This is a genomic window from Aeromonas sp. 2692-1, assembly GCF_013085505.1.
GTDB lineage: Bacteria > Pseudomonadota > Gammaproteobacteria > Enterobacterales > Aeromonadaceae > Aeromonas > Aeromonas hydrophila.
This window is the reverse complement of the sequence record NZ_CP038513.1, coordinates 1050001-1165343: the sequence shown is the minus strand read 5'-3', so window position 1 is coordinate 1165343 and position 115343 is coordinate 1050001. Positions and strand designations below refer to the sequence as shown.

Sequence of the window (115343 nt, the reverse complement as noted above, 5' to 3'; positions counted from 1 at the left end):
TGCCCGTTGACCAGGACCCGACCAAGAGACCCTCGATGCAAAGCCACGTAATAGAACATCAGATTGCCGGTGAGCTGAATGCCCGCCCGGAGCAGGTACAAGCCGCCGTTCGCCTGCTGGACGAAGGTGCCACCGTTCCCTTCATCGCCCGTTACCGCAAAGAGGTGACCGGCGGTCTGGACGACAGCCAGCTGCGTACCCTGGAGAGCCGCCTCGGCTACCTGCGTGAACTGGCGGATCGCCGCCAGGTGATCCTGCGCTCCATCGAAGAGCAGGGCAAACTGACCCCCGAGCTGGCCCGCGAGCTGAACGATGCCGACAGCAAGACCCGGCTGGAAGACCTCTATCTCCCCTACAAGCCCAAGCGGCGCACCAAGGGGCAGATGGCCATCGAGGCGGGATTGGAGCCACTGGCCGACCTGCTGCTGAGCGACCCGCTGAAAGATCCCGAGCAGGAGGCGGTTCGTTTCCTCAATGCCGAGCAGGGGATCACCGACGGCAAAGCCGCCCTCGACGGTGCCCGCTACATCCTGATGGAGCGCTTCGCCGAGCAGGCCGACCTGCTGGAAAAGCTGCGCGACTATCTGTGGCACAACGCCACCCTGCGTGCTCGCGTGGTGGCCGGCAAGGAGCAGGAAGGAGCCAAGTTCAAGGATTACTTCGAACATGACGAACCGCTGCACAAGGCCCCCTCCCACCGGGTGCTGGCCATGCTGCGCGGTCGCAACGAGGGAGTGCTCAATCTGGCGCTGGTTGCCGGCGACGATGAGGGTTCCAGCCCCTGCGAAGGGATCATTGCCCATCACCTCAGGCTCAACCTGCAACACCGCCCGGCCGACAAGTGGCTGCAGGGGGTAGTGAGCTGGACCTGGAAGATCAAGCTCTCCTTGCAGATGGAGACCGAGCTGATCGGCCGCATCCGCGAATCAGCAGAAGACGAAGCGATCAAGGTATTCGCCATGAACCTCAAGGATCTGCTGATGGCGGCGCCGGCGGGCATGCGCTGCACTATGGGGCTGGATCCGGGCATCCGCACCGGGGTCAAGGTGGCCGTGGTCGATGCCACCGGCAAGCTGGTCGATCATGCGACCATCTATCCGTTCGAACCCAAGCGCCAGATTGACCAGAGTCTCAAGACCCTGAGCGAGCTGTGCCAGAAGCACAAGGTCGAACTCATCAGCATCGGCAACGGCACCGCCTCGCGGGAAACCGACCGCCTGGTAAGCGATCTGTTCGAGCGCTACCCGGCGGCCAAGGCGCAGAAAATCGTGGTGAGTGAAGCGGGGGCATCGGTCTACTCCGCCTCCGAGCTCGCCTCCCAGGAATTCCCGGATCTGGACGTCTCCATTCGTGGTGCCGTCTCCATCGCCCGCCGGCTGCAGGATCCGCTGGCCGAGCTGGTCAAGATCGATCCCAAGAGCATAGGTGTGGGCCAGTACCAGCACGACGTCGGCCAGAGCCAGCTGGCCCGCCGGCTCGATGCGGTGGTCGAGGATTGCGTGAACGCGGTCGGGGTGGATGTGAATACTGCCTCGGTCGCCCTACTCAACCGGGTTTCCGGCCTCTCCCAGACCCTGGCCCAGAACATCGTCGCCTACCGGGACGAGAACGGCGCCTTCCAACATCGTCAACAACTGCTGAAAGTGAGCCGGCTCGGGCCCAAGGCATTCGAGCAGTGCGCCGGCTTCCTGCGCATTCGTGGCGGCAGCAACCCGCTGGACGGCTCGGCGGTGCACCCGGAATCCTACCCTGTGGTGGAGCGGATCCTCGCCAAGCTGGAGCAGACCGTCGACAGCCTGCTCGGCAACAGCAGCCTGCTGCGCACCCTCAAGCCCGCCGACTACACCGACGAGCAGTTCGGGGTGCCCACCGTCACCGACATCATCGGCGAGCTGGACAAGCCTGGCCGCGACCCGCGTCCCGAGTTCAAGACTGCCACCTTCAAGGAAGGGGTGGAGAAAATCAGCGATCTGGTGCCCGAGATGGTGCTGGAGGGGGTGGTCACCAACGTCACCAACTTCGGCGCCTTCGTCGACATCGGCGTCCATCAGGACGGGCTGGTGCACATCAGCTCCCTCACCGACCGCTTCGTCAAGGATCCCCGCGAGGTGGTCAAGGCCGGCGACATCGTCCGGGTCAAGGTGCAGGAAGTGGACGTACCGCGCAAACGCATCAGTCTGACCATGCGTCTGGATGAAAAAGCCGGCCAGCCAGCCCGCAAACCGGCCGAGCCGCGCCACACCGGCAATGCCAAGCCGAAGCAGGCACCCCGTCAGAGCCCCCTGGCCGATGGCGCCATGGGCAACGCCTTCGCGGCCGCCCTGTCGAAGCTGAAGAAATAAATCCCCAGAATGCAAAAAGCCCCGCGAGGGGCTTTTTTGTCGCTGTTGCTCAGCCTTACTGGGCCAGCGCAGCCAGAATGGCGTCAGCCTCTTGATGAGCTGCCAGTACTTCCCGCAGCCGGTTGAATGCCTTGCAGGCCTCTTGCGGATACTTGCCATAGGAGACCACGCCGGTATGGCTCCAGCCTGCCGCCAACATCACCTTCTTCTTGAAATGGGTGCCTTCGGTGCCGCCCCCGCCGAGCTGCATCAAGAACTGCTCCATCTGGAGGTGCGGCGGCGGTACACGGGAGAAGGTGGCAAAATCTTCCGGTTTGACTTCATCAAAGTGCATGGCGACTCCTGTGAGCGTGGATGGGATTACCCCTCAGATTAGTTGCAAATGCCTGCTCGCGAGGGAAAAAACCGGGCGGAAATACGGTGGAAACCTCAGACACTCAGGCTCAGGTTCTGCTGGGCAGCAGGCTTGACTGCCTGCTGATAACGCTGGGCGATGACCTGGTTGCGCTGCTCCATGTAGCCGTTCAGCACGCCCGTCTTGGCGCTGCCATCGGCAGCCAGAGCGGTATCAGGGTCGGATGAGAGCAGTGCCTTGCGGGCCTGTGCCTCCTTGGCTGCAGCACTTCTGGCTACGCTCAGATCCTGAGAGGAGGGCTCGGCAGGCGCCAGTGCGGCGGCCCGCACCTGTTGCATCTTGGCGATGGTGGCTCTGGGATCGCCGGGGATGGTCCCGATGTCGATGGAGACGCCACCGCCGGTCGCGTAACGCTTGCCATCCGGCCCCATGGCGAATTCATAGGTAGGGCTGCCGGCATACTGACCACCGGTGCTCTGGTGCGCCTGCTCGTGAGTGCGCACCTCCTGATCCCTGTCGGCCAGCTCCTTGACCTGCAACTCCTGCTTCTGCTGTTGCTCCTGCTGCTTGGGATCCTGCTGCTTGTTGCGCTGACCGTCCTCACCGGTAGCCTCGACAAAGCGGTTGTCGACCGCCGCCTGCGGGTTGCCGGTCTGGGCACCGTCTCGCGCCTGCTGGGAAGTCTGATTGGGATTGGCCTGGCTGGCTCTGGACTTCTCTTTCTGGGAGCCGACTTCGGACTCGGCGTTGAAAGCCTCGCTCTGACGGCTCTGGGGGATGAGTGCCGCGCGACGATTGTCAGTGCGTGCCGATTCCGTCTGCGGTTGCAGCTGGTTGGGAATGATGGTCGGCAGACTGACATTGATGTTCATGTCACACCCGGATGTCGATCAGGGTTCCCATCATGTCGCTGGCGGTCTGGATCACCTTGGCAGAAGCACCGGCCTGCACCTCGGCACTCTTGAGGTTCACCAGTTCTTCGGGCAACTGCACCTTGTCACCGCTCGGGGTATTGAGCCTGGCGATCTGGCTGGACGCCTTGTCGGCGATCTGCTCCGCACGCTGAAAGCCTTGCACACCGCTGTTCAATGCTGAATCTATACGCATGACAACTCTCCTCTGACACTGGATTAATTATCCGCCACGCCAGAGGATTAATGAAGCAAATTGGCTATTTTTCAACCTACAAAATGTTCAATGATTTCAATGAACTGTTGTGGATGGGAAATAAAGGGTGCATGTGAGGCCTTTTCCAGCACCACACTGCGGCTGCTTGGGTAACGCTCGTCCAGCAGAGGGATGGACGCCTTGGGCACCAGCGAATCCAGCCGACCGTAGACTCGCAGCCAAGGCAGGCTCAATGGTGTCAGCTCATCGCGCAGATCGACCTCGGCCAGCAAGCCGAGTCCGGCCTCCAGCGCGGCCAGCTGTGGAGCGGGCCGCTCCGCCAGCCAGTGGCGCAACTGGCGGATGTCGTCCCTGGCGTGTTCGCTGCCCATGGCCTGGATCGCCAGGAAGCGTTCTATGGTCTGCTTGAAGTCCCCTGCCAGCATCTGGTTGAAACCGGCAAGTACCTTGGGGGCGATCCCTAGCCATTCGTCACGGGCCATGAAACAGGGGGAGCTGGCCACCGTGATGAGGGAGTGCAGTCGCTCGGGATGGCTCAAGGCCAACTGGCAGGCCACCAGGCCACCGAGGGACCACCCCAGCAAATGGCACTGCTCCGGCAGGATGGCTGCCACCTCTTCAGCCAGCCAGGGCAGACTGTACTCCACCTCACCTGCCAGCGGACTGTTGCCAAAGCCGGGCAGATCCACCAGATGGACGCGATAGCGAGACGCCAGGGCCGGCACAATGCCATGCCAGACCGCGCCATTCATTCCCCATCCGTGCAACAGCACCAGATCGGGCCCCTGACCAAACCGCTCAACCGACACGCTCATCTAGACTCAGATCCTGTTCACTCTAGTTGGGGTCAGCATGTTAAAGCGGTTGCTCGCCAAAGCAAGTCCGATCCTCGGCCGCCATGCCGACTGGCAGGGCAACTGCCTGCTCTGCCAGCAGCCTTGCGATATTGACCCCTTGCTGTGCAGCTGGTGCCGACAGGCCCTGCAGCAAGCTGACCACACCTGCCGCTTGTGTGCGGCCCCCTTGCCGGTATTGCATGAAGAGTGCCTGCCGATCTGCGGTCGTTGCCAGCGCAGGCCGCCGCCATGGGAGCGGCTGCAGGTCATCGGTGACTATCGCCCCCCTACCCCATGCTGATCCCCCGGCTGAAGTATTCCGGCCAGATCCTGCTGGCCCCGCTGCTCGCCCGGCTGCTGGCCGATCATCTGGATCTCAGCGAGCCGCCAGAGGCCATCATTCCAGTGCCGCTGCACTGGTGGCGCCAGTGGTGGCGCGGCTTCAATCAGGCGGAAGAGATAGCCATCGCTCTCAGCGAGCTGATCGGCATTCCTTGTGACAAGCGCCTGCTACGCCGGGTCAGGGCAACCCCGCAGCAGACCAAGCTCAGTGCCAGCCAGCGGCGGCGCAATCTGCGCGGCGCCTTCCAGATCAGGCCCCACGCCTACCAGCATGTGGCGCTGCTCGATGATGTGGTCACCACGGGCGCGACCGCCGGCCATCTCACCCGCTTGCTCCATGAGAGCGGAGTCACAAAGGTGGAAGTGTGGGCCGTCTGTCGTACCCTCAAGCATCTCAAGTAACCATCGGCATGCTACCCAAGCCTTGCCAAGAGAGTTATCATGAATACCCTAGTCGTACACTCAGGTTTATGAGGATAGTGATGATCAGCATTTCCGACACCGCCCAGGCCCATTTCCGTAAACTGCTGGAAAAACAGCCTGATGGCACCAATATCCGGGTGTTTGTGGTCAATCCGGGAACCCAGAATGCCGAGTGCGGTGTATCATATTGCCCACCCGACGCGGTCGATCCGGAAGATCAACACCTGCCCTTCAGCGGCTTCGACTGCCTGGTCGATCCTCTGAGCGCCCCCTTCCTGGTGGATGCCACCATCGATTTCGTCACCGATCAGATGGGCTCCCAGCTCACCCTGAAAGCCCCCAACGCCAAGATGCGCAAAGTGGCCGACGACGCTCCGCTGATCGACCGTATCGAGTACGTGTTGATGTCCGAGGTGAACCCCATGCTGGCCGGTCACGGCGGCAAGGTCACCCTGGTCGAGCTGACCGAGGACAAGCTGGCCATCCTGCAGTTCGGCGGCGGTTGCAACGGTTGCTCCATGGTCGACTACACCCTGAAAGAGGGAATCGAGAAGCAGCTGCTGGAGAAATTCCCGGGCGAGCTCAACGGCGTCAAGGATGCCACCGAGCACCAGCGCGGCGATCACTCCTACTACTGATTTGCTGCTCTTGTCGCAAAGACATGCAGCAAAGAAAAGGCCCCGCCAGCTGGCGGGGCCTTTTGCATTCTGCGGCGGGCGGATCACTCGTCCTTCTTGTCTCGCGACAGCAGGGCGATGGCCGCCTCTTTCGGATTCTTGCCTTCGTACAGCACCTTGAAGATCTGCTCGCAGATGGGCATCTCGACGCCGCAGCGGGCCGCCAGCAGATGCACCTCCTTGGTGTTGCGATAGCCTTCCACTACCTGACCGATCTCGGTCATGGCGGTGTTCACGTCCTTGCCGGCCCCGAGGGCCAGACCGAAGCGCCGGTTACGCGACTGGTTGTCGGTACAGGTCAGCACCAGATCCCCGAGCCCCGCCATCCCCATAAAGGTCTTGGCGTCGGCGCCGAGCGCGGCGCCGAGGCGCTGCATCTCTACCAGGCCCCGGGTGATGAGCGCGGTCCTGGCGTTGGCGCCAAAACCCAGCCCGTCGGAGAGACCGGCACCGATGGCGATGACGTTCTTGACCGCCCCGCCCAGTTGCAGACCGATGAAGTCCGGATTGGTATAGACCCGGAACGAACGGCCACAGTGCAGCAGCAGGGAGAGATCGTCGGCGAAGTCGTCGTGGGTCGACGCCACCGAGATGGCGGTCGGCAGACCGGCGGCCAGCTCCTTGGCGAAGGTAGGGCCGGAGATCACCGCCAGCGGCATCTCGTCACCCAGCACCTCGCGCGCCACGTCTTGCAGCAGACGACCGCTGTCCGGCTCCAGCCCCTTGGTCGCCCAGGCGATACGGGTATCCGGGCGCAGGAAGGGTTTGACCTGGGCCAGCACCTGACCGAACACATGGCTCGGCACCACCAGCAGCAGCACGGGGGCGGCTTGTACCGCCTGTTGCAGATCGGCGGTCAGCTGCAGATCGGCAGGAAAAGGGACATCCGGCAGAAAAGCCTTGTTGCAGCGGTCTTGTTCCAGCTCGGCGACATGGGCAGGGTCGTGGCCCCACAGCAGGGTCGGATGACCGTTGCGCGCCAGAGAAATGGCAAGGGCGGAGCCATAAGACCCCGCCCCCAAGACCGAGATAGCGATCTGGTCGGCCATTATCAGGCTTCCGCAGTCGCCTGCTGGGCCTGTGCCTGCGCCATGTGCTGGGCAAACAGGGCATCGAAGTTGACCGGTGCCAGGTTCAGCTGCGGGAAGGAACCCTTGCTCACCAGGTTGGACACCGCTTCGCGGGCATACGGGAACAGGATGTTCGGGCAGAAGGCAGCCAGGCAATGTGCCAGTTGCGGCTCCGGCAGGTTGCCGATGGTGAAGATACCGGCTTGCTGAACTTCACACAGGAAGGCAGTTTCGGTTTCCAGCTTGCAGGTCACGGTCAGGGTCAGTACCACTTCATAGACGCTGTCGGCCAGGATGTTGGTCTTGGTGTCCATGTCCAGCTTGACGTCCGGCTGCCACTCTTTCTGGAAGATGTGCGGGGTATTCGGCGCTTCGAAGGAGACATCCTTGGTGTAGACGCGCTGGATGTGGAATTCCGGTTGTACTTCCTGGTTGTTGATCTCTTCAGCCATTTTGTTTGATTCCTTTTTATGAAAATAGGTGGGCGCAGGCCCTTAAATCAGCGTTTTTTGGTCACCGGCAGATTCTCTGCACGCCACTGGGCCATGCCACCGCTGAGCACATACACCTGCTTGAAGCCGGCTTTGCTCAATTGGCGACCCGCGCCACCAGCGGTCATCCCCGACTCGCACACCACTATGATGGGGGCATCTTTATGCTTTTCAACCGGGCCCAGATTATTGCTCTGGATCTGGCTGAGCGGCAGGTGCTGGGCACCGGCCAGATGGCCCTTGGCAAACTCTTCCTGACTGCGAATGTCCACCACGGTGGCGTTTTCACGGTTGATCAGCAGGGTTGCGGTGTGGTTGTTCACCGACTTCACCGGAGAAAAACGAGCACGCACCGTGGTGTAAACCAGGGTGCCTGCCAGGCCGAACCAGGCTGCGGTCAGCAGCGGGTTGCGGGCCGCAAAATCCAAATACTCTTGCATCTTCTACTATCCAGGGACCAAGACAAGTGCCCGAGTATACATGGGGACCCAGCCAAGATCAGCCATCTTGGCGGCAAAGCGGGAGCGGGCTCCCACCAGACGGGGACGAGGGAAAGCGGCGGCATAAAAAGTGGTATTCGGCCCGCTAGGGCGAGGATTCGTCGAGTGGTGCGACAAGCCGGCGACAAAGAAGAAACAGCTCGGCAACAGCGTGCGGCCCCCGCCGGACGGGGCTTGGCTATCAGGTGACTATTTCGGCAGATGTAGTAATATTACGCTAGTTTCACTTCCCGCAATTCATTCCTATCCGAGAGGACATAGCCTTATGTCAACAGCTAAGAAACCTTTGGTTCTGGTCATCATGGACGGTTGGGGCTACAGCACCAAGCAAGAGCACAATGCCGTCGCTGCCGCCAAGACTCCCAACCTCGACCGTCTCGCCCGTGACTACACCAGCACCCTGATCTCCGGCTCCGGCCTGGACGTGGGTCTGCCGGATGGTCAGATGGGGAACTCCGAAGTGGGCCACGTCAACATCGGCGCCGGTCGCATCGTCTATCAGGAACTGACCCGCATCTCCAAAGACATCCAGGACGGCGACTTCTTCCAGAACGTCGAGCTGGCTAAGGCGGTCGATGCTGCCGTGACCAAGGGCAAGGCCGTGCACATCATGGGCCTGATGTCCCCGGGTGGCGTGCACAGCCACGAAGAGCACATCATGGGCATGATCGAAATGGCCGCCAAGCGTGGCGCCGAGCAGATCTACTTCCACGCCTTCCTGGATGGCCGTGACGTGCCGCCGCGCTCCGCCCAGTCCTCCATCGAGCAGTTCGATGCCCTGTTCGCCCGTCTGGGCAAGGGACGTTTCGCCTCCATGATCGGCCGTTACTACGCCATGGACCGCGACAACCGCTGGGATCGCGTGCAGCAAGCCTATGACCTGATGACCCAGGGCCAGGGCGAGTTCACCGCCGACAGCGCCAGCGAAGCCCTGGCCGCCGCCTACGCTCGCGACGAGAACGACGAATTCGTCAAAGCCACCCGCATCGGTGCCGCCGCCCCCATGCAGGATGGTGATGCGCTGATCTTCATGAACTTCCGTGCCGACCGTGCCCGCGAGATCACCCGCGCCTTCGTTGACAGCGACTTCACCGGCTTCGCCCGCACCGCCACCCCGGCGCTGAACTTCGTGATGCTGACCGAGTACGCGGCCGACATCAAAACCGCCTGTGCCTACCCGCCGACCGCGCTGGTCAACACCCTGGGTGAATGGCTGGCCAAGCAGGGCAAGACCCAGCTGCGCATCTCCGAAACCGAGAAGTACGCCCACGTCACCTTCTTCTTCAACGGCGGCGAAGAGGCCTGCTTCACTGGCGAAGATCGCGAGATCGTCGCCAGCCCGAAAGTGGCCACCTATGACCTGCAACCGGAGATGAGCTCCGAAGAGCTGACCGACAAGCTGGTCGGCGCCATCAAGAGCGGCAAGTACGACGTCATCATCTGCAACTACCCGAACGGCGACATGGTCGGCCACACCGGCGTGTTCGACGCCGCGGTCAAGGCCTGTGAAGCGGTCGACCACTGCATCGGTCGCGTCACCGATGCGCTGGCCGAAGTGGGTGGCGAGTGCCTGATCACCGCCGACCACGGCAACGCCGAGAAGATGATGGACGAAGAGACCGGTCAGGCGCACACCGCCCACACCAATCTGCCGGTTCCGCTCATCTATTTCGGTCGCAAGGCCGAGGTGGCTGAAGGCGGCAAATTGTCCGATCTGGCCCCCACCATGTTGACCCTGATGGGTCTGCCGGTACCGCCGGAAATGACTGGCAAGCCCCTGATGATTCTGAAATAATCCTTCCCCATGCGGGGATGCGAAGTTATTTCAACCAAAACCAGTCGCGTCGGCCTGTTGGCCGGCGCGCTGTTTTTTTGTCTGTCGTTCGGGCCGGCCACGGCACGGGCTGCCAACCAGCAGCTCGGTGCCATGCAGTCCCAGATCAAGGAACAGCAGCAGACCATCAAGCTCAGCAAGCAGGAGCTGGCCAAGCTCAATACCCAGCTCAAGGCTGATGAGCAGGCCATCTCGGCCGCCGCCGCCAAGCTCGAGCAGACCAAGCAGCAGCTCAGAGAGAACCAGCAAAAGCTGGTGGGGCTGCAGCAGGACAAGCTGGATCTGGAACAGCAGGCCAGCCATCAGAAGCAGTTGCTGGCCAAGCAGGCCGAGAGCGCCTTCACCGCCGGCAACCACGATTACCTCAAACTGCTGCTCAATCAGCAGGATCCGGCCAAACTGAGCCGTTCCCTCGACTATTACGACTACCTCAACAAGGCCCGCATCGAAGCCATCGAGGCGCTGCGTGCCACCCGCACCAAGCTGGCCAAAAACCAGCAGGCCACCAAAGAGACCGAAAGCCGGCTGCAAAGCCTGCTGAGCGAACAGCAGCAACATCACCAGAGCCTGCTGGCCAGCCAGCAGAGCCGCGCCAAGGTGCGCAACCAGCTACAGCAATCGGTACAGGATGACGAACAGAAGCTGAGCAAGCTGGTCAAGGCGGAAAAAACCTTGAAGGCCCGGCTGGAAGAGCTACGCCGCCAGCGAGAAGAGCAGGAACGGCGCGAACGGGCCGAGCGGGAACGCCTCGCCAAGCTGAAGGCGGAGCAGGAGCGGCAGCGCAAGCTGGCAGAGCAGCGCCGTGCCGAGCAACAGCGGCTCGCCGCCCAGCAAAACAAGGCAGCCCAGCAACAGCAGCCGACCGAGGAAGTGGCCAGCAGCAAACCCGAGCGAGGTTCGGGGATCAGCAGCGCCGGCTATTACAGCGGGCTCAAGACCAACGGCAGCCTGCGCTGGCCGGTGCAGGGCCCCATCCTCATCGCCTACGGCTCGCCGCGCACCGCCGAACTGAAGTGGAAAGGCACCCTGATCGGCGCCAGTGAAGGTACCCAGGTCAAGGCGGTGGCCCCGGGCCAGGTGGTCTATGCCGACTGGCTCGATGGCTTCGGCATGCTGCTGGTGATCGATCACGGCCGCGGCTACATGAGCCTCTACGGCCACAACCAGTCGCTGCTGCGCCAGGTGGGCCAGAACGTGGAACAGGGTGAACCGGTGGCGCTGGTCGGCGACAGCGGCGGCCAGGACAGGCCCGGCCTCTACTTCGAGATCCGCTATCAGGGCGAGGCGATCAACCCCACCAAGTGGCTGGCCAAGCGCTGATCACCGCCACCCGGCCGCCAACCTGTCATCCAAAAAAGCCTGCATGATGCAGGCTTTTTTGATCGCCGCCAGCAGCGGGCGTGACGGCAGATGACGAAAACTTACCTCTTTTCCTGCCAGCTCAGGGGAAGACAATCAGCCCGATCTGCTCCAGCAAGGCCTGCTGCTGATCTTCGTTGATCTGCACCCCGTCCAGATTGACTCGCCGCAGATCCAGCCCGGGCAGATCGCACTGGCGCAGGTCACAACCCTGCAGGTTGACGCTGGCCCAGTCTATTTGGCCAAACTCGGAACCGCTGAGATCGGAGCCCGCCAGCGAGGCGCCGAACAGGTTGGCCCCCTGCCAGCGATTGCCGCTCAATTCGCATTGCTCCAGCAGGCACCCTTCGAAATTGGCGTAACTGAAGTTGTTGCCGGTCAGATGGGCCTCGCAGAAGTAGCTCTTGACGGTGATCTGGTTGGCAAAGCTGGCGCGGGAGAAGTTGATCCCCAGCGCCTGACAGTCGCGCAGCTCCAGCCCCAGACATTGGCTTTGGCTGCAGTCGGCCATGGTGAGATCGCAGCGCAGGAAGCTCGCCTCGCGCAGGTCGCAACCCTGCAGCAAACAGCTCAGCTCGCGCTCCCGGTCATAGAAGCTGCAGTCGACGAAGCGGCATTCGGCCAGATCGAGCCAGGAGAAGTTGCAGCCGATGAAACGGCAACCCTGGAACTGCTCCCCCTCCAGGTCTTGCTGCTCGAAGCGCACGCCCTCGAAGCACTTGTCCTTGATCATCCCGCGACTCCCCCTGTTGATGGCGTCATATGCTGACTTTGTTAAACAAAAACGGTAATGTTACGTGTAACATTTCTGCCGGATCCCGAGATGAACGACACCCGCAAGCGCCGCCCCACCCTGCAGGACATAGCCGACCTGACCGGGGTCACCAAGATGACCGTCAGCCGCTACCTGCGCGACCCACAGGCCGTGGCCGAGGGCACCCGCGAGCGGATCGCCGCCGCAGTGGAGGAGCTCGGCTACATCCCCAACCGGGCGCCGGACATTCTCTCCAACGCCACCAGCAAGGCGATCGGCATCCTGATCCCCTCCCTCTCCAACCAGGTCTTCTCCGCCGTGGTGCACGGCATCGAGTCGGTGACCCGGCCCGCCGGCTACCAGACCCTGCTGGCCCACTACGGCTACAGCCCGGATCGGGAAGAGGAGCAGGTCGCTTCCCTGCTCTCCTATCACGTGGATGGGCTGATCCTCTCCGACAGCCAGCACACCGAGCGCACTCGCAAGATGATCGCCACCGCCGGCATCCCGGTGGTGGAGACCATGGATCTGCCGCAGAGCCCCATCGACATGGTGGTCGGCATGGATCACCGGGCAGCCGCCCGGGCCATGGTAACAGAGATGCTGCGCCGGGGCCGACGCAAGCTGGTCTACCTCGGCGCGCGGCTCGACGTGCGCACCCAGCTGCGGATGGAAGGCTACTACCAGGCGATGCAGGATTTCGGCCTGAGCGGCCAGCACCTGCTGACCGAGCAATCCTCCAGCTTCACCCTCGGCGGCCAGCTGCTGGAGCAGGCGCTGGTGCGTTATCCCGATCTGGACGGCCTGTTCTGCACCAACGATGACCTGGCGGTGGGCGCCCTGCTGCAGTGTCAGGCCAAGTGGATACCCGTGCCCCAGCAGATCGCCATCGCCGGCAGCAACGCCCTCGACATCGGCCACGCCATGACCCCCAAGCTGGCCAGTATCGTCACGCCGCGCAAAGAGATCGGCCGTGCGGCCGCCACCATGCTGCTGGCCCGCCTCAACGGCCAGCCGCTGGCCGACACCCAGCTCGACATGGGCTTCTCCCTGTACGAAGGGGACAGCCTGGGCTGAGGCCCAGCTCCCCACCATGCAGCTAAAACAGAGCAGGCCACCCGAGGGTGGCCTGCTTGCTTGGCAAACGGAAGGTCCGGCTCACGCCGGCGTCAAATCAGGATGCGACCAGAGCGACGGCTTCGCGGGAGAGGCGGGTCACCTCTTCCCAGTTACCGTTCTTGACGGCCTCGGCCGGCAGCATCCAGGAGCCACCGACGGTGGCAACGCACTTGAGCGCCAGGTAGTCGGCCACGTTTTTCGGGCCGATGCCGCCGGTGGGGCAGAACTTCACCTGGGGCAGCGGCGCGGCGATGGCGGCCAGCGCCTTGGTGCCGCCGTTCGCTTCGGCCGGGAAGAACTTCAGATGGTCATAGCCTGCTTCCAGCGCCTGCATCACCTCGGACGGGGTGGCCACGCCCGGGATCAGCGGCGCCGTGCTGTTGGCCGCGTGGGCCAGCAGGGCCGGGGTCATCCCCGGGGAGATGACGAAGCGGGCACCGGCAGCCACGGCGGCATCAAACTGCGCGCAGTTGAGCACGGTACCGGCACCGACCATGGCATCCGGCATCGCCTTGGCGATGAGGGCGATGGCCTCCAGCGCCACCGGGGTGCGCAGGGTGATCTCGAACACCGAGATGCCGCCGTCCAGCAGCGCCTTGGCCATCGGCAGGGCCTGATCCAGCTCGTTGATAACCATCACGGGTACCAGCGGGGAGGCGGCAAACACCTCGGCCGGGGTCACTTTCCAGTTCTGCATAGCTCTTCCTTAGTCAGCTCTTAATCAAAGATGGTGGCGCCGCACTCGGCGCTCGATACCGCGCGACGCATCACGCTGAACAGTTCACGGCCCCACCCCTCTTGTTCCAGGGTGAGGTCGATCTCGGCCTGGGGTCGGCCACTCAAATCGGTCAGGCAGTCGAGGCTGCCGTTTACCGCGTCCACCCGCAGCAGGTCGCCATCGGCAAGCAGACCGATGGCCCCGCCATGCAGCGCTTCCGGGGTGACGTGGATGGCGGCAGGGATCTTGCCGGAGGCACCGGAGAGACGGCCGTCGGTGACCAGCGCCACCTTGTAACCGGCTTTTTGCAGGTTGCCGAGCACCGGCATCAGCTTGTGCAGCTCCGGCATGCCATTGGCGGCCGGGCCATTGTGGCGCACCACGATGACGGCATCCTGATTGAGATCGCCCGCCTTGTAGGCCGCCTCCACCGCGTGCTGGGAGGAGAAGACCCGCGCCGGGGCTTCAATCACCCGATACTCGGGGGCGACGGCGGAGACCTTGACCACGGCGCGGCCCAGATTGCCTGCCAGCAGCTTGGTGCCGCCGGTGGCCTGGAATACGCTGCCGGAGGGGGACAATACGCTCGCATCGCCGCTCTCACCCACCGGCTGCCATACCAGCTGGCCATCCACCAGTGCCGGACGGCTGAGGTAATCCTGCATCTCGCCAAACACCGGGGTGGCGTCCAGGTGGATCAGCCCTTCTTGCGCCAGACGGCGCATCAGGCCGGGCACGCCGCCCGCCTGTTCGAAGGCGTTGACGTCGGCCGGGCCGTTCGGGTACATGCGCACCAACAGCGGCACCACGTCGGAGAGATCGCTCAAGTCGTCCCAGGTCAGCTCCAGCCCGGCGGCGCGGGCCAGCGCCACCATGTGGATGCTGTGGTTGGTGCTGCCGCCGGAGGCGAGCAGGGCCACCAGCCCGTTGACCAGGGCGCGCTCGTCGATCACCGCACTCAGGGGGCGATAGGCCGGGGAGCCCGGGATCATGGCACTGATGCGGCGGGCCGCTTCCTCGGTGAGGGCGTGGCGCAGCTCGCTGTGCGGATGCACGAAGGCGGAGCCCGGCAGCATCAGGCCCATGGCTTCGAACACCAGCTGGTTGGTGTTGGCGGTGCCGTAGAAGGTGCAGGTGCCCGCCGCGTGGTAGGCGCCGCACTCCATCTGCAGCAGGGCGTCGCGGCCCACTTCACCGGCAGCGTACTGCTGGCGCACCTTCACCTTCTCGTCGTTGCTGATGCCGCTCGCCATCGGGCCGGCAGGCACGAAGGCGGTGGGCAGGTGGGCGTGGGAAAGCGCCCCCATGATCTGGCCCGGCGCTATCTTGTCGCAGATGCCGAGCAGCAGGGTGGCGTCGAAGGTGTTGTGGGAGAGGGAGACCGCGGTGGCCTGGGCGATGAGGTCCCGGGAGAAGAGGGACATGTCCATCCCCGGCTGACCCTGGGTCACGCCGTCGCACATGGCGGGCACGCCGCCGGCCACCTGGGCGCTGTGGCCGAGCTCCGCCAGGGCGGCCTTGATGATGTCCGGATAGCCCTGATAGGGCTGATGGGCGCTCAGCATGTCGTTGTAGGCGGTGACGATGCCGACGTTGGCGCGGGTCATGTCGAGGATGCGCCCCTTCTCGTCACAGCTGGAGGCGGCCACGGCGTGGGCCAGGTTGCCACAGGCCAGCGCGGCGCGGGTCTTGCCCTGATCGGCCTGACGCTGGATGCGGGCCATAAAGGCCTGGCGACGGGCGGCACTGCGCTCGCGGATGCGGGCAGTGACGTCGGAAATTACCTGATGAATCATTGGGCTTGCTCCAATGCTGTGACGGCGCGGTCAACCACCTGTTCGAAGGTGCCGTCGATATCGATGTGGAATACACCGGCTTCGCCGTCCGGGCGCTCCAGGGTATCGAACTGACTTTGTACCATGCTTTCGCGCATGAAGTGGCCCTTGCGGGCCCGCATCCGCTCGAGGATCAGCGGCTGGCTGCCGTCGAGGAAGAGGAAGCTGACCGACTCGTTGCCTTCACGGATCTGGTCGCGATACTGCTTCTTGAGGGCCGAGCAGACGATGACGCCCACCTCGTTCTTCTGCTCCAGGCTGTAGGCCGCGTCGCGGATCCGCTCCAGCCAGGGGGCGCGATCCTCATCGTTGAGCGGGTTGCCGCCAGCCATCTTCTGAATGTTGGTCCTGGGGTGCAGATCATCACCGTCGATGAACTTGGCGCCCAGCACGCTAGCCACCTTGAGGCCCACGCTGGACTTGCCGCTACCACATACACCCATCACGATAATGCTCTTACCCGCCATTGTTTGACCTCTATCTCATTTTTCAAAAAACGTGCTGCCGATGGGTTCTAACTTAGCACGTTACCGGTAACATGTTACCGGTAACAACAAGAATTGTGAAGTCTGCCACAGACTGAGCGCACTCATAGTCACCTGGGCAATCGAGTTTGAGCCCTGGCCATAAATCTAAATAAATCATAAAGATATGGTCTGCCGACGGATCGGCAGGGTGTCGACACTGAACTTGGAACAAGGAATGCACAACAATGTCTGACCTCTCCCTGATCATGACGGCCGCCGGCTCCATCGTGCTGCTGCTCTTTCTGGTGATGAAGGCCCGCCTGCACGCGGTCGTCTCCCTCATCCTGGTCTCCATGGTGGCGGGGCTCGCCGCCGGCATGAACCCGGCCGACATCGCCGCCACCATCCAGAAAGGGATGGGCGGCACCCTCGGTTTCGTCGCCGTGGTGGTGGCACTGGGCGCCATGTTCGGCAAGGTGATGGAAGTCACCGGCGCCCTCGACCGGGTGGCCCACACCCTGCTCGGCAAGTTCGGCGTCAAGCGCGCCAACTGGGCCATGGCGCTGACCGGCTTCGTCTGCGCACTGCCGCTGTTCTTCGACGTGGCCGTGGTGCTGCTGATCGGCGTCGCCTTCGCCATCGTCCGCCGTGGCGGCGGCAGCGTGGTGAAGATCGGCATCGCCCTGCTGGCGGGCATCGCCACCTGCCAGGCCTTCCTGATCCCGGCGCCGGGCCCCATCCTGGTGGCATCCCAGCTAGGCGCCGACTTCGGCTACATGATCCTGTTCGGCCTGATCGCCGCCGTTCCGGCCCTGATCCTGGCCGGCCCGCTGTTTGGCGAGCTGATCAGCAAGGTGGTCGACGTGCCGCTGCCGGCCGACGCCCAGAGCAGCGCCCACGACGACGGCAAGAACCTGCCCTCCTTCGGGCTGGCCATGGGTCTCATCGGCCTGCCGCTGCTGCTGATCGGTCTCAAGACCATCGTCGGCCGCTTCGTCGAGGCCGGCACGCCCCTGCACGGCTGGCTGGAGTTCATCGGCCACCCCTTCACCGCCATCATGGTCGCCTGCCTGGCCGCCTTCTACCTGCTGGGGATCCGTCGCGGCATGTCCCGTGACGAGGTGATGAACGTCTGCAACAGCGCCATCCAACCGGCCGGCGTCATCATCCTGGTGACCGGTGCCGGTGGCGTGTTCAAGCAGATCCTGGTGGATTCCGGTGTCGGTGCCGCTCTTGGCAACATGCTGGCGGACTCCGGCCTGCCCATCGTCGCGCTGGCCTTCATTCTGGCGGCCGCAGTGCGGGTCATTCAGGGTTCCGCCACCGTCGCCATGCTGACCGCCTGCGGCCTGGTGCTGCCGATGCTGGAGCCGCTCGGCCTGAACGGCGCCCAGCTGGCGGCGGTCACCATCGCCATCGGCGGCGGGGCCATCGTGCTCTCCCACGTCAATGACTCCGGCTTCTGGCTGGCCAACCGCTACCTCGGTCTCACCGAGAAGCAGACCCTGCAGACCTGGACCGTGATGGAGACCATCATAGGCACCACCGGCGGCGTGATGGCGATGATCATCTACAGCTTCCTCTGATCGCAACCGTGCGGAAAAAGGCCTCCAATGTGAGGCCTTTTTCATCTTTATGACGATTCTTTCTTTGGCTAACAGGGCGAGATTGCTAGAATCGCCTATCCATCGCTCCGAGTGGAACGCTTAACGCAGTGATTTCAGGTTTCTCTATGCATTCATCGGCACATTATCGACAGCTGCTGGCGCGCCTGCCCCAGATCGCCGTCGCCGCAGACCAGTTTGAAGTGCTCAACGGCGCCAAGGACTTCAAGAGCCGGATCCTCTCGCTCATCGCCAGCGCGCGTCAGCGCATCTATCTGGTGGCGCTCTATTTGCAGGATGACGAGGCGGGACGGGAGATCCTCTCCGCCCTCTACGCCGCCAAGCAGCGCAACCCGGCCCTCGACGTCAAGGTGTTCGTCGACTTCCACCGTGCCCAGCGCGGCCTGATCGGCAAGGGCAAGCAGGGTGGCAACCACCTGATGTATCAGGAGATGGCTGCCCGCCACGAGCACCAGATCGCCATCTACGGCGTGCCGGTGAAAGGACGTGAACTGCTCGGGGTACTGCACCTCAAGGGCTTCATCTTCGATGACACCCTGCTCTACTCCGGTGCCAGTCTCAACGACATCTACCTGCACCAGCAGGATCGCTACCGTTTCGACCGCTATCACCAGATCACCAGCCCGGAGCTGACCCGCAGCATGGTCAACTACGTGGATGACCTGTTCCTGCGCAGCGAGGCGGTGCAGCGGCTGGATCGCACCGACATCCCCAGCGCCAAGCAGCTGAAGGGGCCGATCCGCCGCTTCAAGCACAACCTGCGCCTCGGCCAGTACCGCTTCGACACCATGCCGGTCAACAGCCAGGAGGTGGCCATCACCCCGATGAGCGGCCTGGGCAAGCGTGGCAACCAGCTCAACAAGATGATCCGTACCCTAGTGCGGGCCACCGAGCGGGAGATCTTCATCTGCACCCCCTACTTCAACCCGCCCAAGGAGTTGAACAAGGATATCGAGGCCCTGCTCAAGCGCGGCTGCAAAGTCACCATCGTGGTGGGCGACAAGACCGCCAACGACTTCTTCATTCCGCCGGAGGAGAAATTCTCCACCATCGGCGGTCTGCCCTATCTGTACGAGACCAACCTGCGCAAGTTCGCCGAGCGCAACCAGCATCACATCGATGCTGGCCGTCTCAACCTGATGCTCTGGTGTTGCGAGCGCAACTCCTACCACCTCAAGGGGATCTTCGTGGATGACGAGTGGGCCCTGCTCACCGGCAACAACCTCAATCCCCGCGCCTGGGCGCTGGATCTGGAGAACGGCCTGCTGGTCTACGATCGCCGTCACCTGCTGCGACCCCAGTTCAACGCCGAGCGGGAGAACATTCTGGCCAACACCAAGCGCATCAGCCACTTCGATCAGATCGAGCAGATCCAGGACTACCCGGATCAGGTACGCAAGCTGCTGGCCCGGATCCACCGGGTCAAGGCCCACATCCTGCTCAAGCGCATCATCTGACCGGGACGCCTCGCACCCTCAGGGATCCTCACAAGGGCCTGCCGCACATCGGCAGGCCCTTGTCATTGGGGGCTCCGCTCCCCACCAGCCGAGCCCCAACCGCACGACGCGGCTTGCGTCGAGACAGCAATAAACCCTATCATCTGGACATATTTACAGTGTTTTCGGGCATCTAATTGATGAAATTGGATAAAATCTCCCTCGACAGCCTCAAGGGCGTCGGCAGCAAGATGCAGGAAAAGCTCGAGCGGCTGGGGCTGGCCACGGTGCAGGATCTGCTGTTCCACCTTCCCCTGCGCTACGAGGACCGCACCCAGGTGTGGCCCATCGGCGATCTGCCGCCCGGCCTGCACGGCGCCGTCGAGGGGGAGATCCAGGACACTCAGCTGGTGATGGGGCGTCGCCGCATGCTGGTCTGCCGCATCAGCGACGGCACCGGCACCCTCACCCTGCGCTTCTTCAACTTCACCGCCGCCCAGAAGAACAGCCTGAGCCCGGGCCGGCTGATGCGCTGCTTCGGCGAGGTACGCCCCGGCAAATACGGGCTGGAGATGGCCCACCCCGAGTACAAGCTGCTCGGCGAGGAGCAGGCCGGCCAGACCGAAGAGGCCCTCACCCCCGTCTACCCGACCACCGAAGGGCTGCGCCAGCTCACCCTGCGCAGCCTCACCGATCAGGCGCTGGCCCAGCTCGACCTCTACGGCGTGGAGGAGCTGCTGCCCGCCGGCCTCTATCCCCAGCAGATCGATCTGGCCGCGGCCCTGAAGCTGCTGCACCGTCCGCCCCCCTCGGTGGCGCTGGCCCTGCTGGAAAGCGGCCAGCACCCGGCCCAGCAGCGGCTGGTGCTGGAGGAGCTGCTGGCCCACAACCTCTCGGTCTTGAAGGTGCGGGCTCAGGCACAAACCCAGCTGGCCCGCGCCCTCAAACCGGCACCTGCCTTGGTGGAGCAGCTGCTCGGCGCCCTGCCGTTCACCCCCACCGGCGCCCAGAACCGGGTGGTGGCGGAGATCGGCCGGGATCTGCAACAGAGCCACCCCATGATGCGTCTGGTGCAGGGGGACGTGGGCTCAGGTAAAACGCTGGTCGCGGCACTGGCCGCCCTGCAGGCCATCGGCAACGGCTGCCAGGTGGGGCTGATGGCGCCGACCGAGCTGCTGGCCGAGCAGCACGCCATCAACTTCGCCAAGTGGCTGGAACCGCTCGGCATCGGAGTCGGCTGGCTGGCTGGCAAGCAGAAGGGCAAGGCACGAGAAGAAGCGCTGGCCGCCATCGCCGATGGCAGCGTCAAGATGGTGGTGGGTACCCACGCCATCTTCCAGGAGCAGGTGGTGTTCCAGCGCCTCGCTCTGGTCATCATCGATGAACAGCACAGATTCGGCGTGCATCAGCGGCTCGCCCTGCGGGAGAAAGGGGAGCGGGAAGGGGTGCATCCCCATCAGCTGATCATGACCGCCACTCCCATCCCCCGAACTCTGGCGATGACCGCCTATGCCGACCTCGACACCTCCATCATCGACGAGCTGCCCCCGGGCCGCACCCCCATCACCACGGTGGCGCTGCCGGACAGCCGCCGCCAGGACGTGATCGAACGGGTCAGACTGGCCTGCGAGGAGGGCAAGCAGGCCTACTGGGTCTGCACCCTGATCGAGGAGTCGGAGGTACTGGAGTGCCAGGCCGCCGAGGACACCGCCGCCGAGCTGCAGAACCTGCTGCCCGGCCTGCACATCGGGCTGGTGCACGGCCGGATGCGGCCGGTCGAGAAACAGCGGGTGATGGAGGAGTTCAAGGCGGGCATACTGCAGCTACTGGTCGCCACCACCGTCATCGAGGTGGGGGTGGACGTGCCCAACGCCAGCCTGATGATCATCGAGAACCCGGAGCGACTGGGGCTGGCGCAGCTGCACCAGCTGCGCGGCCGGGTCGGGCGTGGCTCGGTGGCCTCCCACTGCGTGCTGCTCTATCATGCCCCCTTGTCCAAGACGGCCCAGAGCCGGCTCGGGGTGTTGCGGGAAACCAACGACGGCTTCCTCATCGCCCAGCGGGATCTGGAGCTGCGCGGCCCGGGCGAGCTGCTCGGCACCCGCCAGACCGGCCTGGCCGATCTCAAGATCGCCGATCTGGTACGGGACCAGCCGCTCATCCCGCAGGTGCAGAAGATGGCGCGCTTCCTGATGGATCGCCACCCAAACCATGTCGAACCCTTGATACGGCGCTGGCTCGGCCTGCGGGATCACTATTCCAATGCTTGACCAAGGCAGATGCAGAAGATGGTCACATTGCCTGATGGACCGCCACCCGAGCCATGTCGAACCCTTGATACGACGCTGGCTCGGCCTGCGGGACCACTACTCCAATGCCTGACCAAGCAACAGAAACAGGAGGAAAGCACTGATGAATTCCTGGCTGCGCGGCCTGCTCTACACCCTTGCCTTCCTGTTGCTCTTTGTCTGGGTCGGGCTCGGCCTGTTCGACGCCGAGCGCGCCAAGGGGCCCATCGCCGGCTGGCTCAGCCAGCAGACCGGCGTGCCTGTCACCATAGGCCGGCTGGTGTTCAACCCGCTTCACCCCTACACCCTGCTGGCAGAGCAGGTGAGTTACGGCAACGCCGTGACCCTCGACAAGATCTATCTCGAGATAGAGAGCATCGACTGGCTGAGCCGCGATGTGCGCATCGCCCATCTCGATCTCATCCGCCCGGCCATCAAGCTGCCGCTGCCCAACCAGCTGCCGAGCCTGCCGGTGCACTCCCTCACCATCGCCGACAGCACCATCGACCGGCTCAGCCTGGAGAGCGACGGGCTGACCCTGCGCGGTCTCAACGCCACCCTGAGCGACTGGCAGCTGCTCAATCCGGTGCGCCCGCCCCAGGCCAACCTGACCCTCAACATCAATGAGCTGACGACCCCGGCCTGGGCCCTCTCCCGCCTCAACCTGGCCGGCCGGCTGGAAGGTCAGGTGCTGAGCACCGACAAGCTGACCGCCAACCTGTTCGACGGTCTGCTCGAGACCGGCATGGTGCTCGACTGGCCCGCCCGCAGCCTGCGGCTGAACAACCTCAAGACCCAGGGCATGCGCATCGAGTGGGGCACCCTTGCCAAAGCCGAATCCCCCCTGCGCCAGGTCAGCCTGGATCTCGGCCAGATCCGGGATCTCAGCTTCAACGACATCGAGCAGGAGCTGGCCCTCAACAACCTCAACGGCCAGCTGACCGCCTTCAACTGGCAGGCCGGCAGCACGCCCAGCGGCTACTTCTCAGGGACCCTCGGCGATCTCGGCCGTGGCCTGTTCCAGCTGGAATCCATCCAGGGCAAGGTCGCCTTCTCGCCCCAGCAGCTGGATGCCGAGTTGCAGGGCAAGGCCTATGAAGGGGAGTTCAATCTGGAGCTCTCCTTCGATCCCCTGCAGCAGAAGCTGACCCTCAAGGACATGGCGCTGAGCGGCATGGACATCAGCTTGCCGGAAGGGTGGTGGCAGGATTGGCAGCGCTGGCGACCGCAACAGATCGACATCCGCAAGCTGGCCTTCGACAAGCTCAAGGTGCTCTCCTTCGACGATACCCTGCCCCTGTCGCTGACCGGCTGGCAGTTCTATCTCACCGATCTCAGCCTGCGTGGCAACCAGCCGGGGCCGCTGCTGGGCCGGGCCCGCCTCGAGAGCGCCTGGTTCGAACTGGTGTGGGACGGCCTCAGCGCCCGCAACGGCGAGCTGGATGGCGAGCTGACAGCCGGCTCCTGGCAGCTCAACAAGCTCACCAGCTCGCTGCCGGATGAGGGCAGCCTCAGCCTGAGCGGCCAGTGGGGACGTGAGCCGGGCCAGACCAGCCGGTTGCAGCTCAAGGGCGAGAAACTGGATCTGGTGCAGTGGGGCAAGATCCTCCACTCCCCCGTCTCCTTCGCCGGCAAGATGGATCTGAGCGCCGATCTGCAGGCGCTGCACGGCGGCACTCCAGGCGCCTGGCGCAGCTCCCTGCAGGGGAACATTGCGCTCGATGCCACCGAGCCGTTCTGGGACAAGGTGAAGATAGATCCGCTGCTGGATCAGTGGTTCAAGCAGGCAGCGGCGCCAACCCTCAGCCCGGCCGAGCTCTGGCAGGCGATGCAGGAGGGCGACACCCCCTTCTATCGCATCAAGCTGCAAGGCAAGGTGGCGCAGGGCCAGCTGAAGATCGAGCAGGCCGGCGCCTCCACCATCACCCACCTGCTGGGGGTGCAGGGCAGCGTCGATCTGGTCAATGAGCAGTGGCAGCTGGATCTGGGCGTCCTCAACGGCCAGCACTGTGCCGAGCTGCTCGGCCAGTGGCGCGGGCCGCTCGCCGAGCCGACCCTTAGCTGGGGCTTCCAGCAAAAACCGGACGGCTGCGGCTGGGAAACCGGCGTGCGCTACCCGCCCCAGGGCAACAGCAGCCCGCTCTGGCGACCGGCGCCGAAGGCCACGGCCGCACAGGCGGCCAACGGCTAGCCGACAGAAAGCAACAAGGCCTCGTGATGAGGCCTTGTTGCTTGATGGGAACCAGCGCGCAGTTACTGGCCCGGTCGCTTCACCGGCTGCACCACGTAGTGACCGAGGAACTCGGCCGCCAGCTTGTCGCCGCTGAACAGCTTGATCTTGAGGCTGAACTTGGCAGATTCGCCAGCCTTGAGCGGCTCAAGCACGGCAGGCATGCCTTCGCGCGCCACCCGCGCCTCCGGCTCCTCTTTGACCGGCCGGTAGTACTTGATGTTGCCCTCCGCCAACACAGTATCCCCTACAAGCCCCGCCTCCTTGAGCTGCAGCCAGATCAGGCCCCAGCCCGCCAGCACGCACTGGCTGTAGATGCTGCCGGCGAACATGGTATCGTGCACGTTGAGATTGGCCGCCAGATTGGCCTTGAGGTGGAAGGTCTGGCCGTCGTAGTGGGTGATGTGCACCCCCATCTTCTCGCTGATGGGAATGCCGCGCGACCAGCGGGTAGTGAGATCCTGGCACCACTCCGGCCGGTACTGGATGGTCTGCAGCGGGCTCAGGGACTTGATCATCTGGCGGTGCGGGATACGGCCAAAGGAGACGGGGCCTTCCCCCACCTCCAGAAAGCCGCACTTGCGGTAGAACTCCACCGCCTCCTGGCGGGCATTCATCACCAGCCGCTTCACCTTCTCGCTGCGGGCCAGCTGTTCGAGATCTTCCACCATGCGGGCACCCAGCCCCTGACCGCGAAATTCGGGGCGCAGCGCCATGAAGCGGATCTGGGCCTCGTCACCGCCAACAAACAACCGCCCCACCGCGATGGGCGTGCCGTCGGGGGCCAGCATCAGCCGGTGAATGGCGACGGTATCGTATTCATCCCGCTCGGAACCGACGGGCAGATTGAAGGGTTTACGCAGTAGCTCCCAGCGCAACTGGTAGTAAGCGTCCAGCTCGGCTGCCGTTTGAGGAGTGACTACCCGGTACATAAAGCGATCCTTGAGTTAGCGCCGACGGGCACATTGAAGGGCTTGCGCACCCATGCCTCCCAGCTCAACTGATAATGGGCATCCGGTTCGGCTGCCGTCTGGGGGGTGACCACCCGGTACATAGTTCCATCCTTGAGTTACACTGGTCGAAAACCATCTTGCCGCGCAAATTCATGGACTTCAATCTGCAAGCGTACCAAGCCGACCACTTATTGCACCTCAGCGCCAAGCCCCAGCGCCGGCTCACCGTACAGGAAAATGCCCATCACCGCTGGCTGGAGATCGACGGCGTGGTGCAGTCGGCCATGTCCCTGGCCGAACCCGCCACCCTCTGCCTGCCACATCAGCAGGTGATCGCCTGTCTGCTGCCCGAGCAGGCCGGCAGCATCCTCGAGCTGGGGCTGGGGGGCGGCGATCTCACCCGCCATCTGCACCAGCGCTGGCCCGATGCCCGTCACGAGTGCGTCGACCTTGATGAAGAGGTGATCACCCTCTATCAGCTGTTCTTTCAGCCCGACCAACACCCGCAGCGCACGCCGACCCTGCACCAGGCCGATGCCCTCGCCTTTCTGGAACAGAGCGAGGCGCAATACGACCTCATCCTGCTCGACCTGTTCAGCCAGGACGGCAATCCGCCGCTGCTGTTCCAGGAGCGGATCTATCAGGCGCTGGCCCCCTGCCTGAACGGTGAGCTCATCATCAACCTGCTGCCGCGCACCCGCCTCGAGCTGACCCGGGTGCTGATGCTGCTGGAGCAGTGGGTCGGCCCCACCACCCCCTACCCGGTGCCGGGGCTGCGCAACGTCCTGCTGCACACGGCCCCTCGCTACGAGCTGGCGTCAGACCTGTAGCCAGAAGGTGACTGGGCCGTCGTTGACCAGCGCCACCTTCATGTCGGCAGCGAAGCGGCCGGTGGCGGTCGGTATGCCGCTGGCGGTTGCCTGCGCCACGAAGTAGTCGTACAGTCGCTCGGCCTCGACCGGATGGGCGCCGCCGGAGAAGCTGGGCCTCATCCCCTTGTTGGTATCCGCCGCCAGGGTGAACTGGGAGACCACCAGCAGGCTGCCGCCGGCCTGGCTTACGTTGAGGTTCATCTTGCCATTCTCGTCGGAGAAAATGCGGTAACCGCTCACCTTGTGCAGCAGTTTGTCGGCCTTGGCCTCGTCATCCCCCTGCTCCACCCCGAGCAGCACCAGCAGACCCTGACCGATGGCGCCGGTCACCTCACCCTCTACCGTTACGCTGGCCTCGCTGACCCGCTGAATCAGTGCAATCACATCCCTCTCCTCTCAAAACGGAACGACCGCCCCCATCTACTGACGGGGGCGGTCGTCGATGCTAACAGCAAGGGACCGGATCAGGCCAACTCATCGGTACCCGGTCACTCATATTCGCCGAGGCAGGCAGTGGTTTCCGCATCAAGCAAGACCACTAACCAGCTCAGGCAGTCCACATAGGCCCAGACAAACAGCATGGTCGCCAATGCCCAACAACAAGGTTCAAGCCAGCTCTTCTGGGGCAGGCCGCTCATATTCGCCGAGGCAGGCAGTGGTCTCGGCGCCAAGCAAGACCACCAACCAGCTCAGGTAGACCCATACAAACAGGATGGGGATGGTCGCCAGCGCGCCATAGATGGCCTGATAGGAGGGGAAGTTGGTGATGTAGATGGCAAAGCCGCGCTTGGCCAGCTCGAACAGGGTGGCCGCCACCAGGGCCCCAATGAAGGCGTGCATCAGCCGCACCTTGCAGTTGGGCACCACGGTATAGACCAGCAGGAAAGTCAGTACCGAGAACAGGAACGGCAGGCCGCGCAGCAACAGATAGCCGATGCCGAACAGGCTCTCGGCGCCAAACAACCGCAGCGAGAAAATGTAGGAGGAGATGGCGATGCTGGCCCCGATAAGCACAGGCCCCAGGGTCAGGATCATCCAGTACATGGCAAACGCCTGGGCCAGCGGCCGGCTCTGGGTGGAACGCCAGATGTAGTTGAGGTTCTTGTCGATGGCTGAGATCAACATCAGTGCCACCACGATCAGGGCGCCGATACCGACTGCCGTGGTGTTGGTGGCGTTGGCCACGAAGCCATCGATGTACTCCTTGAGCATCTCGCCGGCGGTGGGCACGAAGTTGTGATAGACGAACTGCTCCATCGCCTGCTTCAGGCTCTGGAACACCGGAAAGGCCGACATCATGCCGAATACCACGGCGATCATCGGCACCAGGGAGAGCAGGGTCACATAGGCCAGATAGCCGGCGGTGACCGTCAGCCTGTCCTGCTGGAAACGGCCCCAGACGAACTGGGCGAAGTGGCCACCATCGTGGCGTAAAAAAGAGAGGGCATGGCCAAGACGGCCGCCGAATTTCTGCTGCATTGTCGCTCCCAACGTCTTCATAGTGCAGACATTGTGTCAGATAGCATGGTCATTTGACCACCCATGGGCCGGCCGGGTGCGACTCGCACCGGCACCTGCAACTGCCTGCCCGCGGCGAGCAGGCATAAAAAAAGAGGCCCGAAGGCCTCTCTCTGTCTGTCGATGAACAGATATCAAGCACGACCGGCGCGCTTGCGATCCATCTCGGTCAACAGTTTCTTGCGGATACGGATGCTCTTCGGAGTGACTTCAACCAGTTCGTCGTTGTCGATGAACTCCAGAGCCTGTTCCAGCGACATGCGGATCGGCGGAGTCAGCACCTGGGCTTCGTCGGTACCGGAGGCACGCATGTTGGTCAGCTGCTTGCCCTTCAGGCAGTTCACGGTCAGGTCGTTGGAACGGGAGTGAATACCGATCACCTGGCCTTCGTACACTTCGGTCGCGTGACCGATGAACAGACGACCGCGGTCTTGCAGACCGAACAGGGCATAGGTCAGCGCCTTGCCGGTAGCGTTGGAGATCAGCACGCCGTTCTGACGCTCGCCGATGCTGCCACCCTTGTGCGGACCGTAGTGGTCGAAGGTGTGGTACAGCAGGCCGGTACCGGAAGTCAGGGTCATGAACTCGGTCTGGAAGCCGATCAGGCCACGGCTCGGGATCATGAAGTCAAGGCGAACACGGCCTTTGCCATCCGGGGTCATGTTGGTCATCTCGCCCTTACGCAGGCCGAGTTGCTCCATCACGGAACCCTGGTGCGCTTCTTCCACGTCCACGGTTACGGTTTCGAACGGTTCTTGCAGAACGCCGTCTACGGTGCGCAGGATAACTTCCGGACGGGATACCGCCAGCTCGTAACCTTCGCGACGCATGTTTTCGATCAGGATGGACAGGTGCAGTTCACCACGGCCGGAGACACGGAACTTGTCCGGATCATCGGTCTCTTCCACGCGCAGGGCCACGTTGTGGACCAGCTCCTGGTTCAGACGCTCCAGGATGTTGCGGGAGGTCACGAACTTGCCCTCTTTGCCGGCGAACGGTGAGGTGTTGACCTGGAAGGTCATGTTCACGGTCGGCTCGTCAACGGAGAGCGGCGGCAGCGCTTCAACGGCGCCGTTGTCACAGATGGTGTCGGAGATCTTCAGCTCGCCCAGACCGGTGATGGCAATGATGTCGCCAGCTTGCGCATCGGCCACTTCGGTACGGGACAGACCCAGATAACCCAGCACCTGACCGACCTTGCCGGTACGGGACTTGCCGTCGGCACCGACGATGGTGACCTGCTGGTTGGTCTTGACGCGACCACGGGTGATGCGGCCGATACCGATGACGCCAACATAGGAGTTGTAGTCCAGCTGGGAGATCTGCATCTGGAAACCACCGTCGGCATCAGCCTTGGGCGCTTCCACGTTGTCGACGATGGCCTGGAACAGGGGTTCCATGTTATCGGACTCAACGTCCTGATCCATGGTGGCCCAACCGTTCAGTGCAGAGGCGTAAACAACTTTGAAGTCCAGCTGCTCGTCGGTGGCACCCAGGTTGTCGAACAGATCGAATACCTGATCCATTACCCAGTCAGGACGAGCACCCGGACGGTCGATCTTGTTGATGACCACGATCGGCTTCAGACCCTGGGCGAATGCCTTCTGGGTCACGAAACGGGTTTGCGGCATCGGGCCGTCAACGGCGTCAACCAGCAGCAGCACGGAGTCAACCATGGACAATACGCGCTCTACCTCACCACCGAAGTCGGCGTGACCCGGGGTATCAACGATGTTGATGCGGTAGTCGTTCCAGCGGATCGCAGTGTTCTTGGCGAGAATGGTGATGCCACGTTCCCGTTCCAGATCATTGGAGTCCATGATCCGTTCCTGGCCTTCCGTGGAGCGGTCCAGGGTGCCGGACTGCTGCAGCAGCTTATCAACCAGAGTCGTTTTGCCGTGGTCAACGTGCGCAATAATCGCAATATTGCGTAAATTCTCTAACATTCTCGCCTCAATCACCGGGTAAAATTGGGCGCTAATTGTACTCTCGCCTTTGTGATCTGCCTAGCAGAATTGCAGTACATTCGCGCACAACAGGGGATCAGGATCATAGACCTTCCGATCAAAGCCTGCTTAGATGAGGGCTGACCGTATAACGCGCACCATTTTAGTGCACCAAAACGATCCATGGATGCACTACTTTGAGGCGTAACGCGCTGAGATGGCGGGTCTCAGGGCTGGCTGATAGCCCCAAATGCCCTGAAATCAAGCTGTCACAAACTTGGCACGATACTGGCTTATGTGAATGTGATGACGCATTCACCCTAAGAGTTTTAACACCGGAGGTTACTTAGCATGTCAGCCCAGAACGTTTTGGCCCTGATCCAGGAACACGAAGTCAAGTTTGTCGACCTGCGCTTTACCGACACCAAGGGTAAAGAGCAGCACGTATCCATCCCTTCCCATCAGGTTGACGAAGATTTCTTCGAAGACGGCAAGATGTTCGATGGTTCCTCCATCGGCGGCTGGAAGGGCATCAACGAATCAGACATGGTGCTGATGCCGGATGCGGCCTCCGCCAAACTGGATCCGTTCACCGAAGAGACCACCCTGAACATCGTCTGTGACGTGCTGGAACCGGCCACCATGCAGGGCTACGACCGCGATCCGCGCTCCATCGCCAAGCGCGCCGAAGACTTCCTGAAGTCCAGCGGCATCGCCGACACCGTGCTGTTCGGGCCGGAGCCGGAATTCTTCATGTTCGACAACATCACCTTCTCGAACACCATGGGCCACAGCTTCGTGAAGATCGAATCCGAAGAAGCCGCCTGGAACTCCGGTACCGATTACGAGCACGGCAACAAGGGTCACCGTCCTTTCGTCAAGGGTGGCTACTTCCCGGTCGCACCGGTTGACTCCTCTCAGGACATCCGTGCCGCCATGTGTCTGGTGCTGGAAGAGATGGGCCAGGTCGTTGAAGCTCACCACCACGAAGTGGCGACTGCCGGTCAGAACGAGATCGCGACCCGTTTCAACACCCTCACCCTGAAAGCGGATGAAGTGCAGGTACTGAAGTACGTGATCCACAACGTGGCCCACGCCTACAACAAGACCGTCACCTTCATGCCGAAACCCATGTTCGGTGACAACGGCTCCGGCATGCACTGCCACCAGTCCCTGGCCAAGAACGGCGTCAACCTGTTCGCCGGCGACCTGTACGGCGGTCTGTCCGAGATGGCGCTGCACTACATCGGCGGCATCATCAAGCACGCCAAGGCCATCAACGCCTTCGCCAACCCGACCACCAACTCCTACAAGCGTCTGGTACCGGGTTATGAAGCACCGGTCATGCTGGCCTACTCTGCCCGCAACCGCTCTGCCTCCATCCGTATCCCGGTCGTGCCGAGCCCGAAAGCTCGCCGCATCGAAGTCCGCTTCCCGGATCCGGCTGCCAACCCGTACCTGGCCTTCGCAGCCCAGCTGATGGCCGGCCTGGACGGCATCATCAACAAGATCCACCCGGGCGATGCCATGGACAAGAACTTGTATGACCTGCCGCCGGAAGAAGCAGCCGAAGTGCCGACCGTGGCCGGCTCTCTGGACGAAGCCCTGGCCGCGCTGGATGCGGATCGCGAGTTCCTGACCCGCGGCGGCGTGTTCAGCGACGACTTCATCAACTCCTACCTGGAGCTGAAGCAGCAGGACGTTGACCGCGTGCGCATGACCCCGCACCCGCTGGAGTTCGAACTGTACTACTCCGTTTAATCCGGAAGCCAGCTCAGAACTTGACCAAACCCGCCGACAGGCGGGTTTTTTCTCTGATAGGATTAAGCAAAATCCCGTCAAGGAGAGATGGATGAAAAACGCCAACCCAGTATGGATGCTGAGCCTGTTGCTGCTGGCCGCCACCGGCGCCCAGGCTGCCAAGGTATACTCCTGGACCGACAGCCAGGGGGTCGTTCACTACACGGATGCCCCTCCTCCCGGCCAGAAAGCCAAGGAGGTCGATCTGCGTGTAGCCCCCTTCATCGGCAGTTCCCCCCGCTCGGTGCAAGTTGACAACTTCAACAGCCTGACCGGCGTCGATGCCAAGAAAGAGAAGGAAGCGGCCAAGCTGGTGATCGAACTGCTCTCCCCGGAACAGGGCAGCACTCTGCGCGACAACACCGGCAACGTGGTGTTTCAGGGTCAGATCAGCCCGCAACCGCCGACCCAGTACGATGTGCGCCTGACCCTGGACGGCAAGGCTGCCCCCATCGTTAAAAACTCGCTCGCCATCCGGGTCGAAAACCTCGATCGCGGTGCCCATGAGGCCCAGCTCGAGCTGCTCGCCAAAGACGGTACGATCCTTGCTAAATCCAAGCCAGTCACCTTCTACCTGCACCGGGCCAGCATCAATCCTGCACCCAAAGTGACCCCCCTCAACAACAAGGGGTGATCCTGTGCCTCGATACGGGTAGACTAAATGCACCACATTGGTGCATTGCTGGTGTATAGCACCGTTTTAGGGAGAAACCTGTGCCAACCCGCCCGGATCAAGCCAAGATACTGCTCGATAACTTGCTGACCGCCGTCATCCTGATGGATGAGCGGCTCTGCATCCAGTTCGTCAACCCGGCCGCCGAGCAGTTGCTCTCCCTCAGTCAGCGCCGGCTGATCGGTATCGAGCTACCCCATCTGCTGGAACACATCTCCCTCGATCTGCAGCGGCTAAAGCAGTGCCTCAGCTCGGGACAAGGCTTCACCGACAGCGAAGTCACCCTGGTGGTGGAAGGGGAACCCAGACTGGTGGAGATGAGCGTCAGCCCGCTGGCCGATCATGAGCAACGGCTGATGGTGGTGGAGCTGCGCAAGATCGACCAACAGAAAAAGATCAGCCAGGAGCTGCAGCAGCATGCCCAGCAGCAGGCGGCCAAGGAGCTGGTACGCGGCCTGGCCCACGAGATCAAGAATCCCTTAGGTGGTTTGCGCGGCGCGGCCCAGCTGCTGCAAAAGGAGCTGCCCGACCCCGCCCTGCGTGAATATACCGGCATCATCATCGAACAGGCCGACCGGCTGCGGGTGCTGGTCGACCGGCTGCTCGGCCCCCAGCGCCCGGGTCGTCACCAGATGCACAACGTGCACTCGGTGCTGGAGCAGGTGCGCCGGCTGGTGGAGCTGGAGCTGCCGCCGACGGTGCGCATCGAGCGGGATTACGATCCCAGCATCCCGGAGTTCGAGATGGAGCCGGACCAGCTGCAGCAGGCCTTCCTCAACATGGTGCGCAACGCCGCCGAGGCCATTGGCGAGCAGACCGGCCTCATCCGCATCAAGACCCGCACCGCGTTCCAGATCACCATCCACGGCCAGCGCTACCGGCTGGCGGCCGAGATCAAGATCATCGACAACGGCCCCGGCATCCCGGATGCCATCCGCGACACCCTCTTCTACCCCATGATCACCGGCAAGGAGGGGGGCACCGGGCTCGGCCTCTCCATCGCCCAGAACCTGATCGACCAGCACAAGGGGCGGATCGACTGCATCAGCTGGCCCGGCCACACCGAATTCACCATCTTTCTACCGCTTCGCAAATAAGGGAACGTCATGACAGCAAAAGTGTGGATCGTCGATGACGACAGTTCTATCCGCTGGGTGCTGGAGCGCACCCTCGGCAGTGAAGGCTTCGAGTGTGAGAGCTTCGCCGATGGCGAGGCGCTGCTGAGCTCGCTGGAGATGCGCTCGCCAGACGTGATCCTCTCCGACATCCGTATGCCCGGCATCGATGGCCTCAGCCTGCTTGAGCAGATCCATCGCCGCCAGGCCGACCTGCCCATCATCATCATGACTGCCCACTCGGATCTCGACAGCGCGGTCAACGCCTACCAGCGCGGTGCCTTCGAATACCTGCCCAAGCCATTCGACATCGACGAGGCGGTCACTCTGGTACGCCGCGCCGAGAATCACCTCAAAGAGCAGCGCACCAAACGTAAGGCACGCCAGCAGGATCCGGCCAGCAGCCCGGAGATCATCGGCGAGGCACCGGCGATGCAGGAGGTGTTCCGCGCCATAGGCCGGCTGTCGCGCTCCAGCATCTCGGTGCTGATCAACGGCCAGAGCGGCACCGGCAAGGAGCTGGTCGCCCACGCCCTGCACAAGCACAGCCCGCGCGCCCACAAGAACTTCATTGCCCTCAACATGGCCGCCATCCCAAAAGATCTCATCGAGTCGGAACTGTTCGGCCATGAGAAGGGAGCCTTCACCGGCGCCAACAACATTCGCCACGGCCGCTTCGAACAGGCCGACGGCGGCACCCTGTTTCTCGACGAGATCGGCGACATGCCGCTGGATGTGCAGACCCGGCTGCTGCGGGTACTGGCCGACGGCCAGTTCTACCGGGTCGGCGGCCATCAGCCGGTGCAGGTGGATGTGCGGATCATCGCTGCCACCCACCAGAATCTGGAGAAGCGGGTGGCCGACGGCGAATTTCGGGAAGACCTGTTCCACCGCCTCAATGTCATCCGGATCCACATTCCCGCCCTCAAGGAGCGGCGTGAGGACATTCCCCAGCTGGCCCAGCACTTCCTGCTGCGGGCAGCCAAGGAGCTGAACGTGGAGGCCAAGAGCCTGCATCCGGATACCCAGGCCTACATCAGCCGCCTGCCCTGGCCGGGCAACGTGCGCCAGCTGGAGAACGTCTGCCGCTGGCTTACCGTGATGGCCTCGGGCCAGGAGGTGCTGGTGAGCGATCTGCCCACCGAACTGCTGACCCCCATCACCAGCACCGCCGAACCGGGTCAGCCGGCCCTGTCCGGCGGCTGGCAGCAGCAGTTGCAGGATTGGGTCGCCGCCAAGCTGGCGCTGGGGGAGACCGACATCCTGGCCGATGCCCTGCCCCAGTTCGAGCGGATCATGCTGGAAACCGCGCTGGACCATACCCATGGTCACAAACAGGAGGCGGCACGGCTGCTCGGTTGGGGGCGCAACACCCTCACCCGCAAGCTAAAGGAACTCGACCTCTCCTGAGTCCTTGGGAAAAACGATTCCCATCACGCCTTGGCAAATCACCGACCAATAAGCCCCCGTTTGATTTCAAACGGGGTATCTTTTTTGAGATCCCTGCCTAGAATGGCAGGCTTTCACACCCGACTCGAAGAAGGCGCCATCATGATTGACAGATCTCTTCCCCTGACCGACCTGCACCGCCATCTGGACGGCAACATCCGCCCGCAGACCATCCTCGAGCTGGGCCGTCAGCACAACATTCAACTGCCCGCCTTCGAGCTGGAGGCGCTGCGCCCCCATGTGCAGATCGTCGAGAATGAACCGAGCCTGGTCGCTTTCCTCAAGAAGCTGGACTGGGGCGTGGCCGTGCTGGCCGACTACGACGCCTGCCGCCGGGTCGCCTACGAAAACGTGGAAGATCTGCTGCGCGCCGGCATCGACTATGCCGAACTGCGTTTCAGCCCGGCCTATATGGCAATGGCCCACAAACTGCACCCGCAGGGCGTGGTCGAAGCCATCATCGACGGCGTGGCGGCTGGCAGCCGCGACTTCGGCATCAAGACCAACCTGATCGGCATCATGAGCCGCACCTTCGGCACCGAGCAGTGCAAGCAAGAGCTGGATGCCTGTCTGACCCATCGCGATCGGCTGGTTGCCATCGATCTGGCCGGCGACGAACTGGGCTTCCCGGGCGAGCTATTCACCGACCACTTCCGCCGGGTGCGTGATGCGGGCATGCGCGTCACCGTGCACGCCGGTGAAGCCGCTGGCCCCGAGAGCATGTGGCAGGCCATTCGCGAGCTGGGTGCCGAACGTATCGGCCACGGCGTCAAAGCCATTCAGGATCCGGCCCTGATGGCCTATCTGGCCGAGCACCGCATCGGCATCGAGTCCTGCCTCACCTCCAACGTTCAGACCACCACGGTGGCAAGCCTGACCGAACACCCGATCCGCCAGTTCCTGGCCGCCGGCGTGCTGGCTTGCCTCAACACCGACGACCCGGCGGTGGAAGGCATCGACCTGCCCCACGAATACGAGGTGGCGGCCCCGGCTGCCGGCATGACGGTGAGCGAGATCCGCACCGCCCAGCAGAACGGCCTGACCCTGGCCTTCCTGAGCGAGGCCGAGAAGGCCGAGCTGAGTACCCGCGCAGCCCAGCGTTGATACAGCCAAACCCAATAAAAAAACCGCCGAGAGGCGGTTTTTTTATTTCCCAACGACATCGACCGGTTTAGATCACCCGGGAGAACTGCTGCTGACGCGCCTTGCTCCGCAGGTAGACATCGAAGCACATGCAGATGTTGCGGATCAGCAGCTGACCGGTGGAGACCACCTCCAGCCCCTCTTCGGTCATCCGCACCAGGCCGTCATCGATGAAGGTCTGCAGCAGCTTGAGATCCTCCGCGAAGTACTCTCTGAACACCAGGCCATGAGCCTGCTCGACGGCGGCAAAGTTCAGGCGAAAATCGCAGATGAGGCGCTTGATCACCTCGCGGCGGATCAGGTCATCCTGATTGAGAGAGCACCCCTTCCACTGGGCATGCCCCAGCGTTTCCACCTGACCATAGTAGGCCTTGAGCTCTTTCTGGTTCTGGGAATAGGCATCGCCGATCATGCTGATCGAGGAGACCCCCAACCCCAGCAGATCGCAATCCCCCTGGGTGGTATAGCCCTGGAAGTTGCGGTGCAGCTTGCCCTCACGCTGGGCCACTGCCAGCTCGTCGTCCGGCTTGGCGAAGTGATCCATGCCGATGAACTGATAACCACGGCCGGTCAGGAAGGCGATGGTGTCCTGCAGCATGGCCAGTTTTTCCTGCGGCGCCGGCATGTCCGCCTCTTTCAGCTTGTGCTGAGCGGCAAAACGACTGGGCAGATGGGCATAGTTGAAGATGGAGAGGCGGGCCGGATCGGTCTTGAGCACCTCTTCCAGAGTGTGATGGAAGCTCTCCCGGTTCTGGTGCGGCAGACCGTAGATGAGATCCAGGTTGGTGGAACGAAAGCCCAGTTCGCGGGCCCGCTCCAGCATGGCGCGGATGAAGTCGTTGTCCTGCTCGCGGTTGACCGCGACCTGGACCTCCTTGTTGAAGTCCTGCACGCCGAGGCTGATACGGTTGAAGCCGATTTCCCGCAGCACGTCCAGCATGGAGAGCTCGATCTCCCGCGGATCCACTTCGATGCTGATTTCGCCCTCTTCGGCGAAGTGAAAATGCTCCCGCAACATGGCCATCAGTCGGCGAGTCTGGGGTTCATCCAGATAGGTGGGCGTGCCGCCGCCCCAGTGCAGCTGGGTCACCAGCCGCTGCTTGAACAGCGGGGCCTGCGCCTTGATCTCCTGCTCGAGGAAATCGAGGTACTGATCGGCCTTGTGGCGGTGACGGGTGATCACCTTGTTGCAACCGCAGTAGTAGCAGAGCTTGTGACAGAAAGGGATATGCACGTAGAGCGACAGGTTGCGCGCCGGATACTGGCTCGCGGCCTGGACGAAGTCCGGATAACCGAAACCCTCGTTGAACTCCAGCGCAGTGGGATAGGAGGTGTAACGCGGACCGCTGTAGTTATATTTCTCGATCAGGGCCTGATCCCACACAATCTGTTCTGCTTGCACGCTTGCTTCCTCTTTTTTGTTATCGGCTCACCGGCTTAACTGAAAATCCTTCAGTCTGGCCACATCCTCGAGGATCTGCGCCTCCAGCTCGGCCTCATAGCCACTGCGTTCGAGATCCATCTTCATTACTTCATTGCGTTTGAGGGCCCGTCTCGCCTCATGAGTCGGCATCTCCTTCACCTTCTCGTAGAGACCGTACAAACCCGGAAATTCGCCGGCAAAGGCGCGACCGCCCTTGATCTGCAACGCATCCAGCAGATTGGTCAACCGGATGGCGCCCTCGGAGTAGTCGCACTGACCATCCCGTACCGCATGGGCAATCACCCTGACACTCTCGAGGATCCGTTCATTGCGGGCCGCGATAGCCTGCTGCTGGCTGTCGTGCTGGCGCTTGAGACGCGCCAGCAGGGTACCGGCATACCAGGCCAGTCCCAACAAAATCAGGCCGCCCAACAAGGCGGCCAGCATCCATCCACTCATCACTTTTTCTTCGGCTCAGGCTTGGGCTCTGGCTGATAGTCGATCTGGGTGAAACGATCCCACAGCTCCTCTTCGGAGGCTGGGTGGCTCGGCTCGTCAAAGTCGGCCTCATCAAAGTCAGCTTCGTCTTCGTCATCATCGGTGTCGATGATGCCAAGCTCGTCCATCAGCTCCTGATAGCGGTCAACCCGCTGATCGACCCAGGCCTGCTCGGTTGCTTCCAGGGTCTCACCGGCATCGAGTCGATCCAGCAGGTCATTCAGGCGATCATCATTCTCGATGGAGGCCAGCTCCTGCTCCGGCGTCATCACCAGCTTCTTCTCTTTGACCTGCTTGGGTGCGACCGGCTTGCTGCTCTTCTCTTCCACGATCAGGGCAACCGGCTTGCGGGAACCGATGCGCGGATCCTTGGCCTGTTTGGTGCCACTCTTCTTGCCGGCCTGCTCGACCTGCTGGCGGGATCCTGCCTTCAAGCCCTTGCGCTTGGCGGCGCGTTTGCGCTCACGGCCTTCCTGGGCACTGGCATCTGATTCTTTGCGCTTACCGGCAGGTTTGCGATTGGGTTGTTTAGCCGACATGAATGAATGACTCCGACAAATAACTGGATTGAAACCCGTTTCCGGTTCGAAAAGGTCCGGAAGAGGATGCTGACACGGGGGACGATGGATTAGAAACAGAGCGGGATCCCGCACCAATCCGGCCATAAATGGCCTTCGAATACCGCAGGATCGGCATCCTCTGGGCATGTTGCTGGTATTTTGACACAGAATGACCAAGCGGGTTAATGACCCAAAAGAAAAAAGGCAGCCGAAGCTGCCTTGATATGTTTATGCGAGTCCCATCCCTGGCTGCAAATCACCCTGTCCGTGGTGATACTTCTGCGCATCATATCTTGTGTATGGTCATCCTGACCTTAATTGGTCGATCCTGAATGTGCGTGTGCTTGCCTGACCCATGCAGACGACGTCCGGTCATCTTCTGGGGTGGTTGCTTCCCGCAGCCCCGCTCTTCCTGAACGGTCACCATCCTGGTCTTTCAATTCATTGCCTGCCACTCGCGTGGCCCTTGGCATCCAGCCTCATCGACATCCTGTCTTCACGACATCCCGGTCGTGAACCGCCGCGTTGGTCATTCCATGCATCCACTGTATCAATTTAATAAAGTGACTCAATCCATCAGGAACGTTTTCAAACGGAGATAAATGACTTATTGTCATTTAACATATTGAAATTAATGAATTACTAAGCATTTTTCTAAAAATGTTTAAGCCCTGGCCAGGCTGATGAATGGGAGATCTCTTACAACAATGCGAGAAAAAATTGGCCAAATGGTGTTAAAGGCCAAAAAGAAACGAGGAGCCGGCGGCTCCTCGTCAATATCAATGAGATAATATCATCCGGCTTGATCAGTGCAGACCTGCCACATATTTGGACAGTACTTCGATATCCTGATCGGTCAGCTTCTTGGCAACGTCCCGCATCATGCTGTTCGGGTCGTTGTCACGGGCAGCGGCCCTAAAGGCCGTGAGCTGGGCCTTGATGTAGGCAGGATGCTGGCCGGACAGGCTCGGATACTTGGCCTGCTCGACGCCCGAACCACGCGGACCATGGCAGGCAGTACAGGCAGCCAGACCACGGCTCATGTCCCCTCCCATGTACAGCGCCTTGCCTGCAGCGACGGCGTCATCGGGTACCGCGAGCGGCGTCACCTTCTGACTGGAGAAGTAGGCTGCCAGGTCTTCCATGTCCTGTTCAGACAGAGGAAGCGCCATCGGCCCCATGATGGGTGCAACCCGGCCAGTTTGACCAGAAGCTGCAGCCTTCAGTTCAACTAACTGCTTTTTGATATATGATGCGTGCTGACCAGCAATCTTGGGGTACATATCGACTAGGCTGTTGCCGTCCGGTCCATGACAAGCCGCGCAAACGGCCGCCTTGGTTTGTCCCGCAGCGGCATCGCCCTTGGCTTGTGCCATCCCCGTTACGCCAACCATCAGAGCAAGAGTAATGACTAGGTTCTTCATGGCGTTCCAACTTCTCGTTATTAGGCTTCCAGATCCCATGCCGCTGAAGGCATGTTAAAATAAACGCGTTTAAGCGACGCCATTTTACACGATTTCACAAAAAAGTAACTCTATAACCCTCTATCTCTATGGGGAATTTACGTTGGATACACAAACTCTGAATTTCAATAAGGTGCATTTTGTGACCAGCGCACCCGACATCCGTCACCTGCCAAATGATGGGGGTGTCGAGATTGCGTTTGCCGGCCGTTCCAACGCCGGTAAGTCATCTGCATTGAATACCTTGACCAAACACAAGAACCTGGCTCGCACCAGTAAGACGCCAGGACGTACCCAGCTGATCAACCTGTTTGAGCTGGAACCGGGCAAGCGTCTGGTCGACCTGCCGGGCTACGGTTATGCGCAGGTTCCGCTGGAAATGAAGCTCAAGTGGCAAAAGTCGCTGGCGGAATATCTGCAGCGTCGTGAGTCATTGAAAGGTCTGGTGATCCTGATGGACATCCGCCATCCGCTCAAAGATACCGATATGAATATGCTGGAGTGGAGCTCTCACCGCAAACTGCCGGTCATGCTGCTGCTGACCAAGGCCGACAAGCTGAGCCCAGGTCCGCGCAACAATCAGGTCATCAAGGTACGTCAGGCCGTAGCCGAGCTGGGTCCGCAGATCCAGGTGGAAGCCTTCTCTTCCCTGACCCAGATCGGGGTCGAAAAACTGGCACAGACGCTGACTGGCTGGTACCTGGCGGGCGCCGATGACATGACTGACGGTGAGCAAGCACCGCTCGAGGAGTAAGCTACGTCCTGTATACACCACAACCAAACCCTGCAATTGGCGGAGCAGCTCCTCCGCTGATTGAAAGGCTTTCAGTCTGCTTGCCATAACCCCTCTCGCCAGTGACATCGCCCACTCCCTACGATGAGTTCTTGAAACACTATTTTTATCAATGGGATAAATAGTTAATTCTATATAACAATTAACTTTTCATCCCATTGGCAACGTTTTCAAAAATAGATGCCGGCGGGGGCGTTTCCTCACCAAATAAGTACCAAAGTGAAATTTTATTACAAAACAGTCAATGGAAAGGATAAAAATGAGGCCGGTTCTGCAAACGCAGTACCGGCCTTAAACAATCAGTTCAAAAATTGGGAAGAAGCTAAATCTTGAGAACAAAGACGACTGGTTTTCCTCAAGAAGCCCCTTCATTCTAACAAACATTCGCCAACATTAAAGCATTTACTCTAAACGCAACCCATAAAAAAACACCCCGATGATGACTCACCGGGGTCGCTATTCAGCCACATTCAATTACGTGAAATAAAAGGTCTGAAAGATAGAACATCTTACCTCTGTACCCTACGTTGCTAACTGTATAGCAAAGCAGCAGAAAGTGAAAGTAATTTATGTAATTAAGTTTCACGAAAAATGAATTACATAAATCATGTTACTTTTCATATAGATAAAAAAATCCCCAGTACGAATACCGGGGAGTTATAAAGGTGACTAGCTAGCACTTCCTCAACTATCTAGTTAGTCAGCACAACTTGGCGCAAGTTCCGCTGCTTTGAAAAAAAACTTAAAAAAATCAGAGGTAGATGCCGCCATCTTCTGCAAACTCTTGTTCCTCAATGAGTTTTTCAGCAATCTCCTCGATGTCAAAACGCACGCTTTCGAAGGCTCGCAGGATGTCTTCCTCTCTGGCGAGGGAGAGCCCGGTCATTTTCTCCAGACGCCGGCGACTGATGTAGCAATCTACCAGCGCCCCCATCTGCTGGGCAGGAAAGTGGATCCGCTGTTCGTGCGCTTGCCAGTCGGCCAGCTCGGGAAACAAGATGCCTTGGTTCATAGGGTCCCCAGATTTCGTTTCAGTTCTCTCAATACCTGTTTAGTCCCTGGCCGGATTCCGCGCCACACGGTAAAGGCTTCTGCCGCCTGTTCCACCAGCATGCCGAGGCCGTCTACGGTCTGGCGAGCCCCTTGCCCCTTGGCCCAGGCGATAAAGGGGGTATCGGTCGCGCCATACATCATGTCGTAGATGGCGATATCGGCATGGATCAGCGCCGGAGGGAGCGGCGGCAACTCCCCCTGCAGACTGGCGGAGGTGGAGTTGATGATCAGATCGAAATGGCCGCCCAGCTGTTCATAGGTCTGGGCACTGACCGCCCCCAGATCACGAAACTCGGCAGCCAGCTGCTCCGCCTTGGCGTGAGTACGGTTGGCGATAACCAATGCCTCGGGTTGCTCGGCCAGCAGCGGAGCCAGTGCACCACGCGCCGCGCCGCCCGCCCCCAGCAGCAGGATCCTGCTGCCGGCAAGTGCCACACCATGCGCCTTGAGATCGGCCACCAACCCGGCACCATCAGTGTTGTCACCCAGCAGTACGCCATCATCGGTCAGCTTGATGGTGTTGACTGCCCCTGCCCGCCGGGCCCGAGGGCTCAGTTGATCGACCAGGGCGAATGCCTGCTCCTTGAAGGGGACGGTGACATTGCATCCCTTGCCACCTTGGACAAAGAAGGCTCTCAGACTGGTGGCGAACTCTTCGACGGCAGGCTCGGCCAGACCATATTCCAGCTCCTGCTGGGTTTGTCTGGCAAACAGGGTATGAATAAAGGGCGATTTGCTGTGGCGCACCGGGTGGCCAAAAACCAGATAACGATCCATCAAAGAGTTCCTTCAGAGGGCAATCTCCCGATTTAACGGGTTTTCGCACTCAGGAACAAGCCGAATATCGGCCAATAAGAAGGGGCCATAATGGCCCCTCAGGTCACAACCACTCGCGTGGTTTGAGGTAGTCAGTGTAGAGCAATGCCTCCGGGCTGCCCGCGGACGGCTGCCAGTCATATTCCCAGCGCGCCAGCGGCGGCATCGACATCAGGATCGACTCGGTACGCCCGCCAGTCTGCAAGCCAAACAGGGTGCCACGGTCATACACCAGATTGAACTCCACATAGCGGCCACGACGATAGAGCTGGAATTCCCGCTCCCGTTCGCCATAAGCCAGCGCCTTGCGACGCTCGACAATCGGCAGGTAGGCATCGAGATAGCCCTTGCCAACCGCCTGCATAAAGGCGAAACAGTCGGCAAACGGCCAGCGATTCAGATCATCGAAGAAGAGGCCGCCGACGCCGCGCGTCTCGTCCCGGTGCTTGAGGAAGAAGTAGCGATCACACCAGGATTTGAACTCGGGATAAATATCGGTGCCGAACGGCTGACAAAGATCGAAGGAGACCTGATGCCAATGCCGTACGTCCTCTTCGAACGGATAAAACGGGGTGAGATCGAAGCCGCCACCAAACCACCAGATCGGCTCCTCCCCCTCTTTCTCGGCGATGAAGAAGCGCACATTGGCGTGGCTGGTCGGCACATACGGATTGTGTGGGTGGATCACCAGCGACACCCCCATGGCCTCAAACCGGCGGCCCGCCAGTTCCGGCCGATGGGCCGTCGCCGAGGCCGGCATGGCGTCGCCATGAACGTGGGAGAAGTTGACCCCTCCCTGCTCGATCACGGCACCGTGACGCAGCACACGAGTGCGGCCACCACCACCCCCTTCACGGCGCCAGGCATCTTCCACAAAGTGTCCAACGCCGTCGGCCAGTTCCAGACCACGGCAGATCTCGTCCTGCAACTGCAGCAGGAAGGCCTTGACCTGGGCCACATCCGGTTTGCTCATCTTGTCTCCAGTCAGCCAGGATCGTCGCCTGACCCTATTATTGTGATGTCGCCGGATGGGCTAAGCCGATCCGCATTGCCGCTCTCCGAGCGGTTCAAGAGGGGCGAATGATGGCGCCGGTTCTGGCATCCTTGATCTCGGACGGATTGGCCTGCCCCCCACTTCGCCGGGCAGGATATAGGCCAGCTGACTCGCCAGCAATTCGCCGATCTCCGCCACCCGGCGGGCCGGCTCTTCACCCGTCAGGTTGGCACTGGTAGAGACCAGCGGCTTGCCAAACGCGCGGCACAAGGCCTGTACCTGCGGATGGGCCGTCACACGCACAGCCAAGGTAGTGAACTGACCGGTCAGCCAGGCCGGGGTATTGCTGCGCGCCGGCATGATCCAGGTGAAGGGGCCAGGCCAGCTCGCTTCCACCCGGGCCAGCTGCTCGCTGGTGAGCTGGTCTAGATCGATATAATCCTGCAACTGAGCCAGATCGGCAGCGATCAGGATCAACCCCTTCTCCACCGGGCGTTGCTTGATCGCCAGCAGACGGTGTACCGCCGACTCAGAGTCAGGATCACAACCCAGGCCAAATACCGCCTCGGTCGCATAGGCAATCACCCCATCGCGCTGGAGGGCGGCAACTGCAAGTTCAAATTCATTGGGCATAAAAAATGCGACAGCCGGGCTGTCGCCTCATCATTGATTAACATTGAGCCTACGAAACGGCGACCCTGACGGCCCCCTTCATCGACCAGCGAGAAGCGAGAAGCTGATGGCGAACGGGCTGGTGGTTGCCGTCTCGGAGCTTACTTGAGCAGGGCCTGTAAGGCAGCGTCTTTCGCCAGTACCTCGTCGGCATTTTTCTGGCGTTCTGCCTGCACCTTGGCCGCCAGTTCATCATCCGCCACTGCCAGCATCTGAGCTGCCAGATAGCCTGCATTCTTGGCGCCGGCCTTGCCGATCGCCACGGTCGCCACCGGCACCCCACCCGGCATCTGCACGGTGGAAAGCAGTGCATCCAGCCCCTTGAGCGGGCCGCCATCGATGGGCACACCGATCACGGGACGAGTCGTGATGCCTGCCACGGCGCCAGCCAGGTGAGCAGCGAGACCGGCGGCACAGATAAAGACCTTGCAGCCACGGGCTTCGGCGTCGGTCACGTACTGATGAGTCGCAGCCGGTGTACGGTGTGCGGAGGTCACTTTCACTTCTACCGCGATATCGAATGACTTGAGCACCTCGAGGGTGGTCTGCATCACCGGAAAATCAGAATCAGAGCCCATCAATACGGCAACAAAAGGTTTATTCATGGTGGGAATTTCCTTACTCCAAGTGGGGGGTTGAAGTTCGCCGAAAACGTTTCAATTCGCTTGTGGCGGCCGGATTATACCTGCTCGCTCTGGTGGCCGCATTTCTTTTGCGGGCAGATCCAGCGCAGGGCTCCCCTCACCTTTTTCTCGACCATGATACCCCAGCCACATTGCGGACAAGGCATGGGGACCGGCTTGTCATTCACCACATATTTGCAATGGGGGTAACCGTCGCAAGAGTAGAACTGCTTGCCATAGCGAGAGGTTCGGCTGATGAGGTGTCCCTTGCCACACTCCGGGCAGAGGATCTGGGTATCGTCGCTCTCCTGCAGGGATTCGATGTGCTGGCAGGCCGGGTACTGGGTGCAGCCGACAAACAGGCCATAACGCCCCTTCTTGATGGCCAGCGGCTGGCCGCAATCCGGGCAGACCGAGCCCTCAAGCACCTTCTCGATGTCACGACCAGACGGGGTCAGGGAGCGGATGTAATCACAGGCAGGATAGGCAGAACAACCGAGGAAGGGACCATGCTTGCCCTGGCGGATCACCAGCTCGGCACCACACTGCGGGCACGGTTCGCGCTCGAAGGCATGTTCGTGGGCTGAAAAGAGGTGATGATCGATTTTTGACATGGGCCGCGCCTTGAAATCCAGATGACCTGAATTCTACCAGCGCGGCACCGGGCTGTCAGTGGATGACGCCGTCCGACTCGTCAAACACCAGCTCTTCCATCTGCTGGTAGGCATTTTCGCTGCCCGGTACGTTGAACAGCACCATCATGACGACCCACTTCAGATCGTCCAGCTCGATATCCGGTTTATCAAGCTCGAGCAGGCGCTCGATGCAGATTTCGCGGGTTTCGGCATTGAGTACCTGGGCTTGTTCCAGAAACAGCAGAAAACCGCGGCACTCGGTACTGAGGCGTGCCAGTTCTTGTGGAGCATAGATGCGCATGGAACCTTGCGCGCTGGCGGCCACGTAGACCTCCCGCTCGCTGTCATGCAGGTTGGCCAGTCGCTCCAGCCAGTTGAGCGCCTTCTCGATCTCGTCTTTGTCGAAACCTGCCCGGCTCAGTTCGTCGGTGAGTTCATTCTGCTCGACCATCACATCTGCATCGCTGTGGATGTAGGTCTCGAAAAGGTACATCAATACATCAAACATGATTCGCCCTCCTCGCTCTGACGTATCCACCGGCTACCGCCATCACTGCACCGGCCAGCTCCAGCTCTACCAACCTGCCCAATACCACTTCGACAGGAAGCTGGGACCGTTCGGCAACGGTATCCACGCTCGTGGTCTCATAATCTACGTTATCCAACAAATCGGCATAAGGCAATTCGCTATTATTCGAATGCTCAGACAAGTCAGCCACTTGCTGCAGCAGACCGACAAATCCGGGCAGCTCTTCCACTATATCGGCCGCGCTCAATACAAGTTTGGCCCCCTGCTGGATTAATTTGTTGCAACCCAGTGCCTGCACGTTTTGCGGGGCACCAGGTACGGCAAAGACCTCTCGCCCCTGTTCCAACGCATAACGGGCCGTGATGAGCGAACCACTCTGCTCGGCCGCCTCTACCACCAGAGTACCCAGCGACAAGCCACTGATGATGCGATTACGCCGTGGAAAGTGCTCGGCCAGCGGTCCCTTGTCGGGTGCCAGCTCGGAGATAAGCAAGCCGCCTCGCGCCAGGATTTCCATAGCCAACCCCTGATGGCGCTTCGGGTAGAGGCAGTCGAGCCCTGAGCCCAGCACGGCCAGGGTGGTCCCCCCTGCCGCCAGCGCCTGCTGATGACACACCCCGTCTATGCCAAGCGCCAGTCCGGAGGTAATGGCAAGCCCGCAAGCGACCAGCTCACTGCAGAGGCGGGCAGCATTGTCCTTGCCGGCATAGGTGGGATGGCGCGTGCCGACCATCGCCAGCTGAGGAGCAGACAGGGCAGCCAGGTTGCCACGACAGTAGAGCAACAGCGGGGCGGCGGGGATCTCTTTGAGCAAAGCGGGATAGACGGGGTCATCCGGACACAGGAGATGATTGCCGGGCTCGGCGGCCCAGCTCAGCGCCTGCTCGACAACCGGCTGGGGCCACCTCATCTGCTGGACTTGAACGCTCTGCAGACCAAGGGATCGCAGGGTGCCGTCGTCGGTGTCGAACAGGGTGACGATGTCACCGCCAAAATGGGCCAGCAGGCGAGCGGCGGTGACTGGACCAATGCCGGTGACGGCATCCAGCGTCAACCATAGCGCGAGTCGCCCGGATGGAAGAGGCACGTCAGAAGTTGCTGACCTGATAACCGGTGCTGACCATGTCCTGACTCTGCAGGATCAGGCCATAACTCAGCTTGTCGTACACCTTGAACAACATGACCCGGGCCACGGCCTCCGACGGCAGGGAGGGCTTGCCGGCCGAATAGAAGGCCTTGTCATAGACGGAGGAGTACTCCCGATAGGCGACCTTGCCATTCTTGCTCACCAGCCGGGCACCGGGCCGCAGTATCTCCAGCACATCGCCGGGAGCAACCTGATCACGCATGCCCTTGTTGATGAGTACGACGTCGAACTTGCCACCGCCGCGAGCCTTGCTCGGCAAGTCGACGATATAGCCGGGCGAGATGACGGGGGCAGCCTTGGGCGTGAACACGGCGGAGAGGCTCTCCTGCGGCGGGAACGGCATCAGCTTGTCCCCCTGATACACCTCGCGCTGGTTGTGGCTGAGGGTAACCCGGGTGCGGCCGTCCGGCAGCAGGGCTTCCGCCCTGGCCGTGCCGACGAAGACCGCCTCTTGCCCCAGCTGTTCGCCACTCTTCTTGTCTTTGTAGATGGTCCCCGGATGATAGATGCCATAGTCCTGACCCGGGATCAGCGAGCCTTGAACATAGAGAGTATCCCCCTCCAGCATGCCGATGTGCGCCTCATCATTGCCCAGCACATAAGGCAGCTGCTTTGCCTGCTGGCTGTCAGCCAGAATATGGTCGGTTTGCAGGAAAGGGCCGATCTCGCTGAGCGGCAGGGTTGGAATGGGGTTGGCCTTGTTCTCGTAACGACTCTTGGGAGAGAGGTGAACAACCTGCTTGCCGCCCTGCATCGCCTTGCCAAGCCGCGGCTCGCCGTTGACCCAGCTCAGGTGCAGCACGTCGCCCGGGTAGATCCAGTGCGGATTGGCGATCTGCGGGTTGATGTTCCAGAGCCTTGGCCATAGCCAGGGCTCCGCCAGATACTGGCCGGAAATATCCCAAAGGGTATCGCCTTTTTGCACCACATAGGTCTCGGGATAACCCGCTTTCAGTTTCAGCTGGTCGGCCAGCACGCCCTGGCACAGGGTGGCCAACAGACAGGCAAGGATGGTTTGCTTCAGATACATAACACTCCCTGTTACTTCTGCGCGCAAAGTGTTGCTGTTTTTTGTCGGCGTAAATGACTAGAATTACGCCAATATTGACTGCATTTATACGAAACTAAAGAAAAAACTATGGCCATTCTAGATGTATTGCGTTTCCCCGATGAGCGTCTGCGTACCGTCGCAGCCCCTGTCGAGACCTTTACACCCGAGTTACAACACATTGTAGATGATATGTTCGAAACCATGTACGCGGAGGAAGGCATCGGCCTCGCCGCCACTCAAGTCGACATTCATCAGCGCATCATAGTGATCGATGTCTCTGAAAACCGTGAAGATCCTCTGGTATTGATCAACCCCGAGATCATCGAGCAGGCCGGCAGTACCGGCATCGAGGAAGGGTGCCTCTCCGTGCCTGGCAGCCGTGCCCTGGTGCCCCGCGCCGAGTGGGTCAAGGTGCGCGCCCTGGATCGCCACGGCAATGCATTCGAGCTGGAAGCAGACGATCTGCTCGCCATCTGCATCCAGCATGAGATGGACCATCTGGTCGGCAAGCTGTTTGTGGATTACCTGTCCCCGCTCAAGCGCCAGCGCATTCGCCAGAAGCTGGAAAAGATGGCCCGTGAAGATCGCAAAGTCCTCTGAGGATCTGCCCCATTGAATAAGCTGAAACTGATTTTTGCCGGTACTCCCGACTTCGCCGCCCGTCACCTGGCGGCGTTGTTGTCTTCCGACCACGAGGTCGTCGCCGTTTATACCCAGCCGGACAAGCCTGCCGGCCGCGGCCAGAAGCTCACTGCCAGCCCGGTCAAGGAGTTGGCGCTGGCCCACGATCTGCCGGTCTATCAACCCGCCTCCCTGCGCAAGGAAGAGGCCCAGGCCGAGCTGGCCGCCCTTGGCGCCGACCTGATGGTGGTGGTGGCCTACGGCCTGATCCTGCCCAAGGCCGTGCTCGATACCCCACGGCTGGGTTGCATCAACGTGCACGGCTCCCTGCTGCCGCGCTGGCGCGGTGCCGCCCCGATCCAGCGCTCCATCTGGGCGGGGGATGCCGAAACCGGCGTCACCATCATGCAGATGGATGTAGGACTGGATACTGGCGCCATGATCCGCAAGGTGAGCTGCCCCATCGCTGCCGACGAAACCTCTGCCAGCCTCTATGACAAGCTGGCCGGGCTGGGCCCGCAGGCACTGGTCGACACCGTCAATGCCATGGCTGCCGGCAACACCGCCGCCGAAGCGCAGGACGATGCACAGGCCAACTACGCCGAGAAGCTCTCCAAGGAAGAGGCCCGCATCGACTGGTCGATGGAGGCTGTCGCCATCGAACGCTGCATCCGCGCCTTCAACCCCTGGCCCATCAGCTGGTTTGAAGTCGCCGGCCAGACCGTCAAGGTATGGCAGGCCGAGGTCGTCGCACAGGATCACGGCCAAGCGGCCGGTACCCTGCTCAAGGCTGACAAGCAAGGGATCGACATTGCCACCGGCAAGGGCGTGCTGCGCCTGCTGACCCTACAGCCGCCTGGCAAGAAGGCCATGTCCGTGACGGATCTGCTCAACTCTCGCCGCGACTGGTTTGAACCCGGCACGCAATTGAATTGAACTGAATTGACACAAGGCGGGGCCCAGGCCCCGACTTGCGCATCTAAGGTAACACTATGAAAACACGCGCACAGGCTGCTCTCGTCATTCAACAGGTGCTGGATCAGGGCCAGTCCCTCTCCGCCGTTCTGCCTGCTGCCCAGGAGAAGGTTGCGCCCCGCGATCGCGCCCTCCTGCAAGAACTCTGCTACGGCACCCTGCGCTGGCTGCCCCGCCTCGATGCGGCAGTCGGCGAGATGATGGACAAGCCGCTCAAGAACAAGAGCCGCATCTTCCACTACCTGATCCTGGTCGGTCTCTATCAGCTCATCTACACCCGCATTCCGGCTCACGCCGCGGTGGCCGAGACCGTCAACGCCGTCAAGCTGCTCAAGGGCACCTCCTTGCGCGGCCTCATCAACGGTGTGCTGCGCAATTTCCAGCGCAGCGCCGAAGTCATTCTGCTGCGCATCGACCGGGTCCCCAGCATTCGTCTCGGCCACCCGGAGTGGCTCACCAAGCGGCTGCGCCAGGCCTATCCGGATGAGTGGGAATTCATCATGGAGGCCAACAACCAGCGCCCGCCCATGTGGATCCGCAACAACAGCCAGCGCCAGAGCCGCGAGCAGATGCTGGCCCGCATGGCCGAGGCCGGCATCAATGCGATGGCCGGTGAAGAGGGCGAGGATTGCATCCTGCTGGAACGACCCTGCGACGTGACCAAGCTGCCCGGCTTCGAGGTCGGCGACTGCTCGGTACAGGATGGCGCAGCACAACAGGCCGCCGCGCTGCTCGACCCGCAGCCGGGCGAGTGGGTGCTGGATGCCTGCGCCGCCCCAGGTGGCAAGACCGCCCACCTGCTGGAGCGCCAGCCCGCGCTGGCCGGCGTGGTAGCGGTCGATGCCGACGACAACCGCCTCAAGCGGGTGCAGGAGAACCTGGATCGCATCGGCCTCACCGCCAAGGTGATCCACGGTGATGCCAGCACCCCGGATCTGTGGTGGCCAGAGGGTCAGTTCGACCGCATCCTGCTGGATGCCCCCTGCTCCGCCACCGGCGTCATCCGCCGTCACCCCGACATCAAGTGGCTGCGCCGGGATCAGGACATCCGCGAGCTGGCCGAGCTGCAACACCGCATCCTTGGCGCCCTCTGGTCGAAACTGAAAAGCGGCGGTACTCTGCTGTATGCCACCTGCTCCGTGCTGCCGGAAGAGAACCGCGACCAGATCCGCGCCTTCCTTGCGGCCACCCCGGACGCCACTCTGGTACCGCTGCATGCGCAGGACACCCCGGAGTGCCCGGGTCGCCAGTTCCTGCCCGGCGAGGCCGAGATGGACGGCTTCTACTATGCCAAGCTGATCAAGCGGTAAGCAGGGCCATCATCACGACGGGTGCCGCTTGCGGCACCCATTACTGCCCAACATCGAGCGCGCTTTCCCTATGAGATTCATCCTGTTGATGACCGTCCCCACGCACCCTGGCCGCCGCTGCAACGGCGACGCTCATGAGGCCGTCCTATGAAGATCATCATTCTGGGCGCCGGTCAGGTCGGCGGCACCCTGGCCGAGAACCTGGCCGGCGAGAACAACGACATAACCATCGTCGACACCGACAGCGACCGGCTGCGCGAGCTGCAGGACAAGTTCGACCTGCGGGTGGTGAACGGCCACGGTGCCCATCCCAAGGTGCTGCGTGAAGCGGGTGCCCAGGATGCCGACATGCTGGTCGCGGTCACCAACAGCGACGAGACCAACATGGTTGCCTGCCAGGTGGCCTACTCCCTGTTCAACACCCCCAACAAGGTGGCGCGGATCCGCTCGCCGGCTTATCTGGTGGAACGGGATCGGCTGTTCCTGCCCGAATCCGTGCCGGTGGATCACCTGATCGCCCCCGAGCAGCTGGTGACCGACTACGTGCGCCGGCTGATCGAGTACCCGGGCGCCCTGCAGGTGGTGGACTTCGCCGGCGGCAAGGTGGGTCTGGTGGCGGTCAAGGCCTACTATGGCGGCCCGCTGGTGGGCAACGCCCTTTCCACCCTGCGCGATCACATGCCCAACATCGAGACCCGGGTGGCGGCGATCTTCCGTCAGGGCCGCTCCATCCGCCCGCAGGGCACCACCATCATCGAGGCCGATGACGAGGTGTTCTTCGTGGCGGCGGCAGGCCATATCCGCGCCGTGATGTCGGAGCTGCAGCGGCTCGAGAGCCCCTACCGGCGCATCATGATCGTCGGCGGCGGCAACATCGGTGCCGGCCTCGCCCGCCAGCTGGAGAAGCGCTACAGCGTCAAGCTGATCGAGCGCAACCAGAAACGGGCGGAGCAGCTCTCCGAGGTGCTGGAAAACACCATCGTCTTCTGCGGCGACGCAGCGGATCAGGAGCTGCTGGCGGAGGAGCATATCGACCAGATCGACGTCTTCATCGCGGTGACCAACGAGGACGAGGCCAACATCATGTCGGCCCTGCTCGCCAAGAAGATGGGCGCCAAGAAGACCATGGTGCTGATCCAGCGCAGCGCCTACGTGGATCTGGTGCAGGGTGGCTCCATCGACATCGCCATCTCGCCGCAGCAGGCCACCATCTCGGCCCTGCTGACCCACGTGCGCCGGGCCGACATCGCCAACGTCTACAGCCTGCGCCGCGGGGCGGCCGAGGCCATCGAGGCGATCGCCCACGGGGACGAGAACACCTCCAAGGTGGTCGGCAAGACGGTGGGTGAGCTCAAGCTGCCGCCCGGCACCACCATCGGCGCCATCGTGCGCGGTGACGAGGTGCTGATCGCCCACGACCGGACCCAGATCCAGCAGGATGACCACGTGGTGATGTTCCTGGTGGACAAGAAGTACATTCCGGAAGTGGAACGCCTGTTCCAGCCAAGTCCCTTCTTCCTGTAATCTGCCCATGCACCCAGGCAGCACAACCCAGACCCGGCACAGCCTCTACCAGGGATTGTCCGGGTCTTTTGTCAATCAACGACCAGGTTATCTTGCATGATCAAGCTGCGTCCCATCATCTTCACCCTCGGGCTGGTGCTCTCCAAGCTGGCCCTGTTCATGTGGCTGCCCACCCTGCTGGCCCTGCTGACCGGCTCCGAGGGGTTCGTCGAGTTTCTCAAGTCGGTACTGATCACCCACGGTGCGGCCCTGCTCTGCCTGCATTACGGCCGCAAGGCGGTGTTCCACCTCGGCGTGCGGGAAATGTTCCTGCTCACCACCTCGGTCTGGGTGGTTGCCTGCATCTTCGGCGCCCTGCCCTTTTTCTTCATCAACCACATCGACTTCACCGACGCCTACTTCGAGACCATGTCGGGGGTCACCACCACCGGCTCCACCGTGCTGTCGGGGCTCGACGGCATGGCCCACAGCATATTGCTGTGGCGCTCCATCCTGCAGTGGCTGGGCGGGGTGGGCTTCATCGTGATGGCGGTAGCAGTGCTACCCTACCTCAACGTGGGCGGCATGAAGCTGTTCCAGACCGAGAGCTCGGATTGGTCCGACAAGAGTGCGCCGCGCGCCAAGACGGTGGCCAACAACATAGTGCTGGTCTATCTGGTGCTCTCCATGCTCTGCTTCCTGGCCTACTGGGTGAGCGGCATGACCCTGTTCGAGGCGGTCAACCACTCGATGACCACCCTCAGCACCGGTGGCTACTCCACCTCCGATCAATCCATGTCCCACTTCTCCAACTCGGCGCACTGGATTGGTACCGTCTTCATGTTCCTCGGCGGCCTGCCCTTCCTGCTCTATGTGCAGAGCCTGAGCCGACGCGACAACAGCCTGCTCAAGGATGCCCAGGTGCAGGGTTTCTTCTGGCTGGTGGTCTGGGTCACCGTGGTGGTCACCTTCTACCTGTGGCTAAGGGACATCTACGGCTTCATGGATGCCCTGCGCATCAGCTGCTTCAACATCGTCTCCGTGCTCACCACCACCGGCTTCGGGCTCGGTGACTTCGGCACCTGGGGCCCGCTCACCAGCATCATCTTCATCATCCTGCTGGCCCTCGGCGCCTGCTCCGGCTCCACCGCCGGCGGCCTCAAGATCTTCCGGGTACAGGTGGCGTTCGCCCTGTTCAAGAAGCAGATGCGCCAGCTGATGCACCCCTCCGGCGTCTTCCCGCAGAAGTACAACGGCCGCCCGGTCAACGACGCCATCATCCGCTCGATGATCTCGTTCGTGCTGGCCTACTTCGCCGTCATCCTGCTGATCGCCGCCCTGCTCGCCGCCATCGGGCTGGATCCCCTGACCGCCATCTCGGGCTCCATCACCGCCGTGGCCAACGTGGGTCCGGGCATGGGCCCGATCATCGGCCCCAGCACCAACTTCGCCACCCTGCCCGACTCGGCCAAGTGGATCCTGTCGTTCGGCATGCTGCTGGGACGGCTCGAGATCCTGACCGTGGCGGTCCTCTTCTTCCCCTCCTTCTGGAAGCAGTAAGCAGCGAGCGCGCAGCATCGAATGGCGAAGGGTATCAAGACGAAGAAATGCAGAAGGGCAGCCACTGGCTGCCCTTCTTGTTGCATGAAGCATGAGGCCCCGCCTCACTCGGCCGGGTCTTCCCGCTCCAGCGCCCGGTTGACCAGCGGCTCGGGCAGGGTCTTGGTCACCTCCACCCCCAGCTCGCGAAAGCGCTCCACCTGGGCGATCAGGTTGCCGCGCCCGTTGACCAGCCGCCCCATCGCCTTGTCGTAGCTCTCCTGCGCCCGGTGCAGGCTGCCACCCAGCTGCTGCATCTCCTCCACGAACAGCCGCAGCTTCTCGTAGAGGCGGCCGGCCCGCTCGGCGATCTGGCGGGCATTCTGGTTCTGCCGCTCGTAGCGCCACAGGTTCTCTATGGTGCGCAGCGCCACCATCAGGTTGGTGGGGCTCACCAGCAGGATGTTGTTGTCGAGCCCGAATCGCACCAGCGAGGGATCGGCCTCCACCGCGGTGAGGAAGGCGGGCTCCACCGCCACGAACATCAGCACGTAATCAAGGGTGCGCACCCCGGGCAGCTGCTGGTAATCCTTGCGGCCCAGCTCGCGGATGTGGTTGCGCACCGAGGCGACGTGCTCTTTCAGAGCCACCGCCTTCTCCAGCTCGTCATCGCTGTTGTACCAGCGCTCGTAGGCGGTCAGCGACACCTTGGCGTCGATGATGATGTCCTTGTCCTGCGGCAGGTGGACGATGACGTCGGGTTGGTAGCGCTTGCCCTTGTCCACCTCGATGTTGACCTGGGTATGGTACTCGTGGCCTTCGCGCAGGCCGCATTCGCTGAGGATCCGCGCCAGCACCACCTCACCCCAGTTGCCCTGCTGCTTGCTGTCACCCTTGAGGGCGCGGGTCAGCGCCGCCGCCTCCTCGGTCATGCGGGCGTTGAGCTCGGCCAGGCGCTCCAGCTCGAACTTGAGGCTGTGGCGCTGGGCCGTCTCCTGGGCGTGGGTCTCCCCCACCTGGCGGCGAAAGCCCTCGAGCTGCTCTTTCAGCGGCGTCAGCAACAGATCCAGGCTGTTCTGGTTCAGTTCGCGGAAGTTACCCGAGTTTTGCTCGAAGATGCGGTTGGCGAGGTTCTCGAACTGCTGGCTGAGGCGCTGTTCAGCCTCCTGTTGCAATTGCAGCTTCTCGGCGGCGGCCAGTCGCTCGCTACGCAGGGTGGCTTCGGCATCCTTGAGGCGGGCGGTGAGCTTGATGAGCAGGGTCTGCTGCTGCTCCAGCTTCTGCTGGCCCTGCAGCTTTTCATCCTGCAGCTCGTCACAGCGATCCTGCAGCGCCTGCTGGCGCTCCTCGCTCAGCAGCACCTGCTGGGCCAGCCGGGCCGCACCACGCCGGCCCACCAGCCAGCCGAGGCCGACCGCCAGCACGGCGCCAGCCAGCAGCAGGCTCCAGAGCCCGGGCTCGATCATTTGCGGCTCCGTTGACGCAGAAAGAGTTCGAGATAGCGGTTGAGCAGCAGCCAGAGCAGCACGTAGAGCAGATAGGCGGCCAGCACCACCCACTTGTGACTGTTAACTCCGGTGTCGAGCTCGACGAATTCGATCCCCTTGATGCGGCAGTAGCCCCACATCAGCAAGGGGAAGACATAGAGCAGAGAAGCACGCCACAGAAATAACCACATGAGTTCATTCAATCCTGCAAAAAGACCCGCCTAGCTTACACAAGGGCAACCCGGCTTGCGATCCTGGCCGGCGCTATTCTCTGGCTTGCGAAGGGAAACTTGGATAAAATTAACCCCTAATAGGTATCAGGGGTGAGCATGACTCATTTTTTCTGTCGCTGGCTGACGCAAGCATTGGGGGGCTCTCGCAAACCGGAGGTGGTTTGTCACGAAGCGCGTCCCCCCTGGGCCATCGAAGAGTCCCAGTTCCTCTCTCTCTGCTCCCGCTGCGGTGAATGCTTCAAGGCCTGTCCCAACGGCCTGCTCAAACCGGCCAACCAGCCCGAATACGACGACACCCCCATCGCCGGCACGCCCGTGCTGGATCTCGCCTGCGGCCAGTGCAGCTACTGCGGCAGCTGCGCCAGAGCCTGTCCGACCGGCGCCCTCGACCTGCAGCTGGGCCGCCAGGTGCAGACCCGGGTGCGGATCGAGGCCAGCTGCCAGGCCCGGCAGGGCTTCTACTGCCTGCTGTGTGAAGATGCCTGCCCCCAGCAGGCGATCAAGGCCACCGCCGACGGCGTCAGCATCAACATGGCGGCCTGCGACGGCTGCGGCGCCTGCGGTCTCGCCTGCCTGCACGGCGCCATCACCCTGATCCCCCAGCTCTGAACCCAAACCCCGGATATGACAAAGGGGCCCGTGGGCCCCTTTGTCATGCTTGCCTGGCTTATGCCATGGCCAGAATCGAATCCTGTTCGATGCCGAGCAGGTGGCAGAGCCGGGTCGGATCGCGCACCGCATCGGCCAGGGTGTACTCCCCCAGCACCTCGAGGAAGGCGTTCATGGCGCGGCGCAGAATACCCTGGATGCGGCAGCCACCGGAGAGGCGGCAATTCTCGCGCTTGCAGTCCACCGGGCAGAGCACGTGCTCCATGTCCATCACCACGTCGCGCAGGTTGATGGAGACGGCGGAGCGGCCGAGGCGGATGCCGCCATGCTTGCCACGCACCGTCTCTATGTACCCCTTGATACCGAGCTGATGCACTATCTTGACCACGTGGTTGCGGGAGATGGCAAAGGTATCGGCCACCTCGGTGATGGTCGACAGGCGATCTCCCGGCTGGACCGCCAGAAAAGTCAGGGTACGCAGGGCATAGTCGGTAAATCGTGTCAGTTGCATGGTCGCACTTGCCTCTTACTACAAGTCAGAAATCAGGACGACAACCTAAAGCTAAGAGGCGGGGAAGCGCTTGCGCCCGCGCAAGGTCCGCATCTTAATCTGAGTCGTGGAATGACAAGGTTAAGAGCAGCTCAGGCGGGTGTCGATGAAGATGCACATAAATCGACACTTTCTTTGATTGATCGCAAACTTGCAGGGTTAGTCCAAGGTTTTGGGGGGTTATGGCGGTTAAATTCGCCGGTTTTCCCCTCCACCTCGGCCCGTACAAGGCGACCTCATCGGCAACAGTTCATGGCGGCTCAGTGCGGTTGCCTGAGCCAGTTTTTCAGGGCGCTGGAGGGGATGGAACTCTCGGAGGCGACCGCGAAGGCGCCCCAGTCCACCGCGCACTGCAGCGCATCCCGGATCGCCATGCCTCGCGCCAGCCCGTGGATCAGGCCGCCGGCGAAGGCATCCCCCGCCCCCGTGGTGTCCACCACCGACACCGGCCGTGCCGCCACCCGGATCTGCTCCTCGCCGTGAATGGCCACCGCCCCCGCCTTGCCTTCGGTCAGCACCAGCCAGGCCAGCTGCTCGCCGGCGATCTGGCGGGCATGCTGCCAGGGATCGTCCACTTCGCCGAGGTCGGAGCGGGAAGCCACCAGCACGTGGCAGGGGCGACGCGCCTGGCCGCCCTTGGGATACTGAGCCACCACGAAGCTCTTGCCGAGCATCTGGCGCATGTAGCCGATGATGGCGGTGCCCGGGTAGTTCACGTAGAGGCAGTCCACCCCCTCGCTCGGCAGATCACCCGGCAGGTCCGGGCGCCGTGGCCGCCTGAGGATGGTGCGCTCGCCGGTGGAGTCCACCAGGATCAGCAGCTCGCCGGTCTCGCCGCCGAAACGCTCAACATGGCTGCAATCCAGGCCGTAGCCCGCCGCCTGCTCCAGCAGCCAGTCGCCAGTTTCGTCCAGCCCGATGCGCGAGGCGATGGTCACCTCGTGGCCGGCCCACACCAGCCCGATGCCGGTGTTGGCGGCGCCACCGCCGAGCCGGCGGCCCTGATCCAGGTATTGCAGGCGGGCACCGGCCACCAGGGGTTCGGAGAGAGAGAGCACGTGATCACAGTTGAGATTGGCGAGCAGCAGAATGCGGGACATGAAGAGACCTCACTGACAGGGGAGCCCAGTATATGAGAAAGGGCCGTGACGGCCCTCCCTGAAATCGCGGGGTTTGTGAGCCCGCTCGACGTTTGCCGAGCGAGCGCGCGACGGCTGCGTCAGCCCAGTACCGACTCGGCGCTGACGTACTCGTAGCCGAGCGCCTGTGCCACCGCCGCCTGGGTGATCTTGCCCTTGAACACGTTCAGACCGGCTCGCAGGTGGCGATCGTCCTGCAGCGCCCGGGCGTAACCCTTGTCCGCCAGCGCCAGCACGAACGGCAGGGTGGCATTGGTCAGCGCGAAGGTGGAGGTGCGCGCCACCCCGCCCGGCATGTTGGCCACGCAGTAGTGGATGATACCGTCCACCACGTAAGTGGGCTCCTCATGGGTAGTCGGGTGGGAGGTCTCGAAACAGCCGCCCTGATCGATGGCCACGTCCACCAGCACCGAGCCCTTGCGCATCAGCTTGAGCATCTCGCGGGTCAGCAGCTTGGGTGCCGCCGCCCCCGGGATCAGCACGGCGCCGATCACCAGGTCAGCCTGGGCGATGCACGCCTCTATGTTGGTACGGGTGGAGTAGAGGGTCTTGAGGGCCGGGCCGTACAGGCTGTCCAGCTCCCGCAGTCGTGGCAGGGAGCGATCCAGGATGGTGACGTCGGCCCCCAGTCCCAGCGCCATGCGCGCCGAGTTGACGCCGACCACCCCGCCACCCAGCACCACCACCTTGGCGGGCGCCACCGCAGGCACCCCGCCCAGCAGGGTGCCGTTGCCCCCCTGCGCCTTCTCCAGACTGTGGGCGCCGGCCTGGATCGCCATCCGCCCCGCCACCTCGGACATGGGTGCCAGCAGCGGCAAGCCGCCGCGCTCGTCGGTCACCGTCTCGTAGGCGATGGCCACCGCCCCCGAGTGCACCAGCAGCTGGGTCTGCACCGGATCCGGCGCCAGGTGCAGGTAGGTGAACAGCAGCTGACCCGGCCTGAGCAGTTCGCACTCCTCCGGCTGGGGCTCCTTCACCTTCACTATCATCTCGGCCCGGGCGAAAATCTCCGCCGCGCTGGCCACCAGTTCGGCACCGGCTGCCTGGTACTCGGCGTCGGACAGCCCGATCGCCTCACCTCCCTGCTGCTGCACCAGCACCTTGTGTCCCCGGGCCGTCAGCTCCTGCACTCCGGCGGGAGTCATGCCGACCCGGTATTCATGGTTTTTGATTTCCTTGGGTACGCCAATAATCATGCTCGCTCTCCTGCTGTGATCCCGCCGGCAGCCGTGTCGGCGCCGGGCAGGATGCCCAAAAATTGCAACAACCACTGCATCATGGTGGCCGAATCCACCTCTCCCTCCAGCGAGGAGAGGCTGCGCTGGTAACGATCGTCCGGCAGCAGATCCCGCCGCCGCTCGATCAGCGCCCGGTTGTATTCCACCGAGAATTCCGGATGTCCCTGGATGGCCACTATGTGGTCACCCTGCAAAAACATGAAATTGGGACAAAAATCATTGCCCGCCAGCCGGGTGGCCCCCGGCGGCAGCTGCTCCACCTGATCCTGGTGGCTGGCCAGGATCCGGATGGTCTCGAGCCCCGGCTCCATCCAGGGTTGCCGCGCCAGCATGGGATGGACCGATACCCCCAGCCCCCAGCCCTTGGTGGACTTCATCACCTCGCCCCCCAGCGCCTGGGCGATCACCTGGTGGCCGAAGCAGACCCCGGCCAGCTTGACGTCGGCATCGTGGGCGCCCCGGATCCAGTCGCGCAGCGCCCGGATCCAGGGGATGTCGCTGTAGGCATCGTGGCGCGAGCCGGTGATGAGCCAGGCATCGCACTCGTGCAGATCGGCCGGCAGCTCGCCATCGAGCGCCGACCAGACCCGAAACTCCAGCCCGGGGGCCAGTGCCCGGAAGCCCTTGATAAACATCTCGGAGTAAACGGGGCCGAAATCCCCCACCAAGTCGGGGTCCAGCCGGTCACAATCGAGAATTCCCAGTCGCATCTGTTACTCCTTCACAGTGATAGCGGCGAACGAAGGTGGATTCCTGCCACCGGGCCATGTCCGGGCTAGCTGCTGCATGGTTGATTACTTCATGGTCGGCATGGAGAACTCCGCGCCCGCCCGCAGGCTCTGGGGCCAGCGGGCAGTCACCGTCTTCATCCGGGTATAGAAGCGCACCCCATCCGGCCCGTGCATGTTGAGCGGCCCGAAGATGGACCGCTTCCAGCCACCAAAGCTGTGAAACGCCATGGGCACCGGGATGGGAACGTTCACCCCTACCATACCGACCTGCACGCGGGCGGTGAAGTCCCGCGCGGTGTCGCCGTCACAGGTGAAGATGGCGGTGCCGTTGCCGTACTCGTGCTCGTTGATGAGCTTGAGCGCCGTCTCGTAGTCCGGCGCCCGCACGATGGCCAGCACCGGGCCGAAGATCTCCTCCCGATAGATGCGCATCTCGGGGCCGACCCGGTCGAACAGGCTGCCGCCGATGAAGTAACCCTCGCCGTGGCTCAGGCCCCGGCCGTCCACCACCAGCTCGGCCCCCTCGGCCACCCCCTGATCCACATAGCCGCGCACCTTGGCCAGGTGCTCGCGGCTGATGAGCGGCCCCATCTCGTTCTCCGGGCTCTGGCCCAGACCCGGGCCCACCCGCAGCGCCGCCACCAGCGGCGACAGCCTGGCTACCAGCGCATCGGCCGTCTCGTCCCCCACCACCACGGCCACCGAAATGGCCATGCAGCGCTCGCCGGCCGCACCATAGGCCGCCCCCATCAGGGCGGAGACCGCCAGCTCGAGATCCGCATCCGGCATCACCAGCATGTGGTTCTTGGCACCGCCCAGCGCCTGCACTCGCTTGCCGTGGGCCGAGGCGGTGGCATAGATGTACTGGGCGATGGGAGTTGAGCCGACGAACGACACGGCACCGACCCGCGGGTCGGTCAGCAGCACGTCCACCACCTCCTTGTCGCCGTTGACCACGTTGAGCACCCCGTCCGGCAGACCCGCCTGCTTGAGCAGCTCGGCCATGCGCAGGGAGAGGGACGGATCCTTCTCGGAGGGCTTGAGGATGAAGGTGTTGCCGCAGGCGATGGCCACCGGGAACATCCACAGCGGCACCATGGCCGGGAAGTTGAACGGGGTGATGCCGGCGCAGACCCCCACCGGCTGCATCATGGAGTGGCTGTCGACCCCGCGGCCCACGTTGAGGGAGTGCTCCCCCTTGAGCAGATGGGGAATGCCGCAGGCAAACTCCACCACCTCGAGGCCACGGGTCAGCTCGCCCTGAGCGTCGGAGAACACCTTGCCGTGCTCGCGACTGATCAGCCGCGCCAAATCGTCTCTGTGCTGCTCCATCAGCTCCTTGAAGCGAAACAGCACCCGGGCCCGCACCAGTGGCGGAGTCTGCGCCCAGTCGGCCAGGGCGCGCTCGGCGCTGGCGATGGCATCCTGGCACTCGGCGGCGGTGCTGAGCACCACCTGGCCCTGCTGCTGGCCGGTGGCCGGATTGAAGATGGCCCCGAAGCGCTCGCTGCGGCTCTCGGTCGTCTCGCCGTCGATGAAGTTGCTGACCCTGTATGTCATAAATCCTCCGTGATGGGTAATGCGTGCCTGCCCGCGCCGCCCCGGAGAGCAGGCACGGGCAAGTGGCGCCGCGACGGGCGCCATCAACCGGTTAAAAGTCAGTCCTGGGCCTGCAGGGCGTCCTGCAGCAGGGTGAAGAGATCGTCGATCTGGCTGCGCTCGATGATGAGGGGCGGCGACAGGGCGATGATGTCGCCGGTGACCCGGATCAGCGCCCCCTTCTCGAAGCAGCGCACGAACACCTCGTAGGCGCGTTTGCCCGGCGCATCCGGCATGGATTCGAGCTCGATGCCCGCTACCAGCCCGTAGTTGCGCACATCCTTCACGTGCTTGCAGCCCTTGAGCGAATGGGCCGCCTCCTCCCAGTAGCCCGCCAGATCGGCGGCGCGGTTCAGCAGGTTCTCGTTGCGATAGATTTCGAGGGTCGCGAGGCCGGCGGCGGCGGCCACCGGATGGCCCGAGTAGGTGTAGCCGTGGAACAGCTCGATGGCCCCCTTGCCGGCCGTCATCATGTCGTCATAGATGGCGTTGCTCACCAGCACGGCTCCCATGGGGATGGCGCCATTGGTCAGCCCCTTGGCACAGGTGATCATGTCGGGGATGACGTCGAACTCCTGGGCGGCGAAGGGAGCACCGAGGCGGCCGAAACCGGTGATCACCTCGTCGAAGATCAGCAGGATGCCATGTTTGGTACAGATCTCCCGCAGCCGCTTGAGGTAGCCTTTGGGGGGCATCAGCACGCCGGTACTGCCGGCGATGGGCTCGACAATCACTGCCGCTATGTTGCTGGCATCGTGCAGGAAGACGATCTTCTCCAGCTCGTCGGCCAGTGCCACATCCTCCTCGGGCAGCCCCTTGGTGAAGGCATTCTTGGCGATGTTGAGGGTGTGGGGCAGGTGATCCACCCCGCCCAGCAGGGAGCCGAACCACTTGCGGTTGCCGGGAATGCCGCCCACCGAGATGCCGCCGAAGCCGACCCCGTGGTAACCGCGCTCACGGCCGATCAGCCGGGTACGGGTGCCCTGGCCGCGCGCCCGCTGCCAGGCCAGCGCGATCTTGAGCGCGGTATCCACCGATTCCGAACCGGAGTTGGTATAAAAGACGTGGCCGAAGCCCTTGGGGGCGATCTCCACCAGCCGGTTGGCCAGCTCGAACGGCAGGGGGTGCCCCATCTGGAACGTGGGGGCAAAATCGAGGTGGGAAATCTGCTGGGAGACCGCCTCGGCAATCTCGCGCCGACCATGACCCGCGTTGCAACACCAGAGCCCGGCGGTGCCATCCAGTATCTTGCGGCCATCCTCTGAGTGATAATACATTCCCTCGGCCGACTTCAGGATGCGCGGCGCCGCCTTGAACTGCTGGTTGGCGGTGAACGGCATCCAGAAGGCGGACATGTCGGAGGGCGTATTGATGTCGCTGATCGGTTTCATGGTCACCTCATCCTTAAGGTGTTTAGTAACTGTCGGCCAATGCCTATTAAATTAAACACCTAAAATCTTAAAAAAGGGCTCAAACTTGCCCCATATGGTGTCACCCGGCTAGCTGCTCTGAGCGGGGTGGTATAAGATATTTAACACAAATTTAATAATAGTAAACAGTCAAGGAGTGTCTATCGATGGATATCGGTCACCGCCTCAAGGCGGTTCGCACCAAAGCCGCCCTCTCCCAGCGCGAGCTGGCCAAACGCTCCGGTGTGACCAACGGCTTTATCTCCCAGATCGAGAAAAATCAGGTGAGCCCCTCGGTCGCTTCCCTGCGCAAGGTGCTGGAAGGCATTCCCATGTCCCTGGCCACCTTCTTCACCGATGAGACGGAGATGGATTCCGAGGTGATCTTCCGCGCCGCCGACATGCCGGATCTCGGCACCCACCCCATCAGCTACCGCCTGGTGGGCCACAGCCGCGCCAACCGCGCCATCGGCATGATGCAGGAGATACTGCCACCGGGCGCCGACACCGGCGACGACATGCTGAGCCACGAAGGCGAAGAGTGCGGCATCGTCATCCAGGGTCAGGTGGAAGTCACCGTCGGCGAGCAGGTCTATCTGCTGGCGCCGGGGGACGGCTACTACTTCGACAGCCGCACCCCGCACCGTTTTCGCAATGTGGATGAGCACGAATGCGTGCTGATCTCGGCCAACACCCCCGCCAGCTTCTAAGCCATGAGAGGGGAGCTCCTCCCCTTTGGCGGACCCAGCACCACGACCTGCCCCTTAGTACCGGGCGTCGGTTTGGCAGGCGCCGACGGCCGCGCTTGCGGTGCGGTTTGCCCCACCGAAAACCCTCGCCGAGATGAATTCCGGATGAGGCCAAACTGGCAAAGTGTTTAACGAATTGTTACAAGATGGATTTACAAGCGGCAGGATGTTTAGCATATTGATACGCGGAAACTGACTTTTTGCCGGTTCAAGGAGTGAACATGAGTGACCTGACCCTGGCCCAGTGGCAACACAAGGCCTCCCACCTGACCCTGCCCTCGCAAGCCTTCATCGATGGCAGCTACCGGGACGCCATCAACGGCGCCACCTTCGACTGCATCAACCCGGCCAACGGCAAGCTGCTGACCAAGGTCGCCGCCTGCGACGCCGCCGATGCCGAACTGGCGGTGCAGGCCGCCCGCGCCGCCTTTGACGACAAACGCTGGAGCGGTCTGTCGCCCAAGCAGCGCAAGCAGATCCTGCAGCGCTTCGCCGAACTGATGCGGCTCAATCTGGTGGAGCTGGCACTGCTGGAATCGCTCGACATGGGCAAGCCCATCGGTGACGCCATGGGTTATGACGCCCCCGCCGCCGCCAACTGCATCGCTTGGAACGCAGAGGCCATCGACAAGATCTACGATCAGGTCGCGCCGGTCGAGGAGTCCGCCCTGGCGCTGGTGACCCGCGAACCGCTCGGGGTGGTCGCCGCCATCGTACCGTGGAACTTCCCGCTGGTGATGGCCTGCTGGAAGCTGGGGCCGGCACTGGCCACCGGCAACTCGGTCATTCTCAAACCCTCCGAGAAATCCCCGCTCACCGCCCTGCGCATCGCCGGTCTGGCCAAGGAAGCAGGCATCCCCGACGGCGTGTTCAACGTGCTGCCCGGCTTCGGCCACACGGTCGGCGAGGCGCTGGCCATGCACATGGACGTCGACTGCATCACCTTCACCGGCTCCACCAAGATCGGCAAGCATCTGGTGCAGTGCTCCGGCAAGTCGAACCTCAAGCGCGCCTTTATGGAGTGCGGCGGCAAGAGCCCCAACATCATACTGGCGGATGCGCCTGACCTGGACGCTGCCGCCAAAAGCGCGGCCGGCGCCATCTTCTACAACCAGGGCGAGGTGTGTACCGCCGCCTCCCGGCTGCTGGTGCAAAACAGCATCAAACCGCAGTTCATGGACCGGCTGCTGGCCCATGCCCGCGAATGGATCTCGGCCAACCCGCTCGACCCTGCCACCCGCATCGGCGCCATGGTGGACCACATCCAGATGGAGCAGGTGCTCAACTACATCGCCATCGGCCAGCAGGAGGGCGCCAAGCTGCTGCTGGGAGGCAAGCGCACCAATACCGAGAGCGGCGGCTTCTACATCGAGCCCACCATCTTCGACCAGGTGACCCCCGAGATGCGCATCTTCCGCGAGGAGATCTTCGGCCCCGTGCTCGCGGTGACCGGCTTCGACACGCTGGAAGAGGCCATTGCGCTGGGCAACGACACCGACTACGGTCTGGCGGCCGCGATCTGGACGGCGGATCTCAACAAGGCGGTGAAAGGCTCCCGCGCCCTGCGTGCCGGCACCGTGTTCGTCAACAACTGGGATGGCGGCGACATGACCATGCCGTTCGGCGGCTTCAAGCAGTCCGGCAACGGTCGCGACAAGTCATTGCATGCGCTGGAGAAGTACACCGAGCTGAAAAGCACCTGGATCCAGCTCGAATAGCATCAGAAATGACGCTTATCTGCGAATTGGGGGGAGAAATCCCCCTTTTTCATTTTTGCCCTTTCATCGCCGGCCTCAATCGATATAATCATCAAATAGACAAGCCCTTAAATATAAAGATAAAAATGTTATTTTTTCTGGGAAGTGTACTGTTTCTGGTAATAGGACTGCCGCTGCTGTTCTACATGCTGGGACACGGTGAGGCCTACGTGACCTGGGGTCCCTGGATCTCCGCCATCGCGCTCATGCTGTGGCTGCTGCTGGATGTGGACAAGATCCGCCGTGGCGGTGGCCGCTGAGCCGGGCACTACGCCGTTAAAATCCGCTGATCATCATTTATTAACTTCTTTCCCCGCAAAAGGATCGCTACACTGATTTTTTGCGATGTTTTCCCGCATCCAACTCTCCAGTGAAGGTTATCCGCATGCAGCAACACGTTCAGCGCCAGGGCGTCATCTACGCCTTGTGCGCCTATACCCTTTGGGGGTTGGCCCCCATCTACTTCAAGACCATTGCCGCCGTGCCGGCCGCCGAAATCCTGACCCACCGCATGATCTGGTCGTGCGCCCTGCTGATGGTGCTGACCCTGCTCGGCCGCCAGTGGCACAAGGTACAGGCGGTGCTGCGCCAGCCGAAAGTGCTGCTCACCCTGGCCTTTACCTCCATCACGGTCGGCGGCAACTGGCTGCTGTTCATCTGGGCCATCAACAACGGCCACATGCTGGATGCCAGCCTCGGCTACTACATCAACCCGCTGTTCAACGTGCTGCTCGGCATGCTGTTCCTGAGCGAGAAGCTGCGCCGGCTGCAGTGGTGGGCGGTCGGACTGGCAGCGATCGGAGTCGCCATCCAGATCATCGCCTTCGGCTCCCTGCCCTGGATCGCGCTGGTGCTGGCCTCGAGCTTCGCCATCTACGGCCTGATCCGCAAGAAGCTGGCCCTCGATGCGCTGACCGGCCTCTTGATCGAGACCCTGATCATGCTGCCGCCGGCCGCCATCTATCTGTGGGGCTTTGCCGACAGCCCCACCAGCCATCTCACCCAGAATGACTGGCACCTCAACCTGCTGCTGATCGCCGCCGGTGCCGTCACCACGGCTCCCCTGCTCTGCTTCACCGCCGCCGCCACCCGGCTCAAGCTCTCCACCCTGGGCTTCTTCCAGTACATAGGGCCGAGCCTGATGTTCATCCTGGCGGTCACCCTCTATGGCGAGGCGCTGGCGCTGGACAAGATGATCACCTTCGCCTTCATCTGGAGCGCGCTGGTGCTGTTCAGTCTGGACGGACTGCGCAGCGGCAAGCGCCGGCAGGCAGCGGAGCAGGCTTGACGGCAAGGGCGCGCAGCACTGCAATAATCTACAAGCCCGCGTTCGGGTTTCAGGTTATCAATAGTCGATGAGCGCACCCCAATCCCGCATCCACTACTGGCAATCCCGGCTGCTGCCGGGGGTTGAACTCTCCCACTCCCACCACAGGGAGTTCAGCTATGGCCGCCATGTGCACCTGGACTACCACATAGGTCTGGTGCAGCAGGGCGGCCAGAAATTCATCCACAAGGGCAGCAGCCACCATCTGGTGCGCGGCGAGCTCTCCACCGTCAACCCGGACGAGATGCACGACGGCCTCAGCCTGCTGCCGGAAGGGTACGAGGTGCGGGTGTTCGCCATCGCCCCCGAGCAGCTGGCCCGCTGGCTGCCGGACAGCCCGGAACCCTTCTTCGACCAGGGGCTGCAACGCCGCCCCGACCTCTATCAGGGCTTTGCCCGGCTGCACATGTACCTGGACAACCCCAGCCCCGACGGCCTGCTGGCGGAGAGCGAGCTGCTGGCCCTGCTCGGCGAGCTGCTGCACCTGGCACCGGAGCGCCACGCCCTGGCCGACCCCCAGCTCAGGTATCTGCGCGACCATCTGCTGGCCCGGCTGGATGAACGCCACAGTCTGGAGGATCTGGCCGCCCTGTTCGGACTGGATCGCTTCGCCTTCCTGCGCCAGTTCAAGAAGAAGACCGGCATGACCCCCTACGCCTGGCTCAAGCGACTACGGCTCGAACAGAGCAAGCGCCTGCTCGGCAGCGGCCTGCCGGTGAGCGAGGTGGCGCTGGCGGTCGGCTTCTTCGATCAGAGCCACTTCCACCACGGCTTTCGCCAGGCGTTCGGCCTCACCCCCGCCGATTTTCGCCAGCAGATGCTGGCCGCCAGTGGGCACGCCGACTAACTCCGCACTGCAATCTTTTACAATCCGGCGACCCCGCAATCCGCCATGCTGTGAACTCGATACTGTCCCAGAGGTTTCCATGTTCACCAGCCTGTTTCTGACCATAGGTCTCATCCATCTCATCGCCCTGGCGAGCCCGGGCCCGGACTTCGCGCTGATCCTGCGCACCAGCCTGCACAGGCCCACCGCGCTGGGCGCAGCACTCGGCATCGCACTCGCCATCCTGGTGCACGCTACCCTCAGCCTCACCGGCATCAGCCTGCTGATTGCCGAACACCCCTGGCTGTTCATGACGGTGAAGGTGGTCGGCGCCCTCTATCTGGGCTGGCTCGGCTGGGGAGCGCTCAAGGCGGCCTGGCACAGCTCGGCCGAGCTCGCCCTGCACGCCGGCGGCGAGGCGCAAGGCTGGCGCAAGGGGGTGCAGCGCGGCATTGCCACCAACCTGCTCAACCCCAAGGCATTGCTGTTCTTCATGGGGCTGCTGGCCGCCATGGTGACGCCCCAGGTAGACGGCCTGACTCGCGGCCTGCTGGTGCTGGAGCTGTTCCTGCTCTCTCTGATCTGGTTCGGCGTGCTGGCCTGGAGCCTCTCCACCGTGCGGGCCCAGCGCCTGCTTGGCCGCGTGCAGCGTCCGCTCAATCTGGTCACCGGCCTGCTGTTTGGCGCCGTCAGCCTCTCCATCCTGACCGGCATGGCCGGCGAGGCCTATGCCCTGGTCCTGCACTGACACCCGTGTGCCAGCCATAAAAAAGAGGGATGGCACAAGCCATCCCTCTTTGCATTCATTGTTCCTGGCCGGGTAACCGGCCCTCTCACTCGCCCTTCATCAGAACCACTGGCCGTGGCGCTTGATGTAGATGCTCTTGACGGTCTGGGTCAGCCCCATGTAGGCCAGCATGGTGATCACCAGCCACATGAAGTACTTGGGCCCATCCAGGGTGATGAAGCCGAAGTGCTCGGCCAGCGGCGAGAACGGCAGGTAGCAGCCGATGGCGATGGCGATCGAGGTGGAGAGCAGCACCGGCAGGGTGGCGGTACTCTGCAGGAACGGGATCTTGCGGGTACGCAGCATGTGCACCACCAGGGTCTGCGACACCAGCCCCTCGATGAACCAGCCGGAGTTCATGATGGCCTGACCGTTGACCAGCGGATCCATGCTGCCGTTGGCGGTGGCATAGAGAGCACCGGCACCGAACACGAACCACATCAGGCAGTAGGTGCTGATGTCGAACACCGACGAGGTCGGGCCGAGCCACAGCATGAAGCGCTTGATGTTGCTCGCCTCCCACTTGCGCGGGCGCTTGAGGAACTCGGGGTCCATCTTGTCCCACGGCAGCAGCATCTGGGAGACGTCGTACACCAAGTTCTGGATCAGCATCTGCATCGCCAGCATGGGCGCCCAGGGCAGCCAGGCGGAGGCCACCAGCACCGAGAAGACATTGCCGAAGTTGGAGCTGGCCGTCATGTTGAGGTACTTCAAGATGTTGCCAAAGGTCTCGCGCCCCTTGATCACCCCCTCCTCCAGCACCATCAGGCTCTTCTCCAGCAGGATGATGTCGGCGGTCTCCTTGGCGATGTCGGCACCGCTGTCCACCGAGATCCCCACGTCCGCATCCCGCAGCGCCGGCGCATCGTTGATGCCGTCGCCGAGGAAACCCACGGTATTGCCGTTGGCCTGCAGCGCCTTCACTACCCGCGATTTCTGCAGCGGGGTGAGCTTGGCGAAGATGGTGGTGTGCTTGACCACTGTGCACAGCGCCACGTCGTCCATCACCTCGATATCCTTGCCAAGCAGCGGCACGCCGGGCTCCAGCCCCACATCGCGGCACACCTTGCTGGTGATGATGGGGTTGTCACCGGTCAGCACCTTGACCGCTACCCCGTAGTCGTTAAGGGCACGGATGGCCGGTGCGGCCGAGTCTTTGGGCGGATCGAAGAAGGTGAGGAAGCCGCGCACCACCAGCTTGACCTCGTCGCTGGTGCGATAGCTCTGCTTGCACTCGCCCGCCGGGATCTCGCGGGTCGCCACGATCAGCACCCGATAGCCCTCGGCGTTGAACTCCTCGCTCTGGCGCAGCAGGGCGCGGCGATCCGCGTCGGTCAGCACCCTAACCTCCTGGCCATCGGCGATCTGGCTGGAGACGGCCAGCATCTCTTCCACCGCCCCCTTGGAAACCATCAGCTGCTGGCCCAGATCGTCCTGCACAATCACCGACAGGCGCCGGCGCACGAAGTCGAACGGCAGCTCGTCCACCTTGCGGTAGTTGGCCGGCTTGCAGCTCTCCCCCAGCGCATCGGCGTGCTCGACCACCGCGATGTCCATCAGGTTCTTCATGCCGCTCTGGTGAAAGCTGTTGAGCCAGGCCAGCTGCAGGATCCGGTCGTCCCGTTTGCCACGCACGTCGTAGTGGTGCTCGAGGATGATCTTGTCCTGGGTCAGGGTGCCGGTCTTGTCGGTGCAGAGCACGTCCATGGCGCCGAAGTTCTGCACCGAGTTGAGCCGCTTCACCACCACCTTGCGCTTGGCCATGGCCACCGCGCCGCGCGCCAGGTTGGCGGAGACGATCATCGGCAGCATCTCGGGGGTGAGCCCCACCGCCACCGCCAGCGCGAAGGTGAGCGCCGACATCCAGTCACCGCTGCTGACCCCGCTCAGCATGAAGACGATGGGCACCATCACCAGCATGAAGCGGATCAGCAGCTTGGTGACGCTGTTCACGCCGCGATCGAAGCTGGTCTCGATGCGCTTGTGGCTCACCACGTTGCGGGCCAGCGAACCAAAGTAGGTGTCGCTGCCGGTGGCCACCACCACGGCACGGGCGGTACCGCTCACCACGTTGGTGCCCATGAAGCAGATGTTGGGCAGATCGAGCAGTCCCGCCTCCCCTGCGCCGGTGCCGTCCGCCGACTTGCCGGCCACGGCGCCCAGGGTGTCGTACTTCTCCACCGGCAGCGCTTCGCCGGTCAGCACCGCCTGGCTGATGAAGAGATCGCGGGACTCGATCAGCTTGATGTCGGCCGGGATCATGTCCCCCGCCTGCAGGTGCACTATGTCACCGGCCACCAGCTCGGTCATCGCCACCTCCTTGCGCTGGGGGGCGACCCCGGGCGAAGGACGGCGCTGCACGGTGGCAGTGTTGCGCACCAGCGACTTGAGCGCTTCGGCCGCCTTGGCGGAGCGGTACTCCTGCCAGAACCGCAGCAGACCGCTCAGGCCCACCATGACGCCGAGGATGATCACCTTGACCCAGTCCTCGTCACCCGGCTCGGCCATCAGCACGTCCATCACGTAACTGACCAGCCCGAGCACGATCAGCACCATCACGAAGGGGTTCTTGAACGCCTGCAGCAGCTGGATCAGCGCATGGGGCGGCTTGTCGTGGGTCACCTCGTTGGGACCAAACTGGATCAGGCGGTTGGCGGCCTCGGTCGCGGTGAGGCCGTCGATGTTGCCGCGCACGGCGGTGAGGGTGTACTCGAGGGACTTGTCGGCCTCATCGAGCACCCGGGAGGAGAGCTTCTCCTTGGCACTGGCCGGGGCAACGAACCCCTGCTGCTTGTGCCGGCTGGCGGTATGTTGTTGTTTCATGACTCGTTATCCTGATTTCTACGCGCAAGCGGGCCCTGTCGCGGGCCGGGCCTGGCGTCAGTACTGATGTGAAAAGGCAATGGACCCGGCAGCGAACAGGCAGCCGCCGCACACGGGGCGCCCGCAGACAGCAGTCTGCGCGACCACACCGGCATGCTCGGGTCGGATCAGGGGTCAGGACACCGCATCCCGTTCCCCGCAGGGGGATCAGGAGTGGGTAGGCGTGGACCCCGAGGGTCTAGGTTTGGGCTCTTCGGTCATGACGGTTCCTCCGAGTTGAGCGGCAGCAAGCCGGCCCCGGCATATCGAGGGCACGGCAGGTCGTCACCGGCGGGCAGATCCGCACGGCGGCGTTATCGGCAGGAGGCAAGGGCCGCAACAGGGCGACCAGGACCGATAAAGGAGATCAGGATAACCACAGGCAACAATAACGGCATGATGGCCGAATAATAATGAGGAGGGTTCATGGTCCGGTCACATGAGAAATCAACCGCACCCCATGAATATATTGAGAAATAGCCAGCGCATATTTCAAAATATATAAAGAAGAGACCTTCATTATTTAAATTCGCAACGCAGCCTATCGAAAACCACATTGTTTTCAATACGAACTGTCCATCCTGTTATTTCACGCCGGCCTGTTTGTCCCTGCCCACCAAAGATCCGGTGAACGGGCGCAACGGGCAGCCCCGGGCCCATGACAAAGGGCGTACGTGGCAAGGCGTGCAATTGCTGGGGCGCGAGGCGGCATGGCTCGCAGAGGGAGTGGAACAATCCGGGGAGCAACGCAGATCCCGGCGGGACTGGGTTGCAAGAGTCGAGATGACTCGCTAGATGCCACACTCTGAGCGATCAGAGTGAGGGAGAAGAAGGGATATCAACCTCAGTTCTGATTAGCCCACATCGCGCTGTGCAATCGGCTACAACTGTCGCTTTCCATAATATCCTTCCATCTGTTGATAACACGCCAAGATTCTACCCAGAAATATTTGGCGGCGCAAAATATAAATTCATATTTTAATAAATCACCAGCCATGAATTGCCATTCTCCTATTTTTTCGCGAACGCTTCTCAACGCCTATTTGAGAATGGCTCAACCGACCGGCCGTGATGTCGATCGCTCCGTCAGCCCTCACTGACAGCAACGCCCGCCGCGATATGGCCCGCGCGGCAGGTCTTTATACGGGATGGGACTATGCTATCCATGTGCCGGATTCATATGGGGGTTACATGTTCAAGGCAATCCATGATCGTTCGCTGCTGTTCAGCCAGGCGCTGGGTATATTGATCTTCATCATCCTGATATCCATCAGCTTCTTTGGCCTCTACTCGGTGAAGAGCGCAGCGGACAAGATGGGCGAAGGCAAGGATGTCGTCGCGGACATACTGCCGCCCCCGCTCTACCTCATCGAGGCGCAACTGCAGGTCTATACCCTGCTGCATGCCGCGGCGAGCGAGCGGGAGGGGTTGCTGCAATCGCTCGCCCGCCTGGAGCAGGAGTTCAACGACCGCAATCGCTTCTGGCAGGAGAGCACACTCGACGACCAGCTCAAGCAGAGCCTGCTGGGGGAACAGCGCACCCAGGCCGAACGTTTCTGGCAACTGCTCGACAGTCAGTTCATTCCGGCCGTGCAGGCCGGCCGGCTCGAGCAGGCAGCGGCCATCGCCGCCCAGCTGCGCACCCTGTACCTGGCCCACAGGCTTGGAGTCGATGCCACCGTCAGCCGTGGCAGCCAGTATGCCGCCGAGCAGCTGGCGCAGCTCAGCCTCACCGCCCGGATGTGCTACTGGCTTCTGCTCGTCGCCGCGCTGACCGGCTGCGCCCTGGTCTTCTGGCTGGGCCGACCGACCCAGCAACGGTTGCTGGCCGCCGGCAAGGCGACCGCAGCCATTGCGGAGGGGGCCCTCGACAGCCCCATGCCGCCTCCCGGCGACGATGCCATCGGCGATCTGATACAGCGCATTGGCCGGATGCGGGATCAACTCTCCACCCTGGTCGCCGCCCTGCAGCAGAGTGCAGGAACGCTGCATCAGCAGGCCACCGGCTTGAGCAGCCTCTCCCGCCAGCATGTGGACGACAGCCTGGCCCAGGTGGACGCAGCCCGTCAGGTGGAAGAGGTGATCGAGCAACTGCAGGCCCTGATCCAGCAAAGCGATGCCCAGCTGCAGCAGGTCACCGGCATGACCTCGGGCTCCGAGGCCCACGCCAATGCCACCCGGCTGGTCATTCAGGAGGTGGAGCAGGTGATCCGTGCCCAGGCTGACGGAGTGAGGCGGGTCTCCGGCACCATCGGCGACCTGGCCGGCCTGTCCCAGCAGATCTCCGGTCTGGCGGGGGCCATTCACGGCATCGCCGAGCAGACCAACCTGCTGGCGCTCAACGCCGCCATCGAAGCCGCCCGGGCCGGTGAACAGGGGCGCGGCTTTGCGGTCGTAGCCGACGAGGTGCGCTCCCTTGCCAGCCGCACCGGCGAGGCCACGACGGAGATCACCAGCATCATCGGCCGGATCCAGGATACCAGCCAGCGGGCCGTCAACGAGATGGACACCGAGCTGGCCAGGGTGGGCAAAACGGTGGAGCACGTGGCCGACGCCAAGCAGAGCATCACCAGCATTGAGCAGGGCTGCGGCGAGATCTGCCAACGGATCGATCAGGTCGGAGCCCTGCTGGAGCAGGAGAAGAGCCTGATCCACGCCATCAACAGCAACGTCGGCGAGATGTCCCGCCTTGCGGCCAAGGTCAACGACAGCGCCCGCCATGCGGCGAGCGAAGCCGATACGGTAGCGACTAACTCCCAGGCACTGACCCGCCAGACCCAGCACTTTCACCTCGCGCCACCATCCCGCCACTGATCCCCGGGGCAGGGTCTGTCCTGCCCCCATTCGCGCCCCGCAGGGTTAAATCGATAGCCTTGGACTCAATGAGGGAATAGGATCCGCACTCCCAATTCTTCATCCAGCTATAAGGATCAACAGGCATGAATCGAAAATGGTCGCTCCCCATCGTGGCAATCGCGGGGGGAGCGTTACTCTGGCTCGGCAACACCTTTGGTATGAAATGGGCTCTGATGGCCCTGATCGGATTCGGCTTCGGCTTCACCCTCTCCTTCAGCCGCTTCGGCATCGTGTTCGGTTGGCGCGAGATGCTGACCAAGCGCAACAGCTACTACGTGCGGGTTCACCTGCTCACCATCGCCATCGAAATTCTGCTGTTCACCTGCTTCCTCTCCTTTAGCCACGCCCTGTTTGGCGATGCCATGGTGGGCAACGTGATGGCTATCGGCATTCCCTTCATCGTCGGCGCCTTCCTGTTCGGCATCGGCATGCAGCTGGCGGGCGTCTGCGCCACCGGCACCCTTTACTGCTGCGGCGAGGGGCAACCCCGCTTCTGGCTGGTGCTGCTCTGCTACGGCATAGGCACCCTGATCAGCAACCAGCTCCGCCCCGAACTGGAGGCCACCTTCTCCAGCCATGTGGTACTGGCAAAAGACCTGACCGGCAATCTCTGGAGCGGCATGCTGCTCAACCTGGCGCTGGTCGCCGCACTGTTCCTGCTGTTTCGCAAGAGCGAGCTCAAGCGTACCGGCGAGCTCAAGCCCCTCTTCAGCGGTGGCAACCTGTTCTGGCGCGACGGCCGCTTCACCGTGCTGACCGGCGGCATCATCATAGCTCTGCTCAACTCCAGCGTCGTCGCCCTGCACGGCTCGGCCTGGACCATCACCGGCGCCGTCTATGACATGGCGCTGCGCGGTGCCTCCCTGTTCGGCCTGTTCGAGGGGAACCCCAAGCTGGCCCAACCGCTGTTCATCAACCCCATGGTCGGCATGTTCTGGCTGGGGATCCTGGGGGCCATGCTGGCGCGCTGCATTAGCGGTGGCGGCACCTTCGCCCCGATGCGGCTCGGCAACAGCCTGGCCTCCATCCTCGGCGGCCTGCTGATGGGGATGGGCGCCATGTACAGCGCCTGCAACCTCGGCGGTTTCTTCGACGGCACCGCCTCCGGCAGCCTGCACGGCTGGGTCTGGATGCTGATGGCCCTCGCCGGCAGCCTGATCGGCATCCGCCTGCGCCCGCTGTTCAAGCTCTGAGCCGCGAGCCATCGATAACAACAACGGGGGCCAAGCCCCCGTTGTTTATTGGCAAGCACCCTGCGCCAGGCTCTCGGCGGAGGCCGTCAGGCCTCGATACGCTGGCGTTGCAGCCGCACCTCAGGGTTGGCAAAGTTCAGCTGATAGACCGAGTGACCGGCATGCAGAGTCACCTCGGCGGCGCGAGTGGCCGTAAAGGCAGGCGAGCGTTCGGCCAGCAGCGCCAGCCCCTGCGCGAAGAACTGCAGCATGGAAAGCCCCATGCCGTGCTCCATGTTGCGAATGAACTCACCATCGACACTCGACTCGTCGAACAAGATCAGCTCGGCATTGAAGCCCCGTGCCAGCATGGCGCGTGCCATGGCCAGTTTGGCATCGGCAGGGGCGATGGCGTCATGGATGGCGTGCACCATCAAACAGAAGGTCTGCGTCCCCCCCTGCGCGGCCATCTGATCGAGCTGGGAGGCACTGAACGCCCGGATGATGAAGGCATCCACATCGAATTCGTGCGGGTGCCCGGCCACCATCCGCCAGGGAGAGTCCACGCACAGCGCCAGCTCCACTCCACCTTGCAGGCTGCACTGGTACTCCACCGCGCCGATGTCCCGTCCCACCACATAGGCCAGATTGGGCTCGGCCCAGGAGGAGTTATCAAACAGGGCGCGGACATAGCCGGGGCGAAACTTGTTGACCAGCTGCGCCAGGTAACCGCCGTAGGAGGAGCCAACCAGTATCAGGTTGTCGCGATTGCCACCGTAACGGAGCATCGCATCTTCGATGGCATTGAGGATATCGAGGGCAGCCATCACCCCGAAGTTCTGGTAGGCCCCATCGGGTGGCACCAACACCCCCTGAAAGCGCAACGGTGCAGCTGGCTGCACACCATCCAGCGCACGCAACAGCGCGGTATCGGACGTCTTGGCCGGCAAGTCCAGCAGAGCGAGAGCACGCTCACGCTCCTCTGGCAGCAAGGAGATGGCGGCCCCCACCGCCGGACGCGAACGCATGCAGAAATAGTCGACACAAAGTGCAGCCATGCCGTGCTGCGCGGCCACCTTCTCGCAAAAGATCTGGCTGTAGGCACCCAGATCACCGCCAAATCCCGGGATATAGACCACCAGGCCGCTGCCAGCCCGTTCGGCACCATGGATCCGGTAGCGTACCTGACGCTCGCCACACAACCCCAATTCCACGTCGGGATGACCGACCACCTCGTGCTCGTAATAGGACATGTTGCCAACCTTGTTGAAAGGCCATGCCATGGGCATCGCCTCGACCATGTCAGTTGGGGTCCTGATTATCCTTGCCCCACTCCCTGAACCGGGGAGCATGCGGCACAAAGAGCACCAATGGAATCTTATTTTTCCTGCTCACCCCATTCGGGATACACGCTACACTGCAGCCAACAGGAACCCAGTCCGGGTCCTTGCCTACCTCAACCCCTTGAACAGCAGCAACAAGGCGAAGCCGGTGAACATCACCGCCGACAGCCGGTTGATCCCCCTGGTGAAGCGTTCGCCATAGCCTTGCGCCCCCACCCAGTGGAACACCAGGCAGTAGCCGCCATGCACCACCAGCACCACGGCGCTGAAGGTGACCGCCAGCAGCATGCACTGACCCAGCGCCCCGTGACGAAAGTCGATGAACTGGGGAAACAGGCTGGTGAAGAAGATGATCGCCTTGGGGTTGAGCAGGCTGATGAGCGCCCCCTTGATGAAGATGCGGCGGCAATCCCGATCCGGCCCGGCCCCCGGCACCGGGCTCACCGCTCGCTGGCGCCAGGAGTTGAGCCCCAGATAGAGCAGGTAGAGTGCGCCGCCCAGGGTGAGGATCTGCTGGCCCGCGGCCAGCCAGCGGGTGAACCAGAGCACCGCCAGCGAGGCCAGGCTCGCCACCAGCAGGATGCCCACCGCCACCCCGCAAAAGCCGGCGATGGCGTGGCGGGTGCCCCGGGTCAGGGTGTTGCCTATGGTGTAGATCACGGCGGGCCCCGGGCTCAGCACGGTGCCGATGGCGAGCAGCAGATAGAGGGCGTAATAGTCGAGTGTCATCGGGCAAGATTCCAGCATGGATTGGCTGCCGCCCAGTATATTGACAGCCGCGACGCCAGCCAGACATAGTGGCGCTCGGCTTTATAAACCAGGAGTTTAGAGTGGATCGCTTGACGGCCATCGAGATCTTCGTCGAGGTTGCCCGCGCGGGCAGTTTCGCCGCCGTGGCGGAGCGTTTCGCGATGACACCGGCCATGATCGGCAAGTACATCAAGTGGCTGGAGGCCAGGGTCGGCTCTCGCCTGCTCAATCGCAACACCCGTTGCCAGAGCCTGACCGAGGCGGGCCAGGAGTACCTCGCCGGCTGCCAGAACCTGTTGCAACACTACCGGGAGCTGGAACAGAACACCCTGGCCAATACCGGCCAGGCGGCGGGCAGGATCCGCATCAATGCCCCCGTCACCTTCGGCAGCTACCGGCTGACGCCGCTGCTGTGCCGCTTCATGGAGCGCTACCCGCAGATCCGCATCGAGCTGGATCTGTCGGATCGCTTGGTGGACGTCATCGGCGACGGCTTCGATCTCATCTTCCGGGTCGGCCAGCCCAAGGACGCCGGCTACATCGCCCGGCCGCTGGCCAGCTCCGATTCGGTGTTCTGCGCATCCCCGCACTACCTGCAACGCCACGGCATTCCCCTCACGCTGGCGGATCTGGCCCGCCACCACTGCCTGGGATTCAGCCCCTGGCTCGGCCAGTCGAGCCTGGCCGAGGCCTTTCCACTCGAACAGCTGCACCTGTGGGACAGTCCCTTCATCAGCAACCACGGCAGCGCCCTCAAGGTGGCCGCCCTCAACCACGCCGGCATCCTGCTGCAGCCGCGCGCCCTGCTGCGCGAGGAGCTAGAACGCGGCACCCTGCAGGAGATCCTGGCGGATGCCCTGCCCGCCCCGCGCCCGGTCAACCTGCTCTACCCGGCCAGGGAGCCCCTGCCACTGCGCCTGCGGCTGCTCATCGACTACCTGAGCGAGCAGCGCCACCAGTTGTAGGGTGCAGCCTTACTCGCCGCGCTGTTTCACCCGGCGCAGATAGACATAGCCCTCCCCCGGGCTGCCCCAGCGCTGATGGGCCTCGGTGTCGTAGGCCCGATCCAGCAATCTCACGCTGTGGGGGCCGATCCAGAGGTACTGCACCAGGGTGCTGGCGCCGCCAAAATTGGTGGAGCAGCTGCCCACCTTGCTGTGGCCGGCGTACTCCCCCGACGGCTGGCGGGTCAGCCAGATCTCGCAGCCCTGACGCAAAGAGAGCTGCTGCGGTGTGAGGGAGTCGAGCAGCTCGGGCTGGCGCCAGGCACCGGCGAAGTCGATGGCCCGTGGCATGGTCAGCTCGGCCATCAGGATGCGGCCGTCGGGTACCAGCGAGAAGCGGTAGATGCGCTGGCGGAACGGGCGTACCGCCCGCTCGGTCAGGAACTGCTCGGCATAGACCCAGCGAAAACCCTTGTAGCCGGGCCAGATCTCCACCAGCCGCAGCTCGGCACTGGTGAAGCGGTTGTCGTAGCTGGCCTGCTCGCGACTGGAGAACTCGCCGGTAAACCAGGAGAGCAGCGGCTCCATGCTGGCGGAGGGTGCCGTGGTGGTGCTGTCAGGGGGCGTGGTGACGAAGGGGGTGGGTGCCGCCCAGGCCAGGCAGGAGAGCAGCAGCCCGCACAGGGCCGCCATCAGGCTGGTCATCGAATCCTTCCGAATCAGTTTCATGGCGGCGATTATATGAGCGAACGGCGCCAATATCCGCAACCTTGATCAAATGATTGCCGATCCGAAGCAAAATCATCGTATTAGCGTCATATCCCGGCCAGTGGGTGGCGGCCGCCTGCGGGCTGGATCCCGCCTGAACGCCGCTGCACTCTTCGCTTGTGGGCGCTCTTTGAATCGGTTATTTCTCTTGCAATGCCCTGCGCACCGGATGCCAGGGTCGGGCAAGCGCCGCAATCAGGAGCAAAAGATGAAAAGAGCCGTAATCGCGGGCATGGTGGCCATTCTGCTGGGTGGCTGCGCGGTGAAGAACCAGGTCTCCCACAGCCTGCAGGCGATTCCGCTGACCGCCTTCCAGCAGAGCGAAAGCAACCCCAACCAGCGCATCTACAAGGAGCCCGGCGTGGATCTGCGCCAGTACCATCAGGTGCTGCTCGATCCCTTGCAGTTCATCCGCCAGGAGAACGGCCAGTGGTACCTGCTGACCGCCAACGAACAGAACGAAATCGGCCGCTACTACCACGCCACCTTCCAGCGCGAGCTGATGAGCCACGGCGTCAAGATTGCCACTGCCCCCGGCCCCGGCGTGATGCGGGTGCAGGCTGCCATCACCAACTTCGACCTGACCCGGCCCGACCCCAAGCTGCGGGATCTGCTGCCCGCCAAGATCGCCATCAACGTCACCCGCGAGGTGATCGGCAAGGAGCCCTATCTGCTCAAGGTGGGCAGCATGGCCCAGTTGCTCGACTCCCAGAACGGCAAGCTGCTGGTGCGGGTGATGGATGCGCGCGAGAGCCCGGACACCACCCACAAGGACAGCCCCATCACCGCCAGCGAGATGGAGAAGATGATCGACCAGTGGGCCGCCGGCCGCGCCAAGCAGCTGGCCGACAACCTGGGCCGCTAGTCCGGCTCGCCGCCTCCCGGGCGCAAGACGCCCATTCCCGGCCCCGTGCGCCCAGCACGGGGCCGCCTGTTTCCCCTTTCATTCGACAAGGAGCCGTCATGAACCGTCATCCCAGCATCAAGCACTGGCGCGAGCTGCAGGAGCCCGAGCCCGGCCGCTACTCCGGCAGCGAGGAGCCGCTCTCCCTGGGCAGCGCCCTCGGCAGGCACTACGGCTTTGCCCGCCTCGGCATTCACCACGAGCTGCTGCCGCCGGGCCGGCGCACCAGCTGGCCCCACGCCGAGGAGACCGAGGACGAGTTCGTCCACGTGCTGGAAGGTACCCCGGACGTCTGGCTCGATGGCGTGCTCCATCGGCTGCAGCCCGGTGACTCGGTCGGCTTCAAGGCGGGCGACGGGCTGGCCCACACCTTCATCAACAATACCGATCAGCCGGTGCGACTGCTCTGCGTGGGCGACACCGATCGGGCGGACAACCACATCCACTACGCCGTGCACCACGAGCGCAACCGCTTCATCGGTGCCCGCCACTGGGATGCGGTACCCGAACGCGAGCTGGGGGATCACGACGGCCTGCCCGACCAGCTGCGCGAGCGCAACGGCCCCTTCTAGGGCCCGCAGCCGGCCAGTCGTCGGCAAACGGACGCAACCGACTATCCTTGATGGACCCAAGGCAACGAGGAACAGAGAGATGAGGACAGGAACAGTGCGGCTGCACCGGGTGCTCAAGGCACCGCCGATGCGGATCTACCGGGCCTTTATCGAGGCCGATGCGCTGGCCAAGTGGCTGCCACCCTATGGCTTCACCTGCCGGGTGGAGCAACTGGAGGCGCAGGTCGGCGGCCACTTCCAGATGGCGTTTACCCATTTTGGCAATGGCAACAGCCACGCCTTTGGCGGCGAATACCTGGAGCTCGAACCGGGCAAGCGCATCCGCTACACCGACCGGTTCGACGATCCCAACCTGCCGGGAGTGATGCACGTGACCGTGATCCTGACCGGGGTGGTGTGCGGCACCGAGCTCGCCATCGTGCAGGAGGGGATCCCCGAGGTCATCCCGGTGGAGATGTGCTACCTCGGCTGGCAGGAGTCGCTGGCCCAGCTGGCCGCCTTGGTGGAACCGGAGATCCCGGCGCAGTAACCCACCCGCGGTGACCCCGAAAACGACAGAGCCTGCCACTGTGGCAGGCTCTTTTTATGCGGGGCCAAAGCCCGAATGACGGGATGAGCTTATTGCAGGTTGATGGCGCCCAGGTAATCCCCCTTGCCAAGCTCGACCCCGGCCTTGCGCAGCAGGGCATAGGTCATGGTGAGGTGGAAGTAGAAGTTGGGGATGCCGTACTCATGCACGCAGGTGTAGCCGTCCATCCCCTTGCCACCGGCCCAGTAGGGGTAGTAGTGGCCGCTCGCATACTGGCTGAAATCGGCATCCAGCTTGCTCTGCAGATAGGTGAGGGTCTTGGCTACGTGGGCGCGCAGATCCGCCATGGTCTTGGGGTCATCCCCCAGCACCGGCGGCTCGCTCAGGCTGGCGGTGGCCACCACGGCACGGGCGCTGTCGCAGCAGATCAGCACCTGCTTGCTGAATGGCAGCATGTCGACGATCAGCCGATCGCCGAAGAAGTTCTCCACATTGAATTTCTTGGCGGCGGCGTGAGCCTCGGCCTTGGCCAGGCACTGGTCGAGGTTGGTCAGCATCTTGATAAACTGGGCGACGATATCACGATTCATAATGCGCTCTCGGTTGGTTGAAGGCAGTTATACGAGCGGCATCCACTATAGCGTATCCCCCCGTTTGTTCGAGCCCGCCCCCGCAAAAAGCAGAATCCACCTGCCTTCCCAGCGACAGGATTGGACGACCCCGCGCGGCAAGCCCGCTTGCCCTTGCCGACGCACCGAGTCCCTCTCTGGCTCTTTTTTGATCTGTGACATGCATCACTCTTTGGCAGGGGCGTAGGCTGATCCGCGCAGCCCGGGCATATCGCCGGGCCCCACAAAAGGAGAGTGCCATGAAAATCTATGACCGAAACCGCAATGCGCTCACTGCGGGTCAGCGCGTGATGATCGCCGCCACCGGCGCCGTCGACGTTCTAAAAGAGGCCCACACCGACAACCTGACCCCCTATCAGGCCGAGCATGAGAAGTGCGTGCTGCTGGCCAACTCCCGGGAGCAGTACGCCCCCATCGAGTTGATTAGACTAGGCTGATACCCCGCGTTCTCTGTCACCCTACTCTTTACAATTCACCCGGCCGCCGCGCCCCGTCAGTGGCCGGGTTTCTGATTTTTCCTCTACATCCGTCCCCACGCCGCGTCATGGGAGCATGCACGCTATCGGCACGGGGCTCACCATGAACAGGGGGTGGCTCAACCCCTTCCACTACATCTACTTACCTGTACGGACTACCCTCATCGGGGTGCCACATAACAAGGAGAGTGAATCATGTACGGGAAAATCCTTCTGATCGTCTGTCTGTTATTACAGGGTTGTACCAATGCTCCTCAACGCCGGCTTGCCTCGGCAGAAAAGCAATTGAGTACGGATGGTGAAACCACCATGCTGTATCACTCTGTTCTTTATTATCCGGATGAACTGAGTTTGCGTTTTGATGGTTATCTGATTGGCGTGGAAAAAAGCCCGCGTGACCTGGTCTCTACACCGCAAAGCGTGAAGGTCAGCTCCCCCTCAGAGAAGACCTTGAAGACATCAACAGACGCATTATTAAACCAGCCCAAGTTGTTGTATATCTCACATATTCTGCGAGAGCAGGCCCAGCCCCAATCCGCCGAAAACCATACCTGTGCCTTGTATAACCTTTATCAACGACTGGAGCCCGCACAATCCCAGCTGGTTGAACCCTGCGCCGAGCAGAATATGCTACCGATGGCAGTCACGCAGCGGCGTTGCCAGGATAAAGAGGTCTGCGGTTATGACGACAGTTGGGATGCGCTGAAGCTGTTAAAACAGAGCATGATTCAGCGCCTAGTGACACAGGCCAATACAGGCAAGCCTTACAGCGACATTGTGGTCATTGTCATGGGCTGGAATACGGTGCAAGAAGAAGCCATTCGCAACTTCAACTCCATCATGCTCAATGTGAAACGCAGTGCCCCTGCCGATTTCAATCCCCTGGTTATCGGTGTCACCTGGCCTAGCCAATGGAGCAGCAGTTGGATTGAACCGATTTATCGACTCACCAGCTTCCCCACCAAGGCCGGCGACGCCGACGAACTTGGCCTGAGCTGGCTGGGAGTGCTGATACAGCAGACACTGCCGGAAGTAAAAGCCGCATTGCCTCAAGCCCAGCAAGCGCAACTCACGACATCGCTGATTGGCCATAGCTTTGGCAGCCGCGCCTCCAATGTGGCTGCCTGCTTTGGTCCGGCCATTTATCAGGATCACTACCAGCCCCCCACTGCGGGCATTGATAACCTGATCAACCTGCAAGGAGCCTTTAAACTGACCCAGCTGACCGATAACGCCACATCGACCTCAGCGACAGTATTTTGCCCTCTGGTGAAGCAGGTAGCGCTGACGGCATCGATCAATGACCAAGCCATGAGCAAGGCGCCCGGGGGAGGCTATGCCGGCGATGCCAGGAGCTATGCAGAGATTTGCTCCAATACCAACACCCTTATTCGCTGCGCCTTCGCCGATCATCACGGTAACCTGTTCGGTGTAAGCGGCTCAGCCCGCAGCAACATCACCTATATCGATGCGAGCAGTCTCATCAGTGAGAACGCCTATCTAAGTGGTGGCGGCGCGCACAGTGACATCTATCGCAAAGAACATGGCCGTCTGATTTATCAGCTGATGCGACAGGGAAAAACTCCCCCTCTTGATTGAGCGCGCGGCGCAACATTCACTCTGAATCCGCCAGCCTGCTGCGCCATATCGTTACGGCGGGTGATCACAACACCTCACCCGCCACCATCAACGACCTCAAGAGACTGGCGCGATGGCCCTGGCCGGGATCCAGCCTGATTGCCCCGCTTCGTTATGTACCCAGAGCCAGCCTGCCAACTCCCGATCCACTCGAACCCGCTCCCCCGCCGCCACGTCCAGCTCGCGGGCGGTATAGTCCTGGCGCGCCTGCGCCTCCCCGGCGCCGATCGAGGTCAGCAGGGACAGGGGCGCCCACCCCTCGTTGCCGTCTGCGGTAAAGGTGCGTACCCAGCCCGGGAACTTGTCGTCCTCGTGGCCGATGCGCACCCGCTCACCGGCCCGAAAGGCGATGGGATTGGGGTAACAGGTGTGGTGCGCCGTGGTGATCAACGCCAGCATTGTCTCTTCCTCCGACAGGTTATGTTTGGTGACGCCCCGAGTCATACCACAAGCCGGGCCCCGTTGCGTCAACCGGGCTCACACCCTCTGGCAGAGGGCGTTCTCCCCCGGGGCGGGCCGACGACCCTGATCCCCACGATTCATTACTGTCAGTGAATTTTCATATCATCCGAGTGTCATTTCAGTGAACACATCCCCGCCCTAGACTGCTTCTCGAACCTTAACGAGGAGTCTTGTATGAAACTCACCCATATCCCGTTGCTGGCCGGCACCCTCGCCTCGGCCTTCTCTTTCAACACCTTCGCCGGTGACCTTGTCTCGGTGCAGTTCAGCGATGGCCGCGCCGCCGTGACCGGGGTCGAAGCGGTCAACAACGCGCTCAACCCCATCGGCGTCAACGTGGTCACTGTCGACATTCCCGAGGCCGCCAGGCCCCTGCTTGAAGCCTCCCACCGCCGCGCCCTGACCAAAGCGGAGCACGGCGCCCTGATCTCGGCCTTCAACCTGAGTCAGGGGGAACTGCTGGAGCAGGCCAGGCTCGCAGGGCGCGCGCCTGCGGTGCAAGGGGGCGGCGTCGCCACCGAAGAGACCGGCGTCGGCCCCTACCCCAAGGTCTATGACCTGATGGCGCTGGACGAGCGCACCCGCAGCGCCGTGCTCGGCAAATATGGCCGCATGCACGTCAACTCCGCAGAAGACGGCACCGACATCGACGAGGTGATGACTGTGGTCAGCGGCGGGCCGTTCCGCTGGGGCTTTACCCTCAAAGACGGCAGCATCGCCCGCTTCCAGATAGACAAGGTGGGCCTTGAGGACAAGGCCGTGCGGATCAGCTATCACGGGCTCGGCATGCACGCCGGGTTGATGGATGCAAAACAGGGGCTGTTGGTGGCCTTCGCCCACGGACCCAGAGCGTTCACCATGCGCTACCAGGCCGACGTGCCCCACGCCCAGCTGCTCGGCACCAACCCCTGGGCCGATGTCGGCATCACCCTGCCCCCCGCCCCTGGCAAGGTGCAGTAAGCCGGTGCGTGCCATCTGGCGGCGGGGCCCGGGCCCTGCCGCCTGCTTTTATGCCTGCCGTCACGGGCCGGTGTGCCCGGGGCCCATCGCCTCCCTTTCGTCTGCGTCTCTGCCGGGCCCGCCACGCCCCGGAGGGCCATGATCCGGGCCGGTCTGCCACGGGCAACTCTCTGTCTGGCGGGGGATGGGGGTGGACACCCCGGGGAACCGCACTATTGTGATAAAAGTGCGCAATGATGGCGCCATCATTTACCAGTAGTGAATTAACGGGGGCAGGATGAACAAGATCACGGCGCTGAACGTCTTTCGCCGGGTGGTGGAGATGGGCACCTTCAGGGCGGCGGCGGACGATCTGCGCCTCTCCCAGGCGGCGGTCAGCAAGAACATCAACGGGCTGGAAGCCTTTCTCGGCATTGCGCTGATCAACCGCACCACCCGGCGGCTGAGCGTCACCGAAGCCGGCATGGCCTATTACGGCCAGATATGCGCCGTGCTGGACAGCCTGGAGGCCGCCGACCAGTCCATCATGGCCGCCTCCTTCACCCCCAGGGGCAGGCTGAGGATCGGCATGCCCATGTCCTTCGGGCTGATCCGCCTCAACCCCCTTGTCTGCGAATTCCAGCGCCGCTACCCGGAAATCGGCATCGAGGTGATCCTGAGCGACACCTACATGGATCTGGTAGACCAGGGGCTGGATGTGGTGATCCGGGGGGCAGGCACCCTGGAGGACTCCACCCTGCGCGCCAAACCCCTGTGCGAGGTGCAGCGGGTGCTCTGCGCCGCCCCCGACTACCTGAAGGAGGCGGGCCAGCCTGCCCACCCGGCGGATCTCAAGGCCCACAACTGCCTGCGCTACAGCCTCTCCTCCTCCCCCAACAAGTGGTTCTTCACCCGGGACGCGGAGAGCGTGGCAGTGGAACTGCCCCCCGCCAGCTTCTGTGCCAACAACGGAATTGCCCTGAAACAGGCGGCGGTGCATGGGCTCGGAGTGATCCTGGTACCGGATGAATTCGTGTCGGACGAACTGGCGGACGGCTCCCTGGTCAAACTGCTCCCCAACTGGCAACCCGCCCCCCACGCCCTGTTCGCCGTCTACCCCTTCCACAAGGAGCAGTCCCGCAACGTGCGGCTCTTTATCGAGTTTATCGTCAAGGCGTTTCAGCCGAGGTGAGCCAGACAGGCGGGAGCTTGGGGTTTGTGCCTCCGTGCGAAACGCCGATAACCTGTGGATCTGCCCCATGCCGGTTAATTGTCGGAATATTGAATCCCGTCACACCGTCGGTGGTTTGAGTAGTTGCCCGGTAACAAAGCCTCATGCGAACCTTTAAACCCCGTTAACCCACTCAAACCAAACCACTATGTTCAGGCAAATATTGATGAGTGCTGCACTGCTGTCGGCGGCGCTGCTTTCCGGTTGTGCTTCCGTACCCATGGCCGATGCCACCGCAGACGCGCAGGCCAAGCAGTTTGTGGCACCCAAGGATGCAGCCAACCTCTATATCTATCGCAATGAGACCTTCGGCACAGCGGTGAAAATGCCGCTGCTGGTGGATGGCTCTGCCGTAGGCGATACCGTGGCCCACAGCTATATCCTCAAGCAGGTGACGCCGGGTAGCCACACCATCACCTCCAAGTCGGAGAACGATGCCACCCTGACCCTCAGCACCGAGGCGGGTAAAAACTACTACGTCTGGCAGGAGGTCAAGATGGGCCTGCTGATGGCCCGCTCCAAGCTGAGTCAGGTCAGTGAAGAGGAGGGCAAGCAAGGGGTGATGGAGAGCAAGCTGGTTAAGTAGCTTTATGAAACATATGTGTTGAGTGATGTAAGTTTTTATGGATAAAAACTCTTCACTCTCATCTTTAACAGAATTAATTTAGGGATAGCCATGGATATATTATTAGTTTCCAACACACCAAACTCGAGCAATGGTTATGTGACAGTTGATGGTGAGAATACTGACTTCATTAACTTCATAAATAAAGAGTTTACCCCGCCAGAAGATACTGAGAACACTGTCCTCTGGAATATAAAGAATTTCGCATCCAAGGCTAATATAGTTTACGCGGCAAATGTTTTATACCAAGCTGCCACCAGCAAAAAAAACTTACAAATAAAGAAAGTGCCAAAAATCAGTTCTGGGAAAAAGCATCAAAGAGTTGATTTGCTTTCTCAGTCAGTTATCGTACCCAAAAAAACTATTGTAGACGGAGAGGTAGAATATAATAACGAGATTTTCAAAGGAATGTTCAAATTGAAGGAGCAGTTTGAACAAATAATAAAAAATATGGACTCTGATGATTCAGAGATAATCGTTTGTGACGCAGAGTCTGTTGCAACCTCTTTAGGTTTGGATAGTATTGATGTAGGTATATACACCATTGACAATACAAATCGCCTTATCAAGCTCTCTAATTACTCTCAATGCATGTGGGAAAATGTCAAAGATGGAATAATAAAGACATTTCTCAACCTTAATGCAAATAGAATATATATATCAGATAAGACAGAAGTCTCTGCAGATACTATTCTTTCAATTAGCAAAGAAGTGATCTCATTAGCACCTAAATTAGGTTTAAACTTAAGAAGAAGAGATGTTTTTAGCTTTGATATGAAGTTGCGTGGGGTATTTGATGTAGAGAAGGCATCAGAATCATTATATAAAATCACTGCATTCCCTGAGCTTAAAGCATTGGCTGAACACATCATTGCGAACAACAATTCAGGACAAAGCTACGAAGGAGTTGCATTTTTAGATGTTTCTTTTGGGGCTGATTTGAATTTAATAACTATCTTCCAAGGTGCATTCTCATCTGGTTACTCAAGAGAGCTGCAGATAAAAATCGAGTTCGCCTAAATGAGGTGTTCCCTATTTTTGTTAAAAAATGGCGTAGCCAGATCGGCTACGTCAGAGGTTCGGGGTATCTGGCAACGCCATTATTGGGAACACCTGATCCGGGATGAGCAGGATTACCGCCGCCATATGGATTACGTCCATATCAACCCGCTCAAGCATGGTCATGTCACGAGGGTGGTCGATTGGCCGTATTCCACCTTCCATCGTTACGTGGCGAGCGGCGTCTATCCGCCGGATTGGTGCGGGTCGGTGGATGGGGCATCGAGGAGATTGGAGTAAACCCCTAACAGGGTTGTTCCGTTGTAAGCGTCCGATTACGCTTCGCTAATCGAACCTACGGTCCTTGAGCGTGATCCTGCGTAGATTATTTATCCTAATAAATGCGTTATTTTATTGTTGAAAAACAGCTTTCTAAACGCACGTGTAAATGACCACATGCAATGCCCCTTCAAATACCCTAAATGCTCAAAAACTTGAATGTCATATTTTTCACCATCGATCTTAATATAGAGGTTTTTATACTTAAGGCAAAAGGATTTCAAGTGTCGCCTTGCTGTACCAATCTTTATATGACGATAGTCAGAGTATTGATTCGCACTCATAAAACACGTATCAACATCATGCTCAGACAGCAGAATATCTAACATGGTATTACTAGGCGTATTTGCCATCATTAGGCGCCATATTATATTTCCGCTTAAGTTAAGTTTTGGATTTTCATTTCTGGCATGCAGTCTGTTATCCAAATTAATACTGTCACATGGTTCTATATCATGGTTGTCGGTGTAATCCGCAGCCAGTTCAACAGATTTTATGGCTTCCTTCAATGGGATTTTGAAGAACTCCTTACTTTGATTAATCCTATATCTATCTAGAAGTAGATGTGTGCGAATCTCAACATTAAATTTATCCTGTACTGCAGTGAAAAATTTCACTTCAAAATCCAATGGTATTCCTGTATTACGACTTAAATAATCAGCCCTTTTCTTCGGTGAGTCAGAGGTAAATCCGATCTTTAAAATATTACTCTTGAAGGATGGATTACTCAGCACATAAACATAATGCATTTAGACGTTCTTCCCCAAAATACATTCAATATTTCTCTGAAAAACAGACCCTGAACTGGGCATTCAGGGTCTGTTTATAGACGGCATCAGAGCGCTTCCAGTCTCGCATACGCCGTCACCAGCCACTTGGCGCCGACGTCGTCGAACTGGATCTGCACCCGGCTCTGCTGGCCAACTCCTTCGAAGTTGAGCACGATCCCTTCCCCGAATTTCGGATGGAGCACCCGCTGGCCGAGCTTGATGCCGCTGGCGTCGAAGCTCTGCTGCACTTCGTTCTGGCTAAAGCGGCCGTACTGGGTGGGGCGGCTGACCTGAGTGCGCAGCCGGATCTCCTCCAGGCACTCGGCGGGCATCTCGCGGATAAAGCGGCTCGGTTTGTGGAACATCTCGCGGCCGTAGATGCGGCGGCTCTCGGCATAACAGATGTAGAGCTTCTCCATGGCGCGGGTCATGCCGACGTAACAGAGGCGCCGCTCCTCCTCGAGCCGCCCCGACTCCTCGGTGGATTGCTGGCTGGGGAACATGCCCTCTTCCACACCGACCAGCAGCACCAGGGGGAACTCCAGCCCCTTGGCGCTGTGCAAGGTCATCAGCTGCACCGCATCGGCGTATTCGTCCGCCTGATTCTCGCCGGATTCCAGCGCTGCGTGGGCGAGGAAGGCGGAGAGATCGCTCATGTCTTCCAGCTCGTCCGGGCGCTGGTACTGGCGGCAGGCGGTGACCAGTTCGTCCAGGTTCTCCACCCGCGCCTGGGATTTCTCACCTTTTTCCGCCAGATACATCGCCTTGAGGCCGGAGTGCTGGATGGCGATATCCGCCTGCTGGTGCAGCGGCAGCAGGGAGACCTGTTCTTCCAGCGCGTCGATGAGATCGACAAAGCCGCGCACCGCGTTGCCGGCACGGCCGGTCAGCACCTTGTCGTTGAGCAGCGCCTTGGCCGATTGCCACAAGTTCTGGCCCTGATCCCGGGCGTTATTGCGCAGTATCTCGAGGGTGCGATCGCCGATGCCGCGGGTCGGGGTGTTGACCACCCGCTCGAAGCTGGCGTCGTCGCCACGGTTGTTGATAAGGCGCAGGTAGGCCATGGCGTCCTTGATTTCCTGGCGCTCGAAGAAGCGCAGGCCGCCGTAGATGCGATAGGGCATGGCGTCCTGCATCAGCGCCTCTTCCAGCACCCGAGACTGGGCGTTGGAGCGATAGAGGATGGCGCAATCGGCCAAGAGGCCGCCTTTCTCTTTCCAGTCCTTGAGACGGCCGACCACGAAGCGGGCTTCGTCCACCTCGTTGAAGGCGGCGTACAGCGAAATCGGCTCACCCTCGGCCCCCTCGGTCCACAGCTCCTTGCCAAGGCGCTCGGCGTTGTTGGCGATGACGCAGTTGGCCGCTTTCAGGATGTTGGCGGTGGAGCGGTAGTTCTGCTCGAGGCGGATGGTCTCGGCGCCCTGATAGTCGGTCAGAAAGCGCTGGATGTTCTCGATCTTGGCGCCGCGCCAGCCGTAGATGGACTGGTCATCGTCGCCGACGATCATCACCTTGCCGGAATCCCCTGCCAGCATCCTCAGCCAGGCGTACTGGATGCCGTTGGTATCCTGGAACTCGTCCACCAGGATGTTCTGGAAGCGGTCGCGGTAGTGCTCGAGGATGTGCGGCTTGTTGAGCCACAGCTCGTGGGCGCGCAGCAGCAGCTCGGCAAAATCCACCAGCCCGGAGCGATCGCAGGTCTCCTGATAGGTCTTGTAGATCTGCTGATAGGTGCGGGTGACGGGGTCGCCGTAGAGGTCGATGTCGCCGGGGCGCAGCCCTTCATCCTTCTTGCCGTTGATGTAGCCCATCACGGCGCGCGGGGCCCAGTGCTTCTCGTCGAGGTTGAGCGCCTTGAGCACCCGGCGAATGAGGCGGTACTGGTCGTCGGAGTCGAGGATCTGGAAATCCTGCGGCAAGCCCGCATCCAGATGGTGGGCCCGCAGCAGGCGGTGGGCGATGCCGTGGAAGGTGCCGATCCACATGCCGCGCACGCCGTCACCGATCACTTTCTCAACCCGGCCACGCATCTCGGCCGCCGCCTTGTTGGTAAAGGTCACCGCGATGATGGAGAAGGGTGAACAACGTTCCACCTGCATCAGCCAGGCGATACGGTGCACCAGCACCCGGGTCTTGCCCGAACCGGCACCGGCCAGCACCAGCAGGTTGCAACGGGGGGCCGCAACGGCATCTCTTTGCTTGTCATTGAGCCCGTCGAGCAGGGTTGAAACGTCCATCACCACTCCTGTTTATTTATACAGGCGGGGATTATACGACCTGCGGCGCCACAGACCAAATCGGCTTGTCGGTGATCGCTGCAAGCCGGTTTATTGCCACCGAGGATGACGCGTTCCAACCGAGAAAAATCCATCAGCTGGCACCATTGGAAGCCACTTTTTGTACAATTTGAAGAAAACGCTTGCCTATAACCTTATGAATATAAACAGAAATGTCATTTGGAGCTAATTATTCACAGAATTTAAATCTGAAAACAGGCATCAAAACAACCACTTATAAAGCGATTTGCTTATATTTCAAACCGTTAACGCAAACGTTTTTCCTTTATGATCTCCTTGACCCACACCGTGGCTCACTTACAGTTAGCCAGCGTGCTTTATGGCCTGCCCCGGCAGGTTGTGGACCCTCACATAACAATCAAGGATACGATCGTGACTAAAGTGCTCAAGCTGGCCACCGTTGCCGCCCTCACTCTCGCTGCCCTTTCTGCCCAGGCAGCCTCCCAGCCCGCCGTCATCTACGACACCGCAGGCAAATTCGACAAATCGTTCAACGAAGCCGTGTTCCGCAATGGCGTCGAAGTCTACAACAAGGACAAAGGCGTCAAGGTCAAGGAGTTCGAACCCCAGAACGAAGCCCAGCGTGAGCAGGGTCTGCGTCGTCTGGCCAGCCGTGGCAATGGCCCGATCGTTGCTGTCGGCTTCAACATGGGTTCCGCGGTCGAGAAAGTAGCGACCGAGTTCCCGAAAACCCAGTTCACCATCATCGACATGGTGGTCGACAAGCCGAACGTCCAGTCCGTCATCTTCAAGGAGCATGAAGGTTCCTTCCTGGTGGGCGCCCTGGCTGCCATCGCCTCCAAGACCGGCAAGGTCGGCTTCGTGGGCGGCATGGACATCCCGCTGATCCGCAAGTTCGAGTGCGGCTACGAGCAGGGTGCCAAGTACGTCAATCCGAAGATCGAAGTGTTCCAGAACATGACTGGCTCCACCCCGGCGGCGTTTGCTGACCCGGCCAAGGGTGCTGAACTGGCCAAGTCCCAGTTCGCCAAGGGCGCCGACGTGGTCTATGCCGCCGCCGGCGGTACCGGCATCGGTGTTTACCAGGCCGCCAAGGACGAAGGCAAGCTGGCCATCGGCGTGGATTCCAACCAGAACCACCTGCAACCGGGCACCATGCTGACCTCCATGGTCAAGTCGGTTGGCCTGGCCGCCTACCAGACCTGGGATGACGCCGCCAAGGGCACCTGGAAACCGGGTATCAAGAACCTGGGCCTGGCCGAGGGTGGTGTGGATTGGGCACTCGACAAAGACAACGAGAAGCTGATCACCCCCGAGATGAAAGCCAAGGTGGACGCCATCAAGGCCGAAATCATCTCCGGCAAGGTCAAGGTGCACGACTACATGAGCGACAGCACCTGCAAATACTGAGTAACCGCTACTACTCTCAACCCAACGACCGGCCCGCACGGGCCGGTTTTTAGTCTCTTTTCATGACCCGCAAGGACTGCATCATGGACCAGACAGATCGCTATGCCATCGAATTAAGGGGTATCGATAAGCGGTTTGGCGAAGTGTACGCCAACAAGCAGATCGACCTTAAGGTTCGTAAAGGCAGCATTCACGGTATCGTCGGCGAAAATGGCGCCGGCAAGTCGACCCTGATGAGCATCATCTACGGTTTCTACCACGCCGACAAAGGCGAGATGTTCATCGACGGCAACCCGTTCAAACCCCATGGCTCACAAGATGCGATTGCCGCAGGCGTGGGCATGGTGCACCAGCACTTCATGCTGGTGAACAACTTCACGGTTTTGGAAAACGTCATTCTCGGCGCGGAAAACGGCTGGCACCTGGGCAAGAGCCTGGCGGCGGCCGAAAAGCTGCTGGGCGAGCTGGCACGGGACTATGGTCTCGAAGTGCCGCTGCACGAGAAGGTCGAGGATCTGCCGGTAGGCCTGCAACAGCGGGTCGAGATCCTCAAGGCGCTCTATCGCGGCGCCCGCATCCTGATCCTGGACGAGCCGACCGGGGTACTGACCCCGCAAGAGGCGGATCACCTGTTCGAGGTGCTCAAGAAACTGCGCGATCAGGGTGCCACCATCATCCTCATCACCCACAAGCTGCGCGAGATCCTGGCCATCACCGATCAGGTCTCCATCATGCGCCGGGGTGAAATGGTGGCCCACGTCGCCACCAAGGATACCGACAAGGAGCAGCTGGCCGAACTGATGGTGGGCCGCAAGGTGCGCCTCAAGGTCGACAAGGGGCCGACCCAGCCGGGCGACGCCAAGCTCAAGGTCGATGGCCTCAGCTATGTGGACGACGCCAAGGTGGAGCGGGTCAAATCCGTCAGCTTCGAGGTGCGGGCCGGTGAAGTGGTCGGCATCGCCGGCGTCTCCGGCAACGGCCAGTCCGAGCTGCTCAGCCTGCTCGGCGGCATCCTCAAGCCCAGCAAGGGCAGCTTCACCATCACCGGCGGCGGTCAGGCCCACGAGGTGAGCGTGAGCCACCCGGCCGACCCGGAGCGGGTACGCAACTTCGGTCTCGGCCACGTGCCGGAAGACAGACACAAGATGGGGCTGATCAACCGCTTCGAGGCGAAAGAGGCCTTCATCCTCGGCTATCACCGCCGCCCCCAGTACAACAAGGGCTGGCTGCAAAACAAAGAGGCGATCCTGCAGGATTGCCAGGCCAAGATGGACAAGTGGGACGTGCGCCCGCCCCATCCCGAGCACAAGACCGCCAACTTCTCCGGCGGCAACCAGCAGAAGCTGGTGATCGCCCGGGAAGTGGAGCAGGACCCGGATGTGCTGCTGATCGGCCAGCCGACCCGTGGGGTCGACATCGGCGCCATCGAGTACATCCACCAGCAGATCATTGCCATGCGCGACAAGGGCAAGGCCGTGTTGCTGGTGTCGGTGGAGCTGGACGAGATCATGAGCCTCTCTGACCGCATCCTGGTCATCGCCGACGGTCGCATCGTCGGTGAGCTGGATGCCGCCAAGGCGGATGAACGCACTATCGGTCTGATGATGGCGAACATAGTTCCTGACGAGGTGGCGGCAAGCCAATCACAAGGAGCCACATCATGAAGCTCACAGCCACTTGTAACGGATTCGGCCTGCTGATGGTCAACCCCCCCGTCTCCGACCAGACTGCCAAGGAGGCTCGCCCATGAGCCAAGCACGTATCCCTGCCTGGATCTCCGTGGGCGTACTGCCCGCGGTCAACATCCTGCTGGCCTTCCTGGTGTCGGCCATCCTGTTCTACTACCTCGACATCAACCCGGTCGATGCCGCCGAGATCATGTGGTACGGCGCCTTCGGCACCGGTGAAGGGGTCGGTTTCACCCTCTACTACGCGACCGGCTTCATCTTTACCGGTCTGTCGGTGGCGGTGGCCTTCCACGCCGGCCTGTTCAACATCGGTGGCGAGGGGCAGGCCTATATTGGCGGCCTCGGCGTCGGTCTGGTCTGTCTGCTGCTGGGTGACTCCCTGCCGTTCGCCCTGCTGCTGCCGCTGGCCATCATCGCCGGCGGCCTGTTCGGTGCGGCCTGGGCCTTCATCCCGGCCTGGCTGCAAGCCAAGCGCGGCAGCCACATCGTCATCACCACCATCATGTTCAACTTCATCGCCGCCTCCCTGATGGCCTACCTGCTGGTCGAGGTGTTCAAGCCGGCGGGCTCCATGGCCACCGAGAGCAAGGTGTTTGCCGAGGCGAGCTGGCTGCCGAAGATGAGCGAACTGGCGGGAGCATTCGGCATGGAGATGTCGAACAGCCCGCTCAACATCAGCTTCTTCTGGGCACTGCTCTGCGCAGCCCTGGTGTGGGTCTTCATCTGGCATACCCGCTGGGGCTACGAGATCCGCTCGGTCGGCGCCAGCCAGAGTGCGTCCGCCTATGCCGGCATCTCCTATCCCAAGGTGGTGATCCTGGCCATGGTGATCTCCGGCATGCTGTCGGGCTTCTTCGCCCTCAACGTGCTGCAGGGTGAACTGCACCAGATCAAGCTCAACTTCGTGGAAGGCTTTGGCTTCACCGGCATCGCGGTGGCACTGATGGGGCGCAACCACCCGGTCGGCGTCATCATCGCCAGCCTGCTGTTCGGCTTCCTCTATCAGGGTGGCGCCGAGCTGAGCTTCGAGTTCGGGGTGGACCGCAACATAGTGGTGGTGTTGCAGGGTCTGGTGATCCTGTTCTGTGGCGCCCTTGAGCACATGATGCGTCCGCGCATCGAGCAGCTCTATCTGGCGTTTGCCAACCGCTCTGCGCAAGTCAAGGGGGCCTGATCATGTTCGAAATTCTGATCCTGATGCTGGATGCCACCATCCGCACCGCGCCGCCACTCATTCTGGCGGCCATGGCCGGCATGTTCTGCGAGCGCTCCGGGGTGGTCAACATCGCCCTGGAGGGCAAGCTGCTGGCGGCGGCGTTCGCCAGCGCGGCGGCGGCAGCCGTCTCCGGCTCTGCCTGGATTGGGCTGGGTGCCGGGGTGGGTGTCTCCATCCTGTTCGCCCTGATGCACGGCTTTGCCACCATCACCCACCGCGGTGATCAGGTGGTGAGCGGCATGGCCATCAACATCCTGGCGGCCGGCCTGACCGTCACCCTGGGCCGTTACTGGTTCGATCAGGGCGGCCAGACCCCGGCACTGTCCGGCGCGGCACGCTTCGCCCCCATCGACCTGCCCTATGCCAAGGAGCTGTATGACGTGCCTGTCATCGGCCAGCTCTACAGCGAGCTGCTGAGCGGCCACTCCCTGCTGGAGTACGTGGCGTTCGCCGCCGTACCGCTGGCCTGGTGGGTGCTGTTCCGTACCCGCTTCGGCCTGCGCCTGCGGGCGGTGGGCGAGGCCCCGGCAGCGGTCGACACCGCCGGTATCTCGGTGGTGCGCATGCGCTACACCGCGCTCATCATCGGCGGCCTGCTGGCCGGCATCGGCGGCACCTACCTGGCGGTGGCCCAGACTGCCCAGTTCATCCCCAACATGAGCGCGGGCAAGGGCTTCATGGCGCTGGCGGCGCTGGTGTTCGGCAAGTGGCGCCCCTGGAACGCCATGGCGGCCTGCCTGCTGTTCGGCTTCCTCGATGCAGTCGCCATCCGGCTGCAAGGGGTCAGCATCGGCGGTTTCCCGATCCCGGTACAGGCCATCGAGGCGCTGCCCTACATCCTGACCGTGTTCCTGCTGGCCGGCTTCATCGGCAAGGCGGTGGCACCCAAGGCGCTCGGTACCCCCTACGTCAAGGAACGGGAATAGCCCCGCCCTTCATGCCATGCAAAAGGCCCGCACATGCGGGCCTTTTTTATTGAGCGAAGTCAACCGACGGGGCGCACCAGCGCGGGCTGATGGGGATCGCTCAGCCGCTCCGCCAGATAGTCCACCAGCAGCCGCACCTTGGGAGAGAGATGGCGGTTGTGGGGATAGAGGGCCCAGATCCCCTCCGCCGGCGCCCGCAGCTCCGGCAGCAGCTCGATAAGCTCGCCTTGGGCCAGGTGGTCGCTCACGTAGTAGTCCGGCAGCTGGATGATGCCGATCCCCTTGAGCGCCGCATCCAGCAGGGCGTGGCCGCTGTTGCAGTGCAGCAGACCGTGCACCCGCACGCTGTGGGGACGGCCATCCAGGGTGAAGTGCCACTCGTCGCTGTTGCCCACCAGACAGGTGTGGCGGGTGAGCTCGGAGAGGCTGTTGGGCATGCCGTGGCGGGCGGTGTAGGCGGGAGAGGCGCACACATAGGGCACCCGCTGCGCCAGCTTGCGTGCCACCAGGCTGGAGTCCTTGAGGTGGCCGAGCCGCAGCGCCAGATCGTAGCCCTCGTGCACCAGATCCAGCAGCTGGTTGGTGAGGTTGAGGGTCACCTCCAGCTGGGGAAAGCGCACCATGAAGTCGTTCACCAGCGGGGCGATGCGGCTCTCGCCGTAGGAGACCGGGGCCGTGATGCGCAGGGTGCCCTGCGGCACCGCCTGATGACGCCCCACCGCCAGCTCCGCCTCGTAGAGGTTGTCCAGCAGCTGGCGGCAGTGGCGATAGTAGATCTCGCCGAGCTCGGTGAGCCGCACCTGACGGGTGGTGCGCAGCAGCAGCTTGGCCTGCAGCCGATCCTCCAGCTGCGCCACCTGCCGGCTGACTTGCGCCACCGACACCCCCAGCTTGCGCGCCGCCGGGGTAAAGCCCCCCTGCTCCGCCACGCTGACAAATTCACAGATCCCTTCCCAGCCGAACATTATTACCTGTCTGTAAAAGTGATTTCAGATTTCGCCTTATTATCACCAAATAAGCGGGAAACTACACTGGATGTCCGAACCCATTCTCCTCACCCTGCTCAACAATAAGGACATCCGTCATGGCACAGGTTCAAAGCATCAAGTGTAAGGCCGCCATCGCCTGGGGCCCGGGCCAGCCCCTCTCCATCGAAGAAGTCGAGGTCATGCCGCCCCAGGCGGGCGAAGTGCGGGTACGCATCGTCGCCACCGGCGTCTGCCACACCGATGCCTTCACCCTCTCCGGTGAAGATCCGGAAGGGGTCTTCCCCTGCATCCTCGGTCACGAGGGGGGCGGCATCGTCGAATCCGTCGGCGAGGGCGTCACCAGCGTCAAGGTGGGCGATCACGTGATCCCGCTCTACACCCCCGAGTGCGGCGAGTGCAAGTTCTGCAAATCCGGCAAGACCAACCTGTGCCAGAAGATCCGCGCCACCCAGGGCAAGGGGCTGATGCCGGACGGCACCACCCGATTCTCCAAGGATGGCCAACCCATCTATCACTACATGGGCACCTCCACCTTCAGCGAATACACGGTACTGCCCGAGATCTCCATCGCCAAGGTGGACCCGGCCGCCCCGCTGGAAGAGGTCTGTCTGCTCGGCTGCGGCGTCACCACCGGCATCGGCGCCGTGATGAACACCGCCAAGGTGAAAGAGGGTGAGAGCGTCGCCATCTTCGGGCTGGGCGGCATCGGCCTCTCCGCGGTGATCGGCGCTCGTCTGGCCAAGGCCGGCCGCATCATCGCCATCGACATCAACGAGAGCAAGTTCGAACTGGCCCGCAAGCTGGGCGCCACCGACTGCATCAACCCGAACGACTACGACAAGCCCATCCAGGAGGTGATCGTCGAGCTCACCGACGGCGGCGTCGACTTCTCGTTCGAGTGCATCGGCAACGTCAAGGTGATGCGCGCGGCGCTGGAGTGCTGCCACAAGGGTTGGGGCGAGTCGGTCATCATCGGTGTGGCCGGTGCCGGCCAGGAGATCAGCACCCGTCCGTTCCAGCTGGTCACCGGCCGGGTCTGGCGCGGCAGCGCCTTCGGCGGCGTTCGCGGTCGCAGCGAGCTGCCGAGCTACGTGCAGCGCTACATGCAGGGTGAGTTCAAGCTGGACGACTTCATCACCCACACCATGGGGCTTGAGCAGATCAACGAGGCGTTCGATCTGATGCACGAAGGCAAGAGCATCCGCAGCGTCATCCACTACTGAGCATGATCACCCCGCCCGCCACCGTGGGCGGGGTGCAGGAGTTCCCCCGATGAATCTGGACATAATCAGCAGCAACAAGAGCTTCGGCGGCTGGCACAAGCGCTACAGCCACGCCTCCGAGGTGCTGGGTTGCGAGATGCGCTTCGCCATCTATCTGCCGCCCCAGGCCCTCACCGGCCAGAAGGTGCCCGTGCTCTACTGGCTCTCCGGCCTCACCTGCACCGATGAAAACTTCATGCAGAAGGCGGGCGCCCAGCGCATCGCCGCCGAGCTCGGCATCGCCCTGGTGGCGCCGGACACCAGCCCGCGCGGCGAAGACGTCGCGGACGACCCCGGTTACGATCTCGGCATGGGCGCCGGCTTCTACGTCAACGCCACCCAGCACCCCTGGCGCGATCACTACCAGATGTATGACTACGTCACCCGCGAGCTGCCCGAGCTCATCGAGACCCACTTCCCGGTCTCGACGAAGCGCGCCATCAGCGGCCACTCCATGGGTGGCCACGGGGCGCTCATCGCCGCCCTGCGCGAGCCCGGTCGCTACCGTTCGGTGTCGGCCTTCAGCCCCATCAGCCACCCGAGCCGCTGCCCCTGGGGCCAGAAGGCACTCGGCGCCTACCTCGGCAACAACCCCTTGCTGTGGCAGGAGTGGGACGCCTGCCAGCTGCTGCGCCACCACCCGGTGACGCCGCTGCCGACTCTGGTGGATGTGGGGCTGGACGATCCCTTCCTGGCCGAACAGCTGCACATCGATGCCCTCGCCGATGCGGCCGCCGGCAAGGAGTGGCCGCTGGAGCTCAACCGCCACGCCGGGTACGATCACAGCTACTACTTCGTGGCGAGCTTCATCGAGGCGCACCTGCGCTTTCACGCCCGCCACCTCTGATCGAAACAGGCCCGTAACGGGCCTGTTTTTTTCTGCTCGGTGGACAAAAATTCAGCTGCCCTGCCGGCTCACCTCGCCGGAGCCGGCTATCTCGCTCTGCAGCACGGGATCGCCCCAGTAGCTGACCGAGCCCGAGCCGGCGATGCCGACCTTGAGTCGCTCCAGGGCCCTGACCTCTACGTCGCCGCTGCCGGCGATATTGACCTCCACCTCGCGCCCCTTCAGCTCGGCCCCCAGCACATCCCCCGAGCCGGCGATGTTGAGCTCGACCGCCCTGGCCGTGCTGTTCCCCAGATCCAGGCTGCCGGCTCCCGCGATGTTGCCCTCCAGCCGATCCAGTTCGAGCCCGTCGGCGACGATGTCACCGACCCCGGCCACCGACAGCACCAGCGCCTCCCCCTTGAAGCCGCGCAGCTCGCCGTTGGCGACCCCTGCCAGCGCCAGCTCATGGAGCGCGGGCAGGGTGATGGTGATCTCCAGCGGCTCGGTCGGATCGAGCCGGTAGCCGTCCTTCACCTCGATCTCCAGCTTGTCGCCCCGCTCGCTCAGCACCAGGTAGGGCAGCAGGTTCTCCTGCCCACGGATGCGCAGCACGCGCGGCTCGCCGGCCACCAGATGAACGCTGGCAGGCACCCCGGCCAGCACCCGGGTCACCTGCCGGCCCACCCCGTGCTGCTGCTCGATCACGGCCCCCGCCCCGCTCACCCGGGTATCATCTAGCCAGCTGCACCCGCTGAGTCCGACCGCCAGCACCACGCCCATCATCCATTTCATCGCCACTCTCCTCATTGTGTATTGGCCAGTCGTGGCCCCTTGGTCAGCATCCATCGCAAAGCCTGTGCCAGTTAATCAACCGCGTGATTTACAAGAAGATATTCATTTTTACGCTACATGATCACAGCAAATGGAGAGTCATTCAGACCATAATCTGGCGAATCTGACCATCCCCAAACGAGCAGGTGGAGGAGCGATTGGCGAGCCGTTCGCGGGGTCGCTATGCTGACAAGCCGTGGAAGTTTTTGGTTGCCGCGCCGGTCTGTTGAGCCAATAGTGGTACCTTGTGCGTACAAAGCTCTCCATTGCGGTAATGCCATTACCACTGTCTTGTCAGTCTTCACTGCCAACAAGGAGTCAGAGCGTGACCCAAGCCACTCTTCTCTATTCCACCGCCACCGGCCTGCCGGAACCGACCCGTACCCCGCTGCTGACCGGCAGCGATCCCGAACACAAGCGCCGCGAGCTGCTCGCCTACTTCTGCCAGACCTTCGATCTCTACGACTTGCTGTTTGACTGCCTGGCAGACGAGCGGGCCTGGTTTGACAAGGCGATCCCCCTGCGCCACCCCCTCATCTTCTACTACGGCCACACTGCCGCCTTCTTCATCAACAAGCTGCTGGCCGCCCGCCTCATCGAGGGTCGGCTCGACGCCCGCATCGAGGCCATGGTCGCCATCGGGGTTGACGAGATGAGCTGGGACGATCTCGATGAAACCCACTACGACTGGCCCTCCGTCAGCGAGCTGCGTGACTATCGCGGCCGGGTGCGCGCCCTGGTGTGTGATTTCATCGAGCGGATGCCGCTGACCCTGCCCATCGACTGGCAGAGCCCGGCCTGGGTCATATTGATGGGGATAGAGCACGAGCGCATCCACCTCGAGACCTCCAGCGTGCTGATCCGCCAGCTGCCGCTGGCCTGGGTGCGCAGCCAGCCCCAGTGGCCGGTCTGCCCCGAGGCACGCCATCACCGTGACGAGGTGCCCGCCAACACCCTGCTGCCGGTGGCCGGTGGCCGGGTGCGGCTCGGCAAACAGGACGCCACCTACGGCTGGGACAACGAATATGGTGAGCGCCATATCGAACTGGCCCCCTTCCAGGCCAGCCGCATGCTGGTGAGCAACGCAGAATTTTTCGACTTCGTGCAGGCGGGCGGCTACGAGGCCCGCGCCTGGTGGGATGACGAAGGCTGGGGCTGGCGCCAGTATGCCAGGGCCCGCATGCCCACCTTCTGGGTCGGCGACCCCCTCGAACCCGAGCAACTGCAACTACGGCTGATGACCGAGCAGGTCCCTATGCCCTGGGACTGGCCGGTGGAGGTGAACCAGCTGGAGGCCGCCGCCTTCTGTCGCTGGCAGGCGGCCCAGACCGGCCTGCCCATCCAGTTGCCGAGCGAGGCGGAGTGGATGCTGCTGCGCGAACAGCTGGCCGGCGATCAGCCGGACTGGATCGAGGCACCCGGCAACATCAACCTGGCCCGCTTCGCGTCGTCCTGTCCGGTGGATGCCTGCCCGCAGGGCAGCTTCTTCGATCTGGTGGGCAACGTCTGGCAGTGGACCAGCACCGCCATCGACGGCTTCGAGGGGTTCAAGGTGCATCCCCTCTACGACGACTTCTCCACCCCCACCTTCGACGGCAAGCACACCCTCATCAAGGGAGGCAGCTGGATCAGTACCGGCAACGAGACGCTCAAGTCCTCCCGCTACGCCTTCCGCCGCCACTTCTTCCAGCATGCAGGCTTTCGCTATCTGGTCTCCCGCTATCAGGAGCCGGTCGTCGTCAATCCCTACGAGACCGACACGCTCGTCGCTCAGTATCTCGACTTCCAGTACGGGCCGACCCACTTCGGGGTCGCCAACTACGCCCAGACCCTGGCCAGCCTTGCCAGCGAGCTGTGCAGCCGCCATGAGCGGGCGCTCGACATCGGCTGCGCCACCGGCCGTGCCAGCTTCGAACTGGCGCGCCACTTCGCCCACGTGGACGGGGTCGACTACTCGGCCCGCTTCATCGACGTGGCGCTGGCGCTCGCCAGCCAGGACAGCTTCCGCTACGCGGTGCCGGTGGAAGGGGAGCTGGTGGAGTATTGCGAGGCGCGGCTCTCCCGCCATGAGCTCGGCCGCCAGCAGAGCGAGCGGGTCCACTTCAGCCAGGGGGATGCCTGCAACCTCAAGCCCAAATACGGCGACTATGACCTGGTGCTCGCCTCCAACCTGATCGACCGGCTGCGAGAGCCCGCCCGCTTCCTGCGGGACATTGCACCCAGACTGCGCAGCGGCGGCCTGCTGGTGCTCACCAGCCCCTATACCTGGCTGACCGACTACACCCCCAAGGCCAACTGGCTCGGCGGTGTGCGCGAGAACGGCGAGGCCCTCGGCACCTATCAGGCGCTGCAGCGGCTGCTGGCGGCGGAATTCGAGGAGCACATGCCCCCGAGGGACGTCCCCTTCGTCATCCGCGAGACCGCCCGCAAGTACCAGCACACGGTGGCCCAGCTCACCGTTTGGCGCAAACGCTGACGAGGCGGCAAACGAAAGAGGGAGGCCCATGGCCTCCCTCTTCTTTATCCGGACGGCTTACCCCTGCTGAACCTGGGGTACCGCCTCCTGCTCGCGGTAGCGACGAGCCAGCACGGCGCACACCATCAGCTGGATCTGGTGGAAGATCATCAGCGGCAGCACCATGACCCCGACGCTGGCGGCCGGGAACATGACGTTGGCCATCGGCACCCCATTGGCCAGGCTCTTCTTGGATCCGCAGAAGACGATGGTGATCTCGTCCGCCCTGTCGAAGCCGAGGCGACGGCTGATCCAGACGTTCCAGCAGAGCACCAGTGCCAGCAGCACGCAGCTGAGCAGCACGATGCTGACCAGATCGTACCAGCCCACCTGATGCCAGATCCCCTGCACCACCGCCTCGCTGAAGGCCACATAGACCACCAGCAGGATGGAGCTCTGGTCCAGCTTGCCAATGAGCGGCCGGTGGCTGTCGACCCAGCGGCCGATGAGCGGGCGCGACAGATGGCCCACCACGAACGGCAGCATCAGCTGCACCATGATGGCCTGAATGGAGTGCCAGGTATCGACCCCCTCCCCCTGCACATTGATCATCAGCCCCACCAGCACCGGCGAGAGGAAGATGCCGAGGATGCTGGAGGCCGAGGCGCTGCACACCGCCGCCGACACATTGCCGCCGGCCATGGAGGTGAAGGCGATGGCCGACTGCACGGTGGCCGGCAGGGCACAGAGGTAGAGGAAACCGAGGTAGATGGCCGGGCTCAGCCAGTGGGGCACCAGCGGCGTGAGCAGCAGCCCCAGCAGCGGAAACAGCACGAAGGTGCTGGCCATCACCACCAGGTGCAGCCGCCAGTGGCCGAGGCCCGCCAGCAGGTTCTGGCGCGACAGCTTGGCGCCATGCATGAAGAACAAGAGCGCCACTGCCAGCTTGGTCAGCAGACCGAACCAGACGGCCACCTGCCCCTCGCAGGGGAAGAAGGAGGCCAGCGCGACCACCACAATCAGTACAGAGGTAAAGGGATCCAGACGCACGAGCGGTCTCCGGTGAAAGCAGATCCCGTCCCCGCGCGGGGCCGGTGATCGGGACGACAGGAAACACAACAGGAGCTGTGGCACAGCTCCTGTTGAAACGAATCCCCAGCTTACCCCGATAAGCGGGAGGCGCAAAGTTGAGCGACCCCTCTTTGTCTGCCGGAAATTAAGCAAGCCCGGCTGGCCACCGGATCCGGCCAGCCTTGTGCTTCAACTCTGCTTGGCCAGCTTGTCGCCGGCTGTGCCGGTGGCCTGCTTGCGGGCTTGGCGCTTCTCGAAGCGGGAGATCCACCAGTAGGCCAGCGCCGAGAAGACCGCCGTCATGAAGACGTTGATGAAGAAGGCGCGCACCAGATCCACCCCGCTCGGGAAGGCGGAGGCGCTCATGCTCACCACGAAGATGGCGATCAGTACCGACACCACCCCCATCCCGAACTTGCGCGATCCCATGCGAAACTCGCGCGGGGTGTCGTCATGTTTCCAGCGGAACACGAAGTAGGCCACCATGATGAAGATCGGCGGCAACATGGCGGTGCCGGCGGTGAGGTTGATGGCGGTGTTCATCATCTGCTGCACAGATTCCGAGCCGAAGCCGTTGACCACCAGCATCGCGAACACGAAGACAAACTGCCACCAGGCGGCGCGTACCGGCACCCCGTGCTCGTTGAGCTGGGTGGTCTTCTCGCCGTAGACACCCTGCGGGATCTCGGAGAAGTGGATCTTCACCGGCGCCGAGGTCCACATCATCATGGAGCCGAACATGGCGATGAACAGCACCACGCCGACGAAACGGCCCACCAGCGCCTCCGACAGCTGGAAGTACTGGGCCATGCCGGTGAAGATCTCCACCATGCCGCCGGCATAGGTGAGGCTCTCGCGCGGCACGAACACGTTCACCAGCAGGGAACCGACCGCATACATGGCACCGATGACGATGCCGGCGCTGATGATCACCTTGATGAAGGATTTCTGGCCCCCCTTCACGTCATTAAGGTAGGCCGCCGCCGTCTCGGCACCGCCCGCCGCCTGGAAGATCCAGCACATGATGCCCAGCGTCGCCCAGTTGATGGTGGGAGTCATCGCCTCCAGGGTGATGGGCTGGGCCGGCACATGGTCGCCACTCAGGGCCATCAGGGCGCCCAGCACATAGATGGCGAACAGAGCAAACACCCCGTAGGCAACAATCTCGGCAATCTTGCCGAGCCAGCTCGCCCCCTTGGTGGAGATGTGGGTCGCCGCCGCGAACAGCACGATAGAGATGACCGAGGTGACCATGGGGGAGAAGCTGTACTCATAGCCCAGCATGGCGTAGGAGGCGTAGGCGATGACGTTGGGCAGCAGGGAGACGAACCAGAACAGGTTCACGAACCAGTAGAGAAACGAGCCCAGATAGGCCATCCGGGTGCCGAGCGGCTTTTTCAGCCAGTCGTACATCCCCGACTCGGAGTTTTTATTGGCCGAGACGAACTCGGCAATGATGAAAACAAACGGGATGAAGTAGACGATGGTCGCCAGCAGGAAGATGGGGGCGGAGCTAAGCCCCAGCTCGATGTTGTTGTTGACGATGTTGCGCACGTTGAACACGGCGGCAAAGGTCATCGACAACAGGGCAAACTTGCCTATGGTGCCGCGTACGGATTCAGACATGGTGTCCTCCAGTGGACTCGCGCTCCCTGCGGGTAACGCTGTGACTCTGTGATGTGTTTGGCAAGGGTCTGTCGGCCCCGCGCATTACTCTCTTGTTATGATCGGGCCACTTGGTGGCCTCGTTGCTGAACAGGTGCAATCTCACCGCACCGGCTCGCAATCTCAGTCAGACGATCGGGGTGCCCGGCGCCATCGGCACCCGCGGCTGCAGCAGCACGCTCTGGCTCTCGTCCGGGGCCTCGGCGCAGAGCAACATGCACTCGGAACGCTCACCGCGCATCCTGGTGGGCTTGAGGTTGGTCAGTACCACCACCTCGCTGCCCATCAGCTCCTCTTCGCTGTAGTAAGGCACCAGACTGGTGACGGTCTGCAGCGGCCGCTCGCCACCCACGTCGATCTGGACGATGTAGAGTTTGTCGGCACCGGGGTGACGCACCACCTCCAACACCTTGCCCACCTTCATCTCGACCCGTTTGAATTCGGCAAACTCGATCGTCTCGCTCATGCTCTTTTCCTTTTCTGGTTCAACGGTTTGCGGGTGGCCAACGGCCACCCGGTTTGATTGGGAGTCAACGCAGTGCCTATGGCGTCTGCATGGCAACCTGCGCCGTCGGCTGGGCCTCTTTCGCGCGCGCTTCGGCGCTGAGGGAGGCCTCGTATCTGTTGTATTTCCACCAGGCGAAGCCGAGGAAAATCAGGATCCCGCCGACGTTGTAGAAGATGATGGTCATGATGTCGGCGCCGGTCGGGAAGGTGGAGGCGAGGAAGCCCACCGAGAAGATGGCGATCAGCACCGAAACCACGGCGATGCCGGTGGTGCGCGAACCCATCCTGAAATCCCGCGGCAGGTGATCGAGCTTCAGACGCAGATTGAGGTAGGCCAGCATGATGAACAGCGGCGGCAGCATGGAAGCGGCGGCGGTCATGTTGATGACGGTGTTCATCAGATCCTGCGCGGTGTTGGAGCCCAGAGTCGGGATCACCATCAGCGGCAGCACGATGAGGTACTGGATCCAGGCTGCACGGGCGGGCACGCCGTTCTCGTTCAGCTCGACCGTCTTCTTGCCGAAGATGCCGGCCGGGATCTCGGAGAAGAAGATCTTCACCGGGGTCGCGGTCCACATCAGCAGGGAGCCGAACATGGCGGTGAAGGAGACCAGCCCGACGAAGCGGTTCATCAGGATCTCCGGCAAGCCGAAGTAGGCTGCCAGCCCTTCAAACACCTGCACTGAGCCGCCGGTATATTTCAGGGTGTCGCTGTGGACGAACACGTTGATCAACAGCGACGCGATGGAGTAGAGCACCCCGATAAAGATCCCGGCGATGATGATCACCTTGACGAAAGACTTGGAGCCGCCTTTCACGTCATTGACGTAGACCGCCACCGACTCGGCGCCACCGGCTGCCATAAAGATCCAGGTAGTGATGCCGAGGAAGGCCCAGCTGAAATCGGGGACCATGGCCTCTACCGTGATGGGGTCGGCTGGCTGTACGCCGCCCACCAGTGCCGCACCCGCCAGCAGAATGTAGGAGAGGGTCAGCAGCAGCATCAGGGACGAGGTCACAGAGGTGATGGGGCCCAGCATCTTGGCGCCGTTGGTGGAGACGTAGGTGGCAAAGGCGAACAGCACCATGCTCAATGCCGTGGTCGCCACCGGAGTGAGAATGTACTCGTAGCCGAGAAAGGCATAGGAGGCGTAGGCGATGACCCGCGGCAGCAAGGAGGTGAAGAAAAAGAGGTTAACGAACCAATAGGTGTAGGCGGAGATAAAGGCCCAGCGACCGCCGAGGGAGCTCTTCACCCAGGCATACACCCCCGCTTCGGAGTTTTTGTTCAGTGACACGAACTCCGCAATGATCAGGCAGAACGGAATGAAGTAGAAAATGGTGGCCAGAAAGAACATCGGGGCCGAGGCCAGACCGATCTCGATGTTGTTGTTGATGACGTTGTTGAAGCTGAATACCGCCGCGAAGGTGAGCGACAGCAGACCAAACTTGCCTATCGTATTGCGTTTGGAATCAGACATGGTGCATCTCCAGACCTGTAGTTATCTCGGCGAAAGAGCGGGGCATTAGTTGTAGGGTGAGCCCCGCCCTTCCGGCCTTTGTCAGTGCAGAACCAGCGGCTTGTTATTTGTTTTTGAAGTAGCCGCCTTCGACGGTGACCTTGATGATCAGCTTGCGCACCGGCCCGTCGCCGACGAAGCGGTAAGCCTCATCGTTCTCGAAGATCACCACCTGACCGTTGCCGACCTGCTGGCGCTCACGCACCTCGCCTGCCAGCCACTCGCGGTCGGTGGTGTCGTCATAGGCCTGCTCGACCCCCAGCTCCGATTTGGGAGCCCACTCCACCGTCTCTGCCCCTTCCAGGTAGTAGTGGACGTCGAAGTAGCGGCGCTGCCCCTCGAACAGTGAGGTGGCCGGGCTGGCCCCCTCCTGCAAGCGATAGGTGAGGGAGTCGCCGATGGAGTGGCAGATGCCGGGCTTGAGGTTTGGCAGGTTGTTGATAGCCTCCACGCAGCGGCCCCACTTCTTCCCCTCCCGGTAGATGCTTTTGAACAGGGTCAGGTTGTCCAGGGTGATCATGCGAGGTTCCTCCCGCCGTTGATGGTGAGATCGAGCCCGGCCAGCGTAGCCGGATTGAGGTTGCCGCGAGCGATGGGCAGCAGGGTCAGGCCGAAGCTGAACGGCTCGAAGCGCACCCGCCAGGAGTCCAGCACCTCGGAGCCCCAGGAGTTGGAGCCCAGCCCCAGTACCTTGTGATCCAGATTGAGGGTGAGATAACCACTCGGCTCCAGCTCGTTGATGTGCTGCGCCGCGTGGATGTGCTCCCAGCTGTAGGGCCAGACGCTCAGGTTGATGGGGGCATCGGGCCGCACGTAGAGACCGGCGCCGTGGCGGTTGGTCAGGGTCGCCCAGCGCACCTGCTGGCGGTTGCCGTTGTCCTGCGGGAAAGGGTAGTGCTCCCACATCTCGCCGACTGTGCTCTGGAAGCTGTCGATCCAGTTGCTCTGGCGGCTGTCCTGATAGTTCTCGCCCGGCCCCATGCCGTAGTAGTGCACCCGGTCGAGATCCTGACGAATACCCAGCTCGAAGCCGATCTTGGGGATGATGTCGTCATATCCGCCGTAGGGCTGACCGGACAGCGCCACGTGCAGCTGACCGTTCGGGCTCAGGGTGTAGACGTAGCGGCAGCGCATGCCGAAGTCGAACACCGGCGGCGCGATCAGGCTCTCGACCGTTACCTCGACCGCCTCACCCAGCTGACGCCAGCTTAAGGTGCGGAAGTGCTCCTGCATGATCTGCAGGTGGTTCGGATGCCACAGGCTCTCGTACTCCTGCTTGTGGTTGTCGATCATCGGCTTGAAGAAGGTGAGACGCGGCGCCCGCTCGATAAGCTCATTGCCATCCTGCTGCCAGCTCACCAGCTTGCCGTCGAGGCGCGAGAAGCGCAGGGCAAAGCCGCAACCAGTCAGGGTCAGCGCGAGTCGCTCGTCGGCGATCTGCAATGAGGTAGCGTTGGGGTTGGCAAAGGGCAGCAGCTGGCGAGTCGACTCTTTCAGCTGGAACTGGTACTGGCCCAGCTCATGCTCAGCCGCGCTGTAGCGGGTGGCGCTGGCCTTGATGACCCGGATCTGGACGAAGGTTTCCCGCCCATCGAGGGATGGCAGCTCAAGCTGCAACTCGGTAATAGCTCCGGGAGCCACCCCTTCCAGCCGGACTTGCTGGCTGGCCAGCAGCTCGCCCTCGGCCTTCACTTCGACCAGCAGGCGGATATCGTCGAGATTGGAGAACCAGTAACGGTTTTCCAACTCAAGCCGGCCGCTCGCCAGATCCAGCGCCCGCACCTTGACCGGGCAGATCACCTGCTTGTATTCACGCAGGCCCGGCCCCGGGGTCTGATCCGGATAGATGAGGCCATCCATGCAGAAGTTGTAGTTGTTGGGGTAGTCGCCGTAGTCGCCGCCGTATTTGTAAACGGCACGCCCCTGCTCGTCCTGATCCAGAATGCCGTGATCGCACCACTCCCAGATGTAGTGACCCTGAATGTGGGGATGGCGGTCGAACACCTGCTGGTATTCGCTGAGGCCACCCGGACCGTTGCCCATGGCGTGGGCGTATTCGCAGAGGATGCGCGGCTTCTCCATCGGGAACTCGCCGAAGCAGTTCATCTGGGAGACGCGCGAATACATGGTGCTCACCACATCCACCACCTCGGCATCGCGGTCTTCTTCGTAGTGCACCAGCCGGGTCGGGTCGATCGCCTTGCAGCGCCGGTACATGGCCCTGATGTTGCAGCCGTAGCCGGACTCGTTGCCCAGCGACCAGATGATGATGGAGGGGTGGTTCTTCTGGGCGTGCACGTGGCGCTCGATGCGATCCACGAACACCGGCTCCCAGAAGGGGTCGTCGGTGATGCGGCTGAGATCGCCGACGTTGGCAAAACCGTGGGTCTCCACGTCGGTCTCCGCCATCACGAACAGGCCGTACTGGTCGCACAGCTCATAGAAGCGCGGGTCGTTCGGGTAGTGGGCGGTGCGCACCGAGTTGAGGTTGTGCTGCTTCATCAGCACGATGTCGCGTTCAACACGGTCCATGCCGACCGCGCGGCTCTTGAGGTGGTCGTTGTCGTGGCGGTTCACCCCGTGCAGCTTGAGGTAGTGGCCGTTGACGTAGAAGAGGCCATCTTTGACCTTGATTTCACGCACCCCGACCCGCTGCGGGATCACTTCCAGCAGCTCGCCCTGACCGTTGTAGAGGGAGAGTTGCAGCTGGTAGAGGTAAGGGTCTTCAGCGCTCCACAGATGGGGGTTGGCCAGATCCAGCGTGAAGCGGCAATCACACTTGCCGTCGATGGCGAGATGATCGAGCGAGCCGCTGGCGATCTCGCTGCCCTGATCCAGCAGCGACCAGACCAGACGGTGATCACGGGCAGCAGCCCCCAGATTTTCCAGCTGGATATCGCAGCTCAGGGTGGCGCTTTGATTGTCATCGGCCAGCGCGGTGCGAATGAAGAAGTCCTGCACATGGGCGGCCGGTTTGCCCACCAGATAGACGTCACGGAAAATCCCCGCCATCCACCACATGTCCTGATCTTCGATATAGGTGGAGTCAGCCCACTGCATCACCCGCACCGACAGCAGGTTCTCGCCAACCTTGGCGTAGGCACTGATATCGAACTCGGCGGTGAGGCGGCTGCCCTTGCTGAAGCCGACGTAGTGGCCGTTCACATAGACCTCGAAGTAGGTCTCCACCCCGTCAAACTTGATGATCACCTGCTCGCCATCCCAGGCCGGGCTCAGCGTAAAGCTGCGCTGATAGGCGCCGGTGGGGTTGTTGGTCGGCACGAAGGGCACGTCGATGGGAAAGGGAAAACCTTCGTCGGTGTACTGCAGCTGGCCATGCCCTTCCATCTGCCACATGTTGGGCACGGTGATCTGGCCCCACTCGCTCATGGGGCTGTGATAGAAGGCCTCCGGCACCTGCAGGGGGTGCTCGAAGTAGTGGAACTGCCACTGGCCACTAAGGCTCAGAAAACGGCGGCTCAGCTCGCGCTGCATGGTGGCCGCCAGCGCGTGGTCGGCATAAGAGAAGAAGTAGGCACGTGGAGCCAGCCTGTTTTCACCAACGAATTGGACGTTTTCCCAGTTATTCACATGTCCTCCCGGAACAAGGCAACGTTAACTGGGTAAACTTTAGATAAATATTTACTAAATATCAGCTTTTGATCGGTAAAGTTTTAACCTGATCACAATGCACAGATGGTTTTGTGAGCGAGATCAGAAGCGGGAGATAAAGGAGGGAAAGGTATGGAGGAGTGGCATGGATGTTGATGATAGTTGGCTGAACTGGAATAAAATCAACTATAAAACAATATGATATGACGCAATGGAATGATATGGGAAAGAGGTTTGCTTGGGAGAAGTGTCGCACCACCGCAAGATGATGCGACTAAAAATCAGATAATTTTACTAAAATCAGCGCGTAGTGCCACGCAGGGTCAACTTGCTCGGTACCAGCACCCGCAGCGGGATATCCCGCTCGTCGCGAAGCCGTTCAACCAGCAGATTGACCCCCTGGGAGCCCATCAACTCGGAGTGGATCCGCACCGTGGAGAGAGGCGGGAAGGTGAACTTGGCGGTCGGGATATCGTTGACGCTGATCAGCTCGATCTGCTGGGGAATTGCCAGTCCCTTCTCGTGAATGGCACGCAGCACACCAATGGCGATGGAGTCGGAGGCAACGAACAGCGCCCTGGGCCAATCTCCCGCCAGCATCTCTTTGGCCAGCTTGTAGCCGGAGGCGCTGGAGAAATCCCCGCGATAGAGGTCGCTCTCCTGCACCACACCAAGGCGCTGACCATAGTCGAGGAAAGCCAGCTCGCGCAGATCCGGGCCATCATCCTGGCCGCCGATATAGCCGATGCGCTGGTGTCCCTGGGCGATGAAGAAGTCCACTACCTGCTGGCTGATCAGCGCCAGATCCACGTCAATCGAATCAAAGTCCCCCTGAGAACGGCAATCCACGAACACCAGCTGGGCAGAGAGAGAGTGGAGCGCGGCGAGACGCTCTGCAGGCAGATGGCCGATGACCAGGATACCGTCCACGGCGGAGAGATCGCGCCCCTCGGCACCGTTGTAGAAGTGGGTCAGCTCGATGTTGAGACGGGCGCACTGGGTCTCGATGCCATAGCGGATGGCCAGATAATAGGGGTCGTTGACCTCGGTGCTCTGCGGGTAGGCATAGACCGCCAGGAAGTGCAGTTTGCTCTTGTGAACCCCCTTGCGGGCACCGCTGGTCTTGTACTCCAGCCGCTCGGCGATCTCGAAGATCTTCTGCTTGGTCTCTTCCTTGACGCTCAGCGTCGGATCTTCATTGAGCACCCGCGACACGGTAGCCTGGGAAACCCCCGCCTCCAGTGCAATTTCCTTCAACGTGGCCATGCATACTCCTCTGGCAATGACTCCCGACAATACCAGACCAAGAGTAACGGGCAACGTGCTGACATCCCAGCATTTTTACTAAAAGAAACCCATCAGGCCGGCAAAATTCCAATGCAAAAAGGCCTCCCGAATGGGAGGCCTCTTCTAAATAGGTGCCTGACAGTGTCCTACTCTCGCATGGCGAATGCCACACTACCATCGGCGCTACCGCGTTTCACTTCTGAGTTCGGCATGGGATCAGGTGGTTCCACGGCGCTATTGCCGTCAGGCAAAAGCTTTACTACTTCAATAATGGTGCTGATACCCAGAGTCGAACTGGGGACCTCATCCTTACCAAGGATGCGCTCTACCAACTGAGCCATATCAGCACACTAACCGGTAAAGACCGCACTGTGTGCGCTATCTAAATCTTCTGTCCAACACAACCTGACGTTGTATCGCGACCAACCACATCGCTGTGATTGCTTAATTGGGTGCCTGGCAGTGTCCTACTCTCGCATGGCGAATGCCACACTACCATCGGCGCTACCGCGTTTCACTTCTGAGTTCGGCATGGGTTCAGGTGGTTCCACGGCGCTATGGCCGCCAGGCAAATTCTTCAATCTGTGAAAGCTGACGTAAGTAGTTTCGTATTTGTCACAAGGCCAGAAACACTTCTTGGGTGTTGTATGGTTAAGCCTCACGGGTAATTAGTATGGGTTAGCTCAACACGTCGCCGCGCTTACACACCCCACCTATCAACGTTGTGGTCTCCAACGGCCCTTTAGGACCCTCAAGGGGTCAGGGATGACTCATCTCAGGGCTCGCTTCCCGCTTAGATGCTTTCAGCGGTTATCGATTCCGAACTTAGCTACCGGGCAGTGCCACTGGCGTGACAACCCGAACACCAGAGGTTCGTTCACTCCGGTCCTCTCGTACTAGGAGCAACTCCCTTCAATCATCCAACGCCCACGGCAGATAGGGACCGAACTGTCTCACGACGTTCTGAACCCAGCTCGCGTACCACTTTAAATGGCGAACAGCCATACCCTTGGGACCGACTTCAGCCCCAGGATGTGATGAGCCGACATCGAGGTGCCAAACACCGCCGTCGATATGAACTCTTGGGCGGTATCAGCCTGTTATCCCCGGAGTACCTTTTATCCGTTGAGCGATGGCCCTTCCATTCAGAACCACCGGATCACTATGACCTACTTTCGTACCTGCTCGACCTGTCCGTCTCGCAGTTAAGCTGGCTTATGCCATTGCACTAACCTCCTGATGTCCGACCAGGATTAGCCAACCTTCGTGCTCCTCCGTTACTCTTTGGGAGGAGACCGCCCCAGTCAAACTACCCACCAGGCACTGTCCGCGACCCGGATTCACGGGCCTGCGTTAGAACATCAAACATACAAGGGTGGTATTTCAAGGACGGCTCCAGCGCAACTGGCGTCACGCCTTCAAAGCCTCCCACCTATCCTACACATGTAGGTTCAATGTTCAGTGCCAAGCTGTAGTAAAGGTTCACGGGGTCTTTCCGTCTAGCCGCGGGTACACCGCATCTTCACGGCGAATTCGATTTCACTGAGTCTCGGGTGGAGACAGCATGGCCATGGTTACACCATTCGTGCAGGTCGGAACTTACCCGACAAGGAATTTCGCTACCTTAGGACCGTTATAGTTACGGCCGCCGTTTACCGGGGCTTCGATCAAGAGCTTCGCTTGCGCTAACCCCATCAATTAACCTTCCGGCACCGGGCAGGTGTCACACCCTATACGTCCACTTTCGTGTTTGCAGAGTGCTGTGTTTTTGATAAACAGTCCCAGCCATCTGGTCACTGCGACTCCCAACTGCTCCATCCGCAAGGGACTTCACTGTCAAGAGCGAACCTTCTCCCGAAGTTACGGTTCTATTTTGCCTAGTTCCTTCACCCGAGTTCTCTCAAGCGCCTTGGTATTCTCTACCCGACCACCTGTGTCGGTTTGGGGTACGATGACTTGTAATCTGAAGCTTAGAGGCTTTTCCTGGAAGCAGGGCATCAATGGCTTCCACACCGTAGTGTGTTCGTCTCGTGTCTCAGTGTTGTGTCTCCGGATTTGCCTAGAAACACCACCTACGCACTTTCACCAGGACAACCGTCGCCTGGCCCACCTAGCCTTCTCCGTCCCCCCATCGCAATTACAAGTCGTGCAGGAATATTAACCTGCTTCCCATCGACTACGCCTTTCGGCCTCGCCTTAGGGGTCGACTCACCCTGCCCCGATTAACGTTGGACAGGAACCCTTGGTCTTCCGGCGAGGAGGCTTTTCACCCCCTTTATCGTTACTTACGTCAGCATTCGCACTTCTGATATCTCCAGCATACCTCTCGATACACCTTCGCAGACTTACAGAACGCTCCCCTACCACTCACGCTTAGCGTGAATCCGCGGCTTCGGTGCCTGGTTTGAGCCCCGTTACATCTTCCGCGCAGGCCGACTCGACTAGTGAGCTATTACGCTTTCTTTAAATGATGGCTGCTTCTAAGCCAACATCCTAGCTGTCTGAGCCTTCCCACATCGTTTCCCACTTAACCAGAACTTTGGGACCTTAGCCGGCGGTCTGGGTTGTTTCCCTCTTCACGACGGACGTTAGCACCCGCCGTGTGTCTCCCGGATATTACTTACTGGTATTCGGAGTTTGCATGGGGTTGGTAAGTCGGGATGACCCCCTAGCCCAAACAGTGCTCTACCCCCAGTAGTATTCGTCCGAGGCGCTACCTAAATAGCTTTCGGGGAGAACCAGCTATCTCCGAGTTTGATTGGCCTTTCACCCCCAGCCACAGGTCATCCCCTAACTTTGCAACGTTAGTGGGTTCGGTCCTCCAGTTGATGTTACTCAACCTTCAACCTGCCCATGGCTAGATCACCCGGTTTCGGGTCTACACCTTGCAACTAGACGCCCAGTTAAGACTCGGTTTCCCTACGGCTCCCCTATACGGTTAACCTCGCTACAAAATGTAAGTCGCTGACCCATTATACAAAAGGTACGCAGTCACCCCGAAGGGCTCCCACTGCTTGTACGTACACGGTTTCAGGTTCTATTTCACTCCCCTCACAGGGGTTCTT

The 115343-nt window shown here is 61.8% G+C and carries 99 protein-coding genes, 1 tRNA gene, 3 rRNA genes and 4 pseudogenes (1 of these 107 running past the window's edge); 49 read left to right on the top strand and 58 right to left on the bottom strand.

Going from position 1 to position 115343, the window contains the following annotated elements; genetic code table 11:
• Positions 1-35: 35 nt before the first annotated feature.
• Positions 36-2342: a Tex family protein gene (locus E5E97_RS05680; RefSeq protein WP_171279972.1), complete on the top strand. Its 2307-nt coding sequence runs from the start codon at positions 36-38 to the stop codon at positions 2340-2342.
• Between the two features lie 55 nt (positions 2343-2397).
• Here E5E97_RS05680 and E5E97_RS05675 read toward each other — a convergent pair whose 3' ends face one another.
• From E5E97_RS05675 to bioH, 4 genes are all read right to left on the bottom strand, one after another.
• Complete coding sequence (locus E5E97_RS05675; RefSeq protein ID WP_016349110.1) at positions 2398-2676, bottom strand: hypothetical protein; 279 nt, start codon at positions 2674-2676, stop codon at positions 2398-2400.
• 95 nt (positions 2677-2771) lie between these two features.
• Positions 2772-3569 carry a putative metalloprotease CJM1_0395 family protein gene (locus E5E97_RS05670; protein WP_024944687.1) on the bottom strand — a complete coding sequence of 266 codons (798 nt, stop codon included), beginning with the start codon at positions 3567-3569 and terminating at the stop codon, positions 2772-2774.
• Position 3570: 1 nt separating this feature from the next.
• The gene (locus E5E97_RS05665) at positions 3571-3804 is read right to left on the bottom strand and encodes a flagellar basal body rod C-terminal domain-containing protein (RefSeq protein WP_011704305.1); all 234 of its coding nucleotides are present in this window, start codon (positions 3802-3804) and stop codon (positions 3571-3573) included.
• Positions 3805-3875: 71 nt separating this feature from the next.
• Positions 3876-4640, bottom strand: coding sequence for a pimeloyl-ACP methyl ester esterase BioH (gene bioH / locus E5E97_RS05660; RefSeq protein WP_118882094.1), 765 nt, complete (start codon positions 4638-4640; stop codon positions 3876-3878).
• 37 nt (positions 4641-4677) lie between these two features.
• Between bioH and E5E97_RS23745 the strand changes: the two are divergent.
• Together E5E97_RS23745 and nfuA are read left to right on the top strand one after the other, a co-directional pair.
• Positions 4678-5405 (top strand): annotated as a pseudogene (locus tag E5E97_RS23745) (ComF family protein).
• Positions 5406-5485: 80 nt separating this feature from the next.
• Positions 5486-6064, top strand: a complete 579-nt coding sequence (nfuA, locus tag E5E97_RS05645) for a Fe-S biogenesis protein NfuA (RefSeq protein ID WP_011704302.1) — start codon at positions 5486-5488, stop codon at positions 6062-6064.
• Between the two features lie 83 nt (positions 6065-6147).
• Here the strand turns inward: nfuA and gpsA are convergent, their stop codons facing one another.
• The 3 genes from gpsA to E5E97_RS05630 are packed head-to-tail and all read right to left on the bottom strand — an operon-like array spanning position 6148 to position 8104.
• The gene (gpsA, locus tag E5E97_RS05640) at positions 6148-7152 is read right to left on the bottom strand and encodes an NAD(P)H-dependent glycerol-3-phosphate dehydrogenase (RefSeq protein ID WP_039215255.1); all 1005 of its coding nucleotides are present in this window, start codon (positions 7150-7152) and stop codon (positions 6148-6150) included.
• 2 nt (positions 7153-7154) lie between these two features.
• The gene (secB, locus tag E5E97_RS05635; protein WP_011704300.1) at positions 7155-7625 is read right to left on the bottom strand and encodes a protein-export chaperone SecB; all 471 of its coding nucleotides are present in this window, start codon (positions 7623-7625) and stop codon (positions 7155-7157) included.
• Positions 7626-7672: 47 nt separating this feature from the next.
• Positions 7673-8104 (bottom strand): rhodanese-like domain-containing protein, encoded by a 432-nt coding sequence (locus E5E97_RS05630; RefSeq protein WP_005307875.1) that lies wholly within the window; start codon positions 8102-8104, stop codon positions 7673-7675.
• Between the two features lie 325 nt (positions 8105-8429).
• On the opposite strand from E5E97_RS05630, the gene gpmM reads away from it, so the two are divergent.
• Together gpmM and envC are read left to right on the top strand one after the other, a co-directional pair.
• A complete protein-coding gene (gene gpmM / locus E5E97_RS05625; RefSeq protein ID WP_162902064.1) occupies positions 8430-9959 on the top strand; it encodes a 2,3-bisphosphoglycerate-independent phosphoglycerate mutase in 1530 nt (509 codons plus the stop codon).
• A gap of 9 nt (positions 9960-9968) precedes the next feature.
• Positions 9969-11318: a murein hydrolase activator EnvC gene (gene envC / locus E5E97_RS05620; protein WP_113995361.1), complete on the top strand. Its 1350-nt coding sequence runs from the start codon at positions 9969-9971 to the stop codon at positions 11316-11318.
• A gap of 121 nt (positions 11319-11439) precedes the next feature.
• Here the strand turns inward: envC and E5E97_RS05615 are convergent, their stop codons facing one another.
• Positions 11440-12090: a Qnr family pentapeptide repeat protein gene (locus tag E5E97_RS05615; RefSeq protein ID WP_024944680.1), complete on the bottom strand. Its 651-nt coding sequence runs from the start codon at positions 12088-12090 to the stop codon at positions 11440-11442.
• A gap of 90 nt (positions 12091-12180) precedes the next feature.
• On the opposite strand from E5E97_RS05615, the gene E5E97_RS05610 reads away from it, so the two are divergent.
• Complete coding sequence (locus E5E97_RS05610) at positions 12181-13188, top strand: substrate-binding domain-containing protein (protein ID WP_076362580.1); 1008 nt, start codon at positions 12181-12183, stop codon at positions 13186-13188.
• A gap of 97 nt (positions 13189-13285) precedes the next feature.
• Here the strand turns inward: E5E97_RS05610 and E5E97_RS05605 are convergent, their stop codons facing one another.
• Genes E5E97_RS05605 through E5E97_RS05595 form a run of 3 tightly spaced genes read right to left on the bottom strand, consistent with a single transcriptional unit; the run spans position 13286 to position 16250 of the window.
• A complete protein-coding gene (locus E5E97_RS05605) occupies positions 13286-13927 on the bottom strand; it encodes a bifunctional 4-hydroxy-2-oxoglutarate aldolase/2-dehydro-3-deoxy-phosphogluconate aldolase (protein WP_102989663.1) in 642 nt (213 codons plus the stop codon).
• A gap of 20 nt (positions 13928-13947) precedes the next feature.
• On the bottom strand, positions 13948-15744 hold the full coding sequence (gene edd, locus E5E97_RS05600) for a phosphogluconate dehydratase (protein ID WP_118882097.1): 1797 nt from the start codon (positions 15742-15744) through the stop codon (positions 13948-13950).
• Positions 15741-16250 (bottom strand): gluconokinase, encoded by a 510-nt coding sequence (locus tag E5E97_RS05595; protein ID WP_118882098.1) that lies wholly within the window; start codon positions 16248-16250, stop codon positions 15741-15743. The genes edd and E5E97_RS05595 overlap by 4 nt, the downstream gene beginning before the upstream one ends.
• Before the next feature lie 245 nt (positions 16251-16495).
• On the opposite strand from E5E97_RS05595, the gene gntU reads away from it, so the two are divergent.
• The 4 genes from gntU to E5E97_RS05575 all read left to right on the top strand — a co-directional run bounded on the left by gntU (position 16496) and on the right by E5E97_RS05575 (position 23790).
• Positions 16496-17836, top strand: a complete 1341-nt coding sequence (gene gntU, locus E5E97_RS05590; RefSeq protein WP_045528700.1) for a gluconate transporter — start codon at positions 16496-16498, stop codon at positions 17834-17836.
• 146 nt (positions 17837-17982) lie between these two features.
• Complete coding sequence (pssA, locus tag E5E97_RS05585) at positions 17983-19332, top strand: CDP-diacylglycerol--serine O-phosphatidyltransferase (protein WP_162902065.1); 1350 nt, start codon at positions 17983-17985, stop codon at positions 19330-19332.
• Between the two features lie 179 nt (positions 19333-19511).
• The gene (gene recG / locus E5E97_RS05580) at positions 19512-21581 is read left to right on the top strand and encodes an ATP-dependent DNA helicase RecG (RefSeq protein WP_024944676.1); all 2070 of its coding nucleotides are present in this window, start codon (positions 19512-19514) and stop codon (positions 21579-21581) included.
• A gap of 142 nt (positions 21582-21723) precedes the next feature.
• Positions 21724-23790 carry an AsmA-like C-terminal region-containing protein gene (locus E5E97_RS05575; RefSeq protein ID WP_171279969.1) on the top strand — a complete coding sequence of 689 codons (2067 nt, stop codon included), beginning with the start codon at positions 21724-21726 and terminating at the stop codon, positions 23788-23790.
• Between the two features lie 62 nt (positions 23791-23852).
• Here the strand turns inward: E5E97_RS05575 and E5E97_RS05570 are convergent, their stop codons facing one another.
• The gene (locus E5E97_RS05570) at positions 23853-24761 is read right to left on the bottom strand and encodes a bifunctional GNAT family N-acetyltransferase/hotdog fold thioesterase (protein WP_011704289.1); all 909 of its coding nucleotides are present in this window, start codon (positions 24759-24761) and stop codon (positions 23853-23855) included.
• A gap of 74 nt (positions 24762-24835) precedes the next feature.
• Here E5E97_RS05570 and E5E97_RS05565 point away from each other — a divergent pair, with 74 nt between their 5' ends.
• The gene (locus E5E97_RS05565; protein ID WP_118882102.1) at positions 24836-25612 is read left to right on the top strand and encodes a spermidine synthase; all 777 of its coding nucleotides are present in this window, start codon (positions 24836-24838) and stop codon (positions 25610-25612) included.
• On the opposite strand, the gene dtd is transcribed toward E5E97_RS05565, so the two are convergent.
• The 4 genes and pseudogenes from dtd to typA all read right to left on the bottom strand — a co-directional run bounded on the left by dtd (position 25601) and on the right by typA (position 29118).
• The gene (dtd, locus tag E5E97_RS05560) at positions 25601-26038 is read right to left on the bottom strand and encodes a D-aminoacyl-tRNA deacylase (RefSeq protein ID WP_017788643.1); all 438 of its coding nucleotides are present in this window, start codon (positions 26036-26038) and stop codon (positions 25601-25603) included. The two genes, E5E97_RS05565 and dtd, sit on opposite strands and share 12 nt — an antisense overlap.
• A gap of 104 nt (positions 26039-26142) precedes the next feature.
• Positions 26143-26247 (bottom strand): annotated as a pseudogene (locus tag E5E97_RS05555) (virulence factor BrkB family protein); the annotation flags it as partial.
• Positions 26248-26260: 13 nt separating this feature from the next.
• Positions 26261-27133, bottom strand: a complete 873-nt coding sequence (locus E5E97_RS05550) for a virulence factor BrkB family protein (protein ID WP_118882104.1) — start codon at positions 27131-27133, stop codon at positions 26261-26263.
• A gap of 173 nt (positions 27134-27306) precedes the next feature.
• Positions 27307-29118: a translational GTPase TypA gene (gene typA, locus E5E97_RS05545; RefSeq protein ID WP_011704285.1), complete on the bottom strand. Its 1812-nt coding sequence runs from the start codon at positions 29116-29118 to the stop codon at positions 27307-27309.
• Positions 29119-29469: 351 nt separating this feature from the next.
• Here typA and glnA point away from each other — a divergent pair, with 351 nt between their 5' ends.
• From glnA to add, 5 genes are all read left to right on the top strand, one after another.
• Positions 29470-30879 (top strand): glutamate--ammonia ligase, encoded by a 1410-nt coding sequence (gene glnA / locus E5E97_RS05540; RefSeq protein ID WP_011704284.1) that lies wholly within the window; start codon positions 29470-29472, stop codon positions 30877-30879.
• 91 nt (positions 30880-30970) lie between these two features.
• On the top strand, positions 30971-31552 hold the full coding sequence (locus tag E5E97_RS05535) for a DUF4124 domain-containing protein (RefSeq protein WP_016349091.1): 582 nt from the start codon (positions 30971-30973) through the stop codon (positions 31550-31552).
• An 80-nt stretch (positions 31553-31632) separates the two neighbouring features.
• A complete protein-coding gene (gene glnL, locus E5E97_RS05530; RefSeq protein ID WP_011704282.1) occupies positions 31633-32688 on the top strand; it encodes a nitrogen regulation protein NR(II) in 1056 nt (351 codons plus the stop codon).
• 9 nt (positions 32689-32697) lie between these two features.
• Positions 32698-34116, top strand: coding sequence for a nitrogen regulation protein NR(I) (glnG, locus tag E5E97_RS05525; RefSeq protein ID WP_010635441.1), 1419 nt, complete (start codon positions 32698-32700; stop codon positions 34114-34116).
• Between the two features lie 141 nt (positions 34117-34257).
• Positions 34258-35259: an adenosine deaminase gene (gene add / locus E5E97_RS05520; protein WP_118882332.1), complete on the top strand. Its 1002-nt coding sequence runs from the start codon at positions 34258-34260 to the stop codon at positions 35257-35259.
• Positions 35260-35326: 67 nt separating this feature from the next.
• Here add and hemN read toward each other — a convergent pair whose 3' ends face one another.
• From hemN to E5E97_RS05500, 4 genes are all read right to left on the bottom strand, one after another.
• Positions 35327-36700: an oxygen-independent coproporphyrinogen III oxidase gene (gene hemN, locus E5E97_RS05515; protein ID WP_029302464.1), complete on the bottom strand. Its 1374-nt coding sequence runs from the start codon at positions 36698-36700 to the stop codon at positions 35327-35329.
• 27 nt (positions 36701-36727) lie between these two features.
• On the bottom strand, positions 36728-37168 hold the full coding sequence (locus E5E97_RS05510; protein WP_016349087.1) for a DUF2489 domain-containing protein: 441 nt from the start codon (positions 37166-37168) through the stop codon (positions 36728-36730).
• A gap of 11 nt (positions 37169-37179) precedes the next feature.
• Positions 37180-37758: a Der GTPase-activating protein YihI gene (yihI, locus tag E5E97_RS05505; protein WP_162902067.1), complete on the bottom strand. Its 579-nt coding sequence runs from the start codon at positions 37756-37758 to the stop codon at positions 37180-37182.
• 827 nt (positions 37759-38585) lie between these two features.
• Complete coding sequence (locus E5E97_RS05500; protein WP_016349084.1) at positions 38586-39203, bottom strand: cytochrome c; 618 nt, start codon at positions 39201-39203, stop codon at positions 38586-38588.
• Between the two features lie 142 nt (positions 39204-39345).
• On the opposite strand from E5E97_RS05500, the gene yihA reads away from it, so the two are divergent.
• Positions 39346-39996: a ribosome biogenesis GTP-binding protein YihA/YsxC gene (yihA, locus tag E5E97_RS05495; protein WP_011704276.1), complete on the top strand. Its 651-nt coding sequence runs from the start codon at positions 39346-39348 to the stop codon at positions 39994-39996.
• Between the two features lie 790 nt (positions 39997-40786).
• Here the strand turns inward: yihA and E5E97_RS05490 are convergent.
• The 9 genes and pseudogenes from E5E97_RS05490 to E5E97_RS05450 all read right to left on the bottom strand — a co-directional run bounded on the left by E5E97_RS05490 (position 40787) and on the right by E5E97_RS05450 (position 47534).
• Positions 40787-41047, bottom strand: a complete 261-nt coding sequence (locus E5E97_RS05490; protein ID WP_102989672.1) for a DUF1488 domain-containing protein — start codon at positions 41045-41047, stop codon at positions 40787-40789.
• Complete coding sequence (aroE, locus tag E5E97_RS05485; protein WP_171279968.1) at positions 41044-41865, bottom strand: shikimate dehydrogenase; 822 nt, start codon at positions 41863-41865, stop codon at positions 41044-41046. Before aroE ends, E5E97_RS05490 begins: the two co-directional genes overlap by 4 nt.
• A 103-nt stretch (positions 41866-41968) precedes the next feature.
• Positions 41969-42877, bottom strand: coding sequence for an oxygen-dependent coproporphyrinogen oxidase (gene hemF, locus E5E97_RS05480; RefSeq protein WP_171279967.1), 909 nt, complete (start codon positions 42875-42877; stop codon positions 41969-41971).
• Between the two features lie 94 nt (positions 42878-42971).
• A pseudogene (locus tag E5E97_RS05475) lies at positions 42972-43531 on the bottom strand (Sua5/YciO/YrdC/YwlC family protein).
• Positions 43532-43671: 140 nt separating this feature from the next.
• The gene (purE, locus tag E5E97_RS05470; RefSeq protein ID WP_011704271.1) at positions 43672-44175 is read right to left on the bottom strand and encodes a 5-(carboxyamino)imidazole ribonucleotide mutase; all 504 of its coding nucleotides are present in this window, start codon (positions 44173-44175) and stop codon (positions 43672-43674) included.
• 74 nt (positions 44176-44249) lie between these two features.
• A complete protein-coding gene (locus E5E97_RS05465; protein WP_101615722.1) occupies positions 44250-44807 on the bottom strand; it encodes a type I DNA topoisomerase in 558 nt (185 codons plus the stop codon).
• Positions 44808-44862: 55 nt separating this feature from the next.
• The gene (locus tag E5E97_RS05460; RefSeq protein WP_011704269.1) at positions 44863-45336 is read right to left on the bottom strand and encodes a DUF494 family protein; all 474 of its coding nucleotides are present in this window, start codon (positions 45334-45336) and stop codon (positions 44863-44865) included.
• On the bottom strand, positions 45329-46444 hold the full coding sequence (gene dprA, locus E5E97_RS05455) for a DNA-processing protein DprA (protein ID WP_171279966.1): 1116 nt from the start codon (positions 46442-46444) through the stop codon (positions 45329-45331). Before dprA ends, E5E97_RS05460 begins: the two co-directional genes overlap by 8 nt.
• Before the next feature lies 1 nt (position 46445).
• Positions 46446-47534 carry a LysM peptidoglycan-binding domain-containing protein gene (locus E5E97_RS05450; protein WP_171279965.1) on the bottom strand — a complete coding sequence of 363 codons (1089 nt, stop codon included), beginning with the start codon at positions 47532-47534 and terminating at the stop codon, positions 46446-46448.
• 108 nt (positions 47535-47642) lie between these two features.
• Here E5E97_RS05450 and def point away from each other — a divergent pair, with 108 nt between their 5' ends.
• The 5 genes from def to E5E97_RS05425 all read left to right on the top strand — a co-directional run bounded on the left by def (position 47643) and on the right by E5E97_RS05425 (position 53524).
• Positions 47643-48155, top strand: coding sequence for a peptide deformylase (gene def / locus E5E97_RS05445; protein ID WP_171279964.1), 513 nt, complete (start codon positions 47643-47645; stop codon positions 48153-48155).
• A 12-nt stretch (positions 48156-48167) separates the two neighbouring features.
• Positions 48168-49112: a methionyl-tRNA formyltransferase gene (fmt, locus tag E5E97_RS05440; RefSeq protein WP_073348645.1), complete on the top strand. Its 945-nt coding sequence runs from the start codon at positions 48168-48170 to the stop codon at positions 49110-49112.
• Between the two features lie 56 nt (positions 49113-49168).
• Positions 49169-50461, top strand: coding sequence for a 16S rRNA (cytosine(967)-C(5))-methyltransferase RsmB (gene rsmB, locus E5E97_RS05435; RefSeq protein ID WP_017410576.1), 1293 nt, complete (start codon positions 49169-49171; stop codon positions 50459-50461).
• A gap of 147 nt (positions 50462-50608) precedes the next feature.
• On the top strand, positions 50609-51985 hold the full coding sequence (gene trkA / locus E5E97_RS05430) for a Trk system potassium transporter TrkA (protein WP_011704263.1): 1377 nt from the start codon (positions 50609-50611) through the stop codon (positions 51983-51985).
• A gap of 96 nt (positions 51986-52081) precedes the next feature.
• Positions 52082-53524, top strand: a complete 1443-nt coding sequence (locus E5E97_RS05425; protein ID WP_011704262.1) for a TrkH family potassium uptake protein — start codon at positions 52082-52084, stop codon at positions 53522-53524.
• A 104-nt stretch (positions 53525-53628) separates the two neighbouring features.
• On the opposite strand, the gene rmuC is transcribed toward E5E97_RS05425, so the two are convergent.
• Positions 53629-54969 (bottom strand): DNA recombination protein RmuC, encoded by a 1341-nt coding sequence (gene rmuC / locus E5E97_RS05420; RefSeq protein WP_171279963.1) that lies wholly within the window; start codon positions 54967-54969, stop codon positions 53629-53631.
• On the bottom strand, positions 54966-55181 hold the full coding sequence (locus E5E97_RS05415; protein WP_016349071.1) for a hypothetical protein: 216 nt from the start codon (positions 55179-55181) through the stop codon (positions 54966-54968). The genes rmuC and E5E97_RS05415 overlap by 4 nt, the downstream gene beginning before the upstream one ends.
• A gap of 138 nt (positions 55182-55319) precedes the next feature.
• Between E5E97_RS05415 and E5E97_RS05410 the strand changes: the two genes are divergently transcribed.
• Positions 55320-55832 carry a ferredoxin-type protein NapF gene (locus E5E97_RS05410; protein WP_011704259.1) on the top strand — a complete coding sequence of 171 codons (513 nt, stop codon included), beginning with the start codon at positions 55320-55322 and terminating at the stop codon, positions 55830-55832.
• Positions 55833-55890: 58 nt separating this feature from the next.
• On the opposite strand, the gene E5E97_RS05405 is transcribed toward E5E97_RS05410, so the two are convergent.
• From E5E97_RS05405 to E5E97_RS05380, 6 genes are all read right to left on the bottom strand, one after another.
• Complete coding sequence (locus E5E97_RS05405; RefSeq protein WP_011704258.1) at positions 55891-56343, bottom strand: Rrf2 family transcriptional regulator; 453 nt, start codon at positions 56341-56343, stop codon at positions 55891-55893.
• A 299-nt stretch (positions 56344-56642) separates the two neighbouring features.
• Entirely contained in the window at positions 56643-57482 is an 840-nt protein-coding gene (locus tag E5E97_RS05400; protein ID WP_011704257.1) for a PfkB family carbohydrate kinase, read from the bottom strand.
• A 119-nt stretch (positions 57483-57601) separates the two neighbouring features.
• A complete protein-coding gene (gene ald, locus E5E97_RS05395; protein ID WP_171279962.1) occupies positions 57602-58717 on the bottom strand; it encodes an alanine dehydrogenase in 1116 nt (371 codons plus the stop codon).
• Positions 58714-59469, bottom strand: a complete 756-nt coding sequence (locus E5E97_RS05390) for a glutamine amidotransferase (protein ID WP_171279961.1) — start codon at positions 59467-59469, stop codon at positions 58714-58716. The genes ald and E5E97_RS05390 overlap by 4 nt, the downstream gene beginning before the upstream one ends.
• Positions 59470-59553: 84 nt before the next feature.
• Positions 59554-61050, bottom strand: coding sequence for a CoA-acylating methylmalonate-semialdehyde dehydrogenase (locus E5E97_RS05385; RefSeq protein WP_043126516.1), 1497 nt, complete (start codon positions 61048-61050; stop codon positions 59554-59556).
• Between the two features lie 98 nt (positions 61051-61148).
• Positions 61149-62480 carry an aspartate aminotransferase family protein gene (locus E5E97_RS05380; RefSeq protein ID WP_118882113.1) on the bottom strand — a complete coding sequence of 444 codons (1332 nt, stop codon included), beginning with the start codon at positions 62478-62480 and terminating at the stop codon, positions 61149-61151.
• A 185-nt stretch (positions 62481-62665) separates the two neighbouring features.
• On the opposite strand from E5E97_RS05380, the gene E5E97_RS05375 reads away from it, so the two are divergent.
• The 6 genes from E5E97_RS05375 (at position 62666) to E5E97_RS05350 (ending at position 67905) form a co-directional block, all read left to right on the top strand.
• The gene (locus tag E5E97_RS05375; protein ID WP_005307724.1) at positions 62666-63208 is read left to right on the top strand and encodes a cupin domain-containing protein; all 543 of its coding nucleotides are present in this window, start codon (positions 62666-62668) and stop codon (positions 63206-63208) included.
• A 260-nt stretch (positions 63209-63468) separates the two neighbouring features.
• Entirely contained in the window at positions 63469-64965 is a 1497-nt protein-coding gene (locus E5E97_RS05370) for an aldehyde dehydrogenase (protein WP_171279960.1), read from the top strand.
• A 125-nt stretch (positions 64966-65090) separates the two neighbouring features.
• Positions 65091-65264, top strand: a complete 174-nt coding sequence (locus E5E97_RS05365; RefSeq protein ID WP_016349064.1) for a hypothetical protein — start codon at positions 65091-65093, stop codon at positions 65262-65264.
• A 125-nt stretch (positions 65265-65389) separates the two neighbouring features.
• Complete coding sequence (gene rarD, locus E5E97_RS05360) at positions 65390-66292, top strand: EamA family transporter RarD (protein ID WP_011704249.1); 903 nt, start codon at positions 65390-65392, stop codon at positions 66290-66292.
• A gap of 67 nt (positions 66293-66359) precedes the next feature.
• Positions 66360-67178 (top strand): AraC family transcriptional regulator, encoded by an 819-nt coding sequence (locus E5E97_RS05355; protein WP_011704248.1) that lies wholly within the window; start codon positions 66360-66362, stop codon positions 67176-67178.
• Between the two features lie 79 nt (positions 67179-67257).
• Positions 67258-67905, top strand: coding sequence for a LysE family translocator (locus E5E97_RS05350; RefSeq protein ID WP_168755424.1), 648 nt, complete (start codon positions 67258-67260; stop codon positions 67903-67905).
• Positions 67906-68004: 99 nt separating this feature from the next.
• Here the strand turns inward: E5E97_RS05350 and mgtA are convergent, their stop codons facing one another.
• Positions 68005-70767, bottom strand: a complete 2763-nt coding sequence (gene mgtA / locus E5E97_RS05345) for a magnesium-translocating P-type ATPase (RefSeq protein WP_171279959.1) — start codon at positions 70765-70767, stop codon at positions 68005-68007.
• 1230 nt (positions 70768-71997) lie between these two features.
• Between mgtA and E5E97_RS05340 the strand changes: the two genes are divergently transcribed.
• Together E5E97_RS05340 and E5E97_RS05335 are read left to right on the top strand one after the other, a co-directional pair.
• Positions 71998-73620: a methyl-accepting chemotaxis protein gene (locus E5E97_RS05340; RefSeq protein ID WP_171279958.1), complete on the top strand. Its 1623-nt coding sequence runs from the start codon at positions 71998-72000 to the stop codon at positions 73618-73620.
• Positions 73621-73745: 125 nt separating this feature from the next.
• Positions 73746-74855 (top strand): YeeE/YedE thiosulfate transporter family protein, encoded by a 1110-nt coding sequence (locus E5E97_RS05335; RefSeq protein WP_171279957.1) that lies wholly within the window; start codon positions 73746-73748, stop codon positions 74853-74855.
• A gap of 86 nt (positions 74856-74941) precedes the next feature.
• Here E5E97_RS05335 and E5E97_RS05330 read toward each other — a convergent pair whose 3' ends face one another.
• Both E5E97_RS05330 and E5E97_RS05325 read right to left on the bottom strand, forming a co-directional pair.
• Complete coding sequence (locus E5E97_RS05330; RefSeq protein ID WP_162902070.1) at positions 74942-76135, bottom strand: DUF2920 family protein; 1194 nt, start codon at positions 76133-76135, stop codon at positions 74942-74944.
• A 150-nt stretch (positions 76136-76285) separates the two neighbouring features.
• Positions 76286-76906 (bottom strand): LysE family translocator, encoded by a 621-nt coding sequence (locus E5E97_RS05325; RefSeq protein WP_118882120.1) that lies wholly within the window; start codon positions 76904-76906, stop codon positions 76286-76288.
• A 101-nt stretch (positions 76907-77007) separates the two neighbouring features.
• Here E5E97_RS05325 and E5E97_RS05320 point away from each other — a divergent pair, with 101 nt between their 5' ends.
• A complete protein-coding gene (locus tag E5E97_RS05320) occupies positions 77008-77892 on the top strand; it encodes a LysR family transcriptional regulator (protein WP_118882121.1) in 885 nt (294 codons plus the stop codon).
• A gap of 9 nt (positions 77893-77901) precedes the next feature.
• Here E5E97_RS05320 and E5E97_RS05315 read toward each other — a convergent pair whose 3' ends face one another.
• Complete coding sequence (locus E5E97_RS05315) at positions 77902-78576, bottom strand: chromophore lyase CpcT/CpeT (RefSeq protein WP_041213570.1); 675 nt, start codon at positions 78574-78576, stop codon at positions 77902-77904.
• Positions 78577-78847: 271 nt separating this feature from the next.
• Between E5E97_RS05315 and E5E97_RS05310 the strand changes: the two genes are divergently transcribed.
• From E5E97_RS05310 to E5E97_RS05300, 3 genes are all read left to right on the top strand, one after another.
• The gene (locus E5E97_RS05310) at positions 78848-79504 is read left to right on the top strand and encodes a DUF3313 domain-containing protein (protein ID WP_017410561.1); all 657 of its coding nucleotides are present in this window, start codon (positions 78848-78850) and stop codon (positions 79502-79504) included.
• Positions 79505-79602: 98 nt separating this feature from the next.
• Positions 79603-80115, top strand: coding sequence for a cupin domain-containing protein (locus E5E97_RS05305; RefSeq protein ID WP_118882122.1), 513 nt, complete (start codon positions 79603-79605; stop codon positions 80113-80115).
• Between the two features lie 79 nt (positions 80116-80194).
• The gene (locus tag E5E97_RS05300; protein WP_118882123.1) at positions 80195-80644 is read left to right on the top strand and encodes an SRPBCC family protein; all 450 of its coding nucleotides are present in this window, start codon (positions 80195-80197) and stop codon (positions 80642-80644) included.
• A gap of 89 nt (positions 80645-80733) precedes the next feature.
• Here E5E97_RS05300 and E5E97_RS05295 read toward each other — a convergent pair whose 3' ends face one another.
• A complete protein-coding gene (locus E5E97_RS05295) occupies positions 80734-81234 on the bottom strand; it encodes a DUF1993 domain-containing protein (RefSeq protein ID WP_039214812.1) in 501 nt (166 codons plus the stop codon).
• 278 nt (positions 81235-81512) lie between these two features.
• Between E5E97_RS05295 and ydfZ the strand changes: the two genes are divergently transcribed.
• Both ydfZ and E5E97_RS05285 read left to right on the top strand, forming a co-directional pair.
• Entirely contained in the window at positions 81513-81710 is a 198-nt protein-coding gene (ydfZ, locus tag E5E97_RS05290) for a putative selenium delivery protein YdfZ (RefSeq protein WP_049046801.1), read from the top strand.
• Positions 81711-81944: 234 nt separating this feature from the next.
• Positions 81945-83348 (top strand): hypothetical protein, encoded by a 1404-nt coding sequence (locus E5E97_RS05285; protein WP_118882124.1) that lies wholly within the window; start codon positions 81945-81947, stop codon positions 83346-83348.
• 96 nt (positions 83349-83444) lie between these two features.
• Here the strand turns inward: E5E97_RS05285 and E5E97_RS05280 are convergent, their stop codons facing one another.
• Complete coding sequence (locus E5E97_RS05280; protein ID WP_118882125.1) at positions 83445-83786, bottom strand: SH3 domain-containing protein; 342 nt, start codon at positions 83784-83786, stop codon at positions 83445-83447.
• A 237-nt stretch (positions 83787-84023) separates the two neighbouring features.
• Here E5E97_RS05280 and E5E97_RS05275 point away from each other — a divergent pair, with 237 nt between their 5' ends.
• From E5E97_RS05275 to E5E97_RS23470, 5 genes and pseudogenes are all read left to right on the top strand, one after another.
• Positions 84024-84809, top strand: a complete 786-nt coding sequence (locus E5E97_RS05275; protein WP_102989690.1) for a hypothetical protein — start codon at positions 84024-84026, stop codon at positions 84807-84809.
• A gap of 277 nt (positions 84810-85086) precedes the next feature.
• Positions 85087-85980, top strand: a complete 894-nt coding sequence (locus E5E97_RS05270; protein ID WP_171279956.1) for a LysR family transcriptional regulator — start codon at positions 85087-85089, stop codon at positions 85978-85980.
• 187 nt (positions 85981-86167) lie between these two features.
• Entirely contained in the window at positions 86168-86605 is a 438-nt protein-coding gene (locus tag E5E97_RS05265; protein ID WP_171279955.1) for a DUF2846 domain-containing protein, read from the top strand.
• Positions 86606-86695: 90 nt separating this feature from the next.
• Complete coding sequence (locus E5E97_RS05260; RefSeq protein ID WP_171279954.1) at positions 86696-87664, top strand: hypothetical protein; 969 nt, start codon at positions 86696-86698, stop codon at positions 87662-87664.
• 60 nt (positions 87665-87724) lie between these two features.
• Positions 87725-87943 (top strand): annotated as a pseudogene (locus E5E97_RS23470) (transposase); the annotation flags it as partial.
• 89 nt (positions 87944-88032) lie between these two features.
• On the opposite strand, the gene E5E97_RS05255 reads toward E5E97_RS23470, so the two are convergent.
• Together E5E97_RS05255 and uvrD are read right to left on the bottom strand one after the other, a co-directional pair.
• Positions 88033-88731 (bottom strand): GIY-YIG nuclease family protein, encoded by a 699-nt coding sequence (locus E5E97_RS05255; protein ID WP_171279953.1) that lies wholly within the window; start codon positions 88729-88731, stop codon positions 88033-88035.
• A gap of 86 nt (positions 88732-88817) precedes the next feature.
• On the bottom strand, positions 88818-90989 hold the full coding sequence (gene uvrD / locus E5E97_RS05250; protein ID WP_010635485.1) for a DNA helicase II: 2172 nt from the start codon (positions 90987-90989) through the stop codon (positions 88818-88820).
• A gap of 432 nt (positions 90990-91421) precedes the next feature.
• Here uvrD and E5E97_RS05245 point away from each other — a divergent pair, with 432 nt between their 5' ends.
• The 4 genes from E5E97_RS05245 to E5E97_RS05230 all read left to right on the top strand — a co-directional run bounded on the left by E5E97_RS05245 (position 91422) and on the right by E5E97_RS05230 (position 96250).
• Positions 91422-92420 (top strand): BMP family protein, encoded by a 999-nt coding sequence (locus E5E97_RS05245; protein ID WP_024944638.1) that lies wholly within the window; start codon positions 91422-91424, stop codon positions 92418-92420.
• Positions 92421-92503: 83 nt separating this feature from the next.
• Positions 92504-94084: an ABC transporter ATP-binding protein gene (locus E5E97_RS05240; RefSeq protein ID WP_024944637.1), complete on the top strand. Its 1581-nt coding sequence runs from the start codon at positions 92504-92506 to the stop codon at positions 94082-94084.
• An 82-nt stretch (positions 94085-94166) separates the two neighbouring features.
• On the top strand, positions 94167-95282 hold the full coding sequence (locus E5E97_RS05235; protein WP_005307647.1) for an ABC transporter permease: 1116 nt from the start codon (positions 94167-94169) through the stop codon (positions 95280-95282).
• 2 nt (positions 95283-95284) lie between these two features.
• The gene (locus E5E97_RS05230; protein ID WP_016349044.1) at positions 95285-96250 is read left to right on the top strand and encodes an ABC transporter permease; all 966 of its coding nucleotides are present in this window, start codon (positions 95285-95287) and stop codon (positions 96248-96250) included.
• A gap of 59 nt (positions 96251-96309) precedes the next feature.
• Here E5E97_RS05230 and E5E97_RS05225 read toward each other — a convergent pair whose 3' ends face one another.
• Positions 96310-97215: a LysR substrate-binding domain-containing protein gene (locus tag E5E97_RS05225; RefSeq protein ID WP_005307641.1), complete on the bottom strand. Its 906-nt coding sequence runs from the start codon at positions 97213-97215 to the stop codon at positions 96310-96312.
• Between the two features lie 119 nt (positions 97216-97334).
• Here E5E97_RS05225 and E5E97_RS05220 point away from each other — a divergent pair, with 119 nt between their 5' ends.
• Together E5E97_RS05220 and fghA are read left to right on the top strand one after the other, a co-directional pair.
• On the top strand, positions 97335-98462 hold the full coding sequence (locus tag E5E97_RS05220) for an S-(hydroxymethyl)glutathione dehydrogenase/class III alcohol dehydrogenase (protein WP_005307638.1): 1128 nt from the start codon (positions 97335-97337) through the stop codon (positions 98460-98462).
• Between the two features lie 49 nt (positions 98463-98511).
• Entirely contained in the window at positions 98512-99348 is an 837-nt protein-coding gene (gene fghA / locus E5E97_RS05215; protein WP_011704224.1) for an S-formylglutathione hydrolase, read from the top strand.
• A 51-nt stretch (positions 99349-99399) separates the two neighbouring features.
• Here the strand turns inward: fghA and E5E97_RS05210 are convergent, their stop codons facing one another.
• Positions 99400-100122, bottom strand: a complete 723-nt coding sequence (locus E5E97_RS05210; protein WP_171279952.1) for a head GIN domain-containing protein — start codon at positions 100120-100122, stop codon at positions 99400-99402.
• 364 nt (positions 100123-100486) lie between these two features.
• Here E5E97_RS05210 and ovoA point away from each other — a divergent pair, with 364 nt between their 5' ends.
• A complete protein-coding gene (gene ovoA, locus E5E97_RS05205; RefSeq protein ID WP_171279951.1) occupies positions 100487-102637 on the top strand; it encodes a 5-histidylcysteine sulfoxide synthase in 2151 nt (716 codons plus the stop codon).
• Between the two features lie 57 nt (positions 102638-102694).
• On the opposite strand, the gene E5E97_RS05200 is transcribed toward ovoA, so the two are convergent.
• From E5E97_RS05200 to E5E97_RS05150, 11 genes are all read right to left on the bottom strand, one after another.
• Complete coding sequence (locus E5E97_RS05200) at positions 102695-103666, bottom strand: bile acid:sodium symporter family protein (RefSeq protein WP_171279950.1); 972 nt, start codon at positions 103664-103666, stop codon at positions 102695-102697.
• A gap of 210 nt (positions 103667-103876) precedes the next feature.
• Positions 103877-105313: an amino acid permease gene (locus E5E97_RS05195; RefSeq protein WP_171279949.1), complete on the bottom strand. Its 1437-nt coding sequence runs from the start codon at positions 105311-105313 to the stop codon at positions 103877-103879.
• Between the two features lie 166 nt (positions 105314-105479).
• The gene (locus tag E5E97_RS05190) at positions 105480-105818 is read right to left on the bottom strand and encodes a tRNA-binding protein (protein ID WP_052815653.1); all 339 of its coding nucleotides are present in this window, start codon (positions 105816-105818) and stop codon (positions 105480-105482) included.
• 76 nt (positions 105819-105894) lie between these two features.
• Positions 105895-107340 (bottom strand): amino acid permease, encoded by a 1446-nt coding sequence (locus E5E97_RS05185; protein ID WP_171279948.1) that lies wholly within the window; start codon positions 107338-107340, stop codon positions 105895-105897.
• A 103-nt stretch (positions 107341-107443) separates the two neighbouring features.
• A complete protein-coding gene (locus tag E5E97_RS05180) occupies positions 107444-107899 on the bottom strand; it encodes a beta-galactosidase subunit beta (protein ID WP_171279947.1) in 456 nt (151 codons plus the stop codon).
• Entirely contained in the window at positions 107896-110970 is a 3075-nt protein-coding gene (gene ebgA, locus E5E97_RS05175; RefSeq protein ID WP_171279946.1) for a beta-galactosidase subunit alpha, read from the bottom strand. Before ebgA ends, E5E97_RS05180 begins: the two co-directional genes overlap by 4 nt.
• 321 nt (positions 110971-111291) lie before the next feature.
• Positions 111292-112257, bottom strand: coding sequence for a transcriptional regulator EbgR (gene ebgR / locus E5E97_RS05170; protein ID WP_017410539.1), 966 nt, complete (start codon positions 112255-112257; stop codon positions 111292-111294).
• 154 nt (positions 112258-112411) lie between these two features.
• A 5S ribosomal RNA gene (rrf, locus tag E5E97_RS05165) occupies positions 112412-112526 on the bottom strand.
• A gap of 23 nt (positions 112527-112549) precedes the next feature.
• Positions 112550-112625: transfer RNA gene (locus tag E5E97_RS05160), tRNA-Thr, on the bottom strand.
• Positions 112626-112732: 107 nt separating this feature from the next.
• Positions 112733-112847 (bottom strand): 5S ribosomal RNA (gene rrf / locus E5E97_RS05155).
• Between the two features lie 78 nt (positions 112848-112925).
• Positions 112926-115343 (bottom strand): 23S ribosomal RNA (locus E5E97_RS05150) (it continues 471 nt past the right edge of the window).

Excerpts from the sequence above, each read along its gene's own strand:
- E5E97_RS05680 (WP_171279972.1), top strand. The coding sequence starts at position 36 with ATGCAAAGCCACGTAATAGAACATCAGATTGCCGGTGAGCTGAATGCC.
- E5E97_RS05675 (WP_016349110.1), bottom strand. The coding sequence starts at position 2,676 with ATGCACTTTGATGAAGTCAAACCGGAAGATTTTGCCACCTTCTCCCGT.
- E5E97_RS05670 (WP_024944687.1), bottom strand. The coding sequence starts at position 3,569 with ATGAACATCAATGTCAGTCTGCCGACCATCATTCCCAACCAGCTGCAA.
- E5E97_RS05665 (WP_011704305.1), bottom strand. The coding sequence starts at position 3,804 with ATGCGTATAGATTCAGCATTGAACAGCGGTGTGCAAGGCTTTCAGCGT.
- bioH (WP_118882094.1), bottom strand. The coding sequence starts at position 4,640 with ATGAGCGTGTCGGTTGAGCGGTTTGGTCAGGGGCCCGATCTGGTGCTG.
- nfuA (WP_011704302.1), top strand. The coding sequence starts at position 5,486 with ATGATCAGCATTTCCGACACCGCCCAGGCCCATTTCCGTAAACTGCTG.
- gpsA (WP_039215255.1), bottom strand. The coding sequence starts at position 7,152 with ATGGCCGACCAGATCGCTATCTCGGTCTTGGGGGCGGGGTCTTATGGC.
- secB (WP_011704300.1), bottom strand. The coding sequence starts at position 7,625 with ATGGCTGAAGAGATCAACAACCAGGAAGTACAACCGGAATTCCACATC.
- E5E97_RS05630 (WP_005307875.1), bottom strand. The coding sequence starts at position 8,104 with ATGCAAGAGTATTTGGATTTTGCGGCCCGCAACCCGCTGCTGACCGCA.
- gpmM (WP_162902064.1), top strand. The coding sequence starts at position 8,430 with ATGTCAACAGCTAAGAAACCTTTGGTTCTGGTCATCATGGACGGTTGG.
- envC (WP_113995361.1), top strand. The coding sequence starts at position 9,969 with ATGCGGGGATGCGAAGTTATTTCAACCAAAACCAGTCGCGTCGGCCTG.
- E5E97_RS05615 (WP_024944680.1), bottom strand. The coding sequence starts at position 12,090 with ATGATCAAGGACAAGTGCTTCGAGGGCGTGCGCTTCGAGCAGCAAGAC.
- E5E97_RS05610 (WP_076362580.1), top strand. The coding sequence starts at position 12,181 with ATGAACGACACCCGCAAGCGCCGCCCCACCCTGCAGGACATAGCCGAC.
- E5E97_RS05605 (WP_102989663.1), bottom strand. The coding sequence starts at position 13,927 with ATGCAGAACTGGAAAGTGACCCCGGCCGAGGTGTTTGCCGCCTCCCCG.
- edd (WP_118882097.1), bottom strand. The coding sequence starts at position 15,744 with ATGATTCATCAGGTAATTTCCGACGTCACTGCCCGCATCCGCGAGCGC.
- E5E97_RS05595 (WP_118882098.1), bottom strand. The coding sequence starts at position 16,250 with ATGGCGGGTAAGAGCATTATCGTGATGGGTGTATGTGGTAGCGGCAAG.
- gntU (WP_045528700.1), top strand. The coding sequence starts at position 16,496 with ATGTCTGACCTCTCCCTGATCATGACGGCCGCCGGCTCCATCGTGCTG.
- pssA (WP_162902065.1), top strand. The coding sequence starts at position 17,983 with ATGCATTCATCGGCACATTATCGACAGCTGCTGGCGCGCCTGCCCCAG.
- recG (WP_024944676.1), top strand. The coding sequence starts at position 19,512 with ATGAAATTGGATAAAATCTCCCTCGACAGCCTCAAGGGCGTCGGCAGC.
- E5E97_RS05575 (WP_171279969.1), top strand. The coding sequence starts at position 21,724 with ATGAATTCCTGGCTGCGCGGCCTGCTCTACACCCTTGCCTTCCTGTTG.
- E5E97_RS05570 (WP_011704289.1), bottom strand. The coding sequence starts at position 24,761 with ATGTACCGGGTAGTCACTCCTCAAACGGCAGCCGAGCTGGACGCTTAC.
- E5E97_RS05565 (WP_118882102.1), top strand. The coding sequence starts at position 24,836 with ATGGGCATCCGGTTCGGCTGCCGTCTGGGGGGTGACCACCCGGTACAT.
- E5E97_RS05550 (WP_118882104.1), bottom strand. The coding sequence starts at position 27,133 with ATGCAGCAGAAATTCGGCGGCCGTCTTGGCCATGCCCTCTCTTTTTTA.
- typA (WP_011704285.1), bottom strand. The coding sequence starts at position 29,118 with ATGTTAGAGAATTTACGCAATATTGCGATTATTGCGCACGTTGACCAC.
- glnA (WP_011704284.1), top strand. The coding sequence starts at position 29,470 with ATGTCAGCCCAGAACGTTTTGGCCCTGATCCAGGAACACGAAGTCAAG.
- E5E97_RS05535 (WP_016349091.1), top strand. The coding sequence starts at position 30,971 with ATGAAAAACGCCAACCCAGTATGGATGCTGAGCCTGTTGCTGCTGGCC.
- glnG (WP_010635441.1), top strand. The coding sequence starts at position 32,698 with ATGACAGCAAAAGTGTGGATCGTCGATGACGACAGTTCTATCCGCTGG.
- add (WP_118882332.1), top strand. The coding sequence starts at position 34,258 with ATGATTGACAGATCTCTTCCCCTGACCGACCTGCACCGCCATCTGGAC.
- E5E97_RS05510 (WP_016349087.1), bottom strand. The coding sequence starts at position 37,168 with ATGCTGGCCGCCTTGTTGGGCGGCCTGATTTTGTTGGGACTGGCCTGG.
- yihI (WP_162902067.1), bottom strand. The coding sequence starts at position 37,758 with ATGTCGGCTAAACAACCCAATCGCAAACCTGCCGGTAAGCGCAAAGAA.
- E5E97_RS05500 (WP_016349084.1), bottom strand. The coding sequence starts at position 39,203 with ATGAAGAACCTAGTCATTACTCTTGCTCTGATGGTTGGCGTAACGGGG.
- E5E97_RS05490 (WP_102989672.1), bottom strand. The coding sequence starts at position 41,047 with ATGAACCAAGGCATCTTGTTTCCCGAGCTGGCCGACTGGCAAGCGCAC.
- aroE (WP_171279968.1), bottom strand. The coding sequence starts at position 41,865 with ATGGATCGTTATCTGGTTTTTGGCCACCCGGTGCGCCACAGCAAATCG.
- hemF (WP_171279967.1), bottom strand. The coding sequence starts at position 42,877 with ATGAGCAAACCGGATGTGGCCCAGGTCAAGGCCTTCCTGCTGCAGTTG.
- purE (WP_011704271.1), bottom strand. The coding sequence starts at position 44,175 with ATGAATAAACCTTTTGTTGCCGTATTGATGGGCTCTGATTCTGATTTT.
- E5E97_RS05465 (WP_101615722.1), bottom strand. The coding sequence starts at position 44,807 with ATGTCAAAAATCGATCATCACCTCTTTTCAGCCCACGAACATGCCTTC.
- E5E97_RS05460 (WP_011704269.1), bottom strand. The coding sequence starts at position 45,336 with ATGTTTGATGTATTGATGTACCTTTTCGAGACCTACATCCACAGCGAT.
- E5E97_RS05450 (WP_171279965.1), bottom strand. The coding sequence starts at position 47,534 with ATGTATCTGAAGCAAACCATCCTTGCCTGTCTGTTGGCCACCCTGTGC.
- def (WP_171279964.1), top strand. The coding sequence starts at position 47,643 with ATGGCCATTCTAGATGTATTGCGTTTCCCCGATGAGCGTCTGCGTACC.
- rsmB (WP_017410576.1), top strand. The coding sequence starts at position 49,169 with ATGAAAACACGCGCACAGGCTGCTCTCGTCATTCAACAGGTGCTGGAT.
- trkA (WP_011704263.1), top strand. The coding sequence starts at position 50,609 with ATGAAGATCATCATTCTGGGCGCCGGTCAGGTCGGCGGCACCCTGGCC.
- E5E97_RS05425 (WP_011704262.1), top strand. The coding sequence starts at position 52,082 with ATGATCAAGCTGCGTCCCATCATCTTCACCCTCGGGCTGGTGCTCTCC.
- rmuC (WP_171279963.1), bottom strand. The coding sequence starts at position 54,969 with ATGATCGAGCCCGGGCTCTGGAGCCTGCTGCTGGCTGGCGCCGTGCTG.
- E5E97_RS05415 (WP_016349071.1), bottom strand. The coding sequence starts at position 55,181 with ATGTGGTTATTTCTGTGGCGTGCTTCTCTGCTCTATGTCTTCCCCTTG.
- E5E97_RS05410 (WP_011704259.1), top strand. The coding sequence starts at position 55,320 with ATGACTCATTTTTTCTGTCGCTGGCTGACGCAAGCATTGGGGGGCTCT.
- E5E97_RS05405 (WP_011704258.1), bottom strand. The coding sequence starts at position 56,343 with ATGCAACTGACACGATTTACCGACTATGCCCTGCGTACCCTGACTTTT.
- E5E97_RS05400 (WP_011704257.1), bottom strand. The coding sequence starts at position 57,482 with ATGTCCCGCATTCTGCTGCTCGCCAATCTCAACTGTGATCACGTGCTC.
- ald (WP_171279962.1), bottom strand. The coding sequence starts at position 58,717 with ATGATTATTGGCGTACCCAAGGAAATCAAAAACCATGAATACCGGGTC.
- E5E97_RS05390 (WP_171279961.1), bottom strand. The coding sequence starts at position 59,469 with ATGCGACTGGGAATTCTCGATTGTGACCGGCTGGACCCCGACTTGGTG.
- E5E97_RS05385 (WP_043126516.1), bottom strand. The coding sequence starts at position 61,050 with ATGACATACAGGGTCAGCAACTTCATCGACGGCGAGACGACCGAGAGC.
- E5E97_RS05380 (WP_118882113.1), bottom strand. The coding sequence starts at position 62,480 with ATGAAACCGATCAGCGACATCAATACGCCCTCCGACATGTCCGCCTTC.
- E5E97_RS05375 (WP_005307724.1), top strand. The coding sequence starts at position 62,666 with ATGGATATCGGTCACCGCCTCAAGGCGGTTCGCACCAAAGCCGCCCTC.
- E5E97_RS05370 (WP_171279960.1), top strand. The coding sequence starts at position 63,469 with ATGAGTGACCTGACCCTGGCCCAGTGGCAACACAAGGCCTCCCACCTG.
- E5E97_RS05365 (WP_016349064.1), top strand. The coding sequence starts at position 65,091 with ATGTTATTTTTTCTGGGAAGTGTACTGTTTCTGGTAATAGGACTGCCG.
- rarD (WP_011704249.1), top strand. The coding sequence starts at position 65,390 with ATGCAGCAACACGTTCAGCGCCAGGGCGTCATCTACGCCTTGTGCGCC.
- E5E97_RS05355 (WP_011704248.1), top strand. The coding sequence starts at position 66,360 with ATGAGCGCACCCCAATCCCGCATCCACTACTGGCAATCCCGGCTGCTG.
- E5E97_RS05350 (WP_168755424.1), top strand. The coding sequence starts at position 67,258 with ATGTTCACCAGCCTGTTTCTGACCATAGGTCTCATCCATCTCATCGCC.
- mgtA (WP_171279959.1), bottom strand. The coding sequence starts at position 70,767 with ATGAAACAACAACATACCGCCAGCCGGCACAAGCAGCAGGGGTTCGTT.
- E5E97_RS05340 (WP_171279958.1), top strand. The coding sequence starts at position 71,998 with ATGTTCAAGGCAATCCATGATCGTTCGCTGCTGTTCAGCCAGGCGCTG.
- E5E97_RS05335 (WP_171279957.1), top strand. The coding sequence starts at position 73,746 with ATGAATCGAAAATGGTCGCTCCCCATCGTGGCAATCGCGGGGGGAGCG.
- E5E97_RS05330 (WP_162902070.1), bottom strand. The coding sequence starts at position 76,135 with ATGGTCGAGGCGATGCCCATGGCATGGCCTTTCAACAAGGTTGGCAAC.
- E5E97_RS05325 (WP_118882120.1), bottom strand. The coding sequence starts at position 76,906 with ATGACACTCGACTATTACGCCCTCTATCTGCTGCTCGCCATCGGCACC.
- E5E97_RS05315 (WP_041213570.1), bottom strand. The coding sequence starts at position 78,576 with ATGACCAGCCTGATGGCGGCCCTGTGCGGGCTGCTGCTCTCCTGCCTG.
- E5E97_RS05310 (WP_017410561.1), top strand. The coding sequence starts at position 78,848 with ATGAAAAGAGCCGTAATCGCGGGCATGGTGGCCATTCTGCTGGGTGGC.
- E5E97_RS05305 (WP_118882122.1), top strand. The coding sequence starts at position 79,603 with ATGAACCGTCATCCCAGCATCAAGCACTGGCGCGAGCTGCAGGAGCCC.
- E5E97_RS05300 (WP_118882123.1), top strand. The coding sequence starts at position 80,195 with ATGAGGACAGGAACAGTGCGGCTGCACCGGGTGCTCAAGGCACCGCCG.
- E5E97_RS05295 (WP_039214812.1), bottom strand. The coding sequence starts at position 81,234 with ATGAATCGTGATATCGTCGCCCAGTTTATCAAGATGCTGACCAACCTC.
- ydfZ (WP_049046801.1), top strand. The coding sequence starts at position 81,513 with ATGAAAATCTATGACCGAAACCGCAATGCGCTCACTGCGGGTCAGCGC.
- E5E97_RS05285 (WP_118882124.1), top strand. The coding sequence starts at position 81,945 with ATGTACGGGAAAATCCTTCTGATCGTCTGTCTGTTATTACAGGGTTGT.
- E5E97_RS05280 (WP_118882125.1), bottom strand. The coding sequence starts at position 83,786 with ATGCTGGCGTTGATCACCACGGCGCACCACACCTGTTACCCCAATCCC.
- E5E97_RS05275 (WP_102989690.1), top strand. The coding sequence starts at position 84,024 with ATGAAACTCACCCATATCCCGTTGCTGGCCGGCACCCTCGCCTCGGCC.
- E5E97_RS05270 (WP_171279956.1), top strand. The coding sequence starts at position 85,087 with ATGAACAAGATCACGGCGCTGAACGTCTTTCGCCGGGTGGTGGAGATG.
- E5E97_RS05265 (WP_171279955.1), top strand. The coding sequence starts at position 86,168 with ATGTTCAGGCAAATATTGATGAGTGCTGCACTGCTGTCGGCGGCGCTG.
- E5E97_RS05260 (WP_171279954.1), top strand. The coding sequence starts at position 86,696 with ATGGATATATTATTAGTTTCCAACACACCAAACTCGAGCAATGGTTAT.
- E5E97_RS05255 (WP_171279953.1), bottom strand. The coding sequence starts at position 88,731 with ATGCATTATGTTTATGTGCTGAGTAATCCATCCTTCAAGAGTAATATT.
- uvrD (WP_010635485.1), bottom strand. The coding sequence starts at position 90,989 with ATGGACGTTTCAACCCTGCTCGACGGGCTCAATGACAAGCAAAGAGAT.
- E5E97_RS05240 (WP_024944637.1), top strand. The coding sequence starts at position 92,504 with ATGGACCAGACAGATCGCTATGCCATCGAATTAAGGGGTATCGATAAG.
- E5E97_RS05235 (WP_005307647.1), top strand. The coding sequence starts at position 94,167 with ATGAGCCAAGCACGTATCCCTGCCTGGATCTCCGTGGGCGTACTGCCC.
- E5E97_RS05230 (WP_016349044.1), top strand. The coding sequence starts at position 95,285 with ATGTTCGAAATTCTGATCCTGATGCTGGATGCCACCATCCGCACCGCG.
- E5E97_RS05225 (WP_005307641.1), bottom strand. The coding sequence starts at position 97,215 with ATGTTCGGCTGGGAAGGGATCTGTGAATTTGTCAGCGTGGCGGAGCAG.
- E5E97_RS05220 (WP_005307638.1), top strand. The coding sequence starts at position 97,335 with ATGGCACAGGTTCAAAGCATCAAGTGTAAGGCCGCCATCGCCTGGGGC.
- fghA (WP_011704224.1), top strand. The coding sequence starts at position 98,512 with ATGAATCTGGACATAATCAGCAGCAACAAGAGCTTCGGCGGCTGGCAC.
- E5E97_RS05210 (WP_171279952.1), bottom strand. The coding sequence starts at position 100,122 with ATGAAATGGATGATGGGCGTGGTGCTGGCGGTCGGACTCAGCGGGTGC.
- E5E97_RS05195 (WP_171279949.1), bottom strand. The coding sequence starts at position 105,313 with ATGTCTGAATCCGTACGCGGCACCATAGGCAAGTTTGCCCTGTTGTCG.
- E5E97_RS05190 (WP_052815653.1), bottom strand. The coding sequence starts at position 105,818 with ATGAGCGAGACGATCGAGTTTGCCGAATTCAAACGGGTCGAGATGAAG.
- E5E97_RS05185 (WP_171279948.1), bottom strand. The coding sequence starts at position 107,340 with ATGTCTGATTCCAAACGCAATACGATAGGCAAGTTTGGTCTGCTGTCG.
- E5E97_RS05180 (WP_171279947.1), bottom strand. The coding sequence starts at position 107,899 with ATGATCACCCTGGACAACCTGACCCTGTTCAAAAGCATCTACCGGGAG.
- ebgR (WP_017410539.1), bottom strand. The coding sequence starts at position 112,257 with ATGGCCACGTTGAAGGAAATTGCACTGGAGGCGGGGGTTTCCCAGGCT.